Origin of the sequence: Sphaerisporangium sp. TRM90804 (assembly GCF_029846175.1) — a bacterium.
In the GTDB taxonomy this organism is placed as follows: domain Bacteria; phylum Actinomycetota; class Actinomycetes; order Streptosporangiales; family Streptosporangiaceae; genus Sphaerisporangium.
Window position 1 is genome coordinate 55973 of the sequence record NZ_JARWAC010000031.1, and the last position, 115343, is coordinate 171315.

92 protein-coding genes and 1 pseudogene (1 of these 93 cut by a window edge) are annotated in these 115343 nt (G+C 72.7%); 32 read left to right on the plus strand and 61 right to left on the minus strand.

From position 1 onward, the window contains the following. Positions 1 to 389: the beginning of a hypothetical protein gene (locus tag PYR91_RS32650; protein ID WP_279786167.1), read on the minus strand. The gene continues 502 nt to the left of window position 1, outside the view; 389 of the gene's 891 nt are visible here — the first part of the coding sequence; its start codon is at positions 387 to 389; the stop codon falls past the left edge of the window. An 82-nt stretch (positions 390 to 471) separates the two neighbouring features. Then, a complete protein-coding gene (locus PYR91_RS32655; RefSeq protein WP_279786169.1) occupies positions 472 to 2313 on the minus strand; it encodes an AMP-dependent synthetase/ligase in 1842 nt (613 codons plus the stop codon). Between the two features lie 293 nt (positions 2314 to 2606). Here PYR91_RS32655 and PYR91_RS32660 point away from each other — a divergent pair, with 293 nt between their 5' ends. Next, the gene (locus PYR91_RS32660) at positions 2607 to 4094 is read left to right on the plus strand and encodes an oligopeptide:H+ symporter (protein WP_279786171.1); all 1488 of its coding nucleotides are present in this window, start codon (positions 2607 to 2609) and stop codon (positions 4092 to 4094) included. A 13-nt stretch (positions 4095 to 4107) separates the two neighbouring features. Here PYR91_RS32660 and PYR91_RS32665 read toward each other — a convergent pair whose 3' ends face one another. Beyond that, a complete protein-coding gene (locus PYR91_RS32665) occupies positions 4108 to 5556 on the minus strand; it encodes a PLP-dependent aminotransferase family protein (protein WP_279786173.1) in 1449 nt (482 codons plus the stop codon). A gap of 63 nt (positions 5557 to 5619) precedes the next feature. Here PYR91_RS32665 and PYR91_RS32670 point away from each other — a divergent pair, with 63 nt between their 5' ends. Together PYR91_RS32670 and PYR91_RS32675 are read left to right on the plus strand one after the other, a co-directional pair. Next, positions 5620 to 6240 (plus strand): hypothetical protein, encoded by a 621-nt coding sequence (locus PYR91_RS32670; protein WP_279786175.1) that lies wholly within the window; start codon positions 5620 to 5622, stop codon positions 6238 to 6240. Positions 6241 to 6258: 18 nt separating this feature from the next. After that, positions 6259 to 8061 carry a glycoside hydrolase family 15 protein gene (locus PYR91_RS32675; protein ID WP_279786414.1) on the plus strand — a complete coding sequence of 601 codons (1803 nt, stop codon included), beginning with the start codon at positions 6259 to 6261 and terminating at the stop codon, positions 8059 to 8061. A gap of 60 nt (positions 8062 to 8121) precedes the next feature. On the opposite strand, the gene PYR91_RS32680 is transcribed toward PYR91_RS32675, so the two are convergent. Beyond that, complete coding sequence (locus PYR91_RS32680) at positions 8122 to 8937, minus strand: hypothetical protein (protein WP_279786177.1); 816 nt, start codon at positions 8935 to 8937, stop codon at positions 8122 to 8124. 131 nt (positions 8938 to 9068) lie between these two features. Further along, positions 9069 to 9992, minus strand: coding sequence for an LD-carboxypeptidase (locus PYR91_RS32685; protein WP_279786179.1), 924 nt, complete (start codon positions 9990 to 9992; stop codon positions 9069 to 9071). 194 nt (positions 9993 to 10186) lie between these two features. On the opposite strand from PYR91_RS32685, the gene PYR91_RS32690 reads away from it, so the two are divergent. Beyond that, complete coding sequence (locus tag PYR91_RS32690) at positions 10187 to 11098, plus strand: sulfotransferase (protein ID WP_279786180.1); 912 nt, start codon at positions 10187 to 10189, stop codon at positions 11096 to 11098. 94 nt (positions 11099 to 11192) lie between these two features. On the opposite strand, the gene PYR91_RS32695 is transcribed toward PYR91_RS32690, so the two are convergent. The 5 genes from PYR91_RS32695 to PYR91_RS32715 form a co-directional block, all read right to left on the minus strand. Next, entirely contained in the window at positions 11193 to 13067 is a 1875-nt protein-coding gene (locus PYR91_RS32695) for an ABC transporter ATP-binding protein (protein ID WP_279786182.1), read from the minus strand. Positions 13068 to 13284: 217 nt separating this feature from the next. Then, entirely contained in the window at positions 13285 to 14205 is a 921-nt protein-coding gene (locus tag PYR91_RS32700) for an enoyl-CoA hydratase/isomerase family protein (RefSeq protein WP_279786184.1), read from the minus strand. Positions 14206 to 14349: 144 nt separating this feature from the next. After that, positions 14350 to 14565 (minus strand): helix-turn-helix domain-containing protein, encoded by a 216-nt coding sequence (locus PYR91_RS32705; protein ID WP_093173121.1) that lies wholly within the window; start codon positions 14563 to 14565, stop codon positions 14350 to 14352. A 114-nt stretch (positions 14566 to 14679) separates the two neighbouring features. Further along, positions 14680 to 16278, minus strand: a complete 1599-nt coding sequence (locus tag PYR91_RS32710) for an ABC-F family ATP-binding cassette domain-containing protein (protein WP_279786194.1) — start codon at positions 16276 to 16278, stop codon at positions 14680 to 14682. A gap of 261 nt (positions 16279 to 16539) precedes the next feature. Next, positions 16540 to 17370 carry an acVLRF1 family peptidyl-tRNA hydrolase gene (locus tag PYR91_RS32715; protein WP_279786196.1) on the minus strand — a complete coding sequence of 277 codons (831 nt, stop codon included), beginning with the start codon at positions 17368 to 17370 and terminating at the stop codon, positions 16540 to 16542. Positions 17371 to 17671: 301 nt separating this feature from the next. Between PYR91_RS32715 and PYR91_RS32720 the strand changes: the two genes are divergently transcribed. Together PYR91_RS32720 and nhaA are read left to right on the plus strand one after the other, a co-directional pair. After that, on the plus strand, positions 17672 to 18838 hold the full coding sequence (locus PYR91_RS32720; RefSeq protein ID WP_279786198.1) for an EAL domain-containing protein: 1167 nt from the start codon (positions 17672 to 17674) through the stop codon (positions 18836 to 18838). A 328-nt stretch (positions 18839 to 19166) separates the two neighbouring features. After that, entirely contained in the window at positions 19167 to 20624 is a 1458-nt protein-coding gene (nhaA, locus tag PYR91_RS32725) for a Na+/H+ antiporter NhaA (protein ID WP_279786200.1), read from the plus strand. 183 nt (positions 20625 to 20807) lie between these two features. On the opposite strand, the gene hisG is transcribed toward nhaA, so the two are convergent. The 5 genes from hisG to PYR91_RS32750 all read right to left on the minus strand — a co-directional run bounded on the left by hisG (position 20808) and on the right by PYR91_RS32750 (position 30309). Beyond that, positions 20808 to 21653, minus strand: coding sequence for an ATP phosphoribosyltransferase (gene hisG, locus PYR91_RS32730; RefSeq protein ID WP_279786202.1), 846 nt, complete (start codon positions 21651 to 21653; stop codon positions 20808 to 20810). 69 nt (positions 21654 to 21722) lie between these two features. Then, positions 21723 to 21986, minus strand: a complete 264-nt coding sequence (locus tag PYR91_RS32735) for a phosphoribosyl-ATP diphosphatase (protein WP_279786204.1) — start codon at positions 21984 to 21986, stop codon at positions 21723 to 21725. Between the two features lie 327 nt (positions 21987 to 22313). Beyond that, positions 22314 to 24071, minus strand: coding sequence for a ThuA domain-containing protein (locus PYR91_RS32740; protein ID WP_279786206.1), 1758 nt, complete (start codon positions 24069 to 24071; stop codon positions 22314 to 22316). 83 nt (positions 24072 to 24154) lie between these two features. Next, entirely contained in the window at positions 24155 to 26977 is a 2823-nt protein-coding gene (locus tag PYR91_RS32745; RefSeq protein ID WP_279786208.1) for a lectin, read from the minus strand. A gap of 845 nt (positions 26978 to 27822) precedes the next feature. Further along, positions 27823 to 30309 (minus strand): glycoside hydrolase family 2 protein, encoded by a 2487-nt coding sequence (locus PYR91_RS32750; protein ID WP_279786209.1) that lies wholly within the window; start codon positions 30307 to 30309, stop codon positions 27823 to 27825. 286 nt (positions 30310 to 30595) lie between these two features. On the opposite strand from PYR91_RS32750, the gene PYR91_RS32755 reads away from it, so the two are divergent. Next, a complete protein-coding gene (locus PYR91_RS32755) occupies positions 30596 to 31621 on the plus strand; it encodes a LacI family DNA-binding transcriptional regulator (RefSeq protein WP_279786211.1) in 1026 nt (341 codons plus the stop codon). Positions 31622 to 32172: 551 nt separating this feature from the next. Here the strand turns inward: PYR91_RS32755 and PYR91_RS32760 are convergent. From PYR91_RS32760 to PYR91_RS32805, 10 genes are all read right to left on the minus strand, one after another. Next, positions 32173 to 33726, minus strand: a complete 1554-nt coding sequence (locus tag PYR91_RS32760; RefSeq protein WP_279786212.1) for a DEAD/DEAH box helicase — start codon at positions 33724 to 33726, stop codon at positions 32173 to 32175. 501 nt (positions 33727 to 34227) lie between these two features. Further along, a complete protein-coding gene (locus tag PYR91_RS32765; RefSeq protein ID WP_279786416.1) occupies positions 34228 to 34530 on the minus strand; it encodes a metal-sulfur cluster assembly factor in 303 nt (100 codons plus the stop codon). A gap of 133 nt (positions 34531 to 34663) precedes the next feature. Beyond that, positions 34664 to 35101: a Fe-S cluster assembly sulfur transfer protein SufU gene (gene sufU, locus PYR91_RS32770; RefSeq protein ID WP_279786418.1), complete on the minus strand. Its 438-nt coding sequence runs from the start codon at positions 35099 to 35101 to the stop codon at positions 34664 to 34666. A 3-nt stretch (positions 35102 to 35104) separates the two neighbouring features. After that, positions 35105 to 36367: a cysteine desulfurase gene (locus PYR91_RS32775; protein ID WP_279786213.1), complete on the minus strand. Its 1263-nt coding sequence runs from the start codon at positions 36365 to 36367 to the stop codon at positions 35105 to 35107. Next, complete coding sequence (gene sufC, locus PYR91_RS32780; RefSeq protein ID WP_279786214.1) at positions 36364 to 37110, minus strand: Fe-S cluster assembly ATPase SufC; 747 nt, start codon at positions 37108 to 37110, stop codon at positions 36364 to 36366. Before sufC ends, PYR91_RS32775 begins: the two co-directional genes overlap by 4 nt. Further along, positions 37111 to 37449, minus strand: coding sequence for a non-heme iron oxygenase ferredoxin subunit (locus tag PYR91_RS32785; RefSeq protein ID WP_279786216.1), 339 nt, complete (start codon positions 37447 to 37449; stop codon positions 37111 to 37113). It abuts the gene before it with no gap. Next, positions 37446 to 38567 (minus strand): Fe-S cluster assembly protein SufD, encoded by a 1122-nt coding sequence (sufD, locus tag PYR91_RS32790; RefSeq protein ID WP_279786218.1) that lies wholly within the window; start codon positions 38565 to 38567, stop codon positions 37446 to 37448. Before sufD ends, PYR91_RS32785 begins: the two co-directional genes overlap by 4 nt. A 2-nt stretch (positions 38568 to 38569) precedes the next feature. Then, a complete protein-coding gene (gene sufB / locus PYR91_RS32795) occupies positions 38570 to 39982 on the minus strand; it encodes a Fe-S cluster assembly protein SufB (RefSeq protein ID WP_279786220.1) in 1413 nt (470 codons plus the stop codon). Then, a complete protein-coding gene (locus PYR91_RS32800; RefSeq protein WP_279786420.1) occupies positions 39979 to 40758 on the minus strand; it encodes a transcriptional regulator in 780 nt (259 codons plus the stop codon). The genes sufB and PYR91_RS32800 overlap by 4 nt, the downstream gene beginning before the upstream one ends. Before the next feature lie 132 nt (positions 40759 to 40890). Further along, positions 40891 to 41649 (minus strand): VOC family protein, encoded by a 759-nt coding sequence (locus PYR91_RS32805; RefSeq protein ID WP_279786222.1) that lies wholly within the window; start codon positions 41647 to 41649, stop codon positions 40891 to 40893. A gap of 159 nt (positions 41650 to 41808) precedes the next feature. Here PYR91_RS32805 and PYR91_RS32810 point away from each other — a divergent pair, with 159 nt between their 5' ends. The 3 genes from PYR91_RS32810 to PYR91_RS32820 are packed head-to-tail and all read left to right on the plus strand — an operon-like array spanning position 41809 to position 44426. After that, complete coding sequence (locus PYR91_RS32810; RefSeq protein WP_279786224.1) at positions 41809 to 42723, plus strand: ABC transporter ATP-binding protein; 915 nt, start codon at positions 41809 to 41811, stop codon at positions 42721 to 42723. A 37-nt stretch (positions 42724 to 42760) separates the two neighbouring features. Next, positions 42761 to 43528 (plus strand): ABC transporter permease, encoded by a 768-nt coding sequence (locus PYR91_RS32815; RefSeq protein ID WP_279786226.1) that lies wholly within the window; start codon positions 42761 to 42763, stop codon positions 43526 to 43528. Positions 43529 to 43544: 16 nt separating this feature from the next. Continuing rightward, the gene (locus PYR91_RS32820; protein WP_279786229.1) at positions 43545 to 44426 is read left to right on the plus strand and encodes an EamA family transporter; all 882 of its coding nucleotides are present in this window, start codon (positions 43545 to 43547) and stop codon (positions 44424 to 44426) included. Between the two features lie 4 nt (positions 44427 to 44430). Here PYR91_RS32820 and PYR91_RS32825 read toward each other — a convergent pair whose 3' ends face one another. Continuing rightward, positions 44431 to 46434 (minus strand): DUF4118 domain-containing protein, encoded by a 2004-nt coding sequence (locus PYR91_RS32825; RefSeq protein ID WP_279786231.1) that lies wholly within the window; start codon positions 46432 to 46434, stop codon positions 44431 to 44433. A gap of 178 nt (positions 46435 to 46612) precedes the next feature. On the opposite strand from PYR91_RS32825, the gene PYR91_RS32830 reads away from it, so the two are divergent. After that, complete coding sequence (locus PYR91_RS32830; RefSeq protein WP_279786233.1) at positions 46613 to 47299, plus strand: response regulator transcription factor; 687 nt, start codon at positions 46613 to 46615, stop codon at positions 47297 to 47299. Here the strand turns inward: PYR91_RS32830 and PYR91_RS32835 are convergent. Further along, positions 47277 to 47684 carry a response regulator gene (locus PYR91_RS32835; protein ID WP_279786235.1) on the minus strand — a complete coding sequence of 136 codons (408 nt, stop codon included), beginning with the start codon at positions 47682 to 47684 and terminating at the stop codon, positions 47277 to 47279. The two genes, PYR91_RS32830 and PYR91_RS32835, sit on opposite strands and share 23 nt — an antisense overlap. 217 nt (positions 47685 to 47901) lie before the next feature. Here PYR91_RS32835 and PYR91_RS32840 point away from each other — a divergent pair, with 217 nt between their 5' ends. After that, positions 47902 to 48621, plus strand: coding sequence for an ATP-binding protein (locus PYR91_RS32840; protein ID WP_279786237.1), 720 nt, complete (start codon positions 47902 to 47904; stop codon positions 48619 to 48621). 51 nt (positions 48622 to 48672) lie between these two features. Here PYR91_RS32840 and PYR91_RS32845 read toward each other — a convergent pair whose 3' ends face one another. From PYR91_RS32845 to PYR91_RS32855, 3 genes are all read right to left on the minus strand, one after another. Next, the gene (locus PYR91_RS32845; protein ID WP_279786239.1) at positions 48673 to 49167 is read right to left on the minus strand and encodes a carbonic anhydrase; all 495 of its coding nucleotides are present in this window, start codon (positions 49165 to 49167) and stop codon (positions 48673 to 48675) included. Between the two features lie 218 nt (positions 49168 to 49385). Then, positions 49386 to 50438, minus strand: coding sequence for an ornithine cyclodeaminase family protein (locus PYR91_RS32850; RefSeq protein WP_279786241.1), 1053 nt, complete (start codon positions 50436 to 50438; stop codon positions 49386 to 49388). A gap of 191 nt (positions 50439 to 50629) precedes the next feature. Further along, positions 50630 to 51985, minus strand: a complete 1356-nt coding sequence (locus PYR91_RS32855) for an aldehyde dehydrogenase family protein (protein ID WP_279786243.1) — start codon at positions 51983 to 51985, stop codon at positions 50630 to 50632. A 320-nt stretch (positions 51986 to 52305) separates the two neighbouring features. Between PYR91_RS32855 and PYR91_RS32860 the strand changes: the two genes are divergently transcribed. Together PYR91_RS32860 and PYR91_RS32865 are read left to right on the plus strand one after the other, a co-directional pair. Further along, entirely contained in the window at positions 52306 to 53334 is a 1029-nt protein-coding gene (locus tag PYR91_RS32860; RefSeq protein ID WP_279786245.1) for a COX15/CtaA family protein, read from the plus strand. Positions 53335 to 53662: 328 nt separating this feature from the next. Beyond that, positions 53663 to 55927, plus strand: a complete 2265-nt coding sequence (locus tag PYR91_RS32865) for a cellulose binding domain-containing protein (protein ID WP_279786247.1) — start codon at positions 53663 to 53665, stop codon at positions 55925 to 55927. A gap of 321 nt (positions 55928 to 56248) precedes the next feature. Here the strand turns inward: PYR91_RS32865 and PYR91_RS32870 are convergent, their stop codons facing one another. The 7 genes from PYR91_RS32870 to PYR91_RS32900 all read right to left on the minus strand — a co-directional run bounded on the left by PYR91_RS32870 (position 56249) and on the right by PYR91_RS32900 (position 64592). Further along, positions 56249 to 57298, minus strand: coding sequence for a lytic polysaccharide monooxygenase (locus PYR91_RS32870; RefSeq protein WP_279786249.1), 1050 nt, complete (start codon positions 57296 to 57298; stop codon positions 56249 to 56251). A gap of 381 nt (positions 57299 to 57679) precedes the next feature. Beyond that, a complete protein-coding gene (locus PYR91_RS32875; RefSeq protein ID WP_279786251.1) occupies positions 57680 to 59059 on the minus strand; it encodes a PrsW family intramembrane metalloprotease in 1380 nt (459 codons plus the stop codon). 223 nt (positions 59060 to 59282) lie between these two features. Continuing rightward, on the minus strand, positions 59283 to 60422 hold the full coding sequence (locus PYR91_RS32880) for an ROK family transcriptional regulator (protein WP_279786253.1): 1140 nt from the start codon (positions 60420 to 60422) through the stop codon (positions 59283 to 59285). Between the two features lie 7 nt (positions 60423 to 60429). Then, positions 60430 to 61338, minus strand: a complete 909-nt coding sequence (locus PYR91_RS32885; protein WP_279786254.1) for a carbohydrate ABC transporter permease — start codon at positions 61336 to 61338, stop codon at positions 60430 to 60432. Next, positions 61335 to 62309, minus strand: a complete 975-nt coding sequence (locus PYR91_RS32890; protein WP_279786256.1) for a sugar ABC transporter permease — start codon at positions 62307 to 62309, stop codon at positions 61335 to 61337. Before PYR91_RS32890 ends, PYR91_RS32885 begins: the two co-directional genes overlap by 4 nt. After that, positions 62309 to 63673, minus strand: a complete 1365-nt coding sequence (locus PYR91_RS32895) for an extracellular solute-binding protein (RefSeq protein WP_279786259.1) — start codon at positions 63671 to 63673, stop codon at positions 62309 to 62311. The genes PYR91_RS32890 and PYR91_RS32895 overlap by 1 nt, the downstream gene beginning before the upstream one ends. Positions 63674 to 63704: 31 nt before the next feature. Beyond that, positions 63705 to 64592, minus strand: coding sequence for a sugar phosphate isomerase/epimerase (locus PYR91_RS32900; RefSeq protein ID WP_279786260.1), 888 nt, complete (start codon positions 64590 to 64592; stop codon positions 63705 to 63707). Positions 64593 to 64788: 196 nt separating this feature from the next. On the opposite strand from PYR91_RS32900, the gene PYR91_RS32905 reads away from it, so the two are divergent. Both PYR91_RS32905 and PYR91_RS32910 read left to right on the plus strand, forming a co-directional pair. Continuing rightward, positions 64789 to 65745, plus strand: coding sequence for a zinc-binding alcohol dehydrogenase (locus tag PYR91_RS32905; RefSeq protein ID WP_279786263.1), 957 nt, complete (start codon positions 64789 to 64791; stop codon positions 65743 to 65745). Then, positions 65742 to 66527 (plus strand): sugar phosphate isomerase/epimerase, encoded by a 786-nt coding sequence (locus tag PYR91_RS32910; protein ID WP_279786265.1) that lies wholly within the window; start codon positions 65742 to 65744, stop codon positions 66525 to 66527. Before PYR91_RS32905 ends, PYR91_RS32910 begins: the two co-directional genes overlap by 4 nt. A 1334-nt stretch (positions 66528 to 67861) precedes the next feature. On the opposite strand, the gene PYR91_RS32915 is transcribed toward PYR91_RS32910, so the two are convergent. Next, on the minus strand, positions 67862 to 68971 hold the full coding sequence (locus PYR91_RS32915; RefSeq protein ID WP_279786267.1) for a zinc-binding alcohol dehydrogenase: 1110 nt from the start codon (positions 68969 to 68971) through the stop codon (positions 67862 to 67864). Then, complete coding sequence (locus PYR91_RS32920; protein ID WP_347943870.1) at positions 68964 to 69995, minus strand: Gfo/Idh/MocA family oxidoreductase; 1032 nt, start codon at positions 69993 to 69995, stop codon at positions 68964 to 68966. Before PYR91_RS32920 ends, PYR91_RS32915 begins: the two co-directional genes overlap by 8 nt. A gap of 23 nt (positions 69996 to 70018) precedes the next feature. On the opposite strand from PYR91_RS32920, the gene PYR91_RS32925 reads away from it, so the two are divergent. The 3 genes from PYR91_RS32925 to PYR91_RS32935 all read left to right on the plus strand — a co-directional run bounded on the left by PYR91_RS32925 (position 70019) and on the right by PYR91_RS32935 (position 74025). Continuing rightward, the gene (locus PYR91_RS32925; protein WP_279786271.1) at positions 70019 to 71104 is read left to right on the plus strand and encodes a glucosyl-3-phosphoglycerate synthase; all 1086 of its coding nucleotides are present in this window, start codon (positions 70019 to 70021) and stop codon (positions 71102 to 71104) included. A gap of 85 nt (positions 71105 to 71189) precedes the next feature. Further along, positions 71190 to 72344 carry a glycosyltransferase gene (locus PYR91_RS32930; protein WP_279786273.1) on the plus strand — a complete coding sequence of 385 codons (1155 nt, stop codon included), beginning with the start codon at positions 71190 to 71192 and terminating at the stop codon, positions 72342 to 72344. A gap of 253 nt (positions 72345 to 72597) precedes the next feature. Continuing rightward, positions 72598 to 74025, plus strand: a complete 1428-nt coding sequence (locus tag PYR91_RS32935; RefSeq protein ID WP_279786275.1) for an FAD-binding oxidoreductase — start codon at positions 72598 to 72600, stop codon at positions 74023 to 74025. A 97-nt stretch (positions 74026 to 74122) separates the two neighbouring features. On the opposite strand, the gene PYR91_RS32940 is transcribed toward PYR91_RS32935, so the two are convergent. Further along, positions 74123 to 74965, minus strand: a complete 843-nt coding sequence (locus PYR91_RS32940; RefSeq protein WP_279786277.1) for a hypothetical protein — start codon at positions 74963 to 74965, stop codon at positions 74123 to 74125. A gap of 124 nt (positions 74966 to 75089) precedes the next feature. After that, positions 75090 to 75965 carry a heme o synthase gene (locus PYR91_RS32945; protein ID WP_279786422.1) on the minus strand — a complete coding sequence of 292 codons (876 nt, stop codon included), beginning with the start codon at positions 75963 to 75965 and terminating at the stop codon, positions 75090 to 75092. 467 nt (positions 75966 to 76432) lie between these two features. Here PYR91_RS32945 and tkt point away from each other — a divergent pair, with 467 nt between their 5' ends. The 6 genes from tkt (at position 76433) to pgl (ending at position 85094) form a co-directional block, all read left to right on the plus strand. Continuing rightward, positions 76433 to 78544 carry a transketolase gene (tkt, locus tag PYR91_RS32950; RefSeq protein ID WP_279786279.1) on the plus strand — a complete coding sequence of 704 codons (2112 nt, stop codon included), beginning with the start codon at positions 76433 to 76435 and terminating at the stop codon, positions 78542 to 78544. A gap of 25 nt (positions 78545 to 78569) precedes the next feature. Continuing rightward, a complete protein-coding gene (gene tal / locus PYR91_RS32955; RefSeq protein WP_279786281.1) occupies positions 78570 to 79676 on the plus strand; it encodes a transaldolase in 1107 nt (368 codons plus the stop codon). Positions 79677 to 79836: 160 nt separating this feature from the next. After that, positions 79837 to 81468, plus strand: a complete 1632-nt coding sequence (locus tag PYR91_RS32960; RefSeq protein ID WP_279786282.1) for a glucose-6-phosphate isomerase — start codon at positions 79837 to 79839, stop codon at positions 81466 to 81468. Further along, positions 81468 to 83180 (plus strand): glucose-6-phosphate dehydrogenase, encoded by a 1713-nt coding sequence (gene zwf / locus PYR91_RS32965; protein WP_279786284.1) that lies wholly within the window; start codon positions 81468 to 81470, stop codon positions 83178 to 83180. The genes PYR91_RS32960 and zwf overlap by 1 nt, the downstream gene beginning before the upstream one ends. 106 nt (positions 83181 to 83286) lie before the next feature. Next, a complete protein-coding gene (gene opcA, locus PYR91_RS32970; RefSeq protein ID WP_279786424.1) occupies positions 83287 to 84180 on the plus strand; it encodes a glucose-6-phosphate dehydrogenase assembly protein OpcA in 894 nt (297 codons plus the stop codon). A 140-nt stretch (positions 84181 to 84320) separates the two neighbouring features. Further along, the gene (gene pgl / locus PYR91_RS32975) at positions 84321 to 85094 is read left to right on the plus strand and encodes a 6-phosphogluconolactonase (protein WP_279786286.1); all 774 of its coding nucleotides are present in this window, start codon (positions 84321 to 84323) and stop codon (positions 85092 to 85094) included. 87 nt (positions 85095 to 85181) lie between these two features. Here pgl and add read toward each other — a convergent pair whose 3' ends face one another. Together add and PYR91_RS32985 are read right to left on the minus strand one after the other, a co-directional pair. After that, on the minus strand, positions 85182 to 86213 hold the full coding sequence (gene add, locus PYR91_RS32980; RefSeq protein WP_279786288.1) for an adenosine deaminase: 1032 nt from the start codon (positions 86211 to 86213) through the stop codon (positions 85182 to 85184). An 83-nt stretch (positions 86214 to 86296) separates the two neighbouring features. Next, on the minus strand, positions 86297 to 87076 hold the full coding sequence (locus tag PYR91_RS32985; protein WP_279786290.1) for a class I SAM-dependent methyltransferase: 780 nt from the start codon (positions 87074 to 87076) through the stop codon (positions 86297 to 86299). A gap of 72 nt (positions 87077 to 87148) precedes the next feature. On the opposite strand from PYR91_RS32985, the gene PYR91_RS32990 reads away from it, so the two are divergent. Next, positions 87149 to 87730 carry a CGNR zinc finger domain-containing protein gene (locus PYR91_RS32990; RefSeq protein ID WP_279786292.1) on the plus strand — a complete coding sequence of 194 codons (582 nt, stop codon included), beginning with the start codon at positions 87149 to 87151 and terminating at the stop codon, positions 87728 to 87730. 39 nt (positions 87731 to 87769) lie between these two features. Here PYR91_RS32990 and PYR91_RS32995 read toward each other — a convergent pair whose 3' ends face one another. Both PYR91_RS32995 and PYR91_RS33000 read right to left on the minus strand, forming a co-directional pair. Continuing rightward, positions 87770 to 88624 (minus strand): sulfotransferase, encoded by an 855-nt coding sequence (locus PYR91_RS32995; RefSeq protein ID WP_279786294.1) that lies wholly within the window; start codon positions 88622 to 88624, stop codon positions 87770 to 87772. 69 nt (positions 88625 to 88693) lie between these two features. Then, the gene (locus PYR91_RS33000) at positions 88694 to 89056 is read right to left on the minus strand and encodes a helix-turn-helix domain-containing protein (RefSeq protein ID WP_279786297.1); all 363 of its coding nucleotides are present in this window, start codon (positions 89054 to 89056) and stop codon (positions 88694 to 88696) included. Positions 89057 to 89147: 91 nt separating this feature from the next. On the opposite strand from PYR91_RS33000, the gene PYR91_RS33005 reads away from it, so the two are divergent. Both PYR91_RS33005 and PYR91_RS33010 read left to right on the plus strand, forming a co-directional pair. Further along, a complete protein-coding gene (locus PYR91_RS33005; RefSeq protein ID WP_279786298.1) occupies positions 89148 to 90257 on the plus strand; it encodes an FAD-dependent oxidoreductase in 1110 nt (369 codons plus the stop codon). Between the two features lie 336 nt (positions 90258 to 90593). Next, positions 90594 to 91388 carry a hypothetical protein gene (locus PYR91_RS33010; RefSeq protein WP_279786300.1) on the plus strand — a complete coding sequence of 265 codons (795 nt, stop codon included), beginning with the start codon at positions 90594 to 90596 and terminating at the stop codon, positions 91386 to 91388. A 74-nt stretch (positions 91389 to 91462) separates the two neighbouring features. On the opposite strand, the gene PYR91_RS33015 is transcribed toward PYR91_RS33010, so the two are convergent. Then, complete coding sequence (locus PYR91_RS33015) at positions 91463 to 93715, minus strand: molybdopterin-dependent oxidoreductase (protein WP_279786302.1); 2253 nt, start codon at positions 93713 to 93715, stop codon at positions 91463 to 91465. Positions 93716 to 93892: 177 nt separating this feature from the next. Here PYR91_RS33015 and PYR91_RS33020 point away from each other — a divergent pair. After that, a pseudogene (locus tag PYR91_RS33020) lies at positions 93893 to 94309 on the plus strand (Clp protease N-terminal domain-containing protein); the annotation flags it as partial. Positions 94310 to 94558: 249 nt separating this feature from the next. Here PYR91_RS33020 and PYR91_RS33025 read toward each other — a convergent pair. Beyond that, positions 94559 to 95590, minus strand: a complete 1032-nt coding sequence (locus tag PYR91_RS33025) for a GNAT family N-acetyltransferase (RefSeq protein ID WP_279786304.1) — start codon at positions 95588 to 95590, stop codon at positions 94559 to 94561. A gap of 263 nt (positions 95591 to 95853) precedes the next feature. Here PYR91_RS33025 and PYR91_RS33030 point away from each other — a divergent pair, with 263 nt between their 5' ends. Beyond that, positions 95854 to 97503 (plus strand): amidohydrolase, encoded by a 1650-nt coding sequence (locus PYR91_RS33030; protein WP_279786307.1) that lies wholly within the window; start codon positions 95854 to 95856, stop codon positions 97501 to 97503. An 81-nt stretch (positions 97504 to 97584) separates the two neighbouring features. On the opposite strand, the gene PYR91_RS33035 is transcribed toward PYR91_RS33030, so the two are convergent. The 11 genes from PYR91_RS33035 to uvrA all read right to left on the minus strand — a co-directional run bounded on the left by PYR91_RS33035 (position 97585) and on the right by uvrA (position 110945). After that, positions 97585 to 97929: an RNA polymerase-binding protein RbpA gene (locus PYR91_RS33035; RefSeq protein WP_189163482.1), complete on the minus strand. Its 345-nt coding sequence runs from the start codon at positions 97927 to 97929 to the stop codon at positions 97585 to 97587. Between the two features lie 69 nt (positions 97930 to 97998). After that, the gene (gene secG, locus PYR91_RS33040; protein ID WP_279786311.1) at positions 97999 to 98229 is read right to left on the minus strand and encodes a preprotein translocase subunit SecG; all 231 of its coding nucleotides are present in this window, start codon (positions 98227 to 98229) and stop codon (positions 97999 to 98001) included. Positions 98230 to 98358: 129 nt separating this feature from the next. Further along, positions 98359 to 99144, minus strand: coding sequence for a triose-phosphate isomerase (tpiA, locus tag PYR91_RS33045; protein ID WP_279786313.1), 786 nt, complete (start codon positions 99142 to 99144; stop codon positions 98359 to 98361). 51 nt (positions 99145 to 99195) lie between these two features. Next, positions 99196 to 100383: a phosphoglycerate kinase gene (locus PYR91_RS33050; RefSeq protein WP_279786340.1), complete on the minus strand. Its 1188-nt coding sequence runs from the start codon at positions 100381 to 100383 to the stop codon at positions 99196 to 99198. Beyond that, complete coding sequence (gene gap, locus PYR91_RS33055; protein ID WP_279786342.1) at positions 100383 to 101387, minus strand: type I glyceraldehyde-3-phosphate dehydrogenase; 1005 nt, start codon at positions 101385 to 101387, stop codon at positions 100383 to 100385. Before gap ends, PYR91_RS33050 begins: the two co-directional genes overlap by 1 nt. Before the next feature lie 173 nt (positions 101388 to 101560). Then, a complete protein-coding gene (whiA, locus tag PYR91_RS33060) occupies positions 101561 to 102541 on the minus strand; it encodes a DNA-binding protein WhiA (protein WP_279786344.1) in 981 nt (326 codons plus the stop codon). A 138-nt stretch (positions 102542 to 102679) separates the two neighbouring features. Then, a complete protein-coding gene (yvcK, locus tag PYR91_RS33065; RefSeq protein WP_279786346.1) occupies positions 102680 to 103684 on the minus strand; it encodes a uridine diphosphate-N-acetylglucosamine-binding protein YvcK in 1005 nt (334 codons plus the stop codon). A 359-nt stretch (positions 103685 to 104043) separates the two neighbouring features. After that, positions 104044 to 104934, minus strand: a complete 891-nt coding sequence (gene rapZ / locus PYR91_RS33070; protein ID WP_279786348.1) for an RNase adapter RapZ — start codon at positions 104932 to 104934, stop codon at positions 104044 to 104046. Further along, the gene (gene uvrC / locus PYR91_RS33075) at positions 104931 to 106847 is read right to left on the minus strand and encodes an excinuclease ABC subunit UvrC (protein ID WP_279786350.1); all 1917 of its coding nucleotides are present in this window, start codon (positions 106845 to 106847) and stop codon (positions 104931 to 104933) included. The genes rapZ and uvrC overlap by 4 nt, the downstream gene beginning before the upstream one ends. A gap of 273 nt (positions 106848 to 107120) precedes the next feature. Next, positions 107121 to 107600 carry a Rieske (2Fe-2S) protein gene (locus tag PYR91_RS33080; protein WP_279786351.1) on the minus strand — a complete coding sequence of 160 codons (480 nt, stop codon included), beginning with the start codon at positions 107598 to 107600 and terminating at the stop codon, positions 107121 to 107123. 504 nt (positions 107601 to 108104) lie between these two features. After that, entirely contained in the window at positions 108105 to 110945 is a 2841-nt protein-coding gene (gene uvrA / locus PYR91_RS33085; protein ID WP_279786353.1) for an excinuclease ABC subunit UvrA, read from the minus strand. 132 nt (positions 110946 to 111077) lie between these two features. Between uvrA and PYR91_RS33090 the strand changes: the two genes are divergently transcribed. Beyond that, positions 111078 to 111905: a maleylpyruvate isomerase family mycothiol-dependent enzyme gene (locus PYR91_RS33090; RefSeq protein ID WP_279786355.1), complete on the plus strand. Its 828-nt coding sequence runs from the start codon at positions 111078 to 111080 to the stop codon at positions 111903 to 111905. Next, positions 111884 to 112528, plus strand: coding sequence for an MBL fold metallo-hydrolase (locus tag PYR91_RS33095; RefSeq protein ID WP_279786357.1), 645 nt, complete (start codon positions 111884 to 111886; stop codon positions 112526 to 112528). The genes PYR91_RS33090 and PYR91_RS33095 overlap by 22 nt, the downstream gene beginning before the upstream one ends. Before the next feature lie 58 nt (positions 112529 to 112586). On the opposite strand, the gene pssA is transcribed toward PYR91_RS33095, so the two are convergent. The 3 genes from pssA to PYR91_RS33110 form a co-directional block, all read right to left on the minus strand. Next, positions 112587 to 113426 (minus strand): CDP-diacylglycerol--serine O-phosphatidyltransferase, encoded by an 840-nt coding sequence (gene pssA / locus PYR91_RS33100; protein ID WP_279786360.1) that lies wholly within the window; start codon positions 113424 to 113426, stop codon positions 112587 to 112589. Then, on the minus strand, positions 113413 to 114060 hold the full coding sequence (locus PYR91_RS33105) for a phosphatidylserine decarboxylase (RefSeq protein ID WP_279786362.1): 648 nt from the start codon (positions 114058 to 114060) through the stop codon (positions 113413 to 113415). Before PYR91_RS33105 ends, pssA begins: the two co-directional genes overlap by 14 nt. Before the next feature lie 124 nt (positions 114061 to 114184). Then, a complete protein-coding gene (locus tag PYR91_RS33110) occupies positions 114185 to 115168 on the minus strand; it encodes a TerC family protein (protein WP_279786364.1) in 984 nt (327 codons plus the stop codon). Positions 115169 to 115343 lie beyond the last annotated feature (175 nt).

A 115343-nucleotide genomic window follows, 5' to 3' on the forward strand; every position in this document is an offset into this window, starting at 1 on the left:
TCGGCGCGGCGCGGCGCGCCGCCGTGCTCGACCTTCAGCGTGACCCCGTCGCGGCCGGCCGCGCCGCGCGCGACCACGTCCACCACCAGGCGGACGGTCTGCCGGGCGCCGGCGACCGGTGCGCGCGGGCGCACGCGCACCGAACGGATCGCGGGCGGCTCCGGCTCCCGCGGCCCGGCGACGAGGGCCGCGAAGGACGGCCCGGAGCCGGTCGCGCCGGGTGCCGGGGGCGTGTGCGCCGTCCCGGGGACCCGCGGCCCGGGGACGGCCGCCCGCGCGGAGCGGGCGTCGTCCCCGGCGTGCGCGACCGGGGAAAGGGACGTCTCGGCCAGGACCGTGAGCGCGGCCATCGCGACCGCGGACGGCGTGAGCAGACCTCTCGTAGTCATGGCCAAGGACGGTAGGCACTCGCGGGCAAACGCCCGTGGGCCGACACGCGCCCGGCCCGGCAAAGTCGGCCCGGCCCCGCGGCTACCCCTCGTACATGGAGTCGATCACGTCGGCGTACTTGGCGTGGATGACACGGCGCTTGAGCTTCAGGCTCGGCGTCAGCTCCTCGGTCTCGGCGGTCCACTCGACCGGCAGCACCCGCCACTTCTTGACCTGCTGCACCCGGGCCAGCTTCTCGTTGGCCGCGCCGATCGCCGCCTCGATCTCCTTTACCACGTCGGGGTGCTCGGCCAGCTCGGCGAGCGAGCCGAACTCGATGCCGCGCCCGCGCGCCCACACCGGGGCGACCTCGCCGTCCAGCGTGAGGACCGCCACGACGTACGGCCTGCGGTCGCCGTACGCCAGGGCCTGGCCGACGAGCGGGTGCTCCTTGAGGTGGTTCTCGGTGTTGGCGGGCGAGATGTTCTCGCCGCCGGAGGTGATGATGAGCTCCTTCTTGCGGTCGACGACGCTGACGAACCCGTCCTCGTCGAGGGAGCCGACGTCGCCGGTGTGCAGCCAGCCGTCGGCGTCCAGCAGGTCGGCGGTCGCCTCGGGGCGGTTGAGGTAGCCCGCGGTGTTGGCGGGGCTGCGGGTGAGGATCTCGCCGTCCTCGGCGATGCGCACCTCCATGCCCGGCGCCGGGCGGCCGACCGTGCCCAGCTTGAAGGCCTCGTTGCTGTTGGCCGTGAACGCGCCGGTCGTCTCGGTCATGCCGTAGACGTCCAGCACCCGCAGGCCGAGCCCGGCGAAGAAGCGCTGCACCTCCAGCGGCATGGGGGCGGCGGCGGTGCCGAGCCACAGGGCGTTGTCGAACCCGACCAGGGAGCGGATGAGCGACAGCAGCGCGGCGTCGGCCTCCTCGTAGGCGGCGGCGACCTCCGGGGACGGGGTGCGGCCGTGCTGGGAGCCCTCGACGAAGGCGAGCCCGGCGGCCATGGCGACGCGGACGCCTTCCTGCTGCTCGGGCGGCTGGGTGGCGAGCAGCGCCTGCAGCCGGGCCATCATCTTCTCCCAGACCCGCGGCACGCCGAAGAACAGCGTCGGCTTCACCTGGCCGAGCACCGTGCCCAGCTGCGCCAGGTCGCGGCAGAAGTGGACGTGCGAGACCTTGAACAGCGGCAGGTACAGGCTGAGCACTCGCTCGGCGATGTGGGCGTAGGTCAGGTAGGAGATCTGGGCGCCGCGGTCGGGCAGCGTGGTCATGCGGTCGGTGGCGACCACCTCGTAGAAGACGTTGGCGTGCGTGAGCGGCACGCCCTTGGGGTTGCCGGTGGTCCCCGAGGTGTACAGGACCGTGACCACGTCGTCGGCGCGGACGGCGGCGGCGCGCTCCTCCACCGCGGCGGGGTCGGCGGCCAGCTCGCGCTCCCCCAGGGCCAGCAGGTCGTCCCAGCTCATGAACAGGTCGCCCTCGGGGACGTCCTCCAGCATGATCACCTTGCGCAGGCCGGTGAGCTCGCCGAGCACCGGCTCCCAGCGCGCGAGGTCGGCGGCGCCCCCCAGCACCGCGACGGCGGCCTGGACGTCCCGCGTCACGAAGGCGACCTGGTCGGGCGCGAACGTGGCGTAGATGGAGCAGGGCACGCCTCCCGCGTGGACGGCGCCGAGGTCGGCGAGCACGTGCTCGCTGCGGTTGACCATCATCAGCGCCACGGCCTCGCCCCGCCGCAGGCCGAGGGCGTGCAGCCCGGCGGCGATCACGAGCACCCGCCTGCGGGCCTGCGCGAAGCTCAGCGTCGCCCAGCCGTCGCCGTCCTGGTCGGAGTAGGCCGGCATGTCGGGGTGGCGCTCGGCCGTGATCCTCAGCTGCTCGCAGATGGTGTTGCCGGCGATCTGCCGCTCGATCTCGGAACGTTCCGCATGGACGCGGGGGTCGGCCATGTAGCGCCTCCAGAAAGTGCCCACTAGCTATGAGTGGGATGCATCGCACCACAGCGGCCGACCCGAGACAAGAGCCCGGAAGCCAGAAGAACGACCAGGTGCGCGGGCCGTTGACGGTCCGGGACGCATCGATCACCCGCAGTGACCCTAGGATCGACATGCGGCCCGAACGAAACGGACGTTTAGCTATATATCAGGACATTTAGTACATTCGCCGGTATTCAGGGCGGCCTCCGGGCCGGCGAGGCGCACGACGGCACGAGAGGCGGACCGGCATGCCCCAGGAGGTCGGCTTGGGCACGGAGGGGAAGACGGTCCTCGGGCACCCGCGGGGCCTGGTCACGCTCTTCCTCATGGAGATGTGGGAGCGGTTCAGCTTCTACGGCCTGCGGGCGATCCTGTTCTTCTTCCTCGTCGCCACCGTGTCCGGCGGCGGTCTCGGCCTGCCCAAGCCCACCGCCACCGCGGTGGTGGGCGTCTACGGGGCGCTCATCTACCTGCTCGCGCTGCCCGGCGGCTGGATCGCCGACCGGGTGCTCGGGGCGCGCAGGGCCGTGCTGACCGGCGGGTGCGTCATCATGCTCGGCCACATCTGCATGGCCCTCCCGCTCGGAGGGCCCGCGCTCATCTGGCTGGGCCTCGGGCTGATCATGGTGGGCACCGGGCTGCTCAAGCCGAACATCGCGACGATGGTCGGCGGCCTGTACCCCCAGGACGCCAACGCCCGGCGCGACGCCGGGTTCTCCATCTTCTACCTGGGCATCAACATCGGCGCTTTCATCGCCCCGTACGTGGTGGGGACGCTCGCCGAGGGGGGCCGCTGGCACCTGGGTTTCGGCGCCGCAGCGGTCGGCATGGCGATCGGGCTGACCCAGTACGTCCTCGGCGGGCGCCACCTGCGCGGCGCCGGCGAGGAACCCGGGCACCGGCTGACGCCCGCCGAGCGCCGGCACTTCGGCGTGATCGCGCTGGCCGGCGCGCTCGCGACCGGAGCGGCCTTCCTGCTGTGGGCGCTTTCCGGCACGCTGACCGTCGACCGGTTCACCGTGGTGCTGACCGCCGTCGCCGTCGTCGTGCCGGCCGTCTACTTCGCCTACATCCTGCTGGGCAGCCACGACCTGTCGCCCGAGGAGCGCGCGAGGACCAAGGCCTACATCTGGTTGTTCGCCGCCGCGGCGGTCTTCTGGATGATCTACGACCTGGCGCCCACCGTCCTCAACGACTTCGCCGCCGAGAAGACCGACCTCACGCTGTTCGGGCACCGCATCGCCGCCGCCACCACCCAGTCGTTCAACCCGCTGCTCATCCTGATCTTCGTCCCGGTCTTCGCGTTCCTGTGGGTCAGGCTCGGCGACCGCGTGAGCGCCGCCCACAAGTTCGCCGCCGGCCTGCTGCTGATCGGCGTCAGCTTCGTGGTGATGGCGCTGGCCGCCCACCTGGCCGCGTCCGGGCGCATCTCGGTGTGGTGGCTGTTCCTGGTCTACCTGATCCAGGTGTTCGGCGAGCTGTCCCTCAGCCCGGTCGGGCTCTCGGTCACCGTCGAGCTGGCCCCGCGGGCGTTCCGGAGCCAGATGCTCGGCGTGTGGTACCTCTCGTTCGCCGTCGGCGACGCCGTCGGCGGGCAGACCGGGCGGCTGCTGGACCACGTGTCCCAGCCGGTGTACTTCCTCACGCTGGCCGCCGTGGCCCTGGTCGCGGGCGCCGTCCTGCTCGGGTTCTCCCGCCGGCTGCGCGCCCTCATGGGCGAGGACCGCAGGGTCCGGCCCGCCCGGCCGGCCTGAGCCGGCCCTCCGCTCACAGCGTGGGGGTGAGCGTCGCCCCCGCGCCGAAGGCGCGCTCACGCGGGGCGTCCGCGCCCTGCGCGCGGGCGGCGGCCAGGCGGTGGACGGCGCCGGTGAGCGCCTGGGGCGGCATGGTGAAGGGAAGCCTGAGATAGCGCTCCAGCGTGCCGTCCACGCCGAACCAGGGCCCGGGCGCGAGGCGCACGCCCCGGGCCGCGGCGGCGTCGGCCAGCGGCGTGGCCACGGGGGCCTCCAGCCGCACCCACAGCGACCCGCCTCCGGCCGGCACCGTGAAGTCCCACTCGGGCATCCGGTCGCGCAGGGCCTCGACCAGCGCCGAGCGGGAGGCCCCGAGCAGGCGGCGTCGCTCGGCCCTGGTCTCCTCGATGCGGCCGAACAGGTGCGCCACCACGAGCTGCTCGAACAGCGGCGCGGCGATGTCCACCGAGGCGCGCAGCACGGCCAGGCGGCGCACCAGGGCGGCGGTGGTCCGGATCCAGCCGATACGCAGCCCGCCCCACCACAGCTTGGACGCCGAGCCGATGCTGATCACCCGGCCGTCGGTGTCGAAGGCCGCGAGCGGGGAGGTGGGCGGCACCTCGTCGATCGCGGTCTCCGCCCAGCTCTCGTCCGACACCAGCGTCGTGTCGTACCGCCGCGCCGCGCCGGCCAGGGCGGCGCGGTCGGCGTCGGACATCAGCCATCCCGTCGGGTTCTGGAAGTCGGGGATGACGTAGGCCAGCCGCGCCGCCGACTGCCGCATGGCGCAGGTCATCAGGTCGAGGTGCCGGCCGTCGTCGGGGATGCCGACCGGCACCAGGCGCGCGCCGCGCAGGCGGGCGGAGTCGAGCACGTGCGGGTAGGTGGGCGACTCGACGAGCACCGGGTCGCCCTGGGAGGCCAGCAGCGTCGTCAGCAGGTGGATGGCGTGCTGGGCGCCCGCGGTGATCATGATCTGGTCGGGCCGGGTCGCCAGGCCGTGCTGCTCGTAGCGGGCCGCGACGCGCTCGCGCAGTTCGGGGATGCCGACGGGGTGGTAGCCCATGCCGAGGGTGTGGCGGGGGTAGGCCTCGGTCGCGGCGGCGACGGCGTCCGGAAGCAGGGCCGTGGCGGGCGGGGCCGCGGAGTGCAGCGGCACCAGGCCGTCGTCGTTGCCCGCGATCCACGGGCTCTCGGTGCCCAGGGCCCCGGGGTCGGGCAGGGTGGTCCAGCTTCCCGCCCCCCGCCGGCTCTCCAGGTAGCCGCGCTCGCGCAGCCGGTCGTAGGCCGCGGTGACGGTCGTCCTGCTCACGCCGAGCGCCTCCGCCAGGTGGCGCTCGGCCGGCATGCGGACCCTGGTCGGCAGCCGCCCGTCCAGGATGAGGCCGCGCACCGACTCGGCGAGCGCGCGGTAGAACGGCCGGGCGGCGGGGTCGACGTCCACGAGCCGGGCGAGCTGTGGCCCGCTGAGATAGCGCTCCATAAGGCCACTTTCTCTGATTGGCCCTTTAGTGACAAGCCAATCCGCCCGACCATTGGTACCACTATGAGCGAAGCATCCCTCCCCCACCTCGGGTCACTCCCCAACCGCCTGCTGCGCCTCTACACCGGTCTCGCGCTCTACGGGGCGGGCATCGGCCTTCAGGTGGAGTCCGCACTTGGCAACGACCCCTGGGACGTGTTCCACCAGGGCCTCTCGGTGCGGACCGGCTGGTCGATCGGAACGTGGATCATCCTGGTCGGCGCGCTGGTGATGGTGTTCTGGATCCCCCTGCGGCAGCGTCCCGGAATCGGCACGGTGAGCAACATCGTCCTGCTCGGCCTGTTCGCCGACCTCACCATCTGGCTGTCGCCCACTCCCGAGCCGCTCGCCGTGCGCTGGATCTACCTGCTGTCGGCCGTGGTGTTCATCGCCGTCGCCACCGGCCTCTACATCGGCGCCGGCCTCGGCCCCGGGCCCCGGGACGGCCTGATGACGGGGCTGAACCGGCTCGGCCTGTCGATCCGCGTGGCCCGCACCCTCATCGAGGTGACCGTCCTGGTGGCCGGATGGCTGCTCGGCGGCACCGTGGGCGTCGGCACGGTGGTCTTCGCCGTGGCCATCGGACCGCTCACGCAGATGTTCATGCCGCTGATGCGTCCTCGACCGGACGTGACGCGGCCGTAGCCTACTAGCGTGACCACCATGCGGATCGAGGACTACGCCATCATCGGCGACATGCAGTCGGCCGCCCTCGTCGGGCGAGACGGTTCGGTCGACTGGCTCTGCCTGCCCCGTTTCGACTCCCCCGCCTGCTTCGCCTCCCTGCTCGGCGACGAACGCAACGGCCACTGGTGGATCGGCCCGGCCGGCCCCGAGCGGCGGCTCAGCACCCGGCGTCGCTACCGGGAGAACACGCTGATCCTGGAGACCGAGTGGGACACCGAGAGCGGCACGGTGCGCGTCACCGACTTCATGCCGCCCCGGGAGGCCAACCCCGACCTGGTGCGCATCGTCGAGTGCGTGTCGGGCAGCGTCGACATGGCCACGCAGATCCGCATCCGGTTCGACTACGGGCGCATCGTGCCCTGGGTGCGGCGCAGCGACGGCCTGCTGCAGGCGGTCGGCGGGCCCGACTCCGTCTGGCTGCACTCCCCCGTGCCGCTGCAGGGCGGCGACTACGCCCACAAGGCGTCGTGGCGGATGTCGGCCGGCGACCGCCTGGCGTTCGTGTTCATCTGGCACCCCTCCCACTCACCCAGGCCCGAGCTGGTCGACCCGGTCGAGGAGCTGGAGGAGACCGAGGCCATCTGGCACGAGTGGGTGGGCAGGTCCGACCCCAAGGTGGAGGACCAGTGGCGTGACGCGGTGGTCCGCTCGCTGATCACCCTGAAGGGGCTCACCTACGCCCCCACCGGCGGCATCGTCGCGGCGGCGACCACCTCGCTGCCGGAGGACCTCGGCGGGGTGCGCAACTGGGACTACCGCTACTGCTGGCTGCGCGACGCCACGATGACGCTGGACGCGCTGATCGACGCCGGGTACATCGACGAGGCGCGCGACTGGCGCGAGTGGCTGTTGCGCGCCATCGCCGGCCGCCCCCAGGACCTGCAGATCATGTACGGCGTGGCCGGGGAGCGCCGCCTGCCCGAGATGGAGCTCCCCTGGCTGGAGGGCTACGAGGACTCCCGGCCGGTGCGCATCGGCAACGCCGCCGTCGACCAGCTCCAGCTCGACGTCTACGGCGAGGTGATGAACTGCCTGTACGTGTCGAGGGCGTCGGGGCTGTCGGCGATCTCGCGCACCTGGGCGATCCAGCGCTCGCTGATGGACTTCCTGGAGTCGCACTGGGACGAGCCCGACGAGGGGCTGTGGGAGGTGCGCGGGCCGCGCCGCCACTTCGTGCACTCCAAGGTCATGGCCTGGGTGGCGGCCGACCGCTCGGTACGCCAGGTAGAGCGGTTCGGCCAGAACGGCCCGGTCAGGCGCTGGCGGGCGCTGCGCGCCCGCATCCACGCCGAGGTGCTGGAGAAGGGCTACGACCCCGTGAGGAACACCTTCACCCAGTCCTACGGCTCTCGCGAGCTCGACTCCGCCCTGCTGCTGATCCCGCACACCGGGTTCCTGCCGGTCGACGACCCCCGGGTCCTGGGCACCATCGAGGCCGTCGAGCGCGAGCTGATGTCCGACGACTTCCTGCTGCGCTACCCGATCGCCCACACCAACTCCGTCGACGGCCTGCCCGGCGGCGAGGGGGCGTTCCTGGCGTGCAGCTTCTGGCTGGCCGAGGCCAAAGCCATGGTGGGCAGGCGGCGCGAGGCGGTGGAGCTGTTCGAGCGGCTGCTTGCGCTGCGCAACGACGTCGGCCTGCTGGCGGAGGAGTACGACCCGCGCTACGGCCGGCTGGTCGGCAACTTCCCCCAGGCCTTCAGCCACGTCCCGCTCATCCACACCGCGCACACCCTGTCACGGCCCACCGGCGCCCCCCGCTACGCCGAGCTGATCTAGCGGGGCACGTCTTAGGAGCGGGGCGGACGACCACGCGCTCGCCGGCTCTGCGCCCCGGGGCTAGCGCCCCCGGGCCAGGTCGGCGAGCAGGCGGGCGAACTCGGGCGGCGGGGCGACCACCAGGCGGCGCTGGCCGTTCTGGACGACCAGGTCGGCCTGGATGCGGGTCAGCCGGCCGTGGTTCCACCAGTAGACGTGCGGGCTGAGGCCGTCGTCGCGGGAGCGGTACTCGTGCCGGGCGAACAGCCACAGCCGCTCGATCGCGCGCATCACCGAGATGCCGCCGATCGGGTGCACGACCATCTCGTCCGGGTGCGGCAGCGCCACCATGACCCCGTCGGGCGAGGCCAGCACGTAGTCGGCGATGCGGCGCAGGTGCGCCGCCGCGCCGCCGGCCGAGCCGGTCAGCCGCCAGGCCGCGGTGCCGTCCAGGTCGAGGCGCTCGGCCGTCAGCCGCTCGTCGGCCAGCACGTTGCCGGTGGCCAGGTCGAGGGCCTCGGCCGGCGTGATCGGCCAGCAGAACGCCTCCTCCGGCCGCACCGGGCGCCCCGACACCGTGAGGATCTCCACCAGGTCGGAGCCGACGTGCCGGCCGATCACGCGGGCGGGGTCGTCGCCGAGGCTGTCGGCGAGCACCACCCGGGTGCGCAGCAGTGAGCGGACCTGGGCGAGGTCGCACACGTCGGGCAGGTCGTCGCTGCGCGCGACCGCGCGGGCCAGGTGCTCCGACACCAGCACCGGCCAGTCCTCGCGCGAACGCCGCGCCGCCTCGCGGCGCAGCCCCGAGAGCCGCACCGTGACACGGCGCGGCCCCGACAGGACCAGCGAGGCCCCGCCGGGCTCGAACACACAGTCGTACCCGAGATTGCCGGCCACCAGGCCGAGCAGCGAATCGAGATCGACATCCTCGACCCGGCGCCCGGGGACGCCCCCCCGCCGGCCCCCAAGCCGCCTGAACAAGCCCAACACAGGCTCCCAACGTGCGCTGTCTACCCCCGGACCAGGGACTACAGTGCCGTGGCGGGGTCGCGGAACAGGCAAGTCAAAGAGCACGATTCGGTATCAATGACCGCGTCGGCTCCCATCCACGCGGTGAACTGTGGGACCCCGTGGCCGATCGGCAGCCCGGCGATGATCGGCACGCCCAGCGGCGCGAGCCGGTCCATCAGCACGGGTATCGGGTCGCCGCACCTCTCCCAGGAGCCCAGCACGAAGCCGATGGCGCCGTCGAGGCAGCCCGCCTGCAACAGCTGGGTCAGCATGCGGTCGACGCGGTACGGCTCCTCGCCGACGTCCTCCAGCAGCACGATGTGCCCCTCGGAGCGCAGGCTGTACGGGGTGCCGCACAGCGAGGCGAGCAGGGACAGGTTGCCGCCGGTGAGCGGCCCTTCGGCGTACCCGGGCACGATCACGCGGTCGCCGGCCACCGCGCCGGGCTCCTCCCCCTCGAACAGCGAGGAGTACAGGTGCGACAGCGAGTCGGCGTCGGGCCCCTCGGGGTCGCCCAGCGTCTGGCACGCCGGCATGGGCCCGAAGCAGCTCGCCACGCCCAGTCGCACGGCGAACGCCTGGTGCAGGGCGGTGACGTCGCTTGAGCCGAGCAGGATCTTGGGCCGGGCGGCCGCCATGGCGGGCCAGTCGAACAGCTCCAGGATGCGGGTCGCCCCGTACCCGCCCCGGGCGCAGATCACGGCCCGGATCTCGGGGTCGCACCAGGCTTCCTGGATGTCGGCGGCGCGTCCGGCGTCGGAGCCGGCCAGGTAGCCGCGCCGGTTCAGCACCCGCGGCATGACCTCCACCCGCAGGCCGATCTGCGCGAGGACGTGGCGGCCGTGCGCCAGCCTGACCGGGTCGACCGGCCCGGACGGGGCGACGACGGCCACGCGGTCGCCCGGCCGCAGGCGTCCGGGGATCCAGAGCCGGGCGGTCATCGCCGGGCTCCGGCCCGAGCGGCGCGGCCCACGGGATGACCGGAATGCGATGATCTATCGTGGGTATAACACCGGTATTGTGGGGAAATGCCGCCTCTGGCGAGCATGCTTACGCAGGTGGCGCCCCTCGGCCCCGGCGGGCCGGGCATGGCCGGTTCGTTCACCTCGCAAAGGGTGTCAGACTGTCCTCAGTTATGCGACCCCCGCCCCATATCCTCGTGGTCAACGGCATCAAAGTCCGGCGGCCCGTGTTCGTGCTCGGCGCCCCGCACTCCGGCGTGGCCCAGCTCGCGCGTGCTCTGAAACGCTCCCCCGGCTTCCACGTCACCATGGGCAGAGCGGCGGTCGCACACGTGGTCTACGCCTTCGCGCGCCGCCCCTCGATCATGCGGCGCAAGGGCGGCGGAGCCGTCCGCGTGCTGCGCGACGCGCTCGCGGAGGCCTGGCAGATCGTCCCGGGCGCCTGCGAGGAGTGCCCGGCCTCCTGCCGCGAGGCCGGAGCGGTCACCGGCGACGGCCCGTGCGCCGCCCCCGGCGGCGTGGTGCGCTTCGCCGACGCCAACCCCGACCTCCTGTACAGCGCGCCCGTGCTGCTCCAGGCGTTCCCCGACGCCCGCCTGGTCCAGCTCATCCGCGACGGCAGGGACGTCACGGCCGACATGCTGGCCGACCGCGCCTCCATGAGCTGGTCCAGGCCCGGAATGATCAGCGAGGAGACCGAGTTCCCCAACCCCTTCCTCGGCGTGAACGCCGCCGAGCACCTGGACAAGTGGGCCGACATGGACGGGGCGGGCAAGTGCGCCCTGCGCTGGCGCAGCGCCGTGCGCCTGAGCGCCGCGCTGCGCCGCGAGATGCCGCGCGACCAGCTCCTGACCGTGCGCTACGAGGACCTGGCGTCCTCGCCGGAGGAGACGATGGGCACGATCTCCGGGTTCCTGGAGACCCGCGTCTCCACGGTGGCGCTGTACGGCGCGGCGGCCCCCAAGGTGGGCGCGTGGCGCACCCGGCTCAGGCCTGAGGAGGCGGCGCTGGTGGAGCGGATCGCCAAGGAGGAGCTCGCCCGCCTCGGCTACTCCCCTGCCCCCCGCGGCGGCGCGCGTCCCTGACCGCGGGACATCCCGCCTCACCTCACGCCTCTCGCACGAGGGCGACCGCGACCCGGCCGTGCGACGCCCCGCGGGTGGCCGGCGGCGCGGCGTTCTACCGCTGGTGCTCGAACTGCGTGCGGTAGAGCTCGGCGTAGGCGCCGCCCGCGGCGAGCAGCTTCTCGTGGCCGCCGCGTTCGACCACGCGGCCGTCGTGGACGACCAGGATGGTGTCCGCCTCGCGGATCGTGGAGAGCCGGTGGGCGATCACCAGTGACGTCCTGCCCGCCAGCGCGGTCTTCAGCGCCTGCTGGACGGCGGCCTCGGACTCCGAGTCCAGGTGCGCGGTGGCCTCGTCCAGCACGACCACACTCGGCGCCTTCAGCAGCAGGCGGGCCAGGGCGATGCGCTGCTTCTCCCCGCCCGACAGCCGGTAGCCGCGGTCGCCCACGACCGTGTCGAGCCCCTCGGGCAGCGACTCGATCAGCTCGCCGATCTGGGCCGCGCGCAGCGCCTCCCAGATGTCGTCGTCGCTCGCCCCCGGCCGGGCGTACCGCAGGTTGGCCCCGATCGTGTCGTGGTACAGGTGGGCGTCCTGCATGACGACCCCGACGGTGTCGCGCAGCGACGCCAGGGTGGCCTCGCGCACGTCGAGTCCGTTGATGCGCACCGCGCCCTCGGTGACGTCGTACAGCCGGGAGACCAGCGAGGTGATCGTGGTCTTGCCCGCGCCGGAGTGGCCCACCAGGGCGATCAGCTCCCCTGGCGCGGCGGTGAAGCTCACGCCCTTCAGCACCTCCTGCCCGGGGCCGGTGTCGGGTCTGGCCACCGACTCCAGCGAGGCCAGCGACACCTCCTCGGCGCCCGGGTAGCGGAAGCGGACGTCGTCGAACTCGATGGTGACCGGCCCGCCGGGCAGCGGCCTGGCGTCGGGGCTCTCGGAGACCATCGGCGGCAGGTCGAGCACCTCGAAGACCCGGTCGAAGCTGACCAGCGCGGTCATCACGTCCACGTGGACGTTGGACAGGCTCGTCAGCGGGCCGTACAGGCGCATCAGCATCGCCGCGAGCGCCACCAGGGTGCCGACCTCGAAGGTGCCCTCGACCACCAGCGCCCCGCCCACGCCGTACACCAGCGCGGTCGCCAGCGCGGCGACCAGGCCGAGCGCGACCCGGAACACGGTGGCGTACATGCCGACGGTGATGCCGAGGTCGCGCACCTTGCCCGCGCGCTGGGCGAAGTGGGACGCCTCGTCCTCCGGCCGGCCGTACAGCTTGGCGACCATCGCCCCGGCGACGTTGAAGCGCTCGGTCATGACCGAGCTCATCTCGGCGTCCAGCACCATCTGGTCGCGGGTCAGCCCGGACATGCGGCGCCCGACCCAGCGTGCGGGGAAGACGAAGATCGGCAGCAGGACCAGGGCGACCAGCGTGACCTGCCAGGACAGGATCAGCATGGCGCCGAGCACCATCACCAGGCTGACCACGTTGGACACCACGGTCGACAGCGTGCTGGTCAGCGCGCGCTGGGCGCCGATCACGTCGCTGTTGAGGCGGGAGACCAGCGCGCCGGTCTGGGCCCGCATGAAGAACGCCACCGGCATGCGCTGCACGTGGTCGAAGACCTCGGTGCGCAGGTCGTAGATCAGGCCTTCGCCGACGCGTGAGGAGAACCAGCGCTGGAGCAGGCTCAGGCCGGCGTCGGCGACCGCCAGGCCGGCGATCACCCCGGCCAGCATGACCACCACGTCGGTGCGGCGGGGCATGATGCCCTCGTCGATGATCGCCTTGAGCAGCAGCGGGTTGGCGATCACGATCATCGCGTCGAGCACCACCAGGGCCAGGAACGCCGCGATGTACTTGCGGTAGGGCCCGGCGTACCTGGCGATGCGCGGCACCGTGCCCGGCGTGAGCCGCTCCTTGGTGATCGAGCTGTCCCGCCTCAGGGACCGCATCACCTGGGGCCCGTATCCCCCGCCCAACATCGACATCGTCGCCCCTCGCCCATTCCTCCGCCGCGCCCGGACCAGAGTGATCGGCCTCCGGCTCTCCCTCCGCCGCAGCGCGAACGGCGGCCCGCGGATTCCCGGGTCAGCTCAGGGCGAACGATCACTGCGCGACGGCTGCGGATGATTCCCCCATCGCGGCCTTCCCCCGGGCGAACCCGGCGGGGTCCCCGGCCCTTCCCGCCCGCCGTACCCGTGCCGGTCAGGCCGTGCCCGGCCGCTCCCCTCGGCCGAACAGCGCGCGGATGCGCTTCGCCTGCTCGACCCCCTCGGCCGCGGCCTGCTCCTCCAGCGTCCGATCGGCCGCGCCCATCAGGAGGCGCTTGGTCGCCGTGGCCGCGTCCCTGTCGGTGGACAGCAGGGCGGTGGCCAGCTCGCGCACGGCCGCGCCGAGCCCGTCGCGCGGCACCACGCGTTCGGCCAGCCCGAGGCGCAGCGCCTCCTCGGCCGCCACCACGCGGGCCGTCAGGCAGATCTCCACGGCCCTCGCCGTCCCGACCAGTTCGACCAGCGGCTTCGTGCCGGTGAGGTCGGGCACCAGCCCGAGTGCGGGCTCCTTCATGCACAGCTTGGCGTCGTCCGCGAGGATGCGCAGATCGCAGGACAGGGCTAGTTGGAATCCGGCCCCGATCGCATGTCCCTGAACCGCCGCGATCGACACGATGTCAGGCCGGCGCAGCCACAGGAAGCCCTGCTGGGCCTCCTTGACGCGCGCCTCCAGCCCTCCGTCGCCGAACGCGGCCGCGGACGCGAACGAGCCCTGCCCCGGCACTCCCTGCGGGGTGAACATCCGCAGGTCGATCCCCGCTGAGAAGGACGGCCCCTCGCCTTGGACCACGACGACACGCACCTCGGGCGGCAGGGTTCTGCCGATCCGTGCCAGAACCGACCAGGTGGCGAACGTCTGCGCGTTCCGCTTCTCCGGCCGGTCGAGTGTGATCGTCGCGATCTCGCCGTCCACCTCGAAGCGCAGACCGACCTCCGTGAGCTCATCACCGCCGGGCGGGGTCTCCGCCCCGCCGCGCGCTCCGGCCACGCCTTCCGGCGCACCGTCGTCGCCCGGCCCGGCACCATGTGCCACCGAGGTCGTCGCCGAACTCCCCCCCAGCGTCGCTTCCGGCATCGCCCGCTCCATCCGTGTATGTCGCCACGTTCTCTCGCCCGCACCTGGACGAGGTACCCGAATCGGATTCTACCGAGGCCGGGTGGAACGGGGCCGGACACACGGGGGACGAGCGGCTGCGGTCGCGCGTTTCCGAGGCGGTTTCTAGCGCTTCGACTTACCTCGGGTGGCCCCGCCGCGCCCCCGCAGAGTCACGCCGGACTCGCTGAGAATGCGGTGGATGAACCCGTATGACCTGCCGGTGGAAGCCGCCAGGGCGCGGATGCTCTCGCCCGCGGCATAGCGCTTCTTAAGGTCGGCGGCCAGTTTTTCACGGTCGGCCCCGGTTACCCGGGTGCCCTTCTTCAGAGTCTCGGCCACGAGTACCTCCTGTAGTGCCAGACTTCCGCAGCGTTACTCACGCCATGATCAGTCATTTCGGCCGGATCGGCTACCTACTCCATGGGAAAAGATCCGTACCCGCTCAAATTACGATCAGGCAAGTGCCACAAGATCGGAAAATTCCTCACTCCACGCGTCTTCGACTCCGTCCGGCAGCAAGATCACCCTATCCGGTCGTAGGGCATGCACAGCCCCCTCATCGTGCGTAACTAGGACAATTGCTCCAGAATACGACGACAATGCGGACAGGACCTGATCGCGGCTCACCGGGTCGAGGTTGTTCGTGGGCTCGTCCAGCAGCAGGACGTTGGCGCTCGACAACACCAGCGTGGCCAGGGCCAGGCGCGTCTTCTCGCCTCCCGACAGCACCGAGGCCGGCTTGTCGGCGTCGTCCCCGGAGAACAGGAACGACCCCAGGACCTTGCGCAGCACGACGTCGGCGACGTCGGACCCGGCCGAGCGCATGTTCTCCAGCACGCTGCGTTCGGGATCGAGGGTCTCGTGCTCCTGGGCGTAGTAGCCGAGCTTGAGGCCGTGACCGGGGCGGACCTCGCCGGTGTCGGGCTTCTCCAGGCCACCCAGCATGCGCAGCAGCGTGGTCTTCCCGGCGCCGTTGAGCCCGAGGACGACCACGCGGCTCCCCCGGTCGACGGCGGCGTCGACGTCGGTGAAGACCTCCAGCGACCCGTAGGACTTCGACAGGCCGGTCGCCGACAGCGGCGTGCGCCCGCACGGCGCGGGGTCGGGGAAGCGCAGCTTGGCGACCTTGTCGCTGCGGCGCTCCTCCTCGACGCCCGCCAGCAGGCGCCGGGCCCGGCGCTCCATGTCCTGCGCGGCCTTGGCCTTGGTGGCCTTGGCGCGCATGCGGTCGGCCTGCGACATCAGCTGGGAGGCCTGGCGTTCGGCGTTGGCCCGCTCGCGCTTTCTGCGGCGCTCGTCGGTCTCCCGCTGGCCCAGATAGGTGGTCCAGCCGACGTTGTAGGTGTCGACGACGCAGCGGTTGGCGTCCAGGTGCAGCACCCTGTTGACCGTCGCTTCAAGTAGACCCACATCGTGGCTGATAATGATCAAGCCGCCCTGGTGAGATCGTAAAAAATCACGAAGCCACCCGATTGAGTCTGCATCGAGGTGGTTTGTCGGCTCGTCAAGCAGGAGAGTCTCCGCTCCGCTGAAAAGAATGCGGGCGAGTTCCACCCGGCGGCGCTGCCCTCCGGACAGTGTCTCCAGGGGCTGGCCGAGCACCCGGTCGGGCAGCCCGAGGCTGGAGGCGATGGAGGCGGCCTCGGACTCGGCCGCGTACCCGCCGAGGACGTGCAGCCGGTCCTCCAGGCGACCGTACGCGCGCACGGCGCGGTCGCGGACGCGGTCGTCGGCGGAGGCCATGCCGCCCTCGGCCTCGCGCAGTTCGCGCAGCACCTCGTCGAGGCCGCGGGCCGACAGGATGCGGTCGCGGGCGAGCACCTGGAGGTCGCCGGTGCGGGGATCCTGCGGCAGGTAGCCGACGCTGCCGGTGGTGCTCACCGTGCCGGCGGCGGGCAGCCCCTCACCGGCCAGCACCTTGCACAGCGTGGTCTTGCCCGCGCCGTTGCGGCCCACCAGGCCGATGCGGTCGCCCGGGTTCACCCGGAAAGACGCCCCCTCGATGAGCAGGCGGGAACCGGCGCGCAGTTCGATGTCGGACGCGATGATCATGATGAGGGAAACACTCCCAGAGCGGGGAACGAGGAAGAGGACGTGCGGGCGGGCAGAACCGCATCACCGGGCGGCCCGGCCCGCTTTCAGTGGTGCGCCGATCAATCGGGAGTGCGCATCCCCCTAGTGTACGGCCGCCCCCACCCGCCAACTCATGAATAACCCCCCACCCCGCACCCCCGAAACCCGCCACCCCGCGGCGACTCACGAGGCGTCCACGCGGACCGGGCGAAAGCGCCTGTGGGAGCGCGGCGCGGGTGGTCAGGGGGTGGGGGTGTCCAGGAGGCGGACGCGGACGGCGCGGAACCGACTTGGGGTGTCCTGCAGGATCGACAGCCTGGGGTCGGGGACGTCGAGGAAGGGGGCGCACTCCAGGGCGAAGACGGGGGCGAGCCGGCGGTCTTCGCGCAGCGCTTCCATGGCCCGGCGGTCGCCGCCCAGCACCACCGCGTCCAGGGCCTTCAGCTGGGGGACGAGCACCCGCACGGCGACGTCGGCCGCGGCGCGCACGGCCTCGTTCGCCTGCTTCTCCCTGCGCCGGGCGAAGCGATGCTGGGACCAGCCGCCCGCCGCGCTGCGCCCGTGCACCAGCCGGGAGCCGACCTTGGACGCCACCAGCCGATCCCCCTCGAACACCCCCGCCGCGTGCCCGCCCAGGCGGACCAGCAGCACCCCGACCCGCCGCTCCGCGACCGCGTGCGCCACCAGCGCTGACAGGAGCTCCGCCTCACCGCCCGGATCCCCGCCGCCGGACGAGAGCTCGCCGCCGCGCGCGTTCTCGCGGACGGACGGAAGCTGGCCGCCGGACGAAGGCTCGCCGCCGGACTCGCTCTCGCGGACGGACGGAGGCTCGCCGCCGGGAGTGACGCCGCCGGGCGGGGTTCCGACGGCGGATGGGGGGACGCGCAGGGGCGGGAAGGGCACGTGACACTCGGCGACGGCCCCGTCCTCCGCTTCGAGCCGCACGAAGTCGTCGCGCAGGGCGGCCCGCGCGGGCCCGTGCCGCTCGGTGAAACCGCGCAGCCATCCTTCGAGGCGGCCGGGGGCGACCGACACCCACCGTCCCCCGCCCGCCGCCGGTCGTGACGCCATGCCCCGGCACAGTACCGGACCGCCCGCCCGCGCCCGGCGGAGCCCACCCGGGACGGATCGCGGGCGGTGATCGCCCCTGGTTGATCAATCACTCACGGTGAGGCCGTGCCGGTCGGCCGGTGAAGACAGCGTCTCCCGCAACAGTCGGAGAAATGTCGGTGAATTCACCCTCTGTCGGTATCAAATGGCCACAAAACCCCTGGACAATCCCGTATGTGACGGTCCCCGCACACCTCCCGGCCGCCTCGCCCGTGGTGCCCGCCACGATCTCCCACCGCCCTCTCCATTCCCGGGACCTTCCGTGCCCTCCTCCCCGTTCCCGCCGCCCCGGCACTCCTCCTTCCCGCCCGGCCCTCCCCAGGACGAGGACGTCCACGGGAGCTTCCTGCCGATCGTCGACCTCGACTCCGGCGGCGTGATCGCGGTAGAGGCGACCACCGGGACACCGGGCGGCGGCCCGCCGGGCGGGCTGGGCACCACCGTCGCCGCCGCCCACGCCGCCGCGCGCGAGCAGGCCAGGCTCCCGCTCGTGCTGACCGTGCCCACCGGCGCGGTGATCGGCGGGTCCGGCGCCATGGCGCCGCTGCACGAGGCGATGCGCGCGACCGGCCGGCGTCCGCGCGAGGTCATCCTGGTGATCTCCGGTGACTTCGACGCGCGGGACCGGCGGGCCCTGCTGGTCGGGATGGACGGGCTGCGCACCATCGGCTACCTGGTGGCCGTCGGGGGAATAGGCACGGCGCACCTGCCGCTCGACCTGATCGCCGACGCCTCGCCGTACGCCGCCGTGCTCTCCGCCGAGCTGGTGGAGCGGATCGCGCGCGATGTCCGGCGCGGCGCCGTCGGGGAGGCCGTCGCGCACCTGGCCAAGGGCCTGGGGATCCACGTGCTGGCCCCCGGCGTGCGGGACGAGGCCCAGCTCGCGGCGCTGCGCCGCTGGGGCATCAGGCTCGCTCAGGGCCCGCTGCTGGCACCGCCTGACTGGCGTCCCTCGCACGGCCGGGTACACGTCCCCCTCCCGGTGCCCGCCGCGGAGCCGGCGAGCGGCGTGGTCGACCTGGGGCCGCGGGTGCTGGAGTTCCTGCTTCCGGCGGTGACCCTCGGCACGGACGCCACCGCGCAGGACGTGGTGGACGCGCTCGGCGGCGAGCCGTCGATCACCAGCGTCATCCTGGTGGACGAGTACCAGCGCCCCGTCGGCAGCGTGGACCGCGGCCGCTTCCTGCTGTCCATCTCCGGCCCGTACGGCCACGCCCTGCACGCCAGGCGGCCGGCCCGCCGCCTGGCCGACCCGCCGCGCATCGTCCCGAAGACCACCCCCGCGATCGCCGCCATGCGGGTGGCCGGCAAGGACGGGATCCGCGTGTACGACGACCTGGTGGTGGTCGACGAGGTGGGCCGCTGCATGGGAGTCCTCCACGTCAGCGACCTGATCCGCCACGTCGCCGCCACCCCGCCCCCTCGCTGACCCCTCCCCACGCCCCCTCCGCCGTTGCTCGCACGGCGGCGGGTGGGAGGGAGGCGGAGGGGCGCCTTGGGAAGGCCGCGCCGTAGGCACCATTTGCCCGTGGGCGACATCAGCCCGTGGGCGCCATTTGGCCGTGGGCGACATCAGCCCGTGGGCGCCATTTGGCCGTGGGCGACATCAGCCCGTGGGCACCAGTCGGGGGGCGGGCGGGTCTGGTTCATGGGCGTGGTGTGGGGCGCGCGGGGGGGCTGAGGTGGGACTTGTACGATGAAAGCGGTGTGCCGGGAAGTCTGGTCGGCTCTGGTTCGTCGACCCCGAAAGGGCTTTCATGAGTGAAGTTCGCCGGTACACCCCGAGGCTGTTCGAGCGAGGGGCGTGGGGCGAGGCCCGGCGGGTCGCCGGCGTCCTGCGCAGGGAGACCATCGGCGGGGGGCTGCTGCTGGGCGGCGCGTCGATCGCCGTGGTCTGGGCGAACTCGCCGTGGGCGGGGGCTTATGAGGCGCTGCGCGGCTTCCGCGTCGGGCCGGCCTCCCTGCACCTGGACCTCACGCTGGCCACCTGGGCGGCCGACGGGCTGCTGGCCGTGTTCTTCTTCGTCGCCGGGCTGGAGCTGAAGCGCGAGTTCGTGGCCGGCGACCTGCGCGACCCGTGGCGGGCCGCGGTGCCGGTCGCGGCGGCCTTCGGCGGCATGCTCGTTCCCGCGGCCCTGTATCTGCTGATCGCGGCGGGCAGCGGGGACGGCGCCGCGGCGGGCTGGGCGATCCCGGCCGCCACCGACATCGCGTTCGCGCTGGCGGTGCTGGCGGTCATCGGCCGTCACCTGCCCTCGGCGCTGCGCACCTTCCTGCTCGCCCTGGCCGTGGTGGACGACCTGATCGCGATCGTGATCATCGCCCTCTTCTACACCGAGCAGCTCTCCCCGCTCCCGCTGCTGGTGGCGCTGGCGCCGCTGGGGGCCTTCGCCGCGCTGGTGCGCCGGGGGGTGCGGTCGTGGTGGCTCCTGCTGCCCCTGGCCGCCGTCACCTGGGCGCTGGTCCACGCCTCCGGCGTGCACGCCACCGTGGCCGGGGTGCTGCTGGCCCTGACCGTCCCCGCCATCGGCGGCCTCGTCCGGGGCGACGGCGGCGCGTCCCGGGACGGCGGGCCGGCGCCGGTGCCGCCGAAGCCGAGGCGCGGCGTCTCGGACCTCCTGCCGGTCGGCGGATCGACGGCGTCCATGGCCGCCTCGGTCGCGGACCGCCCCGGCGAGGAGGAGGGCGGGCTCGCGGAGCACTTCGAGCACCGGTTCAGGCCCCTGTCGGCCGGTGTCGCCGTGCCGGTGTTCGCGCTCCTTTCGGCGGGGGTGGTGATCGGCGGGCTGGAGGGGCTGGCGGGCGTGTTCACCGAACCGGTGGCGCTGGGCGTCGTCGTGGGGCTCGTCGTCGGCAAGCCCGTGGGCGTCCTGGCCGCGACCTGGCTGGTGGCCCGGTTCACCCGGGCCGGACTGGACGAGGGGCTGCGCTGGCTGGACGTGGCCGGGCTGTCGGTGCTGGCCGGAATGGGCTTCACCGTGTCGCTGCTCATCGGGGAGCTCAGCTTCGGCGCCGGGGACCCGCGCGCGGCCGGCGTCAAGATGGCGGTCGTCACCGGCTCGTTGATCGCGGCCCTGCTCGCCGCCGTGATCCTCGCCCTGCGGAACCGCGTCTACCGCCGCGTCGCCGAGGCCGAGGCCGCCGACTCGGACGGTGACGGCGTCCCCGACGTCTACCAGAGCCCGGACGGAGACCGGCCTCACGACCACCGGTGACCGCCGCGCGTCCACCGGACCGTCGGCCGACCGGCGCGGCGGCCGACCGGCGCGGCGGCCGACCGGCGCGGCGGCCGACCGGCGCGGCGGGCCGGGGCCTTTACAAAGTAGATCCGGTACAGCCGGAACTCCCCCGCGTCAGGCCACCCCGCCGCACCCGCCGGCGAATCGGTGGGCCGAAGGTCAGAGACGGCAGGCGAAGATGGCGGTGGCCAGCACGGCCTTGGCGCCGATCTCGCCCAGCTGGTCCATGACCTGCTGGTGGCCCTTGCGGGCGACCATGGCCCGGACGGCGACCCAGCCCTCGCGGTGCAGCGGCGAGATCGTGGGGCCCTCCATGCCGGGGGTGATCGCGATGGCCTCGTCGATGCGCTCGGCGCGGATGTCGTACTCGATCATCACGTAGTCGCGGGCCACCAGGACGCCCTGCAGGCGGCGGACGAGCTGGCGGACCCCGCTGGTCTCCTCGGCGCCCGCGCGCTTGATCAGAGCCGCCTGGGAGTGGGCGATCGGATCGCCGAAGACCTCCAGGCCGACGTTGCGCAGGGTGGTGCCGGTCTCCACGACGTCGGCGACGGCGTCGGCGACGCCCAGGCGGATCGCGGTCTCCACCGCGCCGTCGAGCTTGATCACGCGGGCCTCGACGCCGGTCTCGGCCAGGTGCTTGCCGAGCAGGCCGGTGTAGGAGGTGGCGATGCGCATGCCCTGCAGGTCGGCGACCGAGGAGAACGCCCCGGGCCTGGCGGCGAAGCGGAACGTGGAGACGCCGAAGCCGAGCGGCATGAGCTCCTCGGCCGGGGCCCCGGAGTCGAAGAGCATGTCGAGGCCGGTGATGCCGACGTCGAGCGTGCCCTCGCCGACGTAGACGGCGATGTCGCGCGGGCGCAGGAAGAACAGCTCACAGGAGTTGTCGGGGTCGACGACCACGAGCTCCTTGGAGTCCTTGCGCGAGCGGTAGCCCGCCTCTTTCAGGATGGTCTGGGCCGCCTCGGTGAGGGCGCCCTTGTTGGGTACGGCGAGCTTGAGCATGGCGTGGTGGATCCTCCGGATCGGAGAGGCTGCGGGCGAGGCGAGGTCGGCGAAGGCCGGATGACCGGCCTAAAGATGCTTGTAGACCTCGTCGAGCCCGATGCCGCGGGCGATCATGAGAACCTGCACGTGGTAGAGAAGCTGCGAGATCTCCTCGGCCGCGCGGTCGGTGGACTCGTGCTCGGCCGCCATCCAGCTCTCGGCGGCCTCCTCCACGACCTTCTTGCCGATGGCGTGGACCCCGGCGTCCAGGGCGGCGACCGTGCCGGAGCCGGCGGGGCGGGTGCGCGCCTTCTCGGACAGCTCGGAGAACAGCTCTTCGAAGGTCTTCATGGTCTCTCTCACGTCGGTGTGCCTGCCCCCAAGACTAGTCGTCCCGGGACGGAGCACGTGCTAGGCGCACAGAGCGTGACCACACGGGCCAGGGGCGCGGTGCGCCCGTGAGACGGGACCGGCGTCCGCGCGGCCCGCCGATCAGCGGGCCGCGCGGACGCCGATGATGCCCCGTCCGCCGGGTTCGCCGGTCCGCCCGTGGAGTCGGCGTCACCACGGGCGGGCCGGACGTGAGGGTGCCCTGGGCGGACGGGGCCCGGAGGCGGGGCCGGTCGGCGTCGCGACCCCGCCGTCCGTTCTCAGCCGCGGCTCACCGCGGGGCGGCGGCTACGGAAGCACCCACTTCTGGTTGGCTCCGCCGTAGCACTCCCACAGGTGCACGGCGGTGCCGTCGGCGGAGCTGTTGGTGGACACGTCCAGGCACTTGCCGGACTGCGGGTTGACCACCGACCCGTCGGCCTGGGCGACCCAGTTCTGGGCTCCGGTGCCGTTGCAGGTCCACAGCTGGATCCGGGTGCCGTTGGCCGTGCCGCCGTTGGAGACGTCCAGGCACTTGCCGAGCGCCCGGAGCGTCTGGCCGGTCACCGTCCATCGCTGCGCCGGGTTGCCGGCGCACGTCCAGATCTGCACCCGCGTGCCGTCGGCCGTGCCGGCGTTGGAGACGTCCAGGCACTTGCCGGCCAGCCCGGTGATCGGCCCGGTGCCTCCGGTGGCCGGCGGGCCCCCGAGCTCCTTGATCCGGATGTTGCGGAAGGCCACGTCGTCGCCGTCACCGTGGTTCTGGATGCCGATGTGACCCTGCCGCAGGCTGCGCGCCGGGTCGGTGTTCGTGAAGTCGTTGATCTTCGTGCCGTTCAGCAGGAGCTGGACCCGCTCGCCCTCCACCAGCAGCTCGTAGGTGTTCCACTCCCCCGGCGGGTTCAGCGCGGCGTCACGGGCGGCCAGGTCGGCCGACCTGTAGCCGTAGATCGCGCCGGTGGTGCGGTCGGCGGCGTCGGTGGCGTCGATCTGGATCTCGTATCCCTGGTTCACCGCCGACCACGGGTCGGCGCTCGGCGGGAAGCCGATGAAGACGCCGGAGTTGTCGTCGCCGGCCATCCTCCAGTCGAGCTTCAGCGAGTAGGAGCCGTACTCCTTGGCGTCGTACCAGTACAGGCCGAGACCGCCGAAGGAGGTCAGCGTGCCGTCGGCGTTGGTGAAGCCGCCGGGCCCCGCCTGCGACCAGCCGGTCGCCGAGCCGTTGTAGAGGGTGGTGTACCCGGTCTCGGCGCGGCAGTCGGCCTTGGTCTTGCCGGCCGCGTACCGGATGCCGCCCAGCAGGTGGGCGCGGAAGGGCGCCTCGGCGTAGGAGGAGGCCGTGTGGCCGCCGCCGGTGTAGAAGGAGCGCCCGGACCCCTGGGTCTTGCACCAGGCGATCGGGTGGTCGCCGCCCATCGAGCCGCCGGAGTAGGACGACTCGTCGAGCGTGGCCAGCACGCGGGCGCTGGAGCGCGGGTTGGTGCGGTAGTCGTACCACTCGTCGGTGCGCGGCCAGGCGGGGGCCAGGTGCGCGGACGCGGCGTGCGCCCGGTTCTCGACCCGCACGGTGGCCTGCTGGACGGCGGGGTGGGAGGCGAAGTACGCGCCGACGAGCCGGCCGTAGTAGGGCCAGTCGTACTCGGTGTCGGCGGCGGCGTGCACGCCCACGAAGCCCTTGCCCGAGTCGACGTAGGACTCGAACGCGGTCTGCTGCGCGGCGTTCAGCACGTCGCCGGTGGTGCTGAGGAACACCACCGCGCCGTACTGGGCGAGGTTGGCGGTGGTGAACGCCGCGGCGTCCTCGGTGGCGTCGACGGTGAAGCTGTTGGCCGCCCCCAGCTCACGGATGGCCTGCAGACCCGCGGGGATCGAGTCGTGCCGGAACCCGGCGGTCTTGGAGAAGACCAGCACCTTGTAGGGGGTGTCGGCGGCGGCCGCCTGGACCAGGCCGGCGCCGGCGGCCGGGCCCGTGCTCGTGCCGGAGACCGCGTGTGCCGTGCTCGTGCCGGCGACGATCGCGACGCCTGCCGCGGCCAGGGCCAGGGCCCGGCGCAGAAGGTTCTGCACCTCGCACTTCCTTCCTTGGGATGAAGCTCGGGGAGCGCCTTGCGGGTGCGGGCTCCCACCGGGGCGCGGTGGGAGCCCGCCGGTCAGGAGAGGGTCCAGTTCTGGCTGGCGACGCCGACGCAGTCCCACAGGTGCGCGGCGGTGCCGTCGGCGGAGCTGCCGCCGACGACGTCCAGGCAGCGGCCGGAGGCGGGGTTGCGCAGCGTCCCGCCGGTCGCCGTCCAGTTCTGGGCACCGGTCCCGTTGCAGGTGTAGAGCTGCACCTTGGTGCCGTTGGCCGTGCCCGCGCCCGCGACGTCCAGGCACTTGCCGAGCGCCCTGAGCGTCTGGCCGGTCACCGACCACCGCTGCGAGGCGGTGCCGTTGCAGGTGTAGAGCTGCACCTTGGTGCCGTCGGCGGTGGCGCCGCCGGCCACGTCCAGGCACTTGCCCGCCAGGCCGGTGATCTGCCCGCCGGGAGTGGCCGCGCCGGACGCCAGCGTGAAGCTGTCCACGTCGAACAGCGCGCCCGCGGCGCCCTTGGCCACCAGGTACAGCGTGGTGGCGCCGGCCGGGCCGCCCGACAGCGGCGCGGTGACGTTCTGGAAGGTCTCCCAGCCGCCGGTCACCGGCACCGTCGCCGTGCCGAGCAGGGTTCCGGTGGCGGACCCGGCCCGGACCTCCAGCCTGCCGCCGACGCCGCCCGAGGAGACGCGCGCGGTGATCGAGGTCACCGCGCCGAGCGCGTAGGGCTGGAAGGCGATCCAGTCGTTGTTCTCGATGTTGCCGACCGTCCTGCCGCCCTCGGCCGCGGTCTTGGTGATCGGGTCCACGCCCGAGGAGGTGCCGTAGTGCTCGGCCTGCCGGTGCCGGGGCTGCAGCGTGGCCTGGATCCTGCCGGTGATGCCTCCGGCGTCGGTGTACTCGGCGTCCAGGACGCCGAAGGTGTTCGCCTCGGTGGAGTGCTCACCGTCGACGGAGGTGGGGATCGTGCCGGTGCAGCCGTTGCGCGAGGTGATCGCGTGCCCGTGGCTGTCGTGGCCGAGCAGGTAGGTCACCTTGACCCGGGAGCAGTCGATCGTCCCGTCCTCGGGGTCGGCGACGGTGACCGTGTACGCGACGGTGTCGCCGAAGGTGAACAACTGCCCGTTGACGGGCGTGGTGATCGTCACCCGGGGGGCGGTGTTGCCGACCGTCACGGTGACGTTCGCCGTCCCGGTCGCGCCCGCGGGGTCGGTCACGGTGAGCGTGGCGGAGTAGGTGCCGTTGGCGGTGTAGGTGTGGGAGGGGTTGGCCGCCGTGGAGGTGCCGCCGTCGCCGAACGCCCACGAGTAGCGCAGCGCGCCGCCCTCGGGGTCGGAGGAGCCCGCCGAGGAGAACGCCACGGTGAGCGGCGCCTGGCCGGAGGTGGGGTCGGCCGCGGCCCTGGCCGTCGGCGCCCGGTTGCCGCCCCCGATGTGCTCGATGCGGTACAGCGCGGAGTTGGCGTCGCCGCCGAAGTACCCGGTGCCGTAGTCGAGGACGTACAGCGCGCCGTCCGGGCCGAACGCGGAGTCCATGACCTGCTTGCCGGTGAAGGGGAAGCCGTCGATGGCGCCGCGCGAGCCGTCGGCGTTCACCGTGACCGTCTTGATCCAGCCGCGGCCGAACTCGGCGGCGAAGAAGTCGCCGTTCAGGCTCTGGGGGAACTTGACGGCCGAGTTCAGCGCGGCGTCGTAGCGGTAGACGGGGCCGGCCATCGGGGACTCCGAGCCCCCGCCGAACTCCGCCGGGGAGCCCTGGTCGCCGCCGTACCTGATCCAGGCGGGCTTGGCGGCCGGGAGGCGCGCCGCGCCGGTGTTGCGGAAGGAGTTGTTGGCCGGCCCGCCCGCGCAGTCGTACTTGGGGCCGGAGGCGCCGGTGGCGAAGTCGTACTCGGTGTAGGTCTCGGCGGCGGTGTTGCTCCCGGTGCAGTACGGCCAGCCGTAGAAGCCGGGGCCGGTGATCCGGTTGAACTCCACCTGGCCCGAGGGCCCCCGGGCGGCGGTGGAGGTGCCGGAGTCGGGGCCGTAGTCGCCGACGTACACGACGCCGGTGGCCTTGTCGACGCTCATCCGGAAGGGGTTGCGGAAGCCCATGGCGTAGATCTCGGGCCGGGTGTTCGCCGTGCCGGCCGGGAACATGTTGCCCGCCGGGATCGTGTAGCCGCCGGCGGCGGTCACCTTGATCCGCAGCACCTTGCCGCGCAGGTCGTTGGTGTTGGCGGAGCTGCGCTGGGCGTCGAAGACGGGGTTGCGGTCGGCGCGCTCGTCGATCGGGCTGTAGCCGTCGGAGGCGAACGGGTTGGTGTCGTCGCCCGTGCTCAGGTACAGGTTCCCGGCGGCGTCGAAGTCGATGTCCCCGCCGACGTGGCAGCACATGCCGCGGTCGGCCGGGACGTCCAGCACCTTGACCTCGCTGCCGGCCTGGATCTGCCAGCCGCTGGTGAGGGTGAACCGGGAGAGCCGGTTGACCCCCTGCCACGCCGACCAGTTCGTCCCGCTCGCCGGGGCGTCGCCGGCCGGGGTGGTCAGCGGGGGCGCGTAGTAGAGGTAGATGTACCGGTTGGCGGCGAACCCGGGGTCGGCCGCGACGCCCTGGAGCCCCTCCTCGTCGTGGCTGTACACCGGGATCGTCCCCACCACCGAGGTGGTGCCGGCCGCGTCGGTGCGCCGCAGGGTGCCGTTGCGCGAGGTGTGGAGCACCGAGCGGTCGGGGAGCACGGTGAGCGACATGGGCTCGCCCATCTCGCCCACGCCCTTCGCCAGGGTGACCTGCTGGTAGTCCGCCGGGTTCACGGGCGCGGCCTGTGCCGCGACCGGGCCCTGCGCCGCGGCGAACACCGCGCCGAAGGCCATGAGGACGATGGCCAGTGCCGCCCTCGGCGTTCGTCTTGTCCTGTACTGCACGCGGGGAAGCCGCCTCTCCGTCTTGGGGGGTGATGCCGCCGGCACCGCTGGTGCCCGTGGCATGGCTGCCGGCCCGGGAAGGGCCGGAGGGGGGGACGCGTGATCGCCTCGGCGCGGCCGGCGCCGCCCGAGGTCGGGGAAGGTCGGCATGGTGGAGGACGGGCGGGCACCCGGGGACGGCACGGCGGCGCCCGACGCGCGGGCACCGGGGCGGGGCCGCCCGCGGCATGTCACCGCGCGGGGACGGCCGCCGACGCGGCCGCTCGGGGCGGTGGACCGGTGGAAGAAGCGAGGGGACCGCTCAGGACGGCCGTCCGCTCGGGGCGTGGGCCGCTCGGCGCGGTGATCGGCTCAGAGCCGTGAGGTGCTCACGGGGGTGCGTGAGCGGGAGTCGCCGAACCTGCGTGATGGTGCCGTATCGGGGATGACATGATCGTTCTCCTTCCCTGGCCGTCCGGCCAGGCAAGGCGCGCGCCGCCGCGCCATCGGGCCCCGGTGCCGTCGCGACACCGGTGCCCGCACCGTCTGCTCGTCCTCCCCTGTCGTCCTGGGGAGGTGCTCGCCCGGGGCGGGACCGCACGGTCCACCGGGCGCGACGGCCGGTGCCGCACCGGCCGGTGATCGTCGCCCGACGGAGCCATCAGGCCCGCCTTTCGTACAATTTGTTTCGCAAGGGTTACGGTGTGCGCACGCAGGGACCGCTATTGCCGTGACTGTAAGGGCTTTCGCCCGCTTCGTCCACCCTTTGCCCGGCTATTTCATGACTTTTGTTAAAACGAGCAGAAGTCGGCTAGTCGGCTCGGCATGCGCCCCCGCCCAGCCGCCGGAAAAGGAGGATCCGGCCGTCATCGCCGCGGCTCGTTGACGCAGCGCAGCACCGGGTACGCGACCAGCGCGGCGAGGTCGAGCCCTTCGGGCGCCCGCACCCGGAAGGTGACCGCCTCCCCCGGCAGCAGCGTGACGAGCATGTCGTCCACCTCCGCCGCCGGGTCCAGCCGGTCGGGGAACAGCGCCAGCTCCCGCACGACCGTACGCGCGGTCACGGTGACCTCGGCCCCGCCGGGCACCGGCACCGCGGAGGCCTCGAACCGGGCCTCGGGGAAGGCCACCTCGGTGTCCTCGGCGTAGAACCGCAGGGCGCTCTCGCCGCCCAGCCGGACGGTCAGCAGCTCCCGGGTGCGCTCGCCCGCCACCGCGAGCGCCTCGGGCAGCGGCACGGCCACGGTGCCCCGGGCCGGCACCGCGACCGGGAACACGCCCTCGGCCAGCGGCTCGCCGTCCAGCGAACGGCGGGTGACCGACAGCTCCCCGGACCACTCCGCCGCCCCGTCGTTGACCACGACGACCGTCTTGTCGTGAACGACCAGCAACCGGTCGGCGTAGACCCGGCGCAGCGCGTACCACAGGGGCTTGCGGCGCGCGTCGCCGTCGACGGCCGCCCAGGAGACGACCGGCCAGCAGTCGTTGAGCTGCCAGACCACCGTGCCCATGCAGTGCGGCGCCTGCGAGCGGAAGTGCTCGATGCCGAAGGCGACGGCGCGCGCCTGGTTGAGCTGGGTGAGGTAGTGCCAGTCGTCGAAGGCGGCCGGAGCCGGGGCCGGAAGGTGGTCGCCGAGGCCGCGCAGCAGCTTGGCCGAGCCGTCGGCCGCTTTCTGGTGGTGCGCCATCCCGGGCGAGCCGGGCGTCAGCGGGTCGTCGGTGAGCGCGCGGCGCAGGGTGGCGTAGGCGGGCGGGCCCTGGAAACCGAACTCCGCCACGTAGCGCGGCCGGTAGGCCCCATAGGCCAGGTAGTCCTCGCGGTTCCAGACGTCCCAGATGTGGACGGTTCCGGCGGAGGGGTCGTTGGGCGGCAGCTCGGGCGCGCCGGAGTACGGGCTGCCCGGCCAGTAGGGGCGGGTCGGGTCGAGCTCGGCGACCACGCGGGGCAGCAGGCCGAAGTAGAAGCCCTCGCCCCAGGTGCGTCCCTCCAGCTTCTCGCGCCAGCCCCAGTCGGCGAAGCCTTCGAGGTTCTCGTTGTTGCCGTTCCACAGCACCAGGCTGGGGTGCGGAGCCAGGCGGGCGACGTTCTCCCTTGCCTCGGCCTCGACCTCGGAGGCGAACGGCTCCTCCTCGGGGTAGGCGGCGCAGGCGAAGGGGAAGTCCTGCCACACCAGCAGCCCGCGCTCGTCGCAAAGGTCGTAGAAGTCCTCGCTCTCGTACAGGCCGCCGCCCCAGACGCGCAGCAGGTTGAGGTTGGCCCCGCACGCCTGCTCGACGCGCCGCTCCAGGCGCTCGCGGGTGACGCGGGAGGGGAAGCAGTCGTCGGGGATCCAGTTGGCGCCCCGGGTGAACACCGGCACGCCGTTGACGACGAACGCGAACGCGCCGCCCTCCCGGTCCAGCCGCAGCGACCGGAAACCGATCCGCCGGGTCCACACGTCCAGCGCCCCGGCGTCCGCCTCCGGGGCCAGGGTGGCGGGCTGCCGTCCGTCGTGCCGGGCGCCCTCCTCCGGAGTGGCCGCCCGCGCCCCCAGGCGCACGGTGAGCGGGTACAGCGGCTGGTCGCCGTACCCGCGCGGCCACCACAGGCCGGGCTCGGGGACGGTGAGCGTGAGGACGGCGTCGCGCTCCCCCGGGGCGAGCCGCACCTCGGCGGAGGCGCCCGCCATCGAGGCGGTGACGGTCAGCGGCAGATCCCGCTCCCCCGCGCGTTCCACGCTGACGTGCACCTCCACGCGTCCCGCGCCGCCGTCCACGGTGACCAGCGGGCGCACCTCGGCCAGGCGCGCGCCGCTCCAGGTGTGCAGGCCGACGGGCCGCCAGATGCCCGAGGTGACGAGGGTGGGCCCCCAGTCCCAGCCGAAGTTGGCGGCCATCTTGCGGATGAACTGGTACGGCTCGTCGTAGGAGGCGGGCAGGTCGCCGAGCTCGGCCCGCCGCTCCTCGGCGTAGGCGTAGGGCGAGCCGAACACGACCTCCAGCGTGTTGCGGCCCTCGCGCAGCAGGTGGCGCACGGGGAAGCGGTAGGAGCGGTGCATGTTGGCCGTGGCGGCGACCTCGGCGCCGTTGAGCAGCACGGTGGCCACGGTGTCCAGGCCGTCGCAGACCAGGTCGGCCCGGTCGCCGGCGCCGTCGGCCCGCCAGGTGAACTCGGTGGTGTAGGACCAGGCGGTCCGGCCGATCCAGGTGAGCCGCTTCTCGTTGTCGTCCAGGTAGGGGTCGTCGATGAGGCCCGCGGCCAGCAGGTCGGTGTGCACGCACCCGGGGACCGTGGCCGGGACGCCGGCGACGTCCACCTCGTCCGAAACGGCGGTGAGGGTCCAGCCGTCGCGCAGCGGACGGTACATGCTCACGGAATCTCCTTCTGGGCGGCCCCCGGCCGGCCACGAGTCCGCGCGCGAGAGCCTACTGAACCGGTCAAGTAGTGCGAAAGTACGGCGCGCCCATCCGGCGTGTCAACGACAGGCCGGCGGGCGGGCCGATCTTTACCGCTCCCGGTTCAGCCCGGACGGACGTCCAGCCGCCCACCGTGGCGCGGCGGCGTGCCGCCCGCCCGTGCGAAGGGCGCGACGGCCCGGTGCCGTACGGCGTAGTAGGGTACCGCTCCTGCGTGGTCTGGACCTGTCAAGCGAGGGGCCTGTGAAGCGACCGACGATCGCCGACATCGCGCGGCAGGCGGGCGTCTCCAAGGGCGCGGTGTCGTACGCCCTGAACGGCCAGCCGGGGGTGTCGGCCGCCACACGGGCGCGCATCCTGGCCATCGCCGGCGAGATCGGCTGGCGGCCGAACAGCGCGGCGCGCGCCCTGAACGGCGCCAAGGCCGACACCGTGGGCCTCGCGCTGTGCCGTCCCGCACGCGTCCTGGCGGTCGAGCCGTTCTTCATGGAGCTGGTCAGCGGCATCGAAGGCGAGCTGTCGGCCCGCTCCTGCGCCCTGATGCTCCAAGTGGTCGCCGACCACGACGCGGAGATGGCGGTGTACCGCCGCTGGTGGGGCGAGGCCCGCGTCGACGGCGCGATCCTGGTCGACCTGCACTTCGCGGACGCCCGCGTGCGCGAGATGGAGTCGCTGGGGATGCCCGCCGTGGTGCTGGGGCACCCGTCGGAGGCCGGCGCGCTCGTGCCCGTCTGGTCCGACGACGGCGCGGCCGTCCGCGAGACCGTCGCGCATCTGGCCGCGCTGGGCCACCGCCGCGTCGCGCGTGTGGCGGGCCTGCCGGAGCTGGTGCACACCGCGCTGCGCGACCGGGCCTTCGACCACGCCTGCGCCGAGCTCGGCCTGGCGTGTGCGGACACCGTGACCGTGCACACCGACTACACCGGCGAGGAGGGGGCCCGGGCGACCAGGCGGCTGCTCAGCGCGCCCCGGCGGCCCACCGCCGTCCTGTACGACAACGACATCATGGCCGTGGCCGGCCTGTCGGCGGCCCGGGAGATGCGCCTGGACGTTCCGGACGACCTGTCCATCGTCGCCTGGGACGACTCGGCGCTGTCGCGGGTGGTGCGTCCGCCGCTGACCGCCCTGAGCCGCGACATCGCGGCCTACGGCGCCCACGCCGCCCGGCGCCTGCTGGCCCTGATCGCCGGCGAGCACGTAACCGGCTACGAGGACCGTGCCCCCCACCTGACCCCCCGCGCCAGCACCGCTCCCCCACCCCGCCCCTGACCCCCACCCCCCAGACACCGCACACAGCCGACACAACACCCGACCGGACACCGCACCCGACCGGCACCGCACACGACGACCGGCACCGCGGACGGCACCGCACCCGACCGGCACCGCGCCAACCTCCGTTCCGTGCCTGTACCCCCGCACAGGCCTCGCCCCAAACCGGCGCCGCGTCGGCGACAAGCCGTGCGAAGAAGACGGCGCCGCCGTACGGCGGGTCACCCTGCGAACCTCCAGGACCGCACCGGCCGCCACCCCGCCCCACGAAGCGCCTGCGACCGGCGCGTCGGTGAGGTGGGAACCGCAGCCGATCGCCTCGCCACGCCGCACGCGGTCGTCGGCGGCTGGGAGGACCGCCTGCGCCACCGTGGCGCGGACCGAGGCCGAGGGTCGCCCTTCACGGAGCGCGCCGGAGGCACCCTCTCCGAGGAGCGCGGATTGACGGCGGGCGGTTGATCGCGACGAGGGGAACGGCGTGCGGGGCCGGGTGGGGCGTGAACGGCGAACGCCGCGCCGAGGGGTCGGCGCGGCGTTCGGGGGGAGATCGGTCAGCGGGCGTAGCCGCGGCCGCCGGTGCGCTCGGCGGAGCCGGCGCCCGGACGGCCGCCGCGGCGGCCGGAGCCGCCGCGCCTGGCGCCGCCCTCGGGGCGGGCGCCGGGCGAGCCGGCGTCGGACCGGCGGCCCGGGAGGTCGCCGTCCCTGCGCGTGTCACGGCGCTCGCCGTCCTGCGACCTGTCGTGGAAGCGGCGCGGGCGGCGGTCGCCGCCGTGGCCGTCTCCGGCGCGGCCGGGACGCTTGGCGACCCGGGCGACGGGCTCCCACACGGGGATCTCGACGCCGCTCGGCCGCTGGGCGCCGGCGACCTCGGCGAGGCGGGGGTGCCCCGGCGTGGCGTTGAGGCGGGTCGGCCGGACTCCGGCGCGGCGCGTCATCGTCTCGGTGGAGCGGCGCTCGTTGGGCAGCACCAGGGTCAGAACGGTGCCGCGCTCCCCCGCGCGGGCCGTGCGGCCGCCGCGGTGCAGGTAGCTCTTGTGGTCCATCGGCGGGTCGACGTGCAGCACGAGGCTGACGTCGTCGACGTGGATGCCGCGGGCGGCGACGTCGGTGCACACGAGCACGCCGATGCCGCCCTCCTTGAACTCCGCGAGGATGCGCGTGCGCTGGTTCTGCCGCTTGCCGCCGTGCAGGCCCGCGGCGCGGACGCCGACCCGGGCGAGCTGCTTGACCAGGCGGTCGACGCCGTGCTGGGTGCGCGCGAAGATGATCGTGCGGCCCTCGCGGTTGGCGATCTCGGCGGTGACGGCGAACTTGTCGTCGCGGGTGACCTGGAGCACGTGGTGCTCCATCGTGTCGACCGACGAGGTGGCCGGCGCCAGCGAGTGCGTCACCGGGTCGGCGAGGAACCGGCGGACGAGCTTGTCGACGTCGCCGTCGAGCGTGGCGGAGAACAGCAGCCGCTGGCTGTCGGCCGGCGTGCGGGCGAGCAGCGCGCTCACCACGGGGAAGAAGCCGAGGTCGCACATGTGGTCGGCCTCGTCGATGACGGTGACCTCGATGTCGTCCAGCGAGCACTCGCCCTGCTGGACGAGGTCGGTGAGCCGCCCGGGGGTGGCGACGACGATCTCGACGCCGCGCCGCAGCGCGTCGATCTGGCGTCCCATCGACATGCCACCGACGACGGTCTTCATGCGGAGGTTCAGGCCTCGGCCGAGCGGCTCCAGGGCGTCGGTCACCTGCATCGCCAGCTCACGCGTGGGGACGAGGACCAGGGCGCGGGGACGGCCGGGGGCGGCCTTGACGCCGGCGACCCTGACCATGGTGGGCAGGCCGAAGGCGAGGGTCTTGCCGGAGCCGGTCTGCCCGCGGCCGAGCACGTGCCGGCCGGCGAGGATGTCGGGGATGGTGGCCCGCTGGATGGGGAACGGGCTGGTGATGCCCTGCCGGGCGAGCCCGGTGATCAGCGGCTTGGGGAGTCCGAGCAGGAGGAACTCCTGCATCGGCTGGTCGGACACCGCCTCGCCGTGCGGCGCGGTCGGCGCCGCCTGGTCGTACCCGGGCCCGGTCGGGGCGTCAGCGGGCATGGCGACGTTAATGCTGGTCACGTTTGGTCGTGCCTTTCGATCGAAGAGACTCGGCACGTCACTTCTGCGAAAGGACGAGCCAGACGGTGTACGGCGGGCGCCGTACGGGGGAAAGCGGGTGCCTACGCGGGCACTCCGAGCGGTGCGTCAGGTCGCTCTACGCGAACACCACTCATCAATGGTCACCCACAGTCTACCGGAAGCCGGCCCTCCCGCGATCACGCGGGGCGGGTACAGCCCGGGAACAGGGCCGCGGCCTGGGGTACGACGGCGGGTGTCGCCCGCCCGGCGACCTCGCCGGCCAGGCCGGCCGGCCCGCCGCCGCGAGGTGCCCGGCGCACCGCGTGCGCGGGCCCTGGTGCGGGCGCCACGGGCCTGGGCCCGCCCTCGGTGGAACGGGGGCGGCCAGGAGCCCCGGCCGCGCGCACGGCACCTCACAGGGCCCGCGGGACGGGCGCTGACCGTGCCCCGGGCACGGCACGCGCCGCGGGCGGCGGGCGCCGTCCCGCGCGGGGTCGGGCGTCAGACGTTGAAGCCGAGCATGCGCAGCTGCTCGCGACCGTCATCGCTGATCTTGTCGGGGCCCCACGGGGGAAGCCACACCCAGTTGATCTTGACGTCGGAGACCATGCCCTCCAGCGCCGAGTGGGCCTGCTCCTCGATCACGTCGGTCAGCGGGCACGCCGCGCTGGTCAGCGTCATGTCGAGCGTCGCGACCGGCGCCGCGCCGGGCTCGCCGGCGTCGAGGTTGACTCCGTACACCAGGCCGAGGTCGACCACGTTGACGCCCAGCTCGGGGTCGACGACGTCCTTGAGCGCCTCCATGACCTCCTCATGGCTGGTGTCTCCGTCGAATCCGACAGGGGTCTCCACCGGCTTGCTCACGCCGTCTCCTCACCTTCGGGCACACCCGCCGCGTCCGCGGCGGGATCAGCGTCCCAACGCCCAACGTACCGGCTCACGCGGAACTCCGCGCCACCGCGTCCTTGTAGGCCATCCAGGCCAGCAGTGCGCACTTGACCCGGGCGGGGAACTTGGCCACACCCGAGAAGGCCACGGCGTCGCCCAGGACGTCCTCGTCGGCCTCGACCTTCCCCCGGCCCTGCATCAGGCGGGTGAACTCGTCGACGATCACGAGGGTGTCCTTGACGGCCGAGCCCGTGGCCAGCTCGTGCAGCACGGAGGCCGCGGCCTGGCTGATCGAACAGCCCTGGCCGTCGTAGGAGACGTCCTCCACCTTGCCGCCGTCGCCCAGCTTCACCCGCATCGTGACCTCGTCACCGCAGGTCGGGTTCACGTGGTGGACTTCGGCATCATAGGGAGCCCTCAGGCCGCGGCCCTGTGGGTGCTTGTAGTGCTCCAGGATCAGCTCCTGGTACATGGACTCGGCGATCATCATCTACCCGAAAATCTTGGCGACGTGGTGGAGGCCGCGGACCAAGGCGTCGATCTCGTCCGTGGTGTTGTACAGGTAAATAGACGCTCGCGTGGTCGCCGGTATTCCGAAGCGCAGATGCAGCGGACGCGCGCAGTGGTGCCCCACCCGGACGGCGATCCCGAAGTGGTCGTCGAGGACCTGGCCGACGTCGTGCGGGTGGACCCCGGGGATGGTGAACGACAGCGTGCCGCCCCGGTCCTCGGCGGTCTGCGGCCCGATGACGCGCAGGCCCGGGAACTCGCCCAGCGCCCGCAGGCCGTACTCCGTGAGGTCGTGCTCGTGGCGGCGGATGTCCTCCATGCCGACCGACGTCAGGTAGTCGACGGCCGCGCCCAGCCCGATCGCCTCGACGATCGGCGGGGTGCCGGCCTCGAACTTGTGCGGCACCGGGGCGAAGGTCGAGTGGTCCATCCAGACCGCCTCGATCATCTCGCCGCCGCCCAGGAACGGAGGCATGGCCTCCAGCAGCTCCCGGCGGCCCCACAGCACGCCGATGCCGGACGGGCCGACCATCTTGTGCCCGGTGAACGCCACGAAGTCGACGCCCAGCGCGGCCACGTCCACCTGCCGGTGCGGCACCGACTGGGAGGCGTCGAGCATCATCAGCGCGCCGACCTGGCGCGCCCGCGCGAGCACGGGGGCGACCGGGTTGATCGTCCCGAGGACGTTCGACTGGTGGACGATCGACACGATCTTGGTGCGCTCGTTGACCAGCTCGTCGAGCGACGAGAGGTCGAGACGGCCCTCGTCGGTCACCGAGAACCACCGCAGCTTCGCGCCGGTGCGCTGCGCCAGGAGCTGCCACGGCACGATGTTGGAGTGGTGCTCCATCTCGGAGATGACGATCTCGTCGCCGGGCCCCATGCGGAACCGCTCGTCGGCGCAGGTGGGATTGCCGAAGGCGTACGCCACCAGGTTGAGCGCCTCGGAGGCGTTCTTGGTGAAGACGACCTCGTCGCGCTCGGGCGCCCCGACGAAAGCGGCGATCTTGTCGCGCGCCGACTCGTACGCCTCGGTCGACTCGCTGCCCAGCGCGTGCATGGCGCGGCCGACGTTGCTGTAGTGCTGCTCCAGGTGATCACGCATGGTATTGATCACATGAGTGGGCTTCTGGGAGGAGTTGCCCGAGTCAAGATAGACCAGCGGCCTGCCGCCGGGCAGCTCGCGGGAGAGGATCGGGAAGTCCTTCCTGATCCTCTCCACGTCGAACATGCTTCCAGTCATGCACTCGCCTTCGTGTAACGCTCGTAGCCCTCGGCTTCGAGCTTGTCGGCCAGCTCCGGGCCGCCCTCTTCGACGATCCTGCCGCCCGCGAAGACGTGCACGTGGTCGGGCTTCACGTAGCGCAGGATCCGGGTGTAGTGGGTGATCAGCAGCACGCCGGTGTCGCCGGCGGCGCCGAAGCGGTTCACCCCTTCGGAGACGACGCGCAGGGCGTCGACGTCGAGGCCGGAGTCGGTCTCGTCGAGGATCGCGATCTTCGGCTTGAGCAGTTCGAGCTGCAGGATCTCGTGGCGCTTCTTCTCGCCGCCGGAGAACCCCTCGTTCAGGTTGCGCTGCGCGAAGGAGGCGTCGATGGCCAGCGCGTCCATGCCCTGCTTGAGCTCCTTGGTGAACAGGCGCAGCTTGGGCGCCTCACCTCGGACGGCGGTCACGGCGGTGCGCAGGAAGTTGGCCACCGACACGCCTGGGACCTCGACGGGGTACTGCATGGCCAGGAACAGCCCGGCGCGCGCGCGCTCGTCCACCGTCATCGCCAGCACGTCCTCGCCGTCGAGCGTGACCGCGCCCGAGGTGATGGTGTACTTCGGGTGGCCGGCGATGGCGTAGGCGAGCGTCGACTTGCCCGAGCCGTTGGGCCCCATGATGGCGTGGATCTCTCCCGACCGCACCGTCAGGTTGACGCCGCGCAGGATCTCCTTCGTGTCTACGGAGACGTGAAGGTCGCGAATTTCCAAGGTGGACACTTAGGACTCCCCATTTTCAGCGTTCTCAGTGCCGTCCAGCGAGACGAGCACGTCGTCGCCGTCGAGCATCACTCGGTAGACGGCGACGGGTCTCGTCGCCGGAGGCCCGGTCGGCTTGCCGGTGCGGATGTCGAAGCACGAGCCGTGCAGCCAGCACTCCAGCGTGTCGTCGTACACCTCGCCCTCGCTCAGCCTCACCTCGGCGTGCGAGCAGACGTCGTGCAGGGCGAACACCTCGCCGTCCCTGCGGACGATCGCCACCGGACGTCCCTGGACCTCCACGCCGGCGACGCCGCCGTCGGGGATGTCTGACAGGGAGCAGACTTTCACGAACGTCATCGCGCGAGCTCCGCCTCCACCGCCGCCATCACGCGGTCGCGGATCTCCTGGACCTCGATCTTCTCGATCAGCTGGGCGAAGAACCCCCGGATGACCAGGCGGCGCGCCTCGTCGTACGGGATGCCCCGGGCCTGCAGGTAGAACGTGTGCTCGTCGTCCAGGCGGCCGGACGCCGAGGCGTGGCCCGCGCCGGTGACCTCGCCGGTGAGGATCTCCAGGTTGGGCACCGAGTCGGCGCGGGCGCCGTCGGTGAGCAGGAGGTTGCGGTTGAGCTCGTAGGTGTCGGTGCCGGTGGCCTCGACGCGGATGACCACGTCGCCGATCCACACGGCGTGCGCCTCGTCGCCCTGCAGCGCGCCGCGGTAGTCGACGTTGCTGCGGCAGTCGGGCACGGAGTGGTCGACCAGCAGGCGGTGCTCGATGTGCTGGCCGGCGTCGACGAAGTACAGGCCGCTCAGGTCGGCGTCGCCGCCGCGCCCGGCGTAGGACACCGAGGGCGACAGGCGCACGAGGTCGCCGCCGAGGGTGACGACGAAGCTCTTGAACGTGGCGTCCTTGCCCAGGCGGGCGTGGTGCTGCGAGACGTGCACGGCGTCGGCGGCCCACTCCTGCAGGCTGACGACCTTGAGCGTCGCGCCGTCGCCGACGGAGAACTCGACGTTGTCGGCGTACACCGCGCTGCCCTGGTGGTCGAGCACGACCACGGCCTCGGCCAGGGGCTCGACCACGACCACGATGTGGCCGTAGGCGACTCCGGGCCGGTCGCCGCGGAGGCTGACCACGGTGGCGCCGGAGGCGACGGCCTCCTTGGGCACCGTGATCACGGTGGCCTTCTCGAAGGAGGAGTACGCCTGGGCGCTCACGCGGTCGGTCGGGGTGTAGGCCCGGCCCACGCGCGGGTCGTCGCGGCCGACGGTCTCGACCGTCACCTCGGGCGCGGGGCGCACCTCGACGACGACGTTGCCCGACACGGCGGCGCTGCCGTCGTGCAGGCCGCGCAGCCGGGACAGCGGGGTGAACCGCCACATCTCCTCACGCCCGCTGGGGACGGGGAAGTCGTCCAGGTTGTAGGACGACACCGCGTGCACCGCGGACTGGGGCTTGGAGTCGAGGCCCATGATCAGCCCACCGCTCCTTCCATCTGCAGCTCGATGAGCCGGTTGAGCTCGAGCGCGTACTCCATGGGCAGCTCGCGCGCGATGGGCTCCACGAAGCCGCGCACGATCATCGCCATGGCCTCGTCCTCGCTCATGCCACGGCTCATGAGGTAGAAGAGCTGGTCGTCGGAGACCTTGGAGACCGTGGCCTCGTGCCCCATGGAGACGTCGTCCTCGCGGACGTCGACGTAGGGGTAGGTGTCGGACCGGCTGATCTGGTCGATGAGCAGGGCGTCGCACTTGACGGTGGACGCCGAGCCGGCCGCGCCCTCCTCGATCTGCACGAGACCGCGGTAGGACGTGCGCCCGCCGCCCCGGGCGACCGACTTGGAGATGATCGTCGAGGAGGTCTTCGGCGCGAGGTGGACCATCTTGGCGCCGGCGTCCTGGTGCTGGCCCTCGCCGGCGAACGCGACGCTCAGCGTCTCGCCCTTGGCGTGCTCGCCCATGAGGTAGACGGCGGGGTACTTCATCGTGACCTTGGACCCGATGTTGCCGTCGACCCACTCCATGGTCGCGCCCTCGTAGGCGACGGCGCGCTTGGTGACCAGGTTGTAGACGTTGTTCGACCAGTTCTGGATGGTCGTGTAACGGCAGCGGGCGTTCTTCTTCACGATGATCTCCACGACCGCGCTGTGCAGCGAGTCGGAGGAGTAGACCGGCGCCGTGCAGCCCTCGACGTAGTGGACGTAGGAGCCCTCGTCGACGATGATCAGCGTGCGCTCGAACTGGCCCATGTTCTCGGTGTTGATCCGGAAGTAGGCCTGGAGCGGGATGTCCACCTGGACGTTCGGCGGCACGTAGATGAACGAGCCCCCCGACCACACCGAGCTGTTCAGCGAGGCGAACTTGTTGTCGCCGACCGGGATGACCGAGCCGAAGTACTCCTTGAACAGCTCTGGGTGCTCCCGCAGACCGGTGTCGGTGTCGAGGAAGATGACGCCCTTCTCCTCAAGGTCCTCACGGATCTTGTGGTAGACGACCTCGGACTCGTACTGAGCCGCGACGCCGGCGACCAGGCGCTGCTTCTCGGCCTCGGGGATGCCGAGCTTGTCGTAGGTGTTCTTGATGTCCTCCGGCAGTTCCTCCCAGGAAGCGGCCTGCTTCTCTGTGGAGCGCACGAAGTACTTGATGTTGTCGAAGTCGATGCCGCTGAGGTCGGAGCCCCAGTTGGGCATGGGCTTCTTGTTGAAGAGCCGAAGCCCCTTCAGGCGGAGGTCCAGCATCCACTCGGGCTCGTTCTTCAGCGCCGAGATGTTGCGGACGACCTCCTCCGACAGCCCTCGTCGCGCCGTAGCGCCGGCCACGTCGGTGTCGGCCCAGCCGAACCTGTAATTCCCGAGGCCTTCAAGCTCCGGGCGGTCGGTGACAGTCACCTTCCGGTCTCCTTGCTCGTGTCAGTCGCGTTGTGCGAAGTGCTCGTGGTCACGCCGGGGTCGTCCGGCGGTTCGTCCGTCGCGCTCCGCCGGGGGTTCACCGGCGCGTTCCGCTGTGATGCCAGCGCGGGGGAGCTCACATGGGTCGTGCAGACCCCGTCGCCGTGGGCGATGGTCGCGAGCCGTTGAACGGGCGTGCCGAGCAACCGCCCGAACGCCTCGGTCTCCGCCTCGCAGAGCTGCGGGAACTCCGCGGCCACGTGGGCCACGGGGCAGTGGTGCTGGCACAGCTGCTCGCCGCCGGACTTGGCCTCGGAGGCCGAGGCCGCGTAGCCGTCGGCCGTGAGCGCCTCGGCCAGCACGCGCACCCGCTGGTCGGCCGAGGCCTCGCGCATCGCCGGGCCGAGCCGCCTGATCAGGCCGCCGACCTGTGCTCTGGCGAACTCGCCGACGGCGTCCTCGCCCACCCGCTCGGCCAGGAAACGCAGCGCGCCCCCGGCCAGCCCATCGTAGGCGTGGACGAAGGCACCGCGGCCCGCGTCGGTGATCACGAACAGCTTGGCGGGACGACCCCGGCCACGCTGCACGCGCGGGCGCGCCGCACGAGGCTCTATCATTCCCTCGGCGAGCAACGCGTCCAGGTGGCGGCGCACGGCCGCCGGTGTCAGCCCGAGCCGCTCGCCGAGCGCGGCGGCGTTGATCGGGCCGTGTTCCAGGATCAGCCGAGCGACGCGCGCGCGAGTGCCACGCTCCGCGCCCTTCTCGGCGTTCGGTATCCCAGTCACGTTTTTCACAACATCAGTGTGCCGTAATTCCTTCCCGCGTTACAAGCCCGAGTCAGTCATGGAGCAATGGGGTTCATCACGAAGGGAAGGCTTACCTAACCTGCGGAAACGCCCGGTCAGGCCCTAGCGGGCGGGTAGCGGCGCGAGCACTCCGAAGGCGGCGCCCTGGGGATCGGCGAGCACCGCCCGGCGTCCCGCCGGGGAATCCTCCGGCGCGGCGAGCACGGCGCCGCCGCGACCGGACGCGAGATCGGCGGCCGCGTCGCAGTCGCGCACGGCGAAGAAGGACAGCCACCCGGCCGGCGCGCGCGCGTCCCCCGCGGGACGCATCCCCGCGACGGCGCGGCCGTCCACCAGCCACTCCACGCCCTCGGCGCCCCGCGCGCCCCGCGAGGCCCAGCCGAAGACGTGCGGGTAGAACGCCCTGGCCTCCTGGGGGTCGGGCGAGCGCAGCTCGGCCCAGCACAGCGCCCACGGCTCGCCGACCAGCCGGGCGCCGTGGTGCCGTCCGGCCTGCCAGACCATGAAGGCCGCCCCCGCCGGGTCGTGGAAGAGGGCGGTGACGCCCTCCTCGAAGACCTGGACCGGCCCGATCACGACGGCGCCCCCGGCCTCCTTGACCCTGGACTCGACGGACTCGGCGTCGCCGGTCGCGACGTAGAGGCTCCATTCGGCCGCGCCCCGCGCGAACCGCGGCCCGATGCCGGCCACCAGCATGCCCCGTGAGGTGAACCGGCCGTACCCGCCGGCGTCGGGGTGCGGGTCGAACTGCGCGCGCCACCCGAACAACTCGCCGTAGAAGTCCACGGACGCGCCGACGTCGGGGCTCGACAGATCCACCCAGCAGGGAACGCCGTGCGGGTAACCGGTGCGCGTCGGCATGCCGACCTCCTTGACGCTCCAAGGGTCACACGGCGCGCCCGGCCCGGGCCGGGACGGCCCTGCGCCCTTGGCGGGAGGCGCCCTCAAGCTTTACCGGCGGGCGACGCGGGGCCACGGCCGACGCATGAACCGCCCGGCGTGGTCCCTAGACTCGTCATCATGGACTCCCCAGCCGTCGCGCTCGCCGGCTTGGTCAAGCGATACGGCCGCGCCGTCGCTCTCGACGGCCTCACGCTGCGGGCCGAACGGGGCGCCGTGACCGCCATCCTCGGCCCCAACGGCGCTGGCAAGACCTCAACGGTCGAGATCTGCGAGGGGTTCAGGAGGGCCGACGCCGGCACGGTGCGCGTCCTCGGCCTCGACCCGGTGCGCGACGCGGCGCGGCTGCGGCCCCGCGTGGGCATCATGCTGCAGTCCGGCGGCGTGCCCCCCGCGGCGCGGGCCGGCGAGTGGCTGCGCACGGTGTCGCGGTTCCACGCCCATCCCCTCGACTGGCGGGCCCTGCTCGCGCTGCTCGGGCTGGCCGAGCACGCCCGCACACCGTACCGGCGCCTGTCCGGAGGGCAGCAGCAGCGCCTGTCGCTGGCCGCCGCCGTCATCGGCCGGCCCGACCTGATCTTCCTCGACGAGCCCACCGCCGGCCTCGACCCGCAGGCCAGGCACGCCTGCTGGGAGGTCGTCCGCGAGCTGCGCGCCCGGGGCGTGTCCACCGTCCTCACGACCCACCACATGGACGAGGCCGAGAAGCTGGCCGACAAGGTGGTGATCATCGACAGGGGCGGGGTCGTCGCCGAGGGCAGCCCCCGGTCGCTCACCGGCGCCGAACGCCAGCTCCGCTTCCGGGCCCGGCCCGGCCTCGACCTGGAGGAGCTGCTCACCGCGCTTCCCATGGGCAGCACGGCCAAGGAGTCGCCGGTCGGCCACTACGTTATCGAGGGGCACGTCGGCCCCGAGCTGCTCGGAACGGTGACGGCCTGGTGCGCCTCCGAGGGCGTCACCGCCGACGACCTCAGCGTCGAGCGGCGCACCCTGGAGGACGTGTTCCTGGAACTGACAGGAAGAGAGCTACGGTGACCGCCCTGTACCGGCGCACTGCCCCCGAGCCGCCCCGATGACCGCCGCGCTCGACTTCACCCCGGCCCCCGGGGCCGCGCCGCTGCACCGCATGGTGCTCGCCCAGGCGGGGGCCGAGGTCCGTGCCGTGCTGCGCAACGGCGAGCAGCTCCTGCTCACGCTGATCATCCCGGTGCTGGTGCTCGTGGGCTTCTCCGCGGCCCCGCTGCTGGAGCTGCCGGGCCGGCGCGTCGACTTCGTCGCCCCCGGCGTGCTCGCCCTCGCCGTCATGTCCACGGCCTTCACCGGCCAGGCGATCGGCACCGGCTTCGAGCGGCGGTACGGCGTGCTGAAGCGTCTCGGCGCCACTCCCCTGTCGCGGGCGGGGCTGCTGCTGGCCAAGACGCTCGCGGTGATCGTCGTCGAGGCGCTGCAGGTGGTGGTGCTCGGCGCCGTCGCCCTGGCCATGGGCTGGCGCCCTCACGGGGGCCTGCTGTGGGCGGGCGCGCTGATCCTCGCCGGCACGGCCGCCTTCAGCGGCCTGGCCCTGCTCATGGCGGGCACGCTGCGCGCCGAGGCCACCCTGGCCGCGGCCAACCTGGTCTACCTGGTGCTGCTCGGCATCGGCGGGGTGGTGATCCCGGTGACGGCCTTCCCCGACGGCCTGCGCGCCGTCACCGACCTGCTGCCGATCACCGCGCTGACCGGCGGCCTGCGGTCGGTGCTCGGGGGCGAGAGCGGCCCGCCCGCGGCCGCGCTGCTGATCCTGCTGGCCTGGGCCGCCCTCAGCCTCGGTCTCGCCTCCCGGACCTTCCGCTGGGAGTGACGGCGGACCGGTCGACGTGACCCCCATCCCCTTTCGCCACCGTCCGGTCGCCCTGGCGCGTGCGGCCGCCGGCGCCGTGCCGCCGTCCGGGCTGGTGCTGCTGGCGGTGCTGTCGGTGCAGGTCGGCGCCGGACTCGCCAAGAACCTGTTCGCGACGCTGCCGCCGAGCGCCGTGGTGTTCCTGCGGATCGCCGCGGGCGCGATCATCATCGGCCTGGTGGCCCGGCCCCGGCTGCGCGGCCTCACCCGGCACGACCTGCTCGTGAGCGCCGGCTTCGGCCTGACGCTGGGGCTGATGAACCTCTTCTTCTACGAGAGCCTGGCCCGCATGCCGATCGGCATCTGCGTGACCATCGAGTTCATCGGCCCGCTCGGGGTCGCGGTCGCGGCCTCGCGCCGCCGCGTCGACCTGCTGTGGGCGGTGCTGGCCGCCGCGGGCATCCTGTTGCTCGCGCCCTGGGGCGGCTCCGACCGGCTGAGCTGGGTGGGCATGGGCTTCGCCGCGCTCGCGGGCCTGTGCTGGGCGGGCTACATCGTCATGTCGGCCGCCGCCGGCAGCCGGTTCCCGGGGGCCGCCGGGCTGTCGCTGGCCATGATCGTCGCGATGGCGCTGGTGGCCCCGCTCGGCGTCGCCTCCGGCGGCGCCGGCCTGCTCGACCCGCAGACCCTCCTGATCGGCGTGGGCGTCGGCCTGCTGTCCTCGGTGATCCCCTACAGCCTGGAGCTGGAGGCGCTGCGCCGGATGCCCAAGCGGGTGTTCGGCATCCTGATGAGCCTGGAGCCCGCCGCGGCCGCGCTCGTGGGGCTGATCATCCTCGGCGAGCTGCTGAACGCGCGCGAGTGGGCCGCGATCTGCTGCGTCGTCGTCGCCTCGGTCGGCGCCACCCGCTCCTCCTAACCGCCTAGCCGCGCCCCTCCCGGACCGGCGGAGCGCGGCCGGCCTCCGGCGCGCCGGTCACGCCCGGCTCCGGCGACCGCGACGCCCGCCCCGGACCGGCGGGCCGCTCCTCGTCCAAGGGGATGGCGACCGTCAGGGACGTGCCGCCTCCGGGCGGGCTTTCCAGGTCCAGCGTTCCGCCCAGCACCTCGACCCGGTCGCAGAGGCCGGCCAGGCCGGAGCCGCCCGCCGGGTCGGCGCCCCCCGCGCCGTCGTCGCGGATCGACAGCCGCAGGGTGGCGGGCCCGACCTCCAGGCCGACGTGCGCGTGGGACGCGCCGGAGTGCTTGGCCATGTTCGTGAGCGCCTCGGACACGATGAAGTAGACGGCGACCTCGACCCGCTCGGCCAGGCGCCGGTCGGCGTCCAGCGTCAGCTCGACCGGCACCGGGGAGCGGCGGGCGAGCATCTTGAGCGCGGGCCCGAGGCCGCCCCTGGACAGGATCGCCGGGTGCAGGCCGCGCGACAGCTCCTGCAGGTCGGCGATGACCCCCGAGAGCTGCCCCGTGGCGTCGGCGAGCCGCGACCGCAGCTCCGCCTGCTCGGGCGGCACGCCCGCCTCCACCGCCCGCAGCTCGATGCCGAGCGTCACCAGGCGCTGCTGTGTCCCGTCATGCAGGTCGCGCTCGATACGGCGGCGGGTGTCGTCGGCCGCCGCCACGGCCCGGGCGCGGGACGCGGCGAGCTGCCCGCGCACCTGCGCGTTCGACACGGCCGTCCCGAGCAGTTCGGTGAACTCGCGCATTCGCGTCTCCATCCCGGGCGCGGGCTCCGGGTCCTGGGACAGGGCGACCATCACCCCCCACAGCCGTCCCTCGACGGTGATGGGGATGCCGATGGCGGACCTGATCCCCCGCCTCCTGGCCCAGGCCGCGGCCTCGCCCTCGGCGGTGGCGTAGTCGGTCATCGAGGCGGCGCGGCCGGTGCGGCACACCAGCCCGGCGACGCCCGGCAGGTCGACCCGCCAGCGCCGGTCGCGGGCCCCCAGGAAGTCCGGCCCGTACACGCTCCATGAGCTGAGCGCCCGCAGCATGCCGTCGTGCTCGCACCGCGCGATCATCGTGTGCTGCACCCGCAGGACGCGCCCCACCTCGCCCACGACCGCGTCGAACAGCTCCTGGGGCGACACCCCGCGCGCGACCAGGGTGGCGACGCGGCGCAGGGCCGCCTGCTCCTCGGCGACGCGGTGCAGGTCGTCGCGGCTGGCCTGCAGGGCCCGCCCGACCTCGGCGCGGTCGCGGGCGGCGCTCAGCACCGCGGCCAGCCCGGGGACGATCCGTTCCGTCAGCCGGCGCAGCTGGGCCTCGGGCAGATCGGCCGGCAGCAGCAGCGTACCGACGGGCTTGCAGCCGTCGCGGATCGGCAGCGCCATGCGCCCGGGGCCGGGATCGGCCTCGCCGATCACGATGGCCGGCTCCTCCACTCCCAGCCGCTGCCCCAGACGGCGCCCCACCGTGCGCAGCGCCGACGGCAGGTGGTCGGTGCACAGAAGCACCCGGGACAGCTCGGAGGTGAGGTCGGCCTCGCCGCGGCGCTCCTCGGCGTCCAGCCGGTGCCGCTCGGCCGCGCGGCGGCGCTCGTCGGCGGCGCGGCGCCCGTCCTGGGCCTCGGCCGCCAGGGAACGGGCCACCGCCGCGACCGAACCGACCACCAGCGCGACGACGAGGAAGAGCAGGAGGGTCAGCCCGTCCTGGGCGTCACCCAGCCCGTCGTCGGCCGACGGGAGGTGGAAGTACCCGTAGAACAGCGCGCTGGTCACGGCGGTGACCACCCCGGCCCACAGGCCCCACACCACCGAGACGAGCAGCACGCCCAGCAGGTAGACGACGCCCAGGGAGTCGGCGGGGGCGTAGGGCTTCAGGAGGTGGACCGCGGCGGTCTCGGCCAGCAGGCACCCGGCCGCGACCAGCACCGCCGCCACCAGGGGTGGCCGCGCCGGGCTCAGCAGCAGGTGCGGGCACCGGAACACATCCTCAACTTACGCCCGCGCCACCGGGGACGGCCGGTCAGGGCGGGGTATGGGCCCCAGGTGAGGGCGATGCTCCGGCCGCTCCGCCGCCCGAGGGGGCGGTGGGCCTCGGGCCCGGCGATGACGGCATTCCGGGCGCGTCCGGGTGACGCCCACGGCGGGGGCAGGTGATGCGCAGATGCCGACGACGACGGGCGGCGGGAACGCCGGCTCGGGACGAACGCGGGTCGCGGTGGCCGACGACGACGTCCTGCTGCGCGAAGGCCTGGCGAGCCTGCTCGAACGGTCGGGCTTCGAGGTCGCGGGCCTGGCGGGCGACGCCTCGGAGCTTCTCGCGCTCGCCCGCGAGCGGCGTCCCGACGTGATCGTCGTCGACATCCGGATGCCTCCGGAGCACACGACCGAGGGCCTTGAGGCGGCGCGGGTGATCCGCGGGGAGTGCCCGGACACGGGCATCCTCCTGCTGTCGGCGCACGTCGAGGTCGAGCAGGCGATGGAGCTGCTGGCCACCGGCCACGCGGTCGGCTACCTGCTGAAGAGCCGGGTGATGGACGTCGGCGACTTCATGGAGAGCGTCCGGCGGGTCGCGCAGGGGGGCGCGGTCGTCGACCCCAGCCTGGTGCGCGAACTGGTCGCGGCGCGACACCGGGACGACCCTCTGGACCAGCTCTCCGAGAGGGAACGCGAGGTGCTCGCCCTGATGGCCGAGGGCCGGTCGAACGCGGGCATCGCCCGCCGCCTGTGGATCACCGAGGGCACCGTGGAGAAGCACGTCCGCAGCATCATGTCCCGGTTGCGGCTGACCGAGGCGCCGGACGACCACCGGCGCGTCCTGGCCGTCATCACGTTCCTGGAGGCCCGCTGAGCGCGGCCTCGCCGTCGCCGCAGTGCCTGCGCAGGATGGCCGCGATGACGGAGGCCGACAGGTCGGTCTTCGGCAGGAAGGCCAGCGCGGAGCTGTCCTCGACCATGTCCGCGAAGTCGCACTCGGCGCGGGCGGAGATCATGATGACGGGGGACGGGCCGCACCGGGCGCCGCCGGTGAGCCGGGCGGCCAGGTCGAAGCCGTCCTCGTCGCCGAGGTCGACGTCCACCAGCGCCACGTCGGGCCTGAGCTCCCGCTGGCGGGCGAGGGCGTCGGCCCCGGTGGAGGAGACGGCCACGACCTCGACCCCCTCATGCTCCAGCACGCGGCGGGCGATCCTCAGGAACTGGTGGTCGTCGTCGACGATGAGGCAGCGCAACGTCACCCCCCCAGCGTCCCAGCCCGGCGGGCCGGGGCGCATTGCAGCTAGCGGGAAGGTGCCGGCCCAGCTGGCCTCCCGCGCGGATGGGCGCTGCCGTCGAAGACGGGAGGCGTTCCGCGGAGCATCGTGGTGGCATGACCCCCACCGGCCGCGACCGGCCGGGCGGGGGACGGCACACGATCCGCACACGATCCGCGCGAGCGAGGAACGGGGGAACGGCATGACCAGGAGGACGGGCGCGGCGGCCAGAGCCTTCGCGACGGTCGCCGGGCTGAGCCTGGTGACCGCCCCTTCGAGGGCTCTCGACCGCGCCGGCGCCCAGATCCGCATGGACTCCGCCGACCGGCCGGCCGTTCCGCCCGGCGCGCGGGAGGCCGTGCTCCCGGCCACGCGGGCCTCGGGCCGCCGCCGCGGGCGGTCGTGGCCGCGACCGCGCGGGCCGGCCCGGCTCGCCTCACCGGACGGCCCGCGGCCGCGGGCGCTCGGGCTGGTGGGATGGCTCGCCGAGCTGGTCGCCGTCGCCTCGCCCGGCTGCCGTCGCGCGCGGGCGTCGTGGGTCCTGCCGCAGGACGTGGCGTCGGTCCCCCGGGCGCGGCGGCTGGTGCGAGCGCGGCTCGACGGGTGGGGCCTGCGGGTGGAGCTCGAGGTCACCGAGCTGCTGGTGACCGAGCTGGTCGCCAACGCCCTGCGCCACGCCGACGGGGAGCCCGTCCTGACGCTGACGTACACCTGCGGCAGGCTCCGGTGCGAGGTACGGGACACCGGCTCCGGCCGTCCCCTGGCCGCCGCCGACGCCGACCCCTACGACGAGACGGGCCGCGGGCTGCACCTGGTGGAGGTCCTGTCGCGCCGCTGGGGCGTGGAGCCCGCGAACCCGGGCAAGTCCGTCTGGTTCGAGGTCCCCGTCCACGCGGGTCAGGACGGCCTCGGCTGTCCCTGACCGGCGGCGCCGACCAGCCGCCGGTCAGGGATCCGCGATCCGCGGAGAGCGTCAGGCCTTGACCTCGCGGAGGCGGCCGGTCTCGACCTCGTAGACGAAGCCCCGGACCGCGTCCTTGTACGGGATGAACGGGTCGGCCCTGATGCGGTTGACCGACTGGACGACGTCCTCGTCGAGGTCGGGGAACGCCTCGGCGGACCAGTCGGGCCTGATGCCCGTCTCGGCCTCGATGGAGCGCTTGAAGTCGTCGTCGGTGAAGGTGAGCATGCCGCAGTCGGTGTGGTGGATCAGGATGATCTCCCGGGTGCCGAGCAGGCGCTGGCTGATCGCCAGGCTGCGGCGTTCGCCGGCCGTCACCACGCCTCCGGCGTTGCGGATGACGTGGGCGTCGCCCTCGGTGAGGCCGAGCAGGCCGTACACGTTCAGCCGCGCGTCCATGCAGGCCAGCACGGCGACGCCCTTGCCGGGCGGAAGCGGCAGGTGACCCTTGTCGAACGTCGCCGCGTAGCGCTCGGCGTTGGCGAGAAGGTCGTCGGTGACGCTCACACGGGCCTCCACGATGCTCTGCGGTGCGTACGAGAACAGCCTTGACCCGTAATACCTACCAAGTCAATAGGTTAACCGTGCGCGATCGGGCGACGTCGGAACGCGGCCGTCCGTCCCGCCGCCGACACCCCGGCCGCGAACCGGCGCAACCGCCCACGAGTGCCGGGACCGCGCCTGGACGCCGAGGGCGTACGCGCGTCCGCGGCGCTCCGCACGGCTCATCGGGCCGCCCAGGCGGCGTGGGCGGCGGCCGCCACGATCAGGTCCTCCCAGGCCATGCCGACGCTCTTGAACACCCGGGGGCCGTCCCCCGGCTTCAGCGCGCCGGTGACGAGCTCCGCGAGGTCGCCCGCCAGGTGGCCGGGCCCGATCAGCCCCTCGCGGATGGGGATGATCAGGTCCCCCGCCTCCGCGAGCGCGGCCGACCGGGACTCGACCACCACCGTGGCACGGGCGACCAGCTCGCCGTCGATCTCCCGCGCCCCGGGCTCGTGCGAGCCGACCGCGACGACGGTGGCGCCGCCGGCCACCAGCGCACCGGCGAACAGCGGCTCCCGGGCGGACGTGCAGCACACGATCAGGCCGGCCGCCCGCACGACCTCCGCCACCTCGTCGCTGGCGTCCCGGGCCCCGGCGGAACCCCCGCCGGGACCGGCGCCCTCCGCCCGAGCCGGTCGCGCGCCGGGGCGTCCGGTGCCCTTCGGGGCGCCCCGCGGGCGGGGTTTCGCCGTGACGGCGGCGGCGGGCAGGCCGGTGGCGGCGCAGCGCGCGGCGAAGGCCTCCGCCCGGGCGGGGTCCCTGCCCACGACGGCGACCCGTTCCAGCGGGCGCACGGCGCGCAGCGCCGCCACGTGGCCCCACGCCTGGGGTCCGGTGCCGAAGACGGCGAGCGTACGCGTGTCCGGCCGCGCCAGGTGCCGGACGGCCAGGGCCGAGACCGCCGGGGTGCGCAGCGCGGTGAGGGCCGCGCCGTCCATGGCCGCCAGCGGGGTGAGCGTGGCGCCGTCCAGCAGCAGGTAGGTGCCCTGGATGCGCGGCAGCCCCCGGGCGGGGTTGGCCGGGGCGACGCTCGCCACCTTCACCCCGGCGTAGCCTGCGTGCGCCGCCGGCATCAGCAGCAACTGCCCGGCCGGCACGTCGGCCGCCGACCGGAGCGGCCCGGTCTCGGGGTCGAGCCCGCCTTCGAGCGCCTCGGCCAGCGCCCGGACGGCGTGCTCCATCGGGACCAGCGCCCGCAGCGTGTCCCCGTCGAGGTAGGGCAGCGCGCTCACCGGGGCTCCCGCGCGCGGACGGGCGCCCCTGTCACCGGGGCCCTCTGCGCTGCCGGGGGACCCCCGCTCATCGGGCCTTCCCGCCCAGGCGGGACTGCGCGCTCATCAGGGGCCCACGGTCTGGGCGGCGCGCTCATCGGGGGGCCTGCGGTCCAGGTGGGGCGGCGCGCTCATCGCGGTGTCCGGCCGGCTCAGGAGCCGGCGGGGGCGAGGGTGACGGTGCGGACGGAGGTGTAGAACTCCTGGGCGGCCTTGCCCTGTTCGCGCGGACCGTAGCTGGAGTCCTTCTCACCGCCGAAGGGCAGGTAGAAGTCCACGCCGCTGGTGGGGCTGTTGACCTTCACCAGGCCGGTGTCCAGCCGCCCGGAGACCTCCAGCGCCCGGTCCAGGTCGCGCGTGTAGACGGCGGAGACCAGCCCGTACCGGACGCCGTTCGCCAGGGCGAGGGCCTCCTCCACCGACCCGGCGTCCTGCACCAGGCAGATCGGGCCGAACACCTCGTCGCAGGCCAGCACGTGGTCGCCGGGGACGCCGTCGACCAGGGTGGGGGCGGCGAACCAGCCGTCCCGGTCGAGCGCCTCGCCGCCCGCGAGCACCCGGCCCCCGGCTGCGGCGCTTAGCACGCGGTCGCGCGCGGCCTGTCCGATCAGCGGGCCCACGGCCGTCCCCGGGTCGGACGGGTCGCCCACGGCCAGCTTGGAGACGGCGGCGGCCAGCGCGTCGCGGACCTCGGCCGCGTTGCCGACGGTGATGACACGCTTGGTGGCGGTGCACTTCTGGCCGGCGTAGCCGAAGGCGGCGGCGGCGATCTGCGCGGCCGCCGCTTCGAGGTTGGCGTCGTCCAGCACGATGGCGGCGTTCTGCCCGCCCATCTCGGCCTGGGCCTGGACGCCCCTGGACGCCGCCGCCACGGCGACCTTCCGGCCGACGGCGGCCGAGCCGGTGAAGGAGACGACGTCGGCGGCGTCCACCAGCGCCGTGCCCTCCTCGGCGCCGCCCGGCACGACCTGGAACAGGTCGTCCGGCAGGGCCAGCAGCTCGGCGAGGTGCAGCGCGCAGGCGACCGCCTGCGGGGCCGGCTTGAGCACCACGGCGTTGCCGAACGCCAGCGCCGGCGCCGCCTTCCACAGCGGGATGGCCAGCGGGAAGTTCCACGGCGTGATCAGCCCCGCCACGCCTCGCGGGCGCCTGCGGGTGTAGGACAGTCCGGAGACGGACGGCTCGTGCACCGCGCCCACCGGGTCGAAGACCTGCTGGGCGTGGTAACGCAGGATGGCCACCGCCCGGGCGACCTCGCCCTTGGCCTCGGTGACCGGCTTGCCGACCTCCCGCACGACCAGCGCGGCCAGCTCGCCGGCCGCGCCGGCCACCGCGTCGGCGGCCCTGCCGAGGGCGGCGCCGCGCTCGGCGGCGTTCGCCCCGGCCCACGCGCCCTGGGCGGCCCGGGCGCGCCGCACCGCGCCCGCGACGCCCTCCGCGCCGGCCGCCGGCACGCTCGCCACCACGTCGGCGGGGCTCTGCGGGGAACGGCTCTCGACAACGCTCATCGTGCACGCCCTTTCCGGCCTTGGACGGGAACCGTCCTGTCATTCCGGTACACGGGACCCTACTCCACTACATGAACCACGATAAAGGTGGCGGCGACGCCTCCGGCTCCGCTTCGCGGCTGTCACCGTACCCGCGAAGCCCCGGCGCAGACCTCCCGCGCGTGTACGGCCCGGAGGCGGGCCGCGTACCAGGGCGGCCGAGCCGCCGCACGGCCGTACCGCGCCGGGCGCGGGACTGACGGAAGAGAGGGCCGAGCCGATGTCCACGGGAGGACGGGTTCACGGAGGGACCGGCTCCACGGCCGCCTAACATGTTTGCCGTGACCACAACAGACCAGCCGGAAAGCCCCGTCGGCGGCCCCCGCGGGCGCCTCTCACGCCTCCGGGCGTACACGCTGGTGTTCCTGCACAGCGCGTGGTCGCCGACCCCGCTCACGTTCCGGCGGTGGGCGCTGGCGGGAGTGGTCGTCAACGCGCTGATCGCGGTCACCGGCGCGGCGGTGCGCGTCACCGGCTCGGGGCTCGGCTGCCCCACCTGGCCCCGCTGCACGCCCGAGAGCTTCGTGCCCGTCCCGCACGACGACCACTCCCCGATCAACATGGCGATCGAGTTCGGCAACCGGCTCCTGACCTTCCTGGTGCTGGCCGTCGCGGTCGCCTGCGTGATCGCGGCGATGCGCCTGCTGCCCCGGCGGGCCGCGCTGGTCCGCCTGGCGTGGATCCAGCCCGTCGGCGTCGCCTTCCAGGCGCTGTGGGGCGGCCTCGTGGTGCGCACGATGCTCAACCCGGTCACGGTGAGCGTCCACTTCCTGGTGACGATCGGCATGATCGCGGTGGCGTTCGCGCTGTACGCCCGTTCAGGCGAGGGCGACGCCCCGCCCCGGCGGCTCGTCCACCGCGACATCCGCACGCTCGGCTTCGTCCTCGTCACGGCCGTCGCGGTGCTGCTGGTGGCGGGGGTGGTGGTCACCGGCACCGGCCCGCACTCCGGCGACGAGGCCGCCTCGCGCTTCGACTTCGACATCGAGACCATGGCCCGGCTGCACGCCGACACGGTGTGGATCGTGCTCGGCCTCACGTTCGCGCTGCTGTTCGCCCTGCACGTCACCGACTCCCCGGGGCGGGCGCGGCGCGGCGCGCTGATCCTGCTGGGCGTCGAGCTGGCCCAGGGGGTCGTCGGTTACGTCCAGTACTTCCTCGCCGTCCCGGCGTTCCTGGTGGGCGTGCACGTGCTCGGCGCCACCCTGGTCTGGATCGCCACGCTGCGGGTGGTGTTCCTGATGCGCTCGCGGGGCCCGGCCGGCGCGACGGCCCCCGGCCCCGACCGCCTGGACGCCGTCGTCGTCTGACGGGCGGCCCCGCACGGCGCCGGCCCGGGGCGCCACCGGCCGCCGTGGCGCGTGCCGGCGGCGACCGGCCCGCCGTGACGGCGGACGATCTCTCCCGGCGATCCGCCGGCGGCGTCCCGGCCGCCGGCCGGCGGCACGGGGTGAGTGGAACTTTCACGTGCGGCCGGCGGGCCGGGTGCGGGCCTTCCAGAGCCTGACTCGCGGCGTCGCCCTCGGCCGTCGTGAGCGCGGCCCGTGGACGGCTCGCCGGTGTTTGACATGGTCGCCGGCGGATTCCTAGCTTCGGGGCCCCTGGTGCTCAATCCCCCACGCCCAGATGGGACCCCCCATGAGACGTTCGACCCTGCCGGTGAGCCGCGTGACCGCGCTCATCGGGACGCTCGCGCTGGCGGTCACCGGAGTGATCGCCTTACGGTCGCCGGCCGACGCCGCGGTGGCCTGTGACGTCGACTACACCGTCAGCAGCCAGTGGGGCGGCGGCTTCAACGCCGACGTCACGGTCCGCAACCTCGGCGACGCCGTCAACGGCTGGCGCCTCACATGGTCGTTCGACGCGGGCCAGCAGGTCACCCAGGTGTGGAACGGCACCCACTCCCAGACCGGGAGCTCGGTGACCGTGAGCGACGCCGGGTACAACGCGGCGATCCCGTCCGGAGGCAGCGCCGCGTTCGGCTTCAACGCCTCCTTCACCGGCTCCAACCCGGCTCCCGCCTCCTTCGCCCTCAACGGCGTCGCGTGCACCGGCGCGGCGGAGCCGACCCCCACCGCCACGCCCACGGCGACCCCCACCGCCACCCCGACCGTCACCCCGACCGTGACGCCCACTCCCACGCCGACGGTCACCCCGACGGCGCCCCCGCCCGGCGCCAAGCAGGTGGAGGACCTGGATCGGGGTCTGGTGAGCGTGCGGTCCGGAAGCGGGAACCTGGTGTCGTGGCGGTTGCTGGGCACCGAGTCCCGGGACACGACGTTCAACGTCTACCGGGGTGGCGCCCGGGTCGCGACGGTGGCCGACTCCACCAACTGGCTGGACGCCGGCGCCGCCGCCGACGCCTCGTACACGGTGCGCGCGGTGGTGGGCGGGGTGGAGCAGCCCGCCTCCCCGGCGTCGTCGCGGCTGGCCAACGGGTACCTGGACGTGCCGATCACTCCGCCCGGTTCCACGTACGCGGCCAACGACGCCAGTGTGGGGGACCTTGACGGCGACGGGCGGCTGGAGGTGGTGCTGAAGTGGGACCCGGCCGACGCCAAGGACAACTCCCAGTCCGGGGTGACCTCTCCGGTGTACGTGGACGCGGTGCGGCTGGACGGGACCCGGCTGTGGCGGATCAACCTGGGGCGCAACATCCGCGCCGGGGCGCACTACACCCAGTTCCAGGTGTACGACTACGACGGTGACGGGCGGGCCGAGGTGGCGATGAAGACCGCCGACGGCACCGTCGACGGCACCGGCCGCGTGATCGGCAACGCGAGCGCCAACTACGTCAACTCCAGCGGGTACATCCTGACCGGCCCGGAGTTCCTGACCATGTTCAGCGGGCAGACCGGCGCCGCGCTGTCGACCGTCAACTACGAGCCGCCGCGCGGCACGGTGTCCTCCTGGGGGGACAACTACGGCAACCGGGTCGACCGGTTCCTGGCCGGCACCGCCTACCTGGACGGCCAGCGCCCCAGCCTGATCATGGCGCGCGGGTACTACACCCGGGCCGTCATCGCCGCCTGGGACTTCCGCAACGGCGCGTTGACCCGGCGCTGGACCTTCGACTCCAACGCCTCGGGCAACAGCGCCTACGCCGGCCAGGGCAACCACAACCTGTCGATCGCCGACGTGGACGGCGACGGGCGCGATGAGATCGTCTACGGCGCGGCGACCGTCAACGACAACGGGACCGGCCTGTACAGCACCCGGTTCGGGCACGGTGACGCCCTGCACGCCGGCGACCTGATCCCCAGCCGTCCCGGGCTGGAGGTGTTCACCATCCACGAGTCCGGCGACCAGCCCGCCGCCGACGTGCATGACGCGCGCACCGGCCAGGTCATCTTCCAGCGGCCCGGCAACGGCGGCGCCGAGGGCCCCGGCCGCGGCGTGGCCGCCGACATCCACCCGGGCAGCCCGGGCGCCGAGTTCTGGGGGTCGGGCACCAACATGTCGGGGATCTACAACGCCTCCGGCGCCCAGGTCGGCCGCCAGCCGTCCTCGGCGAACTTCCTGGCCTGGTGGGACGGCGACCCGGTGCGTGAGCTGGTGGACGCCACCCGGATCGACAAGTACGGCACCAGCGCCGACACCCGGCTGCTGACCGCCTCGGGGGTGCACTCCAACAACGGCACCAAGGCCACCCCGTCGCTGTCGGGCGACATCCTGGGCGACTGGCGCGAGGAGGTCATCTGGCCCACCAGCGACAACCGGGCGCTGCGGATCTACTCCACCCCGCACGTCACCACCACCAAGATCCACACCCTGCTGCACGACCCGCAGTACCGCGTCGCGCTGGCCTGGCAGAACACCGCCTACAACCAGCCGCCCCACCCCGGGTTCTTCATCGGCAACGGCATGTCCACCCCGGCCCAGCCCAACGTCTACGTGAGATAGCCGCCCGGTACGGCACGACCTCGACCCGGCGCGACGCCGTCGCGCCGGGCGAAAGTTTCATCGGGCGGTACCGGGAACGGGCGGCCGGAACTGCGGTTACGCGGCGGTCGCCCGCCGTCCCGCCGCACGGGCTGCGGATCATGTCAGGACGGGATAAGGTCCCGTCCACGTGTATGGGAGCGCTCCCAACAACCAGGGTCCGACGCCGGAGGGAGGTGGCGCCTCTCGCCTGTGCCACCACAACCGCGTAGCTCGTCCAGTCGGGACGCCGCGAGGCCGTGAGGCGGCCGCCTACTCCGCCTCACGGCTCCCGCGCGCCGGCTACCCGCAGCTCACCTCCGAGATGGCCGGCGGCGTCGCCCCGGGCATCTTGCCCAGGAAGCCGGCGCTCATCGAGGCCCCCGGCTCCAGCCTGCGGTTCCACTTCTCCGCGTGGATCATGGCGATCGGGCCGCTCTGCATGTGCGTCCCGTCCCATGCCTGGGTGAGCTTGGCGTCCATCGGCATCATCGTCCACTGGACGAACCACTCGTTGATGGGCGCGCTTCCGGTGTTCGTGATGGTGACCGAGCCCTGGAACCCGCCGGGCCAGGACTTCTCCAGCTTCACATCGCCGGAGCAGGAGATCGGCGACGCCGTGCCCGGGGACGGGGACGGGGACGGGGAGCCGGACGACGGCGCGCTCGGCGCGGCGCTGCCCTGCGGCGGGGCGGAGGCGGTGAAGATGACGTCCGAGCAGCCGTAGAAGGTCTCCCGGCCGTCGGACCCCTGCCAGACCGAGTAGATGAGATGACGGCCCGACTTGCCCGGCAGCGAGCCGGAGAACCGGTAGGCGCCGTCGCCGGCCGCGGGCCGGGGGTCGGCCGTCAGGAAGGGCTGCTCCTCCAGGTCGGCCCAGGTGAGCGGCATGGTGGGGTTGTAGCCGTCCTTGGTCACGTACAGCTTGACCGCCCCGGGGTGGGGCGCCCCGGCCCCGTAGACGAAGTCGTACTCGGCGCCCGGCCGCACCAGGGTCGCGGGCCAGTCGGCGCTCGGCGCGTCGTAGGCGGCGTACTTGGCGAACCCGCCGCTGCACAGCTTGCCGTCGGGGATGAACCCCCGGGTGCGGCCGCCGCCGTCCGAGCGCAGCACGCCGTACCAGTCGCGCAGCGGCTGAGTGCCGCCCGCGGCGACGGCCCGCGCGCAGGCGGCGTTCTTGGGCTTGATCTCGTCGCCGGAGGTACGCCCGTCGGTGTAGCAGGCGTACGTCCTGCTGGCGGGGGCCTGCAGGGCTCCCTGCGCGACGGCCGAGCGCTGCAGGGCCAGCGTCGTCAGCCCGGCGGCCGCGACCGCGACCCCGGTGACGATCGCCACCTTTGCCTTGGTTCTCACAGTGCTTCCTTCTCACGTTGCGGATGCCGCCGGAGGGCGGGCGCGCCTGGACGTGCGCGTTGTCCGAGTGACGGGCATCGCGAGGCCACGGCGGCGGCATCGGCCGGTCGGCGCCGTGCCGGTCACCCCGCGGCGCGCCGCACGGCGACGACGTGCCCGTGCGGGAACGGCGTGCCCGCGCGTTGCGCGGCCTTGTACACGGGGCGCGGGCCGGACGCCCGCGGAGCCCGGGCGCGCGGCGGCACGACCTGCCTGCCCGGCCACCCGGAAAGTCGTCGGAAGTGGCCACCTACATCCGCGTACCGCGATTGAAACACGCCGTCAGATCACCGGCAAGGCCCCGCGGCGCGCACGGCGGCGTAGGGCCCGGGCGGGCCCGTCCTAGGCGCCGCCGTCGCCGGCGGGGCCGGGCGGAGGCGCCGGCGGGCCTCCGGCGTGGGAGCCGCCGCCGTGACGCTCGCGCGGCTCGCCGGACGCCCACCGGCCCGGCGGGCCCTGCCATCCCTGTGCCCGGGCCGTGTAGTGGTCGCGCGGGATGCCGTCGGGCGGCGGGTAGGGCGAGAGCGGGTGCCGCGTGTCGTGGCCGGGCGCGTACCCGGGGGGCGCCATGCCCCTGGCGATCCGGGTCTCGTGCAACTCGGGGACGGGGAAGGCCGCCTTGGCCGCGCTCATGCAGGCCAGCAGCGCCTCCCTGTGCTTCTCGAAGGTGTCCCTGTCGATCACCCCGCGCACGGCGCGCTCGTGGAGCAGGCCAAGCTCGGTGGCGGCGAGCTGGTAGTCGCGCATCGCGTGCAGGCCCACCATGCCGCCGTACCCCTTGGCCCACTGCCGGGCCTGCCTGCGTCCCTGCAGGGACGACAGCATGTACAGGTCGACGTCGGAGACCAGCCCCAGGCCGCCGTAGGGCGGCAGGTAGCGCTGGATGAGGCCGACGATGCGCTTGCGGTCCTGGACGACCACCCCGAGCTCGACGAAGAACAGGATCATCAGCAGCAGGTAGGCCAGCGCCAGGCCCTGGAAGCCGCCGTAGGAGGTGAAGCCGTTCCAGATGCCGTGCAGGGTGATCGCGCCGAGCCAGCCGAGGAACACCACCCCGCCGCGCACCGGGCCACGGCTCTGCGCGGCGTACGCCACCGCGATGCCGATCATGGAGGTGAACAGGGGGTGGGCGAACGGCGACAGCACGCCGCGCAGCACCACCGTGACGGCCAGGCCCTGCACGCCGTTGGTGTCCAGCGCCATGATGTAGTAGCTGACGTTCTCGCTCATGGCGAAGCCCAGGCCCACCATGCCCGCGTAGATGATGCCGTCGGTCGGTCCGTCGAGCTCGTGACGGCGCCAGCGCAGCAGGCCCAGCAGCACCAGGCCCTTCATCGTCTCCTCGACGACGGGCGCCCCGAAGGTGGCGACCAGGTTGCGGGCGCTGGTGGCGTCGAGCTGGGTCGCGAGCGTGAGGTACTTGAGGTTGAGGCTGTTGAGCACGCCGGCGACCAGCACCGCGATGCCGGCGCCCCACATGAACGCGAAGATCAGGTCTTTGCGGGGCTCGGGCTCCAGCCGGTCGAGCGCGAGCAGGCCGGCGAGCAGCACCGGCACCGGGGCGAGCGCGAGGGTGAGCGCGATGAAGAAGTGCACCGGTTCGCCGTTGAAGATGTCGAACGAGAACGACACCAGAGCGCAGATGCCGGCCACGACGAGGCCGATGATCAGCCCGCCCGAGGGGCGTTCCTTCAGCACCCAGCGGGGATCAGCGCTCGTCATGTCCGCGAGCGTAATCGACCGGGCACGACCTGTCCGCCCCGCCCCCCACCGCCATACGGCTCCCCCATCATCGTCACCGCGGCTCCGCCTTCCCGAGGCAAAGACCCTTCCCCGGGATGAACGGCCCCACACCCCAACAAGACCGAGATTCCCGGCGCACCGCCGGCGGACCGACGGATCGGCGTCCCACCCGTCACACCGGACCGGAGGGGCGCGCCCGTGGTCAGCCGCGCAGGGCGGCGTCCACGGCGGCGGGCGACAGGACGTGCTCCATCACCATCACCGAGGTGCCCACGACGCCCGCCCGGTCGCCCAGCGTGCTGGTGACGATGCGCAGATTCCTGGTGGTGTAGGGGAGGCTCCGCCGGTAGACGCTCTCCCTGATGCCGGTCAGGTAGTGCTCCCTGGTCTCGGCCATGTCGCCGCCCAGCACGAGCACCCCCGGGTTGAGCAGGCTGACCGCGGTGGCGAGCACCGCGCCCAGCGTGCGCCCGGCCTCCTGCGTGCGGGCGACCGCGGTGGGGTCGCCCGCCTGGACCAGGCGGACGACGTCGCGGCTGGTCTCCAGGCCGAGATCCTCGGCGAGCGCGAACCCGCTGGCCAGCGACGCGACGCAGCCGCGCGAGCCGCACGTGCAGACGCGGTCGTCGGTGTCGCGCAGGCGCACGTGCCCGAGGCTTCCCGCCGCCTCCTCGATGCCCCGGTAGATGCGGCCGTCGATGACGATGCCCGCGCCGATGCCGGTGGAGACCTTGACGAGCAGCAGCGACGGGCACTGCCGCCAGGACGACCACCACTCGCCCAGCGCCATCGCCTTGGCGTCGTTCTCCACCACGATGGGCACGTCGAACGTCTCGCGGATGGACTCCCTGATCGGGTGGTCGTCCCAGCCGGGCATCAGGAAGGACCTGATCATTCGCCCCGAGGTGTGGTCGACCGACCCGGGCAGGTTCAGCCCGATGCCGCGCACCCGCTCCGCGCCGTGCCCGGTCTTCTCCAGCAGCCGGTGGAAGGTCTGGCGCACCCACGAGAGCACGGCGTCGGGCCCGCGCTCGATGCGCATCTCGGTGTGCTCCTCGGCGATCGTCCTGGCCGCCAGGTCGGTGAGCGCCACGGTGGCGTGGTTGGCGCCCAGCTCGGCCACCAGCAGCAGGTGGTTGGCCGGGTCGACGTCGAGCACCGAGGGCGGCCGCCCGCCCCCGGACGCCCCGACGCCCGACTCGTGGATGTAGCCGGCCTCGATGAGCCGGTCGACACGATCGGTGATGGTCGACCTGGAGAGCCCGGTGAACTCGATGAGTTCCTTCCGGGTACGGCAAGAGCCCTGCCGGATCAACTGGAGGACCTGCCCTGCCGTCAGCATCGTGCCCCTACCCCTTCTCCGCGCCCACCGTGAGACCTTCCGTCAGAAGCCGTTCGCTGGCGAAGAACACCACCACGATGGGCAGCGTCAGAACAACCGATCCTGCCATGAGAACGGTCGTCGGTATCTCGATACTGCCCGCCAACTGTGAAAGGCCGAGCGAGACCGTCCAGCTGTCCCGCCTCTCCACGAGGAAGAGGAGGGCGAAGAGGAACTCGTTCCAGGCGATCATGAAGGAGTACAGACCCGTCGCCATCAGCGCGGGCTTGGACAGCGGGAGCACCACCCGCCAGATCGTCTCCATCCTGCCGCATCCGTCGATGGAGGCGGCCTCCTCGACGCTCTGCGGCACGGATTCGAAGTAGTTGCGCAACATGTACACCGCCACCGGGACCGTCTGGGCGATGTACACGAGGATCAGCCCGACCAGCGAACCGCGCAACCCGAGCATGGTGAACAGCACGAACAGCGGGATCGCCAGCACGATCGCCGGGAACAGGTACACCGCGAGGAACAGGAAGTGCACCTGGCGGCGGCCGAAGAAGCGCAGCCTGGCCACCGCGTACGCGCCGGGGACCGCGATCAGCAGCGTCACCGCCACCGACGCGACCGCGACGATGGCGCTGTTGCCGATGAAGGTGAGGAACCCCTGCCTGCCCAGCACGTCGGCGTAGGTCGACAGGGTGAACCGGTCGGGCCACAGCGAGCCCGGGTCCAGGATCAGCTCCTGGATGTCGCGCAGCGAGAGCATGACCATGTAGAAGAACGGGAACGCGGTGACGAGGGTCAGCACCGTGATGACCAGCGGTTTGAGCACCCGCAGCACCGCGCGCTCGACGCGGTCCCTGGACATGGGGGCCGGGGGCGGCGAGGCCGGCGTCGGGATCGGGGTCGGGGTCGTGACGGCCTGGCTCATGAGCGTTCCGCACCTCCCCCGAAGAACCGCAGGTAGATCACCAGGAAGACCACCAGCACGACGGCCATGATGATCGCCTGGGCGGCGGAGGCGCCGATGTCGTCGCGGGAGGTCAGGAAGTCGTAGACACGCACGCTGACGACCTCGGTGCCCGCCCCTCCCCCGGTGAGCAGGTAGACGTCGTCGAACTTGGTGAAGGTGAACACGAACCGCAGCACCGACAGCAGCGCGACGACCCGCCAGAGCTGCGGCATGATCACGTACCGGAACCGTTGGCTGGGCGTCGCGCCGTCCACCACGGCCGCCTCGTCGAGCTCGGGGGGCAGCGCCTGGAGCCTGGCCAGGATGAACAGGAAGGCGAAGGGGAAGTACCGCCACGCCTCGAAGGCGATCACCGTGAGCAGCGCCACCGGCACCTGCACGCCGAACAGCGTGCCCTCGGCCTGGGTGAGGAAGGCGACCGGCTCCCCCAGCCAGGTGTTGACGATGCCGTACTGCGGGTTCAGCATCACGTCCCACAGGAAGGCCACGGCCACCACCGGGGCCACGTAGGGGACGAGGATCGAGGCCCTGACCAGCGTCCTGCCGCGGAACCTGTCGCGCAGGGCGAGGGCGGCGACCAGGCCGATCGCGATCGACAGGGCCGTGCCGGCCACGGTGTAGACCAGGGTGGTGACCAGCGAGGACCAGAAGCCCGGCTCGGCCAGCACGTAGGTGAAGTTCTCCAGCGTGTAGTGGCCGAAGATGCCGACCTGCCTGATGTTGATCAGGCGGGCGTCCTGGAAGGCCAGCATGATGGCCCACAGCAGGGGGACGACCACCACCACCAGGGTGATGACGAGGGTCGGGGAGATCAGGTAGAGCCCGGCCCGGCCTTCCTGCTGGCGCAGCGTGCGGCCGGGGCCGGGCGGCGGCGCCGCGGGCGCCGGGCGCTCCATGGTCGCCGCCGAGCCCGGGGGTGGACCGCTCATCAGCGGATCCCGCGCTTGATCGTCTCGACGTCGGCCTTGGCCTGGGCGGCGGCGGCCTGCGCGGTCAGCGATCCGCCGGCGAGGTCGCCGAGCGCCTTGGGCACCGGCAGCTCGCCCATGGTGGCGCCGACCAGCTTGCCCTGGCCCTGCGGGATGCCCCAGCGGGCGAAGGTGTCGGGGCTGCCGCGCAGGGAGTCCAGCACCTCGGCCGGGTAGACCTCCGACAGCGGCTTCTTGGTGTCGACGCCGGCGGGCATCTTGTCCCACGCGTCGGCGAAGCCCTTGCGGGTGGGGAACTTGCCCTCCGGGGCCATGCCGATCCAGCGCTCGTAGCCCTCCTTCATCATGAACGAGACGAACTTCTGGGCGGAGTCCTTGGCCGAGTCGCGCATGACGGTCCACGAGACGATCTCACCGAACTGCGCGGGCTCGCTCCCGTCGGGCCCCTTCAGCGCGGTCACCACCCCGGTGTTCTCGGCCAGCCACGCCTTGTCGTCGCGGCACTCGGCGCAGCTCGGCAGCGCGTCGGCGCGCAGTCCGGCCATCTCGTCGAGGATGAACGACGACCAGATCGTCATCGCCGCCTTGCCGGCGAAGTAGGTCGCCCTGGTGGAGTCGACGTCCTGCTTGCCCTTGACCGAGTAGTTCCTGGCCAGGTTGGAGTAGAACTCGAAGGCGCGCACGCACTGCGGCGAGTCCAGGGTCACGTTGCCGGAGTCGTCCACGAGCTGGCAGCCGTTGGCCAGCGCGACGTGCTCGAAGCTCTGCGCCGTGAAGGAGTCCTTCGGCGCGACGGCCAGGGTGATCCCCGCGACACCCCCGGTGTTGAGCGCCTTGGCCGCGGCCTCCAGCCGTTCGTAGGTGTCGGGCGGCTCGAGCCCGGCCTTCTCGAACAGGTCCTTGCGGTAGAGGATGAGCTGTGCCCATCCGTCGCTGGGCACGGCGAGCAGCTTGCCGTCGGCGGTGTCGAGCTCTAGCGCCCGGGACGAGAAGCTGTCGCGCCCGAGCGCGTCGACGATCTTGCCGGGCGTCTCGGTGTCGAGCAGGTCGTTGGCCTCCAGCTCGCGCACCGCGGGCAGCGGCAGGGCGCCTATGACGTCGGGGAGCTCCCCGGCCGCGGCGGCCGAGGTGATCACCTGGCTGAACTGGTTCTCCGCGACGCCCACCAGGTTGACCTTGATTCCGGTCGCTTTGGTGAACTCGGCGGCGATCGTCTGCTGAACGGCCATCCGGTCGGGGAGGTTCTCCTCGGTCCAGACGGTGATCGTGTTGTCTGCCTGTTGTTGCTCCGTGCCGCCACCGCAGGCCGCCAGGGCGGCGGTCAGCAGTGCGACGGAGAGGACGGCGGTTACCTTCGTTGGCATAGCACGCTCCTCCGGTGGGGTTGTGCCTGCTCTACCCCAGGATGAGCGGCCGCAACGCCCGGTAGGCGATACCGAGACCGGCCTGTGTCCTGGCGGTGTCGCCGCTCCACACGGGGTCTTCGTGCTCGACCGACACCACCCCGTCGTAACCGCCCTCGTACAGAGCGTCGACCAGACGGGTCCAGTCGACCTGCCCCAGGCCGGGCACCCGGAAGCGGTACCAGCCCTTCTCACCGTCGACGGGACCGTAGAACCCGTACCTGTCGATCTTGCCGGGCAGGATCTCGGTGTCCTTCGCCTGCACGTGGGCGATGTGCGGGATGTACGGCGCGACCGCCGCCACCGGGTCGATGCCGAGCGCCACCAGGTGGGAGGGGTCGTAGTTGAGCTTGAGCCCGAGGGTGAACATCCACTCCCACAGCTCGGGCGAGTAGGCCAGGTTGCCCGGGTAGCCGTCGGGATGCCAGCTCTTCATCACGCAGTTCTCGATGACGATCGTGACGTCCCTGCGCCGCGCGTGCTCCACCAGGGGGGCGAAGACCTCCTCGGCGCGCCGGAGGTTGTCGGCGACCGGCAGGCCGGGGTCGCGGCCGATGAACGTGCCCACGGTCGGGCAGCCGAGCTCGGCGGCGGCGTCGATGCAGTCGCGCAGGTGCGCGTTGACCGCGGGGCCGTGTCCGGGGTGAAGGTTGTTCTCGTAGTAGGCGAGGGAGGAGAGCGTCAACCCGGTGTCTTGGAAGATCTTCCGGACACGGATACGTTCCGCTTCGTCGAATCGGTCCGCTCTGATGTGATTTCGAGCATCTGTCCCCGGCCATGCGGCGACTTCCAGGGCGTCGAAGCCTTCATCCGCAGCCCAGTGGGCGATATCGGACAGATCGCTTTCCGGTAGGCACGCGGTCAGGAACCCCAGTTTCATTAGCCGCCTCCACACAAGTCGTAGACTTAGGCCTGTTCTCAGTGCGACTATCGTATGCGAACCAGTTCTAATCCCCGGACTTTTGTTTGATCACAAAGTATAAGTGGGGAAGATGCACGTCATCACGATCGAAGAACCCGGCGTTGTGAGCATCAGCGTGGAGCCTCCAGACCCCCTGGGGCCAGGCTCCGTACGGGTGCGCACTCTGTACTCAGGGGTCTCGGCAGGCACGGAGCTCACCGCTTACCGGGGCACCAACCCCTACCTCAACCGGCGGTGGGACACCGAGCGGCGGCTGTTCGTGGAGGGACAGACGCACGCCTACCCGCTGTCGGGCTGGGGCTACCAGGAGGTCGGCGTCGTCGTCGAGACCTCGCCCGACGTGACCGACCCGCCGCTCGGCAGCCGGGTGTGGGGCATCTGGGGGCACCGCGCCGAGGCCGTGCTGCCCGCCGAGAGGCTGGCCGGCCATGTGCTGCCGCCGGGCGTCGACCCCCTGGCCGGCGTGTTCGCCCGGGTGGGCGCCATCGCGCTGAACGCCGTCCACGCCGCGGACGTGCATCTCGGCGACCAGGTCACCGTCTTCGGCCAGGGGGTCATCGGGCTGCTGGCCACCCGGCTGGCCGTGCTCAGCGGCGCCCGGGTCGTCGCGGCCGACGCCATCCCCGCCCGCCTCGAACTGGCCCGCCGCTTCGGCGCCGCCGAGGCGTTCGACGTGCTGTCCGGCTCGTGCGCGGAGTTCGTGCGCAAGCGCATCGAGGGCGCCGACACCGCCATCGAGCTGAGCGGCAGCCAGCACGCCCTGCACGAGGCCATCAGGGCCGTCCGCCGCGGCGGCAGGGTGGTGGCCGCCGGGTTCTACCAGGGTGAGGGCGTCGGGCTGCGGCTCGGCGAGGAGTTCCACCACAACCAGGTGCAGATCGTCTCCTCCCAGATCGGCGGCGTGGCCTCCTGGCTCTCGCACCGCTGGGACGTCGAGCGGCTGCAGCGCACGTTCATGGAGCTGGTCCTGCGCGACGAGGTCGACACCGCCGCCCTGGTGAGCCACGTCGTGCCCGTCACCGACGCCTCGGAGGCATACACCCTGCTCGACCGGCACCCGGCCGACGTGCTCCAGGTGGTCTTCGAGTTTCCGGAAGGAGAACCGCGGTGAAGCTCGCCGTACAGGAACAGCTGCTGCCGGGGGACACGCTCCAGGAGAAGTTCGACTTCGCCCTGGAAGCCGGGTGGGACGCCATCGAACTTCGCGGCAAGGGCGACCTGCACTTCGCCGGGCGCCGCGAGGAGCTCAAGCGGGCGCTCGCCGACGGCGTGGTCATGCCGACCGTCTGCGTGGACATGGCCCACTTCATCGGCGACTTCGACGCCGCCAAGCGCGAGGACGCGGTCCGCCAGCTCCGCTCGCAGCTCAGCGTGATCGGCGAGCTGGGCGGTCTCGGCGTGATGACCCCCGCCTCGTGGGGCCAGTTCTCCCGCAGGCTGCCGCCGTTCGAGCCGCCCCGCTCGCCCGAGGAGGACCACGAGGTGCTCGCCGAGGCCCTCGGCGAGCTCGGGGAGCACGCCGCCCGCGAGGGCGTGCTGATCATGCTGGAGCCGCTCAACCGCTACGAGAACCACATGGTCAACTCCCTGGCCCAGGCGGCCGAGCTGTGCTCCATGGATTCCATCAGGATCGCCGGAGACACCTACCACATGAACATCGAGGAGGACGACCCCTGCCGCTCGCTGGTGGAGGTCGCGCCCTACCTGGCCCACATGCAGATCAGCGAGTCCAACCGCAACCAGCCGGGCACCGGCCACCTCGACTGGTCGGCGCAGCTCATCACCCTGGACGCCATCGGCTTCGACGGCTACCTGGCGCTGGAGTGCCGACTGCGCGGCGAGGCGGAGTCCGTCCTGCCGCAGACGGCCGCGTTCGTCAGGAAGTTCCTGTGACCGCCCCGGACGGCGCGGGCGCGCGCCGGGCCGCCGGCACCCAGGGCCGGCCGGCCGAGGAGGCCGCCGCCAACGGCCCGCGGCACGACGCCGCGGCCGGGGGACGGCGGGGCTCCGTGCCGGCGGCCGGCAGCCGCGGGGCCGAGGCCATCGTGCGCGAGGCCGTGCGCGTCCTGGTCGCCAACTGGGAGGGCGACCACACCGTGCCGTCGCGGCGGCTGTACCCGCACCAGTGGAGCTGGGACTCGGCGTTCATCGCGATCGGCAACGCCCGCTGGTCGCCGCGCCGGGCGCGGTGCGAGCTGCTGGCCCTGTTCGGCGCGCAGTGGCGCGACGGCCGGGTGCCGCACATCGTGTTCAACCCCGGCGTGCCCGAGGGCGCCTACTTCCCCGGCCCGGCGTTCTGGGGCGTGCGCGCCCCCTCCGGCTCGGCCACCTCCGGCATCGTGCAGCCGCCGGTCCACGCCCTGGCCGCCTGGCGGGTGTACCTGGCAGAGCCCGACACCGCCTTCCTGCGCCGCATCTACCCCCGGCTGGTCGCCCAGCAGGAGTTCCTGCGCGCCGCCCGCAGCTCCCCCGAGGGGCTGCTGTCGATCGTGCACCCGTGGGAGTCGGGCATGGACAACAGCCCGGCGTGGGACGCGCCGCTCGCCGCGGTGGACCCCGAGCCCGCCGGGGTGCGGCGCCGCGACCTCGCGCACGTCAGCGCCGACGAGCGGCCCACCGACCGCGACTACCAGCTCTACACGTCGCTGGCCCGCGCCTACCGCGACACCGGCTACCGGCGCGCCGGGGCGTTCGCCGTCCAGGACCCGCTGTTCAACGCCGCCTACGGCGCGGCCGAGTCGGCGCTGGCCCGCATCGCGGCGGTCTGCGGGCGAGACCCCGAGCCGCACCGCCTTGAGGCCGCGCGCATGACCACGGCCATGGTGCGGCACCTGTACGAGGGCGGCCTGTTCCACTCCCGCGACGCGCTCACCGGCCGGCTGCTGCGCTCGGCCAGCGCGGCCGGGCTGACCCCGCTGATCCTGCCCGGCCTGCCCGCCGACATCGCCGGGTCGCTGGTCGCCACCGCGGTCGACCGCTTCGGCCTCGGCCGGGGCATCCTGCCCAGCTTCGCGCCCGGCACGCCGGAGTTCGACCGCGCCCGGTACTGGCGCGGGCCGAGCTGGATCAACCTCACCTGGCTGGTCTGGCAGGGCCTGCGGCGCCACCGGCCCTCCCTGGCCGAGCCGCTGGCCCAGGCCATGGTGGACGCGGTGGCGCAGTCGGGCTTCCGCGAGTACTTCGACCCCTTCACGCTGCGGGGGCACGGGTGCCACGACTTCGCGTGGTCAGCCTCGCTGGTGGTCGACGTCCTGGCGCAGCACGGCCTGGACGGCGTGGCGCCGCCGAGCGGCCAGGTCCCGGAGCAGGCCGGGAGCCTCGCCGAAGTCCACGACATCGGTGATCACGTGCTCGCGTAGCAGCGGGCCATACCTGCGCAGCAGTGCGACGGTCTCGTGCGAGAGCCGCTCTCTGTCCCAGGAGTGCGCCAGGCCGCGCGGCACCCTGCCGATCTGGGCGCAGCGCAGGCTCAGGCCGTTGTGGTGGAACTCCTCGCCCAGGCGCACCTCCTCGGCGCCGGCGGTGTAGAACGCCAGGTCGATCACGCTGCCCTGCGGCCGCAGGAGCCGCAGGGCCAGGGCGAGCGCCCGTCCCTGGCCGCGGCACTGGAACACCACGTCGGCGCCCCGGTCGTTGACGCCGTGGCGCCAGCGCCGCTTGAGCACGACGGCGGGGTCGTCATCGGCGTGCAGCACCCGGGCGCCGAGCGCCTCGGCGACCCGCAGCCGCTCGGGGGTCTCGTCGACCACCACGACCTCGGCGGCGCCGTGCTCGATGGCGAACGCGGCCACCAGCAGCCCGACCACGCCCGCCCCGGTGACCGCGACCCGCCGCCCCCGGACGCCGTCCCCCAGGCCGCGCACCGCCGGGCCGTACAGGTCGGCCGCCGCGTGCAGCAGCCCGTTGGCGCAGATCGGGCCCATGTGGGCGACGTAGATGCCGAGCAGCGGGTCGAGCTCCTCGGGCAGCTCGACGAAGCGGTCGATCATCGGGTCGGCGACGTATCCGGTGCGGTGCCCGTAGGTCATCGCCACGACCGCGCCCTTGTCGACCGCCCGGGTGCGGGTGTCCACCACCCTGCCGACCTGCATGTAGCCGAGGCCGCGCACCGGGTACTCCACCGAGGGCGTGCCCGGCGTGAACAGGCCTAGCTCGGGGTTCCACGAGGAGGTCAGGTAGGGGTTGCCGCCCTTGACGTAGGTCAGCTCGGTGCCGGCCGAGACGCCGCTGTAGAGCGTCTCGACCTGGAACCCGCCCTCGGGGATCTCCCCGACCTTCTCCTCGACGAGGGTCACGGTGCCCGGGGCGTCGACGCTGAGCGTCCTGATCTCAGCCATCGAGCCTCACCGGGCCCCCCTCGGCGGCCGACCGCGCGACCGCGTACGCCAGCCGGTGGGTGCGCAGCGCCTCGCCGTAGGGGACGCGCACGTCGGCCGGCCTGCCCTGCACGGCGTTGACGAACTCCCTGTCCACCCTGATCTTGGCCTCGCCGGGGTCCTCGAACTCGACCTCCCCGTTGACGACCAGCCGGGTCTCCCCCACGTCCAGCGCCAGCCCCTCGGCGTGCACCTCCAGGCCCACGCGGTGCTTGTGCTCCAGCAGGCTGGTCACGGCGAGCAGCCCCGCGGCGCCGTCCTCGAAGCGCAGCACCGCGGCGGTCGCCCTGTCGATCTCGCCCTCGGCGTCGCTCGCGGCGGGGACGGCGTGCACCATCGCGACCTCCCCGACCAGCACGCGGGCCAGGTCGAGCACGTGGATCGCCTGCTCCAGGATCTGACCGCCCGACATGTCCTGCCTGGTCCACCAGGGCACCGGGGGGACCTTGTCGAGCCAGTGGCCGAGCGCGAGCCGCACCGGCCGCCCGGCGAGCAGTTCGCGTGCCCTCTGCACCGTGTCCAGGTAGCGCCAGTGGTGCCCGACGGCGGAGACCAGCTTGCGGTCGGCGATCTCTTGGGCGATCTTCTCTGCGGTCACGAGGTCCAGGGAGAGCGGTTTTTCTACAAATATGGGTAGATTTGCTGCAAGAACTGCGAGTTCTGCCGTACCGTGCGCGAAAGGAGGCACACATACGTAGACCGCGTCCAGCCCACCGGCGTCGAGCATGGCGGCATGGCTGCCGAACGCTCGCGCGCCGTACTGCGAAGCCAGGGCCTCGGCCTTGCGGGAGTCCGTGTCGGCGATAGCGACCACCGTCGCGTCCGAGAAGCCGGAGAGAACGTCTGCGTGGCGAGCGGCGATGTTTCCGGCGCCGATGATGCCAATACGCGTCATTGATGTCACGAAGCGGCATATGCCTCGTCTGCGGCTCGGCAAACAAGGATGTTCGATTCGCACTTTCCGGGGCAGTCTGCCGTCCGACATGTCACGAGATCGGGGCAAGCTGCATGGAAGCACACTTCAATCGACCACCGCGGGTGACGGTGCCTGGCCAGGTCCGGTACGGGCCGCACACCAGTACGGCGGCGGACTGGCCCGCTGAGGCGCTCCTGTCCGCGAAAGGGTCCACCACGGTGAGTGTGGTGTTGCCCGCACGTGACGAAGAACGCACCGTAGGTGACATCATCTCGGTGATCCGCCGAGAGCTGATGGAGAAGATCCCGCTGGTCGACGAGCTCATCGTGGTCGACTCGCGGTCCACCGACGCCACCGCCGTCCGCGCGGCCGCCGCCGGCGCGACGGTCGTCCGGCAGGACGACGTGCTGCCCGACCTGCCGCCGCTCTCGGGCAAGGGGGAGGCTCTGTGGAAGGGCCTGGCCGCCTCGAAGGGCGACGTGGTCGTGTTCGCCGACTCCGACCTGCGCAACTTCGGCGCCCACTTCATCTCGGGGCTGCTCGGCCCGCTGCTCACCCGGCCGGGGGTCCAGTTCGTCAAAGGCGCCTACGAACGACCGTTCATCGGCCCTGACGGCGTGGCACAGCGAGGCGCGGGAGGCCGGGTCACCGAACTGGTGGCCCGGCCCCTGCTCAATCTGTACTGGCCCGAACTGGCCGGGTTCATCCAGCCCTTGGGCGGGGAGTACGCCGCCCGGCGCGAGGTGCTGGAGCAGGTGCCGTTCGTCACCGAGTACGGCGTGGAGTTCGGCCTGCTGGTCGACCTTCTCGAACGCGTCGGCCTGGACGCGATGGCCCAGGTCGACCTGGGCTGCCGCGAGCACAGCCACCAGACGACCGCCGCGCTCGGCCGGATGGCCGGGCAGATCATCCTGACCGCCTGGTCCCGGCTCGAACGCCAGGGCCGCATCGTGGCGTCCGAGCCGCCCGCCACCGGGCTCCTGCAGTTCGACGCCGACGGGCAGGCCACGCTGAGCGACGTCGGCGTCGCCGAGCGCCCGCCCCTCGCCTCCGTGACCCGCGCCGCGGCCGATGGAGGCCGCCGCCTGACCGATCTCGTCGAGCCCACCGTGACGGGAGCCCCGGCCATCCGGGACCTGGACCGCACCGGCGCTCCAGCTGAGGAGACCCTCACGTGACACCCGCGCGCCGCACGGCAGCGAGCCGGTGCGAGGGCCGCCGCGGGCGACAATCATCTGGCATGTCGGTGAAGGAGGACGTCGGATGAACGTGCTGATGAACGCCGGGCCCTGGCTGCCCGTGCCGCCCTCCGACTACGGCGGCATCGAGAACATCGTCGCCACCCTGATCCCGCCGCTGCGCGAGCGGGGCGTCCGCGTGGTGCTCGCCTCGGTGGGCACCAGCACCATCGAGGTCGACGAGCTGGTCAGCGTCTTCGACGAGGGCCAGTTCACCCACCTGCAGAAGCCGTACAACCAGGTCATGGGCGTCGCCCACGCCCACCAGGCCCGGGTGGTGGCCGAGCTGGCCCGCCGCGACGACATCGACCTGGTCCACGACCACCTGGAGGTGGTCGGTCCCGCCGTGCTCTCCGCGCTCGGCGGACCGCCGGTGCTGCACACGCTGCACTGGGACCTGCGCAAGCACGCCGCCTTCTACGGCGACTTCCCGCGGTCGATCGCCGTCAACGGGGTGTCGGAGTCGCAGCTGCGCCGGGCCCCCGCCGCCCTGCGCGCCGCGTCCCTCGGCGCCGTCCACCTGGCCACCCCGCTCGCCGACAGCGGCCTTCGCGCCGAGCGCGGCGACCACCTGGTGGTGCTGGGCCGCGTCTGCGGGCTCAAGGGCCAGCACATCGCGGCCCGGATCTGCCAGAAGCTGGGCCTGCCCCTGGTGCTGGCCGGCCCGGTGAGCGGGCTCAACAACGCCGCGGAGCTGGAGGCGGTGGTCCAGGACCCCGACCACCCGCTCAACGGACACCCCGACGTCCGCTACCACGTCGACCAGGTGGCCCCCTACCTGGACGGCGACCTGGTCACCTGGGCCGGCTCGGTCGGCGGCGAGGCCCGCGACCGGCTCTACGCCTCCGCCCGCGCCGCCCTGTTCCCCATCCAGTGGGACGAGCCCGGCGGCACGGCCGTCGTCGAGGCCCTCGCCCTCGGCGTCCCCCCGATCGGCCTGCGGCGCGGCGTCCTCCCGGAGATCATCGACCACGGCCGCACCGGCTTCCTGGCCGACACCGAGGAGGAGCTGGCCGAGTTCGTCCTCCGGGTCGACGAGATCGACCCCGAGGAGTGCCGCAGGGAGGCGCGCGCCCGCTTCTCCCCCGCGGTGATGGCCGACAGGTACCTGGAACTGTACGAGCGGGCCATCGCCGGCTCGCGCGGCCGCGGCCGTCCCCGCTCCGCGCCCGCTCCCTGACCCACCCGTTCCCGGCGGCCCGGGGGCGTCCGCTCGCCCGGCGCCTCCGCGCCGCCCGGTGAACCCCTCCGCGACCTCGGCCGAGGGCCGGGGGGCGTCAACCGCGCCCGCGGGACTGTGCCAGCATGTGACCGCATCGTCTGTTCACGGCGCCCCGGCGGCGCCGTGAACGGCACGGGTAGGGGTGGCCGTCATCACGGGCCATCGGGGAGAGTGCGGCGCCTCGGCCGGGCGGCCGGGTGGAGGAGACGGTATGGACGGTTCCAGCGGCGTGCCCGTGACGGAGGACTTCGCCAACGGGGGGGTGTCGTTCTGGTATCGGCAGACGGGGTTCCCCGCGCGCCGGGAGACGCTGCCGGGCCCCCGCGACGTCGACGTGGCGATCGTCGGCGGCGGCTACACGGGCCTGTGGACCGCCTACTACCTGAAGAAGTCCCAGCCCGGCCTGAGGGTCGCGGTACTGGAGAGGGAGTTCGCCGGGTTCGGGGCCTCCGGGCGCAACGGCGGATGGCTGTCGGCGGAGTTCGCCGGGTCCCGGGAGCGGCACGCCGCCGCCCGCGGGCGGCAGGCGATGATCGACCTGCAGCACGCCATGTTCACCGCGGTGGACGAGGTGATCGAGACCTGCAGGGCCGAGGGCATCCACGCCGACGCCCACAAGGGCGGCCTGGTGCACGTCGCGACCAACCCCGCCCAGGACCACCGGCTGCGGGCCGAGGTCGACGATCTGCGGAACTGGGGGTTCGCCGAGGAGGACATGCGGATGCTCGGGCCGCGCGAGCGCGACGACCGCATCCGGGTGCGGGGGGCGCTGTCGGCCGCCTACAGCCCGCACTGCGCGCGCGTCCAGCCGGCGAGGCTGGCCACCGGGCTGGCCCGCGTCGCGGCCGAGCTGGGCGTGGAGATCTTCGAGGGCACCACGGTCACCGAGATCCGCCCGCGCGGAGGCGAGAAGAAGGCCGCCGCGGTGACCGACCGGGGCACGGTGACCGCCGAGTACGTGATCCGCGCCACCGAGGGCTTCACCGCCGGCATCAAGGGGCAGCACCGCCAGTGGCTGCCGATGAACAGCTCGATGATCGTCACCGAGCCGCTCCCCGACCGGGTGTGGAAGGAGATCGGCTGGCAGGACAACGAGCTGCTGGGCGACGCGGCGCACGCGTACTGCTACGCCCAGCGCACCGCCGACGGCCGCATCGCGATCGGCGGGCGCGGGGTGCCCTACCGCTACGGCTCGCGCACCGACGAGCGCGGCGCCACCCAGCCGCAGACGGTGGCCGCGCTGCGGGACGTCATGGTCAGGCTGTTCCCGGCGACGGCGGAGGCGAGGATCCAGCACGCGTGGTGCGGGGTGCTGGGCGTGCCCCGTGACTGGTGCTCGACCGTCCACCTCGACCACGCCTCAGGCCTCGGGTGGGCCGGGGGGTACGTCGGCAGCGGCGTCACCACCGCCAACCTGGCCGGCCGCACGCTGCGCGACCTGGTGCTGCGGCGCGACACCGAGCTGACCGCGCTGCCGTGGGTGGGCCGGCGGGTGCGCCAGTGGGAGCCGGAGCCGCTGCGCTGGGTCGGCGTGCAGGCGATCTACGCGCTGTTCCGCGCCGCCGACCGCCGCGAGAACGCCGGCCGGGCACGCACGTCGGCCTACGCCCGCCTGGCCGACCTGATCTCCGGACGCTGACCCGCGCCCGGCGGGCGGCCTCCGTGAGATCCGCCACGCCGGGCGGACGGGCGTCCGGCCGCTCCCCGCGCCGCCGCGGCCCGGGGGCCGCCCGGCGTCAGACGCCTTCGACGTCGGGGCAGTCGCCGTCCTTCATCGGCGCCGAGGGCTTGGCGAAGGGATCCTCGGCGGGGGCCGTCCCCCGGCCGCCGCCGCTGGTGGAGTCGGGGTAGGCCGGGTAGACGAAGCCGTCCTCCGGCTCGCACTCGACGCCCGCGGTCCACTTGTCCTCGGCGTCGTCGTGCCAGGGGTCCAGGCGGCCGGTGGCGGGGTTGCGCCAGAAGGACACCCTGGCCTTCTCGTAGGCCATGACCCGCACGATGGCCGAGGTGCCGGGCTTGCGGACCGGGTAGACGAAGCGGTACTCGAACCTCACCCACAGCTCCGGCCTGCCCTCCTCGTCCTTGCCCTCGGCCGCCGACATCGTGCCCCGGACCTTGATGACCTGGCCGACCAGCTCGGCCTTCCCCTTGGCGAAGCTCATGACCCAGCCGCGGCTGTTCTGCGACTGGTCCTTGCGGTCGAGCTTGGCGCGGAAGTCCTTGGCCTGCTCGGGGTGGAGCTGCCTGGCGTACGCGGCCGCGCGGCCGCCGAGCAGGGTGGGCCGGTCGAGGTAGGCGGCGGCCAGGATGTTCCGGGTCTTCCGGTACGCGTAGGAGACCTCCTTCGCGGTGAACCGGCCGACCCTCGCGGCCTGCGGGATCACCATGCCGGCCTTGCCGTCGGCGAACTTCTCGGCCGGGGAGCCGGCGAACGGCTTGTCGGCCGTGATGACCGACGGGTCGCCGACCGCTTCGAGGACGCCCGCCGCGCCTCGCTCCACGGCGGCGCACCCTCCGGCGCCCAGCAGGAGGGACGACGCCAGTGCGAGGGCGGCGGTGGTGCGGAGGCGTGCGGCCATGACTCCCACTTCCCGCCCGCGCGCCCGTGCCCGGCGCCGGACAGGGCTCGGCGATGAGATCAGCGACACATGCTAGAGGCTGCTCATGCCGCACATATGCGGAACGCCGGGAATGCGAAGGAAGTCAGAGAAGGGAGTCGATGGCCACGGTGAGGAAGAGCAGCGCCAGATAGGCGTTCGACCAGTGGAAGAAGCGCATCGGCCGCAGGTCGACACCCGTCTTGCCGGCGTTCACCCGGCCGAGCAGGCGGTAGACCTCCCACAGGCACACGGCCCCGAGGACGGCGGCCACGACGGCGTACACCGGCGTGGTGCCGGCCACCGGCCACAGCAGCAGCGAGCACAGCACCGTGGCCCAGGTGTAGGCCACCGACTCCAGCACGACCCGGCGCTCGGTGGCGACCACCGGCAGCATCGGCACCTCGGCGGCGGCGTAGTCCTCGCGGTAGCGCATGGCCAGGGTCCAGGTGTGCGGGGGCGTCCAGAAGAAGACCACCCCGAACAGCACCAGCGGCGCCCAGTCGAGCCGTCCGGTGATCCCCGCCCAGCCGATGAGCACGGGCATGCACCCCGCGATGCCGCCCCAGACGACGTTCTGCGAGGTGCGCCGCTTCAGCACCATCGAGTAGACGAAGACGTAGAACAGGATCGCGCCCAGCGACAGCCCCGCGGCCAGCCAGTTGACCGACAGGCCGAGGCCGAGGGTGGACAGCGCGCCCAGCACGACGCCGAAGATCAGCGCGTTGCCCGGGGTCACGGTCGCCATGGCGAGGGGACGCCGGCGGGTGCGGCGCATGGTCGCGTCGATGTCACGGTCGACGTAGCAGTTCAGCACGTTGGCGCTTCCCGCGGACAGCGTGCCGAACACCAGGGTGGCGATGGCCGTCCACAGCGGCGGCAGGCCCCCGGCCGCGAGGAACATCACCGGGAGCGTCGTGATCAGCAGCAGCTCGATGATCCGCGGCTTGGTCAGCGCGACGTAGGCGCGCACGGTGGCCATCGGCGATCGGCCGGCGCCGGCGAGCGGGACCGTCGGCGGCTTTGTCGTCAGCACCGTCAAGGCGCTTCCAGCGGGTGCGGAGTCAACGCGTAACCTCTTATAGAGCGGATCCGTGATTGCGGGCATGAGCCAACGCTGGAGACTCACTGTAGTGCGGGACGGTGCCGGTCCCGGCATCGGGGGCGAAAGGCTCGTCCGGGGAGGCTCGCGAAGCGTCCGCCCGCCGCCGCCGGCGTGCCCCGGAACCACCCGGTGACCCGCCGGCCACGCGATGCGGCCGATCACGTTCCAGACGGTGGCGAGGGGGCAGGGTTGCTGCATACGGGCGGCACGCATTCCCCGGCCATCGGTAGCACGCACCACGCATCTACGGTGAAGGGACAACCGTTAGGGTCCGGGGTGGGGAAGACCAGGCCGGACGCTACCAGACACCAGCCGGCGCCAGAGACCTATAGGAGATCGAGCAGTTGAGCAGCGAACTCGTGCCAGACCTTGAATGGGGCGACCTCGATCGGCGCACGGTCGACGTCGTCCGCGCCCTCGCCATGGACGCGGTCGAGGCGGCGGGGTCGGGCCATCCCGGCACCGCGATGAGCCTCGCGCCGGCGGCGTACCTGCTGTTCCAGCGCGTCCTTCGCCACGACCCCTCCGATCCCGCCTGGACGGGGCGCGACCGCTTCGTGCTGTCGGCCGGGCACTCCAGCCTGACCCTGTACATCCAGCTCTACCTGTCGGGGTACGGCCTGACGCTGAACGACCTGAAGGGGCTGCGCCAGTGGGGCAGCCTGACCCCGGGCCACCCCGAGCACGGCCACACCATCGGCGTCGAGACGACCACCGGCCCGCTCGGCCAGGGCCTCGGCAACGCCGTCGGCATGGCCATGGCGGCGCGCCGCGAGCGGGGCCTGTTCGACCCCGACGCCGCGCCCGGAGCGAGCCCCTTCGACCACCGCATCTGGTGCATCGCCTCCGACGGCGACATCGAGGAGGGCATCAGCCACGAGGTGAGCTCCATCGCGGGCCACCAGAAGCTCGGCCACCTCAACGTCATCTACGACGCTAACCACATCTCGATCGAGGACGACACCGCCATCGCGCTGTCGGAGGACGTCGCCAAGCGCTACGAGGCCTACGGCTGGCACGTGGTCAGCGTCGACTGGACCGAGACCGGCGAGTACGTCGAGAACGTCCAGGCGCTGTACGACGCCTTCCGGGCCGCGGTCGAGGAGACCGAGCGCCCGACCCTGATCAAGCTGCGCACGATCATCGGCTGGCCCGCGCCGAACAAGCAGAACACCGGCAAGATCCACGGCTCCGCGCTGGGCGGGGACGAGGTGGCCGCCACCAAGGAGGTCCTCGGCCTCGACCCGGGCAAGAGCTTCGACGTCTCCGAGGAACTGCTGCAGCACGCCCGGCAGGTCGTGGAGCGCGGCCGCGCCGCCCACGCCGAGTGGACCGAGGGCTTCGAGGCCTGGCGCGCCTCCAACCCCGACCGCGTCGCGCTGTTCGACCGCATGAGCGCGCGCAAGCTCCCCGCGGGCTGGGAGGAGGCGCTGCCGAAGTTCGAGGCCGGCAAGCCCGTCGCCACCCGCAAGGCCTCCGGCACGGTGCTGAACGCGCTGGCGCCGGTGCTGCCCGAGCTGTGGGGCGGCTCGGCCGACCTCGCCGAGTCCAACAACACGACGATGGAGGGCGAGCCGTCCTTCATCCCCGAGGAGCACCAGACCAAGAGCTTCCCCGGCAACCGGTACGGCCGCACGCTGCACTTCGGCATCCGCGAGCACGGCATGGGCTCGATCCTGAACGGCATCGCCCTGCACGACGGCACCCGCCCCTACGGCGGCACGTTCCTGGTGTTCAGCGACTACATGCGCCCGGCGGTGCGGCTGGCGGCCCTCATGGGCCTGCCGGTCACCTACGTGTGGACGCACGACTCCATCGGCCTGGGCGAGGACGGCCCCACGCACCAGCCGATCGAGCACCTGTGGGCGCTGCGCGCGATCCCCGGCCTCGACGTCGTCCGCCCGGCGGACGCCAACGAGACCGCCGCCGCGTGGCGGGCCGTGCTGGAGCACACCGACCGTCCGGCGGCCCTGGCGCTCACGCGGCAGAACCTCCCGGTGTACGAGGAGACGGCCGACTTCGAAAAGGTCTCCAAGGGCGGCTACATCCTGCGGGAGGCCTCCAACGGGCAGCCCGCCGTGGTCCTCATCGGCACCGGCAGCGAGGTCGAGCTGGCCGTGGACGCGCGCGAACTGCTGGAGGCCCAGGGCATCCCGGCCCGTGTCGTGTCCATGCCGTGCGTCGAGTGGTTCCAGGCTCAGGACGACGCCTACAAGCAGTCGGTGCTGCCCCCGTCGGTCCGCGCGCGGGTGGCCGTCGAGGCGGGAATCGCTCTGGGCTGGCGGCAGTTCGTAGGTGAGGAGGGCGAGGTGGTCAGCCTTGAGCACTTCGGCGCCTCGGCGCCCTACAGGACGTTGTACGAGCAGTTCGGCCTCACCGCCGAGCGTGTAGCCGCCGCGGCCAAGGGCAGCCTCGCCAGGACCGGGGCCGACAAGGGCCAGACGACCGGAAACTAGAGCCGGATACCAGAGGACGAAAGTCATGAGCGAAAACCTGAAGGCCCTCACCGAGCAGGGCGTGGCGATCTGGCTCGACGACATCAGCCGTGAGCGCCTGCGCACCGGCAACCTCGAAGCGCTCATCCGCGACAAGGCGGTCACCGGGATCACCTCGAACCCGACGATCTTCGCCTCCGCGCTGAGCAAGGGCGATGCCTACGACGTCCAGCTCCACGACCTGATGACGCGCGGCGTCGACCTCGGGGAGGCCACGCGCGCCATCACGACCTACGACATCCGGTGGGCCGCCGACGTGCTGCGCCCGGTGTACGACGTCACCGGCGGCGTGGAGGGGCGGGTGTCCATCGAGGTCGACCCGCGCCTGTCCAAGAGCACCGACAAGACGATCGCCGAGGCGCGCGCGCTGTGGTGGCTCGTCGACCGGCCAAACCTCTTCATCAAGATCCCGGCCACCGTCGAGGGGCTGCCGGCGATCAGCCAGGCGCTCTCGGAGGGCATCAGCGTCAACGTCACGCTGATCTTCTCCCTGGCGCGCTACCGCGCGGTCATGGACGCCTGGCTGGAGGGTCTGGAGCGGGCGAAGGCCAACGGCGTCGACCTCTCCTCGATCGAGTCGGTGGCGTCCTTCTTCGTCAGCCGGGTCGACACCGAGGTCGACAAGCGCCTCGACGCCATCGGGACCCCCGAGGCCCTCGCCCTGAAGGGCAAGGCCGCGGTCGCCAACGCCCGCCTGGCGTACGAGGCCTACGAGGAGGTCGTCAACGGCCCGCGCTGGCAGGCGCTCAAGGCCGCCGGCGCCCACCCGCAGCGCCCGCTGTGGGCCTCCACCGGCGTCAAGAACCCCGACTACTCCGACACCATGTACGTCGACCAGCTCGTCACGCCGGGAACGGTCAACACCATGCCCGAGAAGACCCTCGACGCGGTGGCCGACCATGGCAAGATCGACGGCGACACCGTCCGGCCGTACTACGAGCAGGCGTGGGAGACCATGGCCGCGCTCAAGCAGGCCGGCATCGACTACGACGACGTGGTGCAGGCCCTGGAGGACGAAGGCGTGGAGAAGTTCGTCGCCTCCTGGAACGAGCTGCTCGGCACGGTCGAGGCGGAGTTGAAGAAGGTCGACTGAACCCCCTTCGGGCCGGCCCGCGCGACGGGCCGGCCCGGCGGAGGTTCGCCCGGCCGGGCGCTCACCGGCCGGCGGGAGCGCCCATCAGGCCGGCCGTGCCGGGCACCGCGCGAGCCCGGCCGGCGAGCCGGCGGGCCCGCGCGAGGCAACTAATTTAAGGATGGATATGTCGGTATCGTTCGGTGACGAGTCGCTGGCCGCCGAGAGCGCCGAGGCCGTACGGAAGCTCGCCGGGGAGGGCGTCCCCCAGGCGCTGTCCGGTGGTGATCCCACCCTCTGGGGGCCCGACGCCGAGGCTGAGGCGCGGGTGCGGCTCGGCTGGCTGAGCCTGCCCACCACCTCCAGGGAGCTGCTTCCCGAGATCGGCAAGCTGGTCGAGCGGGCCCGGGCCGAGAGCCTGGAGCACGTCGTGCTCGCCGGCATGGGCGGCTCCTCGCTGGCCCCGGAGGTCATCTGCGCGACGGCCGACGTCCCGCTCACCGTCCTGGACACCACCGACCCCGGCCAGGTGCGGCGCGCGCTGGCCGACCGGCTCGACCGCACGATCGTGGTGGTGTCGAGCAAGAGCGGCGGCACCATCGAGACCGACAGCCACCGGCGCATCTACGAGCAGGCCTTCCGGGACGCCGGCATCGACCCCGCCGACCGCATCGTCGTGGTCACCGACCCCGGCTCGCCGCTGGAGCAGACCGCGATCGAGGCCGGCTACACGGTCATCCTGGCCGACCCCAACGTCGGCGGCCGCTACAGCGCGCTGACCGCCTTCGGCCTGGTGCCGAGCGCGCTGGCCGGCGCCGACGTGCGCCCGCTCCTGGACGACGCCGCCGAGGCGAGCGCCCGGCTGGCGGGGCCCGAGGACAACCCCGGCCTCGAGTTGGGCGCGGCGCTGGGCACGGCGGCCGAGGCCGGGCGGGACAAGCTCGTGCTCGAGGACAGCCTGTCGGACATCAACGGGCTGCCCGACTGGATCGAGCAGCTCGTCGCCGAGTCCACCGGCAAGCAGGGCAAGGGCATCCTGCCCGTGGTCGGGGCCGACCCCAACGGCGCCGAGGACGAGATCGTCGCCGGCATCGACACCGAGGGCGACGCCGAGGTGCGCGGCCGGCTCGGGGCGCAGTTCCTGATCTGGGAGTACGCCACCGCCGTGGCCGGGCTGGCGCTCGGCATCAACCCCTTCGACCAGCCCAACGTCGCCGAGTCCAAGGAGAACACCTCCCGCATCCTGCAGCAGGCCGGCGACGGCCCGCTGCCCACCGGCGCCCCCGCGCTGGTCGACGGCCCGGTGGAGGTCTACGGCGACGTCCCCGAGCACGTCAAGGACCTGTCCGGGGTGCTCACCATGCTGCTGGAGGAGATCCCCGACCGCGGCTACCTGGCGATCCTCGCCTTCCTCGACCGCGAGGCGGCCTTCGACGTGCCGGTGCCGGAGGGCGCGTCGTTCGAGGAGATCACCGACGTCTGGGCCGCGCACGACCCCGCGAGCCTGCAGGGGCTGCTCGGCATCCGGACCGACCACCCGGTCACCTTCGGATGGGGCCCGCGCTACCTGCACTCCACCGGCCAGTACCACAAGGGCGGCCCGCCGAACGGCGTCTTCCTGCAGATCACCGGCGCCGTCCAGGACGACCTGCAGGTGCCCGGCAAGCCGTACACGCTGGGCAGGCTCCAGCTCGCCCAGGCGCTCGGCGACCTCGACGCGCTGCGCGAGCGTGGGCGCCCGGCCGTGCGCCTGCACCTGACCGATCGCGAGGCCGGTGTGAGGCACCTGCTCGCGGCCGCACGGGAGGTCTGATGAACGACAGCGAGTCCGGCGGCGGGGGCGAGACCCCGCCCATCCCCCCGCCTCCCGAGCCGATCCACGCCCCGGGCGCCGCCGATCTCGGCGCCCCGCCCGCCGGCCAGCCGCCGGCACGGGTCGCTCCCGACGACTCCGTGACCGCCGCACAGGCCGTCGCGAGCACCGCGACGACCTTGGAGGTGGTGGAGGCGAATCCCCTGCGCGATCCGCGCGACAAGCGCCTGCCCCGGGTGGCCGGCCCCTGCGTGCTGGTCATCTTCGGCGTGACGGGCGACCTCGCCCGCCGCAAGCTTCTGCCCGCGATCTACGACCTGGGCAACCGCGGTCTGCTGCCGCCGGGCTTCTCCCTGGTCGGCTTCGCCCGGCGCGACTGGGCACACCAGGACTTCGCGCAGATCACCCACGACGCCGTCAAGGAGCACGCCCGCACGCCCTTCCGCGAGGAGGTGTGGAAGCAGATCTGCGAGGGGCTGCACTTCGTCCCCGGCTCGTTCGACGACGAGGGCGCGTTCGAGGCGCTCACCATGGCGCTCAAGGAGATCGACGAGACCCGCGGCACCGGCGGCAACTACGCCTTCTACCTGTCGACGCCGCCGAGGGCGTTCCCGGTCATCATCGAGCAGCTCAAGCACGCCGGCCTGACCAGGCCGCCGGAGGGCTCCTGGCGGCGGGTCGTGATCGAGAAGCCGTTCGGGCACGACCTGCAGAGCGCCCGGGAGCTCAACCGCGTCGTCGACTCGGCGTTCAAGCCCGACTCCGTCTTCCGCATCGACCACTACCTGGGCAAGGAGACCGTCCAGAACATCCTGGCGCTGCGGTTCGCCAACACCCTGTTCGAGCCGATCTGGAACCGCGGCTACGTCGACCACGTGCAGATCACCATGGCCGAGGACATCGGCGTCGGCGGCCGGGCCGGCTACTACGACGGCATCGGCGCCACCAGGGACGTCATCCAGAACCACCTGCTGCAGCTGCTGGCGCTGGTGGCCATGGAGGACCCGACGGCGTTCGGCCCCTCCAAGCTGCGCAGGGAGAAGGAGAAGGTCCTGGAGGCCGTCACGCTGCCTGAGGACCTTTCCACGTCCACGGCCCGCGGCCAGTACCTCGCCGGGTGGCAGGGCGGCGTCCCGGTCCACGGCTTCCTGGAGGAGGAGGGCATCCCGCCGGAGTCCAACACCGAGACGTACGCCGCCATCAAGCTGGAGATCGCCAACCGGCGCTGGGCGGGCGTGCCGTTCTACCTGCGCGCCGGCAAGCGTCTGGGGCGGCGGATGACCGAGGTCGCCGTGGTGTTCCAGCGGGCGCCGCACCTGCCGTTCAGCAAGACCGACACCGAGATCCTCGGGCAGAACGCGCTGGTGATCCGCATCCAGCCCGACGAGGGCATCACCGTCAGGTTCGGCTCCAAGGTGCCGGGAACGGCGATGGAGGTCAGGGACGTCAACATGGACTTCGCCTACGGCGAGGCGTTCCTGGAGTCCTCCCCCGAGGCCTACGAGCGGCTGCTGCTGGACGTCCTCATCGGCGACCCGCCGCTGTTCCCGCACCAGCGGGAGGTCGAGCTCTCGTGGATGATCATCGACCCGATCGAGAAGTTCTGGGCGAACAGCGAGGAACGCCCCGAGGGCTACCCGTCCGGCACGGGCGGGCCGGCGTCGGCCGACGAGCTGATGGCGCGGGACGGCCGCACCTGGAGGAGGCTGTGATCGACGTGCAGACGACCGCGCCGGGCACCCGGGCCAGGCCCGGGAGGCGGCCCGGCGCCCGTGGGGCGCTGCGGAGCCATCGGGAGGCGCTGTGACCAGTTTCCTCATGGGGTCCACCACGGCCTCGGAGATCTCCTCGCAGCTCACCCGCCTGCGCCACCAGGTGGGCGCGCCGGCCGTCGGCATGGTGCTCACGCTGGTCGTGGTGTGCGACGAGAGCCGCCAGTACGACGCCGTGCGCGCGGCGTCCGAGGCGTCCCGCGAGCACCCCTCGCGCATCCTGGCGGTCATCCCCCGCGAGCGCAACGAGGCGACCCGGCTGGACGCCGAGATCCGGGTGGGCGAGCTGACGACCGGCGAGGTCGTGCTGCTGCGCCTGTACGGGGAGCTGCGCGACCATGCCGACTCTGTGCTGTCGCCGCTGCTGCTGCCCGACATCCCCGTGGTGGTGTGGTGGCCCGGCGAGGCGCCCGAGGCGCCCGCCAAGGACCCCGTGGGCGCCTTCGGCCAGCGCCGCGTCACCGACGCCCGCTCCAGCTCCGACCCCGTGGCGGCGATCAGGAGCCGCGCCGACGGCTACACCCCCGGTGACACCGATCTGGCGTGGACCCGGCTGACGCCGTGGCGGAGCCTGCTGGCCGCCGCGTTCGACCGGCCCGCGGGCAAGGTGCTCGACGGGCACGTGGAGGCCGAGCCCGGCCATCCGAGCGCCGAGCTCCTGGCGGTGTGGCTGTCCGACCGGCTCGGCGCCCCGATCAGGGTGACCGACTCCGAGGGTCCCGGCCTGACGGCGGTCCGCCTGCGGCTGGGGGACGGCGAGATCAGGGTGGAGCGCTACGACTCGCGCACCGCCACCCTCACCCGCACGGGCGAGCCCGACCGGCAGGTCGCCCTGGCCCGCCGGCCGGCCTCCGACCTGCTCGCCGAGGAGCTGCGCCGGCTGGACCCCGACGAGGTCTACGAGTCGGCGATCAGGAACGCCGCCGCCGACGGCTCCTGAAAGGGCGTCCCGGCGCGGTCACCGGGTGACGCACCGGTCTTTCGGGGGGGCCGGGCGCTTCCTGCGCCCGGCGCCCCCGACCATCGCGGTTTCACGGGCGGGTGCCGGGCACCTGCGCTCATCGAAGGACGGTCTGTGTTGTGAGTGCTCCATCGGTCATCGTGCACCGGGACGCCGACGTGCTGGCCAAGGCCGTCGCCGCGCGCCTCATCGTCGGGCTCGTCGACGCCCAGGCCGCCAAGGGGTCGGCCCACCTGGTGGTCACCGGCGGTCGCATCGGCATCGCCACCCTGGCCGAGGTGGCCGCCACGCCGGCGCGTGACGCCGTCGAGTGGCCGCGCCTCGACCTCTGGTGGGGTGACGAGCGTTTCCTGCCCTCCGGCGACCCCGAGCGCAACGAGACGGGCGCCCGCGAGGCGCTGCTCGACCACGTGGACGTGGACCCCGCGCGCGTGCGCGCCGTGCCGGGCCCCGACTCCGGCCTCACCGTCGAGGAGGCGGCCCACCGCTACGCCGAGGAGCTGCGCAAGGCGGCCCGCCCGGAGGACCACGGGCCGGTGCCGTCGTTCGACGTCCTCATGCTCGGCATCGGCCCCGACGGCCATGTGGCCTCGCTGTTCCCCGAGATGCCGGCGCTGTACGACGAGCGCCCCGTCGCGGCGGTGCACGGCGCCCCCAAGCCGCCGCCCACCCGCGTCTCGATGACGCTGGCCACCATCAGGGCGGCGCGCGAGGTGTGGGTGCTCGCGACCGGCGAGGAGAAGGCCGGCGCCGTACGCCTGGCGCTCCAGGAGTCGGGCACCTTCCAGGTGCCGGCCGCCGGGGCCCGGGGGCGGTCGCGCACGCTGTTCCTGCTCGACCGGGCCGCCGCGAGCAAGCTGCCACCGAGCCTCGGCCGCCTGGCCTCTCCCTGACCGTCCGCTCACCCGGCGCCTCCCCACGCCCGCGCGGCCGCGTGCCGGCCGCGCGGGCCCCGGCCGGACGGCGACCGGCCGCGGCGGTCAGCCGGGCAGCGGGACCGCGTCGATCTCGGCCAGGATCGCGCGCTTGCCCGCCTCGTCCATGAAGGACGCCCGCACCGCGTTACGCGACAGGTCGGCCAGCTCACGCGCGCCCAGCCCGAAGGTGCGGGCCACGACGCCGTACTCGCCGTTGAGCGTGGTGGCGAACATGGGCGGGTCGTCGCTGTTGATCGTGACGTACAGCCCCTCGGCCAGCATGCGGGGCAGCGGGTGGGCGGCGAGGTCGGCCACCTGGCCGGTGCGCACGTTGGACGTCGGGCACACCTCGATCGGGATCTGCGTCTCGCGCAGGTGGGCCAGCAGCTTGGGGTCGGCCACACAGCTGGTGCCGTGCCCGATGCGCTCGGCGCCCAGCCCTTCGATGACCTCCCAGATCGTCTCCGGGCCGGTCATCTCCCCCGCGTGCGGCACGCTGTGCAGGCCCGCCGCCCTGGCGGCGCGGAAGGCGTCCCTGAACGCGTCGCGGTGGGGCGGGCGGTGCTGCTCGATGCCCGCGAGCCCGAAGCCGACCAGCGCCTCCGGCGGCTCCGACAGCGCGTGGTCGAGGGTGGCCCGCGCGCCCTCGACCCCGTACTCGCCGGGGATGTCGAACACGTACGCGACCCGCACCCCCTGCTCGGCCGCCTGGCGGGCGGCCACGTCTAGCGCCTCGGTGACGGCGCGCATCGGCATGCCCATGCGGTGGTGGGAGTAGGCGGTGACCGTGAGCTCGATGTACCGCACGTTCTGCGGCGCGAGGTCGCGCACCGCTCCCAGGACCAGCGTGGCGATGTCCTCGGGGTCGCGCACCAGCGCGTTGACACCCTCGTAGATCTCGGCGAAGTGCGGGAAGTCGCGGAACACGTAGAAGGCCCGCATCTCCTCCTCGGTGACCGGCACCGGGCCGCCCGGGTGGCGGCGGCTCAGCTCCAGGACCGTGGGCACCGAGGCCGAGCCGACCAGGTGAAGGTGCAGCTCGGCCTTGGGCAGGGCGGTGATGAACGTGTCGATCGATGTGGTGCTCTGGGTCATAACGAATGACCCTAAGCACCGGGACGACCTCTGGGAAAGTCGATTATCGGGAAACTGACACGACTTCGTCAGCTTCGCCGGGATCACGCCCGAAGGGCGCAGAGCAGACGGTTGTCGCCGTTCTGCCACAGGGTGCCGATCTCGGAGAAACCGGCCGCGCGCAGCGCCTCCACGTGCGCGGACAGGTGCGAGGACTCCGAGCCGTGGTGGTCGGCCCCGGCGACCCTGCGCTCCCGCTCGTAGCGCGCGGCGTCGAGGGCGGGGTCGGCGGTGACGGCGTCCCACCATTCGCGCCAGTTCTCGGGCATGCCCCCGCTGAAGCGCCGCCGGGTCGCCCGCCGGCGGATCTCCTCCTCCAGGCGGGCCAGGCCCGGCGAGACGTCCTGGACGTCGAAGTGGTCGCCGTTGAGGAACAGCCCACCGGGCCGCAGCACCCCGTGCAGCTCGGCGAACATCGTGCGCAACGCCGGTTCGGGCAGCCAGTGGAGCGCGGTCGTGCTCACCGCCACGTCCGCCTGGCGGTCCAGCCGCAGGGCGGCGGCCCAGCCGGGGGTGCGCAGGTCGAGATCCTCGAAGCGCAGCTCCGGCCGGCCCGCGTGCGAGGCCCGCCCCAGCGCCAGCAGCAGCGGGTCGGCGTCGATGGCGACGACCCTCGCCCCGGGCACGCGGTCGACCAGACGGGCGGCCAGCGACCCGGGACCGCAGCCGAGGTCGAGCACGAGCGGGTCGGGACGGCCGGCCCCGGCCTCCACGGCGTCGATCAGGGCGGTGAACCGCTCCTCACGGTCGGGCAGGTAACCCTCCTGCTGGCGATCCCATCGCTCGATCCAGCCCTGCGCCACCTCGCGCGGAAGAATGGACATGCAGCCCTCCCCGTAACTGTTGTCTATCATTTCGATAGTGACACGGTAGAACCCAAGGATGTGACCGGTCAAGTGAACTTCAACAGTCACTCGGACACGGTGGTGGCGGTCGCCGCCTCGCTGGTGAACACGCTGACGCCCGGCGAGGCGCGCGGCCGTCCGTACACGCCCGCGCCCGGAGGGGCCGGGCTGCGCGCCGCCGCCACCGAGGCGCTGCGCGCCGGCGGGCGCCGCCAGGCCGGCGAGGTGACCGGCACCGAGGCCGCCGAGCTGTCGAAGGTGGCAGGCGAGCTGCGCGTCGTGTTCGACGCGACCGAGGCCGGCGACGTCGACGCCGCGGCCGAGCAGGTCAACCGTCTGCTCCAGCGCACTCAGGCGCGCCCGCACCTGGAGCGGCACGACGGCGAGCCGTGGCACCTGCACTTCCACGGCCGCACCGACACGCTCGCCGACAGCTGGGCGGCCTCGTGCGCCACCGGGCTCGCCATCGTGCTCGGCGGCGAGCTGCACGACCGGCTCGGCGTCTGCACCGCGCCGCACTGCGACCGCGTCTACGTCGACGTCTCGCGCAACGGCACCCGCCGGTTCTGCTCGACGGCCTGCCAGAACCGCGTCAAGACCGCCGCGTTCCGCGCCCGGGCGCCCAAGCCCTGACCCGCCTCCCCGCGCCGGCCCGATCCGCCCGGCCGCAGGTCAGATGTAGCCCCAGGCCCTGGCGGTCTCGCGCAGCCCCTCGGGCACCTCGTGCGGGGCGGGAAGCGGCCGGCCGCGCTGCACCTCACCGCTGCGGATCTTGTCGCGCCAGTCGCCGATGCCCTTCACGAACGCGCCGTGGTCGTGCTCGCCGTACTTGAGCATCCCGGGCTCGAACTCGACGCCGACGAACGCGCAGACCCGGCGGAGCTGGCCCTCGGGGTCCTCCACCAGATCCTCGTACCGCAGGTCGAGCCCGTCGTGCCGTCCCCGGGCGTCCTGCAGGTAGCGCATGTACTGGTAGGTGTGGCGGACCGCCTCGCCCATGGGCCGCGCCTCGGGGTCGGCCTCGTGCCACGACCGGGCGATCGAGGCGGGGTGGCGCATGAGGTAGACGAACCGCGCGTCAGGCCAGCAGGTGAGGATCCGCTTGTAGGCGAAGACGTTGCTGGGCGTCTTGTCGACGATGACGTCCTTGCCGCTCCTGAGCAGCTCCCGGTGGAGCATTCGGTCCCACAGGATGTGCTCGATGTCGCTCGTGGAGTGGCCGAGCGCCTCCATCGCCTGCCGCACCGGATCGGTGGTCATGCTGACCGCGAGCCGCCGCACGTGCATCTCGTGCGGCGCGTGGACGCGCGAGTGGCTGTTCAGCAGGACGCGGAACAGGGTCGAGCCCGAGCGCACCGGCGAGAGCACGAAGACCGGTTCTCGCAGCAGCCGGTCGCTACGAGGATCCACCGGGGGCCGGGGCGTCTCGGGCGGCGGGGCCACGGGCACGACCTGCGGCCGGACGCGTGTGATGTTGTAGCCGGTGAACCCCTCGAGAGCCGCGTTGACCCTGCTCTTCCATGCCATGGACCAGACCATAGGAAACGATGGTGACGCCGAGGTGAACGGAGCCTGTGCGCCGGTTGTAGCCGGTGGTCAGCAGACCTGCCCGGGGGGCAGGTGTTCCTCGGCCCACAGCGAGATCTGGTTCAGGGCCGGCATGAGGGCCTGGCCGCTCGGGCTCAGCTCGTAGGAGACCGCCACGGGCGGCCCCTCCTCGACGGTGCGGACGACCAGCCCGGCCTCGGCCAGCTCGGTCAGGCGGTCGGAGAGCACCGAGTCGCTGACGCCGTCGATCACGCGCGAGATCTCGCGGAAGCCGGCCGGCCGCTGCGCCAGGGCGCCCAGCACCACGCCGCTCCAGCGTTTGCCGAGCACGGTGAAGGCGCGGGCCAGGGAGGCGTCGGCACGCAGACAGGGCTCCGTCGCACCGCGGTCGGGGGTCTTCGGAGCTGCCATGTGGCCATACTAGCCGATCCGGGGTTGCTAGCTTTTTCGAAGCTGCTAGTCTCTTCGGTGTCACTAGTAGTTTGCAAGCGAAGGGAACGATATGGACGACAGCGGTGGCCGTCAGAGCGTCGTGGTGCTGGGCGGCGGATACGGCGGCATCAGGGTCGCCAAGGCCCTCGACGACGTCGCCGACGTGACGCTCGTCGACCCCTCCGACGCGTTCGTGCACAACGTCGCGGCCTGGCGCGCACTGGTCGAGCCGCAGTGGCTGGACCAGATCTTCATGCCCTACGACCAGCTCCTGGCCCGCGGCACGTTCGTCCGCGACCGGGCCGAGGCCGTCGACGGCACCCGGGTCACCCTCGCCTCGGGCCGCACGCTGGAACCGGACTACCTGGTGCTGGCCACGGGCTCCGCCTACCCCTTCCCGGCCAAGAGCGACGTGGCCGACACCGAGACGGCCCGCGCCAAGTACCGGGACGCGCACCGCGACCTGCTGGACGCACAGCGGGTACTGCTCGTCGGCGCCGGCCCCGCCGGCCTGGAGCTGGCGGGCGAGATCAAGGCGTTCTTCCCCGGCAAGCACGTGACCATCGCCGACGTCGCGCCGGACATCCTGCCGGGCCCCTACGCCCAGGAGCTGCGGGACGAGCTGCGCGGCCAGCTCGACAAGCTCGGCGTCGAGCTGGTCCTCGGCAGCCCGCTGCGCGGCCTGCCCTCGGCCCCGCCGGCCATCGCCGCCCCGATCGCGATCAGCACCGAGGCCGGCGACGAGGTGGCCGCCGACATCTGGTACCGCTGCTTCGGCGTCACCGTCCAGACCGGGTACGCGCGCGGCACGCTTGCCGAGGCCCGCGACGACCGCGGCTACCTGCGGGTGGACGAGCAGCTTCGCGTCCAGGGCCAGGAGCGGGTCTTCGCCGTCGGCGACATCTCCGACGCCGACCGCGACACGGCCGGCATGGCCACCGCCCAGGCCGAGACCGTGAGCGCCGCGATCAGGAGCCGGATCACCGGCGAGGAGGCGCCGGCGGCCTACCAGCGCGGGCCCGTCATGATCCTCGTCCCCCTCGGCCCCGAGGGCGGCGCCGGGCAGCTGCCCGGCAACGACGGCATCCTCGGCGCGGACGAGGCGTCGGGGATCAAGGGCCGCACCATGCTGGTCGACCGGTACACCGCCCTGTTCGACGCGCCGGGCGCCGGCGCCTGACGTGCCCCGGCCGGGTGACAGGAGTCTTACCTTCCGGTGACCGTCGCCGCGCCGGCTGCCGTCGTCTCACGGCGGTAGGAGGTGTCATGGTGAACCGATCGGCTCTCACCCGCCCAAGCGTGGCGCTGGCCGCCGCGGCCGTGCTGACGTCCGCGTGCTCGGGCCTCGCGGCGGCGCCGCCCGCCGGAACGGGCGGCACGGGCGGCACGGGAACAGGCGCCTCGCGCGCGGCGAACACCGCGAGCACGGCGAGCACGACACCGGCGAGCGTCCGCGCGACAGGGCTCGAGCCGCGCAGGCTGGTCTTCCTCGACACGGGGGGGCGACGCCTTCCGCGTGGTGGTGAAGGAGCGGGGACGCCCGCTCAGGGTGCTCAAGGACCTCACCTCGGACCCGGGCTTCACCGGCCAGTTCTCGGTGTCCCCCGACGGCCGCCGCGTGGCGTGGATCCGCGCCCGAGGCGACCTGGGCGAGCCCGGCCGGCTGCTCGTCCAGAGCGGGCGGCGGGCGAGGGTCGTCGCCAGGGACGCCGCCGCGGGCTTCCCCTGCGCCACGCCGGTGTGGTCGCCCGACTCCCGGCGCGTGGCCTACCTGCCGCTGGGCACCGGCGGGGTCGGGCGCCGTGTCACCGCGGTGCCGGCCGACGGCGGGGGGCCTGCGCGGCGGCTCGGCACGACCCGGGGCGTCTGCCATCTGGCCTGGGCGGCGGGCGGGCGCCGGCTGGCGGGCTACACCGGCGACACCGCCGGGGTGTTCCTCCTGGACGCCGCGACCGGGCGGGCGCGCCGGGTGCCCGGCATCCCGCTCGCCAACCACGTGGGCGGCCTGTCGCCCGACGGCCGTCGCGTCGTCGTGCGCGAGCTGCGGCCGTCGGCCCCCGGCGGCGACGGCGCGTGGCCCACCGCCTTCACGCCGTCGATCGTGGACACGCGCACCGGCCGGCGGATCCCCGTCACCGCCGACGGCGAGGTGCTCGGCGCCGCCTACCTGCCCGACGAGCGGCTGGTGGTGCGGGTGCGCGGCAACCCCGGCAACACGCTGGTGCTGCGCGCACCGGACGGCCGGGAGACCGGGCGGCTGGCCGAGCCCCCGCAGAGCGCCCGCATGGGGCTGCTGACGGTGGTGCCCTGACCGGCAGCGCCGCACCGGCACGGCCGGCCACGACCCGGGCGGCACGGGGCCGCTGAGGGTGGTGCCTGAGCGCCCTAGGCCAGCGCCTCCACCCGGGCGGGGACGTGCTTGTGCCACGGGGTGCCCGCGTACGGGTCGCGGTCCCGCGAATCCGTCAGCTCGTTGGGCGGCGCCCCGGTGGTCACCTGGCCCCCGTCCGCCGGGTAGGTGAGGCCGAGGCCGTTGGGCAGCGACACGTGGCCGGGCTGGAGGCTGTCGGTGATCTCGACGGTCACGTCCACCGACCCGCGCCGGGTGGTGAGACGGGCCCGGGAGCCGGCCGAGAGGCCGAGGCCGGCGGCGTCCTCCGGGCTCATCCGCAGCAGTCCCTCGCCGTCGCGCCTGCGCCACGCCGGGTCGCGGACGATCGTGTTGGCGGTGAAGGCGCGCCGCTCCCCCGCCGAGAGCACGAACGGGAACTCCTGCTGCCCGGGCGGGCCCGCGCCGAGACCGGCCAGCTCCTCCAGCAGGTCGGGCAGGGCCAGGTGGATCCTCCCGTCCGGGGTGCCCAGCCGGTTCCAGCCGTCGCCCGGCTCGTCCACGGCGAAGACCAGCCCTGACGGGTTCTCCAGCAGGGCGTCGAACAGCCGGTCGCCGAGCTCCATCCCCTCCCCCTTGACACCCGCCCGCCGCACGGCGTCGGGGTGGGCCATGGCGACCCGCACGGCCTGGGCCCACAGCGAGGCGGCCGCCGCGGCCCCGTCCGGCAGGGTCGGGCCGAGCGTCCGGTAGAGCAGGACGGGCGCGACCGACGCCAGGGCCGGGTCGGCGAGGGCGGCGAGGAACGCCTGCCCGAAGGCCGCGCGCCCGCGCCCGGCGGCCTCCCGCAGGGGCCGCAGGTGGTCCTCGGTGACCGCGCCGATCGCCTCGCACAGGCGAGCGTGGATCTCCGGCTCGGGCAGCAGGTCGGCTCCCGGCGGCGGGTCCAGCACGGGCCGCCGCAGGTGGAAGTAGTTCGCGGGCGTCTCGAAGTTGAAGAACGTCGCCTCCCACTTCTCGAACTGCGAGGGCGCGGGCAGCACGTAGTCGGCCAGCCGCGCCGTCTCCGTCATCGCGACGTCGACCACCACCAGCAGGTCCAGCGCCGCGAGGGCCTCGCGCATCCGCTTGGAGTCGGCGATCGAGTGGGCGGGGTTGGCGGTCTCCACGAGCATGGCCCGGTAGCGGCGCGGATGGTCGGTGAGGATCTCCTCGGCCACCACGTTGGACGGGACCAGCCCCGAGATGACGCGGGCCCCGGCGACGGGGCTGAACCGCTCCGGTCTCGGCCCGTGGTGGGAGAAGGTGATGAACGGCGCGAGCAGGATCGGCGGGTTGTTGGTGCCCGGACGCCCGAAGTTGCCGGTGAGCAGCCACAGCAGGTTGTCGAGGTAGCTGTTGAGCGTGGAGTGCAGCGTCATCTGCACGCCCAGGTCCTCGAACACGGCCACGCTCGCGGCCCCGGCGATCCGGCGCGCGGCGGTGCGGACGAGCTCTTCGGGCACGCCGGCCGTCTCGCAGTACGCCGGCACGGGCACCTCACGCAGGACCGCGCGCACCTCCTCCAGGCCGACGGCGTGCTCGGCCAGCCACTCGCCGGCGATCAGGTCTTCCTGGACCACCACGGCGACCAGTGCGGCGAGCAGCCACGCGTCCCTGCCGGGCCGCACCCGCAGGTGGATGTCGGCGAGTTCCGCGGTCTCGGTGCGCCGGGGGTCGATGACGATCAGGCTGCGGGCGGGGTCGCGCGCGATCTCGCGCAGCGTGGGCCTGGCCCGGGGCAGGCCGTGGGACTGCCAGGGGTTCTTGCCGACGAAGAGCGCGACCTCGCAGTGCTCGAAGTCGCCGGTCGCCATGGTGCCGAGCATGCGGTCGGAGACCCAGAACAGGCCGGTCTTCTCCTGCGCGAGCGCGTTGGAGCGGTACCGGGCGCCCAGCGCGCGCATGAACGAGCCCGCGTAGGAGCCGCCCAGGTGGTTGCCCTGCCCGCCGCCGCCGTAGTAGAAGATCGACTCTCCGCCGTGCGCGTCGCGCACCGCCGAGAACCGGGCGGCGATCTCGGCGATCGCGACGTCCCAGCCGACCCGCTCGAAGGTGCCGTCCGGCCGCCGCCTCAGCGGGTGGGTCAGGCGGTCCACGCCGTTCTGGTAGCGGTCGAGCCGCAGGGGCTTCTCGCAGCTGTAGCCCTGGGAGGACGGGTGGGCCTTGTCACCCCTGACGCCGGCGAGCCGCCGCCCGTCCAGGCGGATCTCGATGCCGCAGTTGGACGCGCAGAGCACGCACGCCGTGGGCCGCCATTCGGTGTCCATCTCACCTTCCGGTCCCAGTTGAGTTCAGCAATCAAACTCAGGCTAGTGCCGCGCGCCGGATTTGTCGCCGTCCTTACCGCTCTTTCCCACCGTGTTGCCGCATAGTAGAAGCACCGCGCCCCGCGCCTTCCGGCCCGGCGCGCGGTCTGACATCACCGGACGCACTCGGAGGCCCGCGTGTTCGAGCGCTTCACCGATTCCGCCCGCCAGGTGGTGGTCGCGGCCCAGGAAGAGGCCAGGCGGCTCAATCACCGCTACATCGGCACCGAGCACGTGCTGCTCGGTCTGCTGAGCGACGGCAGGGGACTTGCCGCGGGCGTGCTGAGGGACGCCGGCGTGACGCCGGCCGCCGTCCGCTCCGGCATCGAGGAGCTGGTCGGCCGCGGCCGGACCACCCCCGAGGCGCAGATCCCGTTCAGCGCCCGCGCCAAGAAGGTCCTGGAACTGTCCCTGCGGGAGGCGCTGACGCTGCGCCGCAACTACATCGGCACCGAGCACATCCTGCTGGGCATGCTGCGCGAGGGCGAGGGCGTCGCCGTCCAGATACTCGACCGGCACAAGGTGGACACGGCGCTCATGCGCGAGCGACTGCTGGCGCAGGCGCGCAGCCCCCGCGTCCGCGTCTACAGCGGGCAGCACGACGAGCCGCTCATCGTGCCGTCGGGCACCACCAACGCGGCCCGCCTGGAACGCATCCAGGAGAGCCTCGACCGCATCGAGCGGCGGCTCGACGCCCTCGGCGCCCCCGCCGACCCGCCCGCAGGCGCCGCCGAGGCCCCCGAAGCCCCACCGGCCACCGGCACCGGCCCCCGCTGACGCCCTCGGCCGTCCCCCTCGGGAGCTTCAGGGACGGGGCCCCGGCACCACGGCGCCGACGGCGATCCTCGCCTCCAGCACCCCCGGGTCGTCGGTGTAGACGAGTGTGGCGCCGAGCGACAGCAGCAGGCGGCGCATGCGGGTGTTGTCCGACAGCAGGGATGCCTTGACCTCGGCGAACCCCAGGTCACGCGCCTCGCGCAGCACCATGCGCGCCAGCGCGGCGCCCAGGCCGAGGCCCTGCCAGCGGTCCTCCACCAGCATCGCCATCTCGGCGATGCCCGGATCAGGGCTGAACATGAGGGTCGCCAGCGCCACGACCTGGCCGTCGTACCCGGCGACCAGCGAGTGCCCGCGGTCGCGGTCGCACAGCCGGTCGAACACGCGGGGCGGCAGGGCGGGCATGGAGGTGAAGTACCGGAAGCGGCGGGAGTCGGGCGAGCAGCGGTCGTGCAGGTCGCGGACGGCCTCGCGGTAGAGCGGGGTGAGCGGGCGCACCCGCACCTCGACCCCGTCGTTGAGCAGCACCGGGCGCTCGGCGGGGGTCGCCTCGGCCGGAGGCTGGGCGAGCCGCACGAGCGCCGCCGCGCGGGCCGACTCGGTCAGCGTGAACGGCAGGCCGCCGCGGCGCAGGCGAATGGCGCGGCGGGGCGCCACGGGCACCGTCAGCAGCGTTGGGTCCGGCAGGTCCGACAGGTCGGTTCCGTACACCCAGCGGGCGTCGTCGGCCCGCAGCAGGTCGGCCAGCACCTCCGGCAGCCGCCAGGGCATCGCCCGCAGCCGTGCGGCCAGCAGCAGCGCGCGGGTGGGCTCGTCGGTCAGCTCGTGCGCCGTGGCGGGCACCACCTGGACACGCCGGCCGCCCGCCTCCTCCAGCGCGGCCCGCACACTCTCCGCGGACGCCGGGATGTCGGCCACGAACTCGTCCACGGTGCCGTCGGTGTCCGGCTGGACGCTGAGCCCGAGGATGTTGCCGCCCTTCGCCGCCAGCGCGGCGGTGAGCGAGGCCAGCCTGCCCGGCCGCTCGTCGACCGTCGTCCGGATCCGCAGAAAACCCATCGGCGCCTCCCTGTCGTCTGACAACAGACTGCCGCCGAACTGTTACGCGACTGCTACACAGCGGTGAGCCAGGGGTTTCGTTTCAGATATTTTGCGGCTTCTAGGATTATTTCCTGCCCTATGTCGTAAATATCGGTTTCCGCAGGGCCTCTCCGGGACGACGGCCTCGATGTAGCAGGATGTGGCATCACCATCGTCACGACCCACAGGCAGGAGGAGGGGCCGCGCGCGGCGTGAGCCGGACGGCACGGCCCGGATCCCCGATGACCGATCTGCTCTTCCGGGGCGGCCGCGTGTTCACCGGCGCGCCCCGCTCCCCCGCCGCGGGCGGCCCCGGCCCGGACGGCGAGGTGACGGCCGTGCTGGTCCGCGACGGGCGCGTCGCCGCCGCCGGGGCCGAGGCCGACGTCGCGCCCCTGGCACGCCCCGGGCACGACACCGTCGACCTGGCCGGGAGGCTGCTCGTCCCCGGGTTCACCGACGCGCACATCCACCCGATCCAGGCGGGACTCGAACGGGCCGGATGCGACCTGGCCGAGGTCTACGGCCTGCCCGCCTACGTCGAGAAGATCGCCGCGTACGCGGCCGCGCACCCCAGACGTGCGTGGATCGACGGCGGCGGCTGGGACATGTCCGCCTTCCCCGGCGGCCTGCCGCACCGCCGCCAGCTCGACTTCCTCGACCGGCCCGCCTACCTGATCCAGCGCGACCACCACGCGGCCTGGGTGAACGGCCGCGCCCTGGAGCTGGCCGGGATCACCGCCGCAACCCCCGACCCCGCCGACGGCCGCATCGAGCGCGACGCCGACGGCACGCCGACCGGCGTGCTGCACGAGGGCGCGATGGACCTTGTGGGCCTGCTCACCCCCCGCCCCACCCCCGCCGACCTGGACGCCGCGCTGATGGACGCCCAGGCGCACCTGTTCTCGCTCGGCATCACGGGCTGGCAGGACGCGATCGTCGGCTCGTACGCCGGCTCGGACGACAACCTGCCCGCGTACGTGTCGGCCGCGGCTTCGGGCCGGCTCAGGGCGCGGGTGGTGGGCGCCCTGTGGTGGGACAGGGCCCGCGGCGCCGAGCAGATCGAGGAGCTGGTCGATCGCCGCGCCCAGGCCCAGGGGGTCTTCTCCGCCGGATCGGTGAAGATCATGCAGGACGGCATCGCCGAGAACCTCACGGCCGCCGTCATCGAGCCCTACTGCGGCTGCGGCCCCGACCAGCGCGGCCTGTCGTACGTCGAACCGGCCCTGCTGAAGAGCCACGTCGCCGAGCTGGACGCGCTCGGGTTCCAGGTGCACTTCCACGCCATCGGCGAGCGCGCCGTCCGCGAGTGCCTCGACGCACTGGAGGGCAGCACGCCGGCCAACCGGCACCACATCGCCCACCTGCAGATCGTCGAGCCGTCCGACGTCCCGCGCTTCGCCGCGCTGGGCGTGGCCGCCAACCTGCAGCCGCTGTGGGCCACCCACCACCTGCAGATGGACGAGCTGTGCATCCCCTTCCTCGGGCGGGAGCGCACCACGTGGCAGTACCCGTTCGCCGACCTCGTGCGCACCGGGGCACGGCTGTGCGCGGGCAGCGACTGGCCGGTTTCCTCCGCCGACCCCCTGCAGGGCATGCACGTGGCGGTCAACCGCACCGAGCCCGCGGGGTCGGTGCACGCGGGCTACCCGACGGCGCAGACGCCGTTCCTGCCCGCGCAGCGCCTCGACCTGGCCACGGTGATGGCGGCCTACACGTCAGGTTCGGCCTGGGTGAACCACGACGACGAGGCGGGCGTCATCGCCGCGGGCAACCGCGCCGACCTGGTGGTGCTCGACCGCGACCCGTTCACGCTGCCGGCCGGGGACATCTGGGCCACCCGGGTGGCCATGACGCTCGTCGGCGGCGAGCCGGTCTACGAGAGGGCCTGAGCCGCCCGGAGAAGCCGGCAGGCCCCCGCCGACGGCGGGGGCCTGCTCACGTGCTCGGGCGCTGAGCCGCCCGGACGCCGCTCACCAGGGCGAGCGGTTGTTGCGCAGTCTTTCGAGCGCTTCGGCGAGGATGGCGGCACCGTCGGTGTCGCTGCGCCGTTCCTTCACGTAGGCCAGGTGCGTCTTGTACGGCTCGTTGCGCGGCGGCGCGGGCGGCGCCGACTCGTCCTGACCCGCGGGCAGCCCGCAGCGCGGGCAGTCCCAGTACTCGGGGACGGCCGCGTCGCTGGCGAAACTCGGGCGTGTCTCGTGCATGTTGGCGCACCAGAACGAGACCCTGACTCGAGGGGCCGCCTCGCCACGCTCGGCCTCTCCCATCGGACCGGCGCCGACACGGCTACCACGGATGGCGTTGCCACTACCCACGGATGAACTCCTCGCTTGATCGCCCGCCTCGGGGCGGGAAAGAATCTCTGTCAGTCTGCCCGGAGGGCGCTACGGCTTGAGCAACAGCCCCAGCGCGATGATGCAGACAAGCCAGAGCGCGCCGGTGATGACCGTGAGCCGGTCGAGGTTCCGCTCCACCACCGACGATCCGCCGAACGACGAGGTGAATCCGCCGCCGAACAGATCGGAAAGGCCACCGCCCTTGCCCTTGTGCAGCAGCACGAGCAGCACCATGAGCAAGCTCGAGAGAATGAGGGCGACCGAGATTCCGATAATCACCGTTGACCTGTTTCCGTGTGATACGCGCCGCAGCGCGACCTGACCTGCACGTGCATCGTCGGCTGACGATTCAGAGTTGCCTCTTGAGGGTACGTCGTCCTGTCAACTCGTACCTCCCAAACAGCTCAGCTAGCCTGACTTTTCGCCAAAGCGACAGATTCCAACGAATTCGGCCGGGTCGAGGCTCGCGCCGCCGACCAGGGCGCCGTCGACATCCGGCTGCGCCATGATGCCGGCGATGTTCCCCGCCTTGACCGATCCACCGTAAAGGATACGGACGGCCGCGGCCACTTCGCCGTCGTACAGCTCGGCGAGTCGCGCGCGGATCGCCCCGCAGACCTCCTGGGCGTCGTCGGGCGTGGCCACCTCGCCGGTGCCGATCGCCCATACCGGCTCGTAGGCGACGACCAGCGATCTGGCCTGGTCGCTCTTCACGCCGGTCAGCGCGGCGTCGAGCTGGGAGAGCGTGTGGGCGACCTGCTCGCCGGCCTGCCTGACCGGCAGGCCCTCGCCCACGCACAGGATCGGCGTGAGCGAGTGACGGAAGGCCGCCTGGACCTTGAGGTTGACCTGCTGGTCGTCCTCGGCGTGGTACTGCCGCCGCTCGGAGTGGCCGGCCAGCACGAACGTGCAGCCGATCTTGGCGAGCATCGCGCCGGACACCTCGCCGGTGTAGGCGCCGCCGTCGTGCACCGACACGTCCTGCGCGCCGTACACGATGCGCAGCTTGTCGCCGTCGACGAGGGTCTGCACGCTGCGAAGGTCGGTGAACGGCGGGATCACCGCCACCTCGACGCGGTCGAAGTCCTTGTCGGTGAGCGTGAACGCCAGCTTCTGCACCAGGGCGATGGCCTCAAGGTGGTTGAGGTTCATCTTCCAGTTGCCCGCCATCAGCGGCTTGCGGCCGGCGCTCATCGGACCCGCTCCGCCGGGGCGGGGGGAACCTGCAGGGTCGTCATCAGTCGCTCAGTCCTTCAGGGCCGCGAGTCCGGGGAGGGTCTTGCCCTCAAGGTATTCCAGGCTGGCGCCGCCGCCGGTGGAGATGTGGGAGAAGCCGTCCTCGGGCAGGCCGAGCTTGCGGACGGCCGCCGCGGAGTCGCCGCCGCCGACGACGGTGAAGGCGTCCGCCGCGATGAGCGCCTCGGCCACGGCACGGGTGCCGCCGGCGAAGGCGTCGAACTCGAACACGCCCATCGGGCCGTTCCAGAAGACGGTGGCGGCGTCGGCCAGCTTGCCGGCGAACAGCTCACGGGTCTTGGGGCCGATGTCGAGGCCCTCGCGGTCGGACGGGATCGCCGTCGCCTCGACCACCTCGTACTCGGCGTCCTCGGCGAACTCGGTGGCCGCCAGCACGTCGACCGGCAGCACGAGCTCCACGCCGCGCTTGTCGGCCTCGGCGATGAAGCCGCGGACCTGGTCGAGCTGGTCCTTCTGCAGCAGCGAGTTGCCGACCTCGTGGCCCTGGGCCGCCAGGAAGGTGTACGCCATGCCGCCGCCGACGACCAGGCGGTCGACCTTGCCGAGCAGGTTGGCGATCACGCCGAGCTTGTCGGACACCTTGGCGCCGCCGAGCACGACGGCGTACGGCCGCGCGGGCTCCTCGGTGAGCCGCTTCAGCACCTCGACCTCGGCCACGATGAGACCGCCGGCCGCGTGCGGGAGCCGCTTCGGCACGTCGTAGACGCTGGCGTGCTTGCGGTGCACGGCGCCGAAGCCGTCGCCGACGTAAAGCTCGGCCAGCTCGGCGAGCCTGCCGGCGAACGCCTCGCGCTCGGCGTCGTCCTTGGACTCCTCGCCCGGCTCGAACCGGAGGTTCTCCAGCAGGGCGACCTCGCCGTCGGCGAGACCCTGCGCGATCTCACGCGCGGAGTCGCCGACGACGTCGGAGGCGAACCGGACCGGCCGCCCGAGCAGCTCGCCCAGGCGGGCGGCCACCGGGGCCAGCGAGAACTCCGGCGCCACCTTGCCCTTGGGCCGGCCCAGGTGGGCGCACACGATCACCCGCGCGCCGCGGTCGGCGAGCGCGGTGATGGTGGGGACCGAGGCGCGGATGCGGCCGTCGTCGGTGATGACGTCCCCGTCGAGGGGAACGTTGAGGTCGGCGCGTACGAGCACGCGCCGACCCGTGACGTCCAATGAGTCGATGGTGCGCATCAGAGCCGCGAACCCACCAGCGTGATGAGGTCGCCGAGGCGGTTGGAGTAGCCCCACTCGTTGTCGTACCAGCCGACGACCTTGACCTGGTTGCCGATCACCTTGGTGAGCCCGGAGTCGAAGATGCAGGAGGCCGGGTCGGTGACGATGTCGGAGGAGACGATCTCGTCCTCGGTGTAGGACAGGATGCCGCGCAGCGGGCCCTCGGCGGCGGCCTTGATCGCGCCGTTGACCTCCTCGACCGTGGTGTCACGGCTGAGGGTGACGGTGAGGTCGGTGACCGAGCCGGTGGGGATCGGCACCCGCATCGCGAAGCCGTCGAGCCGGCCCTTGAGCTCGGGCAGGACCAGGCCGATCGCCTTGGCGGCGCCGGTGGAGGTCGGCACGATGTTCAGGGCGGCGGCGCGGGCGCGGCGCAGGTCCTTGTGCGGGCCGTCCTGCAGGTTCTGGTCCTGGGTGTAGGCGTGGATGGTGGTCATCAGGCCCTTCTCGATGCCGAAGGTGTCGTTGATCACCTTCGCCATCGGGGCCAGGCAGTTGGTGGTGCAGGACGCGTTGGAGATGATCGTGTGGGCCGACGCGTCGTACTTGTCGTCGTTGACACCCATGACGATGGTGATGTCCTCGCCCTTCGCAGGAGCGGAGATGATCACCTTCTTGGCGCCGTTCTCGGCGTGCACCCGGGCCTTGGCGGCGTCGGTGAACAGGCCGGTGGACTCGACGACGACGTCGACGCCGAGGTCGCCCCAGGGCAGCTTGGACGGGTCGCGCTCGGCGAACGCCTTGATCGCCTTGCCGTCGACGGTGATCTCGTCGGCCGAGCTCTTCACCTCGTACGGCAGGCGGCCCAGGATGCTGTCGTACTTCAGCAGGTGGGCCAGCGTGGCGTTGTCGGTGAGGTCGTTAACCGCGACGACCTCGATGTCCTTACCGCTGGCCGCTACGGCTCGCAGAAAATTGCGGCCGATGCGGCCGAAGCCGTTGATGCCTACGCGGATGCTCACGGAACCAGAACTCCTCGGAGGTCGTGCGCCGGCTCGTGCCGGCGGCGTGGCGGGCGTTAAACCTCACACAACCCTACCGGTTGCCGATTGGTGTAGACCACGTGGATCTCCCGTTACCCCGGCGGCCGCGGGCGCGCCGGCGTCATGCCTGCCCAGGGCCGTGATCACGGCGATCACGGCGCGAGCATGTCGGCGGTGAGATTGGCGTCAGTGGTGGCGATGCCGAGGTCGGCGGCGCGCTTGTCGGCCATGGCGAGCAGCCGCCGGATGCGGCCGGCGATGGCGTCCTTGGTCAGCGGCGGGTCGGCGATCTGCCCCAGTTCCTCCAGGGACGCCTGCTTGTGCTCCACCCGCAGCCGGCCGGCGATCACCAGGTGCTCGGGGGCCTCGTCGCCGAGGATCTCCAGCGCCCGCTGGACCCGCGCCCCCGCGGCCACCGCGGCCCTGGCCGACCTGCGCAGGTTGGCGTCGTCGAAGTTTGCCAGGCGGTGCGCGGTCGCGCGCACCTCACGGCGCATGCGCCGCTCCTCCCAGGCCAGCACGCTGTCGTGGGCGCCGAGGCGGGTGAGCAGCGCGCTGATCGCGTCGCCGTCCCTGACCACCACGCGGTCGACCCCGCGCACCTCACGCGCCTTGGCGTGGATCTTCAACCGCCGTGCCGCGCCGACCAGCGCGAGCGCGGCCTCCGGGCCCGGGCAGGTGACCTCCAGCGACATCGAGCGCCCCGGCTCGGTCAGCGAGCCGTGGGCCAGGAAGGCGCCCCGCCAGGCCGCCTCGGCGTCGCACGTCGCCCCGGACACCACCTGGCGCGGCAGCCCGCGCACGGGACGGCCGTGGTTGTCGATCAAACCGGTCTGCCGGGCCAGGGCCTCGCCGTCGCGGTACACCCGCACGACGTACCGCGACCCCTTGCGCAGGCCGGCGGGCGCCAGCACCATCACCTCGGCCTTGTGCCCGAACACCTCGCCGACATCCTTGATCAGACGCCGGGCGGTGACGTTGGTGTCCAGCTCCGCCTCGATGACGATACGCCCGCCCACGAGGTGCAGCCCGCTCGCGAACCGCAGCAACGTCGAGACCTCCGCCTTGCGGCAGCAAGGCTTCAGCACCGCCAGCCGGCTCAGTTCGTCCTTCACCACACCCGTCATGGCCATGTGCGTGTGTCCTCCCCCGTTCAGACCCGTCTCATGGTCGGAAGCCGCCTCGTCGTGCCGGTGATCGTGATGCTCACTCGCCGCCGGTGCATCGGCCCCCGGCAAGTCTCTCGCACACCGTGGGCGCGCTGACCAGGATCAACGCTTCCCACGGAAAATCTCGTCCAGGACCGGGGCAAGCCGTCGTGCGTCGTGCCTGGGGGAGCCGTCGGGGGCCGCGACGTCGGCCAGGACCAGGCGCGCGCCGAGCGCGTCGGCGGCCTTCTCGAGCTCGGCGCGCTCCCCCACCACGCTGTGGTCGGCCAGCACGACGTCGACCGTCAGGCCGGGCGCGTGGTCGCGCAGCACCTGCAGGTGCTTCTCGGCGGAGAAGCCGTCGGTCTCACCGGGCTGCGGCGCCATGTTGAGCGCGACCAGCCGCCGGGCTCCGGTGTCGTGCAGCGCCTCGGCCAGGCGGGGCACCTTCAGGTGCGGCAGCACGCTGGTGAACCACGACCCCGGGCCGAACACCAGCCAGTCGGCCGAAAGGACGGCGTCGACCGCCTCGGAGCAGGCCGGCGGGTCGGCGGGCACCAGGGAGATCGCCTGGACGTTGCCGGGCGTGCTCGCGCAGGCGACCTGGCCCCTGACGACGGTGATCACGCCGTCGAGCTCGACCTCGGCCTCGATGTCGATCGGCACCGACGCCATCGGCAGCACGCGGCCGTGCGCGCCGAGCAGGCGCCCCACCCAGTCGAGCCCGGCCACGGGGTCGCCGAGCAGCTCCCACAGGGCCACGATCAGCAGGTTGCCCACGGCGTGGCCGTGCAGGCCGCCCTCGCTGCGGAAGCGGTGCTGGACCACCCGGCTCCAGGTCTGGCCCCAGTCGTCGTCACCGCACAGCGCGGCGAGCGCCATGCGGAGATCACCCGGGGGGAGGACGCCGAACTCGCGCCGCAGCCGGCCGCTGGACCCTCCGTCGTCGGCCACGGTCACCACGGCCGTCAGCTCCTCGGTGACCCTGCGTAACGCCGACAGCGACGCGTACAGGCCGTGCCCGCCGCCGAACGCCACGACCCGGGGAACGTCCTTCTCCACCTCTGAGCCCGCCCACCCGGAGGGCTCGGCCCTCCACCCGTTGCCCGGCACTCCCCCGGCCGCCATACGCCCCACGCCATCGGACCGCGCCCCGCGGACCGAATCATCACCGTAAGGGCGCCCCTCACCGTCCACGTCGCCATCCCCGCCGGGGCGCGCCTCACCGTCCGCGTCACCGCCGCCTGGGCGCGCCTCACCGTCCAGGGCACCGCCGCCGCCAGGGCGCACGTCACCGTCCCAGTCGCCATCGCCACCGGGGCGCGCCTCACCGTCCGCGTCACCGCCGCCTGGGCGCGCCTCACCGTCCCGTTCGCCGTCGCCGCCGGTCGGCGCCTCCGCGCCCGGGCCGTCGCCGACGCGCCCTTCCGGGACCCCGGGCGGGCTCACGCGCCGGGCCGGGCCGGAGGGCGGCCGTTCAGCCTCGCTCACTCCCGGCCCACATCCCGATGGCTCACCTGCACTTCCATGCCCCGATCACGCAATCGGGCGCCGATCTGCTCGGACATGGCCACGCTGCGGTGCTTGCCGCCGGTGCAGCCCACGGCCAGCGTGGCGTACCCCTTGCCCTCGCGGACGTAGCCGGCCGCCACGACGCCCAGCACCTCCTCGTAGGCGTCGAGGAACTCCTTGGCGCCGGGCTGGTTGAGCACGTACTCGCGCACCGGCGCCTCCAGCCCGTTCATCGGGCGCAGCTCGGGCACCCAGTGCGGGTTGGGCAGGAACCGGCAGTCGACCACCAGGTCGGCGTCGACGGGCAGGCCGTACTTGAAGCCGAACGACACCACGTTGACCCGCAGACCGGGACGGTTCTCGCCGCCGAAGAACGAGACGATCTTGCCGCGCAGCTCGTGGACGTTGTGCGAGGAGGTGTCGATGACGAGGTCGGCGTTGGCCCGGACCTCCCTGAGGATGCCGCGCTCCCTGGCGATGCCGTCGACCAGGCGGCCCTCGCCCTGCAGGGGGTGCGGGCGCCGGACGTTCTCGAAGCGGCGGACGAGCTCCTCGTCGCTGGCCTCCAGGAACACCACCCGCACGTCGAGGCCGCGGGCCTCCAGCTCCTCGATGGCGCTGTTGAGGTCGGTGGTGAACGCCAGACTGCGCACGTCGACCACCGCGGCGACCTTGTCGGTGGCGAGGTTGACCCGCCCGGCCTCCTGCGCCATCGCGAACAGCATGCCCGGCGGCAGGTTGTCGATGACGAACCAGCCGAGGTCCTCCAGGGCCTTGGCCGCCGTGCTGCGCCCGGCCCCGGACATGCCCGTGACCACCACGAACGCGGTGGCGCCGTCGCCGCTCCCCCCGGTGTGCTCGGTCACGTGCCCTCCCCCTTCAGCGCGGCGACGATCGCCTCTGCCGTTGAAAGCCCGATGCCGGGAACCTCGCGGATCTCCTCGGCGGTCGCTCCCCGCAACCGCTTGACCGACCCGAAATGTCGCAGCAGGGCCTGCTTGCGGGCCGCCCCCAGCCCGCGAATCTCGTCAAGAGCGCTCTCTTTAAGAGATTTCGCCCGTTTTGATCGATGGTAGGCGATCGCGAATCGATGCGCCTCATCGCGAACCCTCTGAAGAAGATAGAGCGCCTCGCTGGTGCGGGGCAGGATGACAGGCTGGTCGTCGCCGGGCAGCCAGACCTCCTCCAGCCGCTTGGCCAGCCCGCTGACCGCGACGTCGTCCACACCGAGCTCGTCGAGCGCCCGCCGGGCCGCCGCCACCTGCGCGGGGCCGCCGTCGACGACGACGAGGTTCGGCGGGTAGGCGAACTTGCGGGGCTTGCCGGTCTCGGGGTCGATCGGCTCGGGGTCGAGCTCGCCGCTGGTCGACCGCTCCTCCAGGTAGCGCTTGAACCGGCGGCAGACGACCTCGTAGATCGAGGCGACGTCGCCCTGGCCGGCCACGCCCCTGATCGCGAAGCGGCGGTACTCGCTCTTGCGCGCCAGGCCGTCCTCGAACACGACCATGGAGGCCACCACGTCGTCGCCCTGGAGGTGGGAGACGTCGTAACACTCGATGCGCAGCGGGGCCTGGTCGAGGTCGAGCGCGTCGGCGATCTCCTGGAGGGCGCGGCTGCGGGTGGTGAGGTCGCTGGCCCGGCGCAGCTTGTGCTGGGCGAGCGCCTCCTTGGCGTTGCGCTCGACGGTCTCCATCAGCGACCTCTTGTCGCCGCGCTGCGGGACGCGCACCTCGACCCGGGCGCCGCGATGCTCGCTGAGCAGCTCGGCCACGGCGTCGTTCTCCGGCGGCAGGGCGGGGACGAGCACCTCGCGGGGCATCGCCTCGGGGGCGGCGTCGCCGTAGGTCTGCAGCAGGAAGTGCTCCATCAGGTCGCCGGGCGAGGCCTCCTCGACCTTGTCGACCACCCAGCCGCGCTGGCCGCGGATGCGACCGCCGCGCACGTAGAACACCTGGATGGCGGCCTCCAGCGCGTCGTCGGCGAGGGCGACGACGTCGCAGTCGGTGCCCTCGCCGAGCACGACGGCCTGCTTCTCCAGGGCGCGCTGGAGCGCCTGGACGTCGTCGCGCAGGCGGGCGGCCCTCTCGTACTCCTCGGCCGCGGCGGCCTCGCGCATCTCGCGCTCCAGCCGCTTGATGAAGCGCCCGGTGTTGCCGGCCATGAAGTCGCAGAAGTCCTCGGCGAGTGCGCGGTGCTCCTGCTCGCTCACCCGGGCGACGCACGGGGCCGAGCACTTGTCGATGTAACCGAGCAGGCAGGGCCGGCCGATCTGCCCGGCGCGCTTGAACACCCCGGCCGAGCAGGTGCGCACGGGGAAGACGCGCAGCAGCAGGTCGACGGTCTCGCGGATCGCCCAGGCGTGGGAGTAGGGGCCGAAGTAGCGGGTGCCCTTGCGCTTGGCCCCCCGCAGCACCTGCACCCGGGGGAAGCTCTCGCCCATGGTGACGGCCAGGAAGGGGTAGGACTTGTCGTCGCGGTACTTGACGTTGAAGCGGGGGTCGAACTCCTTGATCCAGGAGTATTCGAGCTGGAGGGCCTCGACCTCGGTGCCGACGACGGTCCAGTCGACGGCGGCGGCGGTGGCCAGCATGGTCTGCGTGCGGGGGTGGAGCCCGGCGAAGTCGGCGAAGTAGGAGTTGAGCCGCTGCCGGAGGCTCTTGGCCTTGCCGACGTAGACGACCCGGCCGCCTGCGTCACGGAAGCGGTAGACACCTGGGGACTCGGGGATCGACCCCGGCTCGGGCCTGAAACTCAGGGGGCTGTTCGCGGGTCTTGCCACACCGAAAGCCTATCCGGACCGGCCGACAGAAGAGGCGATCCGGCACTGGCCAGGGGGGAGGCCGGCCACCCGCCGGGGGCCCCGCGACGGATTCCGGCCGATCTTCCGAACGGCGCCCGGGCGGCGCCCCTCACCCCTCGCGACGCACCCGTCCGGCGGGGGCGCCGCCCGCCACGGCCCGACGGCCCCGGGGCGCCCGCGAACGCGTACGGGCGGCGACGCGCGAGGTCCGCGCGCCGCCGCCCGTACGCCGAGCCGGCCGGGCTCGCCGGGTCAGGCGAGCAGGATCGAGTCGCCCTCGACCGTGATCTGCTTCTCGGCCAGCGGCTCGGTGGCCGGGCCGTTTTGCACCGATCCATCCTTGGTGCTGAACTTGCTGCCGTGGCAGGGGCAGTTGATGGTGCCGCCGGACACGGAGCCGACGGGGCATCCCTGGTGGGTGCAGATGGCGCTGAACGCCTTGAACTGGCCGTCGTCGGTCTGGACGACGACGACCTCCTTGTCCTTGAAGATCTTGCCACCGCCCTTGGGGATGTCACTCGTCGCGGCCAGCTTGTTCGCGGAGTCGCCGGAGCCGCCGTCTTCCCCGGTCTCGCCCTCCGACGCCGGCGGCGCGGGTTCCGCGGGCTCCGTCTCGCCGCTCTGGGCCGTGGTCGACGCGCCGTATCCGCTACACGCGGTGAGCACCACGGCCAGCCCGGCGCCGCCGGCGCCCAGCATCGCCGCACGCCGCGTGGTTTCCGTCTCCGTCATATCAGCCTTCCTCAAGGTTCGTTATCACTGGCTACGGCTCATACCCGGACATGGTTCAGCATCCATCGCAGGTAACTCCGGAAGTATGGACGATTACACATAACGCTGAAATCAAACCGCCAACCGACCGGCCAACCGCCGCCCCGGCCGACGCGGCACCACCCGCCGGCCGAGAACAGGTGTCGCCGATCCGGCGCGGGCGGACGCCCTCCCGCGCCGGCCGCGGACGCACCAGCCGCACCATGTGCCCACCACCACACGGCGGCCACGGTCGCATGCGCCATACGCATGAACCCCGGCCACCACGACGGCCGCGGCGTACCCCGACCGCACCCACGCGCCCACCGTCACACGTCGGCCGCACAGGCATCGGCCACACGCACGAACCCCCGGCCCGCCACACCACGGCCGCGGCCCGGGGCCCGCCGGGCGAGACCCGGGCCCGCCGGCGGCGAAGTTGTCCCGCCCGCGAGGCGAGCCCGGAGTGGCCCGCCGGCGGGCGGGTCAGGCTCCGAGGACCTTGCTCAGGAAGCGGCCGGTGTGGCTGTCCTCGACCCGGGCGACCTGCTCGGGGGTGCCCGTCGCCAGGACGAGCCCGCCGCGGGAGCCGCCCTCGGGGCCCATGTCGATCACCCAGTCGGCGGTCTTGATGACGTCGAGGTTGTGCTCGATGACGATCACCGTGTTGCCGCCGTCGACCAGGCGGCCGAGCACGCCGAGCAGCTTGCGGATGTCCTCGAAGTGCAGGCCGGTGGTGGGCTCGTCCAGGACGTACACCGTGCGGCCGGTGGAGCGGCGCTGCAGCTCGGAGGCGAGCTTGACGCGCTGGGCCTCACCGCCGGACAGCGTGGTGGCGGGCTGGCCCAGCCGCACGTACCCCAGGCCGACGTCGTTGAGGGTCTTCAGGTGCCGCTTGATCGGCGGGATGGCGTCGAAGAACTCCAGCGCCTCCTCGATCGGCATGTCGAGCACCTCGGAGATCGTCTTGCCCTTGTAGTGGACCTCCAGGGTCTCCCGGTTGTAGCGGGCGCCGTGGCAGACCTCGCAGGGGACGTAGACGTCGGGCAGGAAGTTCATCTCGATCTTGATGGTGCCGTCGCCCGAGCAGGCCTCGCACCGGCCGCCCTTGACGTTGAAGCTGAACCTGCCGGGCATGTAGCCGCGGATCTTCGCCTCGGTGGTGGAGGCGAACAGCTTGCGCACGTGGTCGAAGACCCCGGTGTAGGTCGCGGGGTTGGAACGGGGGGTGCGGCCGATCGGGCTCTGGTCGACGTGGACCACCTTGTCGACCTGGTCGGTGCCGGTGACCCGGGAGTGGCGGCCGGGGACCGTCCTGGCGCCGTTGAGCTCCTTGGCCAGGGCGTTGTACAGGATGTCGTTGACCAGCGTGGACTTGCCCGACCCCGACACGCCCGTGACGGCGGTGAACACGCCGAGCGGGAACTCGACGTCGACGCCCTTGAGGTTGTGCTCCCTGGCGCCCTTGACCACCAGCTTGCGCTTGGCGTCGCGCTTGCGGCGGCTCGCGGGGACGTCGATGCTCCTGCGGCCCGACAGGTAGGCGCCGGTCATGGAGTGCTCGCTGGCGAGCAGCTCCTCCACGGTGCCGGAGACCACGACCTGCCCGCCGTGCTCGCCCGCGCCGGGCCCGATGTCGACCACCCAGTCGGCGGCGGCGATGGTGTCCTCGTCGTGCTCGACGACGATCAGCGTGTTGCCCATGTCGCGCAGGCGGATGAGGGTGTCGAGCAGGCGCTGGTTGTCACGCTGGTGCAGCCCGATCGACGGCTCGTCCAGGACGTACAGCACGCCGACCAGGCCCGAGCCGATCTGGGTGGCCAGGCGGATGCGCTGCGCCTCCCCGCCGGCCAGCGTGCCGGCCGCGCGGTCGAGGGTGAGGTAGTCGAGGCCGACGTCGAGCAGGAACCCGAGCCGGGCGTTGATCTCCTTGACCACGCGCTCGGCGATCTGCATGTCGCGCTCGGACAGGCGGAGCTCCCCGAGGAACCCGGCGCACTCGCCGATCGACATGCCCGAGATCTCGGCGATGGACCTCTCGCTCACCGTGACCGCCAGCGAGACCGGCTTCAGGCGGGCGCCCTTGCAGGTGGGGCAGGGGATCTCCCGCATGAACCCCTCGAAGCGCTCGCGCGAGGAGTCGCTCTCGGCCTCGGCGTGCCGCCGCTGGACCCACGGGATGACGCCCTCGAAGGTCGTGTAGTAGGAGCGCTGGCGCCCGTAACGGTTGCTGTAGCGGACGTGGACCTGCTCGTCGTGGCCGCGCAGGAGCGACTTCTGCGCCTCCTTGGGCAGCCGCTCCCACGGGGTGTCGAGATCGAACCCGATGGCGTGGCCCAGGGCCTCGACCAGCCGGACGAAGTAGTCGCTGGTGTGCCCGCCGGCCCACGGGGAGATGGCGCCGTCGCCGAGGGATCTCTCGGGATCGGGCACCACCAGCTCGGGGTCGACCTCCATGCGGGTGCCGAGGCCCGTGCAGTCGGGGCAGGCGCCGAACGGGGAGTTGAAGGAGAAGGACCTCGGCTCCAGCTCCTCGAACGACAGGTCGTCGTACGGGCAGTACAGGTGCTCGGAGTAGAACCGCTCGCGGCCGGGGTCGCCCTCGGGGAGGTCGACGAAGTCGAGCGTGATCGTGCCGCCGGAGAGCTGCAGCGCGGTCTCCACCGAGTCGGTGAGGCGGCGGCGCGCGCCGTCCTTCACCGACAGGCGGTCGACGATGACCTCGATGTCGTGCTTCTCGTACTTCTTGAGGGTGGGCGGCTCCTCCAGCCTGACCACCGTGCCGTCGACCCGCGCCCGCGCGAAGCCCTTGGTCTGCAGCTCGCGGAACAGCTCGCCGTACTCGCCCTTGCGGCCGCGGATCACCGGAGCCATCACCTGGAAGCGCGTGCCCTCGGGCAGTTCGAGCACGCGGTCGACGATCTGCTGCGGGGTCTGGCGCGCGATGGGGCGCGCGCACTGGGGGCAGTGCGGCTTGCCGATGCGCGCCCAGAGCAGGCGCAGGTAGTCGTACACCTCGGTGATGGTGCCGACGGTCGACCGGGGGTTGCGCGAGGTGGACTTCTGGTCGATCGAGACGGCCGGGGACAGGCCCTCGATGAAGTCGACGTCGGGCTTGTCCATCTGGCCGAGGAACTGGCGGGCGTAGGCCGAGAGCGACTCGACGTACCGCCGCTGACCCTCGGCGAAGATGGTGTCGAAGGCCAGGCTCGACTTGCCCGAGCCGGACAGGCCGGTGAAGACGATGAGAGCGTCTCGCGGGAGGTCGAGCGAGACGTCCTTGAGGTTGTGTTCGCGGGCGCCACGAACGATCAAGCGGTCGGCCACAGCAGATCTCTCATGTCGGGTTTCGGATCCACGGCAGCCGTAACAGGGCCACCTCTGACTAGTCGCCGCCACTCTAACGAGGGGGTCCGACAGTTTTCCTTCGCGCGGACGTTACCGGTGATGATGTTTAGCATGACCGCTCTCGACGATCTTCAGGCCGAACTCTCCGCGGCCACGAACAGGCTGCTCGCCACCGCCGCCACGCTGTCCGACCGCGACATCGCGGCACCCTCCCTGCTGCCGGGCTGGACCCTCGGCCACGTGCTCGTGCACGTCGCACGCAACGGGGACAGCCTGCTCAACCTCCTGACCTGGGCCAAGACAGGTGTGTACACCCCACAGTACCCAACGGCCGAAGCCCGGGACGCCGAGATAGCCGAAGGCGCCGGACGCTCCGCGAAGGAGCAGCACGCCGACCTCGCCGACGGCGCCGCCCGTTTCGACGACTACGCCCTGCGGATGCCGCCGGAGGCCTGGGCCGCCACCGTCTCCGGCCTGCGGCCTCCGGAGCATCCGGCCTGGTACGTGCTCGCCCGCCGCATCCGCGAGGTGGAGATCCACCACTCCGATCTCGGCGTGGGCTACACCTGGGCCGACTGGCCCGAGGGCTTCGTCCGGCGCGAGCTGCACGACGCGCTGGTGACCTGGCCGCACGAGCGGAGCCGCGTCGGCGCCGTCCGCGCCCTGGGCCGCGTCTGGACGGGCCTAGGCGAGGGCCCGCTCGTGGATGGGCCCGACCGGACGCTCCTCGCCTGGGTCTGCGGCCGCCTCGGCGCCGGCGAGGGGGAGGCCGGAGGCCTCGTCGTGCGGGACGCCGGGTCAGGCGATCACCCGTCCGAGGAGGGGCCTAGGCTGGCGGGTGAGCCCCCGGCGGCGCCGCCGTGGCTCACGATCTCGGCCCCCAGGGGCCTCCCGGCGACACCACCTGAGGAGTACCCATGCCTTACACCGGTGACGTGACAGCCGGCGGCCCCGCCGATGTGCGGGAGCTGCCGGACCTGACGATCAGCAAGGTGGAGGTGGGAGACTTCGGCAACAACGCCTACCTCGTGCGCTGCCGCGAGACCGGCGACGGCGTGCTCATCGACGCGGCCGCCGACGCCCCCCGGCTGCTCGACCTCATCGGCGGCGAGCCGATCAGCAAGATCGTCACCACCCACCGCCACCAGGACCACTGGCTGGCCCTCGCGGAGGTGGCCGAGGCGACCGGCGCGCAGATCGTCGCCCATCCCCTGGACGCCCCCGAGCTGCCGGTCCCGGTCACCCAGCCCGTGGAGCACGGCGACAAGGTGACGGTCGGCGTCGTGACGCTGGACGTCGTCCACCTGCGCGGCCACACCCCGGGGTCGATCGCGCTGCTCTACCAGGACACGCACATCTTCACCGGCGACTCGCTGTTCCCCGGCGGCGTGGGCAACACCGAGGGGGACGCCGCCCGCTTCGACCAGCTCTACACCGACGTGGCCGAGCGCGTGTTCGACCGGCTGCCCGACCAGACATGGGTGTACCCCGGCCACGGCAAGGACACCACGCTCGGCGCCGAGCGCCCCGCGCTGCCCGAGTGGCGGTCGCGCGGCTGGTGAGACGCGTACGCCGTCCCGGGCTCCGCGAAGGCGGGGCCCGGGACGGCGCGGGTGGCCGCTAGCCGACGAGGCTGCCGGTCTCCTTGCGCTCCTTGCGCTGCTCGCGCTTGAACATCAGCACGCGCAGCGGGATCGCCGAGACCAGGGCGATCTGCATGGACGCGCCGATCTTGATCAGCGCGTCGCCGCCGGACAGGTCGGCGGCCCAGATGATCAGGCAGGCGACGTTGACCATGATCCACGCCAGCACGACGGCCGCCAGGTTGCCCTTCGGCTTGGGGTACTCGATGCGGCTGACCATGAGCCAGGCCACCGCGAAGATGCCGACCACCGTCGCGTAAGACGGCTCGAACAGCAGGACGATCGACACCACGGTCATCGCGCCCATGGGGATCGGAAGGCCCATGAAGTCGCCGCTCTTGGTCTTGACGCACGCGAACCGCGCAAGCCGGACGACGCCGGCCACGAGCAGCGAGACGGCGGCGCACAGCACGATCCACAGCGGGAGCTTGTTGGAGAAGCCCGCCCACGCGACGACCATGAACGCGGGCGCGAAGCCGAAGCTGATGACGTCGGCGAGGTTGTCGAGCTCGGCGCCCATGGCCGAGGCGCGGAACTTCCTGGCGACCAGGCCGTCGAACAGGTCGCAGGTGGCGCCGATCAGCAGCAGCACCACCGCGGTCGCGAAGTAGCGGGGATCGGGGCGGAACTCGCCGCCCGCCTGAAGCTGCGAGATCGCCGACCAGGCGAGCACGCAGACCGCCAGGAACCCGCACATGGCGTTGCCCAGGGAGAGGGAGTCGGCGGCCGACAGGCGGAAGGCCTTGCCCACCGGGCCCCGCGGCTCCTCCGCCTCGTCGACCTCTTCCATGGACCAGCCTGCGTCAGCCGTGGTCAACGCGAGTCACTCCTGCCGTCGTCCGCTGCCCCACGGTCACCGCCGGGGTCGTACCTGCCGGGAGATAGATGTCCACCCGTGAGCCGAAGCGGATCAGGCCGATCCGCTGGCCCTGCTCGACCTTGGCGCCCTCGCCGAGGTACGGCATGATGCGGCGCGCCACCGCGCCCGCGATCTGCACCAGCTCGATGTCCCCCAGGGCCGTGGCGAAGTGCCACACCACGCGCTCGTTCTGGTCGCTGTCCTTGTTGAACGCCGGACGGTAACCACCGGCCACGTGCCGGATGGAGGTGACCGTGCCGTCCAGCGGCGCGCGGTTCACGTGCACGTCGAGCGGGCTCATGAAGATGGCCACGCGCGTGCGCCCGTCGGGCTGGGGGTCGATGCTCTGCACGACGCCGTCGGCCGGGCTCAGCACCAGACCGTCGCCGGGCTGCCTGTCGGGGTCGCGGAAGAACCAGACCATGGCCCCGGCGAGGGCGGTCAGCGGCACGGCCGCCACCGCCCACCCGCGGGAGCGCCGGGCCATGGCCGCCGAGACGGCGGAGGCTGCGACGGCCGGAGCGAGCCAGGGTGAGACGCCACGTGCCAGCCGGATCCGGCGGCGACCGTGACTAGGCGAATCGTTGGACACAGGGAACCTTTGTGGTATTCGCGGCTAGAGGACGAACGCTTCGTGACTTGTCGGCGAATGCTACCCGTCATACAGGCAGACATCGGCGATACGAGACAAGCAAAGCGCCTCGTCCACCATTTCGCTACCCCTGGGAGACCTTCGCCGGAGTGGTGGTGTCACCCGCCCGCTTGTCACGCCTCACCTTGATCAGGCTGGCCACGGTGGTGATCACCATCGTGGCGCCGATGATCGAGAGGGAGACCCAGATCGGTACCGCCGGCGCCCAGGAGAAACCGTGCATGTGCAAGGCCTCGAGAACGAGCTTAACCCCGATGAACGCCAGAATGAACGACAAACCATAGCTGATGTACACCAGCCGCTGCAGCAGACCACCCAGCAGGAAGTAGAGCTGACGTAGTCCCATCAGGGCGAACGCGTTCGCGGTGAAGACGATGAAGGCGTCCTTGGTGAGCCCGAAGATCGCGGGAATCGAGTCGAGGGCGAACAGCAGGTCGGTGGTGCCGATCGCGATCATGACGATCAGCATCGGGGTGACCATGCGCCTGCCGTCGACCTTGACGGTGACCTTGGAGCCCACGAAGCCGTCGGTCGTGGGGAAGACCCGGCGCACCCAGCGCAGGAGCACGTTCTCCTTGAACTCCTCCTGGTCGTGCCCGCGCAGCATGTTGGCGGCGGTGTAGATCAGGAAGGCGCCGAACACGTAGAACAGCCAGCTGAAGCGCTCCAGGGCGGCGGCGCCGACGGCGATGAAGATGCCGCGCATCACCAGGGCGAGCAGGATGCCCACCAGCAGCACCTTGTGCTGGTACAGGCGGGGAACGGCGAAGCGGCCCATGATGATGTAGAAGACGAACAGGTTGTCGATGCTCAGGCTGTATTCGGTCAGGTATCCGGCGAAGAACTCTCCGGCGCGGGCCGGCCCGGCCCAGAAGATCATGCTGACGCCGAACAACACGGCCAGTGTGACGTAGAGGCTGACCCAGAACCCGGCCTGCCGGAGGGAGAACTCGCGTGGCTCGCCTCTGTCGACAATCCACAGATCGATGGCGATTACTAGGAGCAGCCCTCCGATGACGGCTACCCAAGCCCACACGGATACGTCCAAATCAAAAACCTCCGGCCCGCGTCAAAAGTGCCGGAGGTCTCTCCCGCCCGCGCCTGGGTGCGGACCGGCAACCCCGGGAGCGCCGTATTGACGCGCCGTGATGACGAGGCTGTCGCGAAGGGATACTCCCCCCCTAAGAGGAGGAGTATAGGGGAGCGTATAAGCCTCACCTAAT

Coding starts and splice junctions, on each gene's coding strand:
- nhaA (WP_279786200.1), top strand. CDS start 19,167: ATGAGTGAAGTTCGCCGGTACACCCCGAGGCTGTTCGAGCGAGGGGCG.
- PYR91_RS32895 (WP_279786259.1), bottom strand. CDS start 63,673: ATGCCAACGAAGGTAACCGCCGTCCTCTCCGTCGCACTGCTGACCGCC.
- PYR91_RS32690 (WP_279786180.1), top strand. CDS start 10,187: ATGCGACCCCCGCCCCATATCCTCGTGGTCAACGGCATCAAAGTCCGG.
- add (WP_279786288.1), bottom strand. CDS start 86,213: ATGACCCAGAGCACCACATCGATCGACACGTTCATCACCGCCCTGCCC.
- sufD (WP_279786218.1), bottom strand. CDS start 38,567: ATGGGCCTCGACTCCAAGCCCCAGTCCGCGGTGCACGCGGTGTCGTCC.
- PYR91_RS33015 (WP_279786302.1), bottom strand. CDS start 93,715: ATGGACACCGAATGGCGGCCCACGGCGTGCGTGCTCTGCGCGTCCAAC.
- PYR91_RS32880 (WP_279786253.1), bottom strand. CDS start 60,422: ATGCTGACGGCAGGGCAGGTCCTCCAGTTGATCCGGCAGGGCTCTTGC.
- PYR91_RS32995 (WP_279786294.1), bottom strand. CDS start 88,624: ATGGCATGGAAGAGCAGGGTCAACGCGGCTCTCGAGGGGTTCACCGGC.
- zwf (WP_279786284.1), top strand. CDS start 81,468: ATGAACGACAGCGAGTCCGGCGGCGGGGGCGAGACCCCGCCCATCCCC.
- PYR91_RS32940 (WP_279786277.1), bottom strand. CDS start 74,965: ATGGCCGCACGCCTCCGCACCACCGCCGCCCTCGCACTGGCGTCGTCC.
- whiA (WP_279786344.1), bottom strand. CDS start 102,541: ATGGCCATGACGGGTGTGGTGAAGGACGAACTGAGCCGGCTGGCGGTG.
- PYR91_RS32695 (WP_279786182.1), bottom strand. CDS start 13,067: ATGTCGATGTTGGGCGGGGGATACGGGCCCCAGGTGATGCGGTCCCTG.
- sufU (WP_279786418.1), bottom strand. CDS start 35,101: ATGATCGCCGAGTCCATGTACCAGGAGCTGATCCTGGAGCACTACAAG.
- PYR91_RS32765 (WP_279786416.1), bottom strand. CDS start 34,530: ATGGAGGCGCTCAAGGACGTCGTCGACCCCGAGCTGGGCGTCAACGTG.
- PYR91_RS32665 (WP_279786173.1), bottom strand. CDS start 5,556: ATGGAGCGCTATCTCAGCGGGCCACAGCTCGCCCGGCTCGTGGACGTC.
- PYR91_RS32875 (WP_279786251.1), bottom strand. CDS start 59,059: ATGACGAGCGCTGATCCCCGCTGGGTGCTGAAGGAACGCCCCTCGGGC.
- yvcK (WP_279786346.1), bottom strand. CDS start 103,684: ATGGCGGCCGGGGGAGTGCCGGGCAACGGGTGGAGGGCCGAGCCCTCC.
- PYR91_RS32810 (WP_279786224.1), top strand. CDS start 41,809: ATGGACTCCCCAGCCGTCGCGCTCGCCGGCTTGGTCAAGCGATACGGC.
- PYR91_RS32815 (WP_279786226.1), top strand. CDS start 42,761: ATGACCGCCGCGCTCGACTTCACCCCGGCCCCCGGGGCCGCGCCGCTG.
- PYR91_RS33095 (WP_279786357.1), top strand. CDS start 111,884: ATGCCTTACACCGGTGACGTGACAGCCGGCGGCCCCGCCGATGTGCGG.
- PYR91_RS32670 (WP_279786175.1), top strand. CDS start 5,620: ATGAGCGAAGCATCCCTCCCCCACCTCGGGTCACTCCCCAACCGCCTG.
- PYR91_RS32885 (WP_279786254.1), bottom strand. CDS start 61,338: ATGAGCCAGGCCGTCACGACCCCGACCCCGATCCCGACGCCGGCCTCG.
- tal (WP_279786281.1), top strand. CDS start 78,570: ATGAGCGAAAACCTGAAGGCCCTCACCGAGCAGGGCGTGGCGATCTGG.
- PYR91_RS32890 (WP_279786256.1), bottom strand. CDS start 62,309: ATGAGCGGTCCACCCCCGGGCTCGGCGGCGACCATGGAGCGCCCGGCG.
- PYR91_RS33090 (WP_279786355.1), top strand. CDS start 111,078: ATGACCGCTCTCGACGATCTTCAGGCCGAACTCTCCGCGGCCACGAAC.
- PYR91_RS33005 (WP_279786298.1), top strand. CDS start 89,148: ATGGACGACAGCGGTGGCCGTCAGAGCGTCGTGGTGCTGGGCGGCGGA.
- PYR91_RS33025 (WP_279786304.1), bottom strand. CDS start 95,590: ATGGGTTTTCTGCGGATCCGGACGACGGTCGACGAGCGGCCGGGCAGG.
- PYR91_RS33030 (WP_279786307.1), top strand. CDS start 95,854: ATGACCGATCTGCTCTTCCGGGGCGGCCGCGTGTTCACCGGCGCGCCC.
- PYR91_RS32945 (WP_279786422.1), bottom strand. CDS start 75,965: ATGGCCACCGTGCGCGCCTACGTCGCGCTGACCAAGCCGCGGATCATC.
- hisG (WP_279786202.1), bottom strand. CDS start 21,653: ATGCTCAAGCTCGCCGTACCCAACAAGGGCGCCCTCACCGAGGCGGCC.
- PYR91_RS32655 (WP_279786169.1), bottom strand. CDS start 2,313: ATGGCCGACCCCCGCGTCCATGCGGAACGTTCCGAGATCGAGCGGCAG.
- PYR91_RS32935 (WP_279786275.1), top strand. CDS start 72,598: ATGGACGGTTCCAGCGGCGTGCCCGTGACGGAGGACTTCGCCAACGGG.
- PYR91_RS32735 (WP_279786204.1), bottom strand. CDS start 21,986: ATGAAGACCTTCGAAGAGCTGTTCTCCGAGCTGTCCGAGAAGGCGCGC.
- PYR91_RS32915 (WP_279786267.1), bottom strand. CDS start 68,971: ATGGCTGAGATCAGGACGCTCAGCGTCGACGCCCCGGGCACCGTGACC.
- PYR91_RS32985 (WP_279786290.1), bottom strand. CDS start 87,076: ATGTCCATTCTTCCGCGCGAGGTGGCGCAGGGCTGGATCGAGCGATGG.
- PYR91_RS32920 (WP_347943870.1), bottom strand. CDS start 69,995: ATGTCGGACGGCAGACTGCCCCGGAAAGTGCGAATCGAACATCCTTGT.
- PYR91_RS32775 (WP_279786213.1), bottom strand. CDS start 36,367: ATGACTGGAAGCATGTTCGACGTGGAGAGGATCAGGAAGGACTTCCCG.
- PYR91_RS32960 (WP_279786282.1), top strand. CDS start 79,837: ATGGATATGTCGGTATCGTTCGGTGACGAGTCGCTGGCCGCCGAGAGC.
- PYR91_RS32930 (WP_279786273.1), top strand. CDS start 71,190: ATGAACGTGCTGATGAACGCCGGGCCCTGGCTGCCCGTGCCGCCCTCC.
- PYR91_RS33050 (WP_279786340.1), bottom strand. CDS start 100,383: ATGCGCACCATCGACTCATTGGACGTCACGGGTCGGCGCGTGCTCGTA.
- PYR91_RS32710 (WP_279786194.1), bottom strand. CDS start 16,278: ATGATCATCGCGTCCGACATCGAACTGCGCGCCGGTTCCCGCCTGCTC.
- PYR91_RS32925 (WP_279786271.1), top strand. CDS start 70,019: ATGGAAGCACACTTCAATCGACCACCGCGGGTGACGGTGCCTGGCCAG.
- opcA (WP_279786424.1), top strand. CDS start 83,287: ATGGGGTCCACCACGGCCTCGGAGATCTCCTCGCAGCTCACCCGCCTG.
- PYR91_RS32675 (WP_279786414.1), top strand. CDS start 6,259: ATGCGGATCGAGGACTACGCCATCATCGGCGACATGCAGTCGGCCGCC.
- PYR91_RS32785 (WP_279786216.1), bottom strand. CDS start 37,449: ATGACGTTCGTGAAAGTCTGCTCCCTGTCAGACATCCCCGACGGCGGC.
- PYR91_RS32685 (WP_279786179.1), bottom strand. CDS start 9,992: ATGACCGCCCGGCTCTGGATCCCCGGACGCCTGCGGCCGGGCGACCGC.
- PYR91_RS32900 (WP_279786260.1), bottom strand. CDS start 64,592: ATGAAACTGGGGTTCCTGACCGCGTGCCTACCGGAAAGCGATCTGTCC.
- PYR91_RS32855 (WP_279786243.1), bottom strand. CDS start 51,985: ATGAGCGTTGTCGAGAGCCGTTCCCCGCAGAGCCCCGCCGACGTGGTG.
- PYR91_RS33000 (WP_279786297.1), bottom strand. CDS start 89,056: ATGGCAGCTCCGAAGACCCCCGACCGCGGTGCGACGGAGCCCTGTCTG.
- PYR91_RS32715 (WP_279786196.1), bottom strand. CDS start 17,370: ATGGCGTCACGACCGGCGGCGGGCGGGGGACGGTGGGTGTCGGTCGCC.
- PYR91_RS32830 (WP_279786233.1), top strand. CDS start 46,613: ATGCCGACGACGACGGGCGGCGGGAACGCCGGCTCGGGACGAACGCGG.
- PYR91_RS32865 (WP_279786247.1), top strand. CDS start 53,663: ATGAGACGTTCGACCCTGCCGGTGAGCCGCGTGACCGCGCTCATCGGG.
- tpiA (WP_279786313.1), bottom strand. CDS start 99,144: ATGAGCGCCGGCCGCAAGCCGCTGATGGCGGGCAACTGGAAGATGAAC.
- PYR91_RS32840 (WP_279786237.1), top strand. CDS start 47,902: ATGACCAGGAGGACGGGCGCGGCGGCCAGAGCCTTCGCGACGGTCGCC.
- PYR91_RS33080 (WP_279786351.1), bottom strand. CDS start 107,600: ATGACGGAGACGGAAACCACGCGGCGTGCGGCGATGCTGGGCGCCGGC.
- PYR91_RS32700 (WP_279786184.1), bottom strand. CDS start 14,205: ATGCCGGAAGCGACGCTGGGGGGGAGTTCGGCGACGACCTCGGTGGCA.
- PYR91_RS32805 (WP_279786222.1), bottom strand. CDS start 41,649: ATGCCGACGCGCACCGGTTACCCGCACGGCGTTCCCTGCTGGGTGGAT.